Genomic DNA, 113504 nt, shown 5'->3' on the forward strand with positions numbered 1-113504 from the left:
TTCCGGTAGGGGGCGGGGCCGGGATCTTTCCGCCGGTGCGGTGACCCGGCCCCGCCGCGTCACCCGCCGACGGTCACCTTCCGGGTGGCGCGTTCACCGTTGACGATCACCGAAAGAGTGACCGTGCCGGGACTGCGCCCGGTGAGGGTGCCGTCGGCCGGATCGTAGGAGGCCACACAGCGCCCACGGGGCACGGCGCCCTTGACGCACAGCCCCGGGGAGCCCGGCCAGTCCGCACTCACCGGCCAGCCGACCGGGACCCGGCGAGCGGTCGGTCCGCTGCCCTGCTCCACGGTCGCCGACGCCTTCGCCTCGCCGCCCACCGAGAGCCGTTCGGGGGCCTCCAGCAGCAGTCCGTCCACATGGGGGCGGGTCTGTACCGAGATCCAGTCCCCGTCCCGCGACCGCCCCTGGTCGACGCCCAGCAGCGACCAGCCGGTGAAGCCGCCCTCGCCCGGCGGCGCAGCGGGGGTCTTGGCCGAGTTGCCGTTCACCAGATAGGGCACGCCGTCCACCCGTGAGGCGTCGAAGACGCCGACATGGCCCGCCACCAGCGCCGCGCCCTTGCCCGAGCGGGAGCGGAAGTCGGCCAGCCACCTCTCCAGCAGGTCGGCCTCCATCCGGTCGGTGAGCCGGCTGGCCCGCTGCGGCGTCGGGTCGCGCGGCGGCACGTGCTGGATGACGGCGACCGAGCTGATGCGGCGGTCGCGGGCCGCGTCGTCCAACTGCCGCCGCAGCTCCTGGAACTGCGCATATCCGCCACCGCGTACCGTCAGCGACGAGGTGTCCAGCGTGATGAACCGTGTTCCCCGGTGGTCGAACGTGCGCTGGGTGGGCCCGAACTCCTTGATGAAGTTGGCGATCGAGCCGCCCATCACCTCATGGTTGCCCGGTACGTAGTACCAGTCGACGGCGTCACCCAGCTCCTCCTGGAGTATCTTGCGCGCGAACGCCAGGTCGGCCGGTGCTCCCTCGTCCACCAGGTCGCCGTTGATGACGACGAAGTCGGGCCGCGCCGCGCGGATCTCGCGCAGGGTCCGGCGCGCCTGCCGCACGCCTTCGCTGTCCGGGTCGCGCGCCACGAACTGCGCGTCCGACATCACGGCGAACCGCCAGTCGCGGCCCGCCGTGTCGGCCGCCGTGGAGATCAGCGGATCGTGCGGCCGTCCCGCGGTCGGCAGGTCGACGTCCGGCGGGGTCCGCGCCACCAGTTCGTCCAGCACCACCTCGCCCTTGTACTGCGCGGTGGGCCGGGTCTCGGCGACATAGAAGCGGTGCAGTCTCAGCGGGTAGGCCACCCCTTCGGGAACGTCGAAGGTGATCCGCTGCCAGCCCCGCCACTCGACCAGTGGTCCGCGCAGCACTTGGTCGGTGCCTGCCGCGTCCTTGAGGTGGAGCGAGGGCCACGCGCCCGACCCGTCGCCTTTGAGCCACAGGGTGAAGCTGCGCGGCTGGCCGGGAATCTCCCGCTCGGAGGGCGGTTTGGCGTAGGCGGCGCGGGTGGCTGTCGACTGGGTGAAGTCGTAGCTGAGCTTCAGCCCCGCGCCCTGTCTGCCCGCTGGTTCCGAGGCCACCGATCCGCTGGCCCGCGCGGCGCTGAACGTCCAGCTGGAGGCGTCCTCGAAATCGGCCACCTGCTGCTCCCGCAGCCCGACCGTGACGGCCAGCCGTGTCGAGTGTCCCCTCACCGTGATGGTCACGGTGCCGGAGGCGGACTCCTGCCCGGAACGGGTCCTGACGGTGAACGCGCCGCTGCCGGTGTCCTCGTCCGGAACGATCGAGAACAGCGAACGGTCGTAGGAGAGTTGCGCGTCGGCCGGTTCGACGGGCGCGCTGTTGCCGTCCGCGTCGTAGCCGAGCAGCCCGAACGAGCCGTCGGCACCGCGGTCCGCCAGCCCCACCCGGTCGGTCGTGGGCCGGATACGGTCCAGCTCCCCGAGGACCCGCAGCCGGGTGCTTCCCCTCGCCGCGTCGGCACGTGCCGTGACGTCGGTGTGGCCGGCGCGGCGCGCGTGGAAGACGCCCCCCGCGTCCACCCGCCCCACCCCCGGCCGCTGGGCACGCCAGCGCGGCTGTGGCGCGCCGTCGACGGGCCCGTACGTCTCGTCGTACGCGGCCGCCGTGAGCTTGCGCGTCAGGCCGGGGAAGACGCGGTCGGGGTGACCGCCGGGCATGTTGTCGGCCGTGGCCGCCTCGTCCGGGTCGATGGCCGTCTTCACCCAGAAGCCGGACAGTCGCCCCGAACCCTCGGGCGCCGTCAGCGCCAGCCCGTCGGGGACCTCCCGCTCCTCGCCGTCCGAGGGAGCGTTCTCCAGCCGGAGGGTGTTGCTGCCCGGTTCGCGGGCCAGCAGGGTGGAGGAGCCGCCGCCGTCCAGGTTGAGCGCGTTGTGGGCGCCGAGCTTCTTCATCATCAGGGCCAGTTCGGTCAGCGTCACCCCGCCCGAGGCCGCCTGCCTGCCGTCCACCGTCAGCACGTGCATGGTGCCGCCGTCCTTGGAGAAGCCGACCGCGGTGCGCGGCGCCGCGGTGTTGTTCGGCCTGCCGTCCCAGTTCTGCGGCTCTCCGTTCTCAACGAGCACCCCGCGCCCGCCGACCGCTGTGCGCGGCACGGGGGAACCGTCGTCGGTGCGCATCCGGTACTCGAAGCCGACCGGGTCGCCGGTGTGCAGAGCCGCCAGCCGCTCGGCGCCGTCGCCCCGGCCGAGGAGGACGCTCACGCCCTCGGGGATGTCACCCTTTCCGGGCTTCTCGGCCACGCCGGAGACCTTGCCGTCCTCGACGGTCACCTCGGTGACGTCCTTCGCCTGGTCGACCGTCAGGGCGCGGTCCGCCGCACCCCAGTCCGCGTCGTAGAGGCCGATACCGTTCGCGGGGACATTGGCCGCGTCCCGGCCGTCGAGCGGCACGGTGCCGTCCGGGAGGGTGACGGTGCCTTCGAAGTACAGGTCCAGAATGCGCCCCGCGGCTCCCGGGCCGATGCCGACCGCCTCGGAGACGCCCGGCTCCGGCGAGTGGGTCGGCTTCCCGTCGCGTACGCCCGGGCCGAGCGGGGCGCCTGTCTCGTTGATGTCGAAGAAGTCGCCGTTGAGCGCGGCGATGGTGCGGCGTCCCTTGCCAGGGTCGTGCTCCTCGGCGAGCTGTCTGACCGTCCGGCGCTCGGTGACCTTGCCGGAGGAGAGATGGTCGGCCGTCGCCCCGGTGCGCGCCTCACCCAGCTTGAGCGTGAGCGCGTCGGCGCGCAGCCATTTGTCCGACTCGAGCCGCTCGAATGAGGTGAGTTCGGCTCCGGGGGCGAGGGGACGGGTGCTGCGGGAGAGCTCCATGCCGTCGCCGTCGGGGACGGCTCCGGGCTTCGGTGGGCCGGGCGGCTCGGGCGCGGCGGTCACCGCCGTCGCGGCGGCGGGCTGCCCGGCCGTGGCCAGGGCCGGGCCGGCCGGCAGCACGCCGGTGAGCAGCGCGGAGACGGCCGCGGCGGTCAGCAGCGACCTGGCGAATCCGGCACGGGCGAGTCTTGCGCGAGCGTGGATCTGTCTCACGACGTCCCCCACTAAGACCAGTGATCTCGGCACTTTTTGCGCACAGTGCCGCACAGGGTCCCAAGGGGGACCGGTCTACACCAGAGGGCCGGAGCGAAGTCGGGGGAAACGGTGCGTTACTTCCACCGGTTGGCCGTAGGCGCCCCGTCAGGGGCGCGGGGAACTGCGCGACAAGCCACTGGGGGTACCTCCCGGCGGAAGGCTGTGGGGACTCCGGCCGGGAGTGCCCAGCAGCCACAGAGCACCCGCGGTCCGCAGGCGTCGGGCAGGGGCCGTCCCTCGTCGGAACACCCCGGCAGGGGTCATCCCGCGAGGAGCTTGCCCTTCTCCACCTTCACCGGCATCGAGGGCAGTGCCGTGGTGGCCGGCCCCTTCGCCACCTTGCCGGAGTCCACCTGGAAACGGCTCCCGTGCAGGGGGCAGACCGCGACCTCGCCGTCGATCCGGTCGAGGGTGCTCCCCTGGTGGGTGCACACGGCACTGAATGCCTTGAAGTCACCCTTCTCGGGCTGCGAGACCAGCACCTTCTGGTCCGCGTACAGCTTGGCGCCGCCGACCGGCACCGCGTCGGCGGCGCCCAGCTCGACAGGCTTGTCGGTGGTCGGCTCCGGTGAACTTCCGTCCGATTCACCGCCTCCGCCGCACGCCGCGGCGGTCAGTCCCAGCGCGGCCAGTGCGGCACCGCACAGCACGGTGCGGCGCGTGGCCGTCGATTCCTCGCTCGTTGTCACGCGCCGCACTCTACGTCCGCGGCACCGATGGTGCACCAGGTCAGCGCTTGCGGGCTGCCGGCTTCTTCGCGGTGGCGGCCTTCTTCGCGGCCACCTCCTTGGCGGGAGCCTTCTTGGCAGGGGCCTTCTTCGCGGGAGCCTTCGCGGCGGGCCTCAGCGGGGCCCCCGCGTCGCTGACGCGGTCGCCCAGCATCTCGCGGAGGAACTTTCCGGTGTGGCTGCCCGGGACCGCCGCCACCTCTTCCGGAGTGCCCTCCGCGACCACCAGGCCGCCGCCGTTGCCGCCCTCGGGGCCGAGGTCCACGACCCAGTCGGCGGTCTTGATGACGTCCAGGTTGTGCTCGATGACCAGCACCGAGTTGCCCTTGTCCACCAGGCCCTCCAGGACGCCGATCAGCTTCCTGATGTCCTCGAAGTGGAGGCCGGTCGTGGGCTCGTCCAGGACGTAGACGGTGCGTCCCGTGGAACGCTTCTGCAACTCGCTGGCGAGCTTGACCCGCTGCGCCTCACCACCCGAAAGAGTCGGCGCGGGCTGGCCGAGGCGGACATAGCCCAGGCCCACGTCGTTGAGGGTCCGCAGATGGCGGGCGATCGCCGGCACCGCCTCGAAGAAGTCCATGGCCTGCTCGATCGGCATGTCCAGGACCTCGGCGATGTTCTTGCCCTTGTAGTGCACCTCCAGGGTCTCCCGGTTGTAGCGCGCACCGTGGCAGACCTCGCAGGGCACGTACACGTCCGGCAGGAAGTTCATCTCGATCTTGATCGTGCCGTCGCCCGCGCAGTTCTCGCAGCGGCCGCCCTTGACGTTGAACGAGAAGCGGCCCTGCTGGTAGCCGCGGACCTTCGCCTCGGTCGTCTCGGCGAACAGCTTGCGCACATGGTCGAAGACACCGGTGTACGTGGCCGGGTTGGAGCGCGGCGTGCGGCCGATCGGCGACTGGTCGACGTGCACCACCTTGTCGACCAGATCGTCGCCCTCGACGCGGGTGTGCCTGCCTGGCACCGTCTTGGCGCCCTGCAGCTCGCGCGCCAGGTGGGTGTAGAGGATGTCGTTGACCAGCGTGGACTTGCCGGAGCCCGACACGCCCGTGACGGCCGTCAGCACGCCCAGCGGGAAGGAGACGTCGATGTTGCGCAGGTTGTTCTCGCGTGCGCCGCGTACGGTCAACTGCCGTGCCGGGTCGACGGGGCGGCGCAGCTGCGGGGTGGGGATCTCGCGCTTGCCGGACAGATAGTCGCCGGTGACCGAGTCCTCGTTGGCCAGCAGCTCCTTCAACGGTCCGCTGTGCACGACCTTGCCGCCGTGCTCGCCGGCGCCGGGACCGATGTCCACCACCCAGTCGGACGCCTTGATGGTGTCCTCGTCGTGCTCGACGACGATGAGGGTGTTGCCCAGGTCGCGCAGCCGCACCAGGGTCTCGATCAGCCGGTGGTTGTCGCGCTGGTGCAGGCCGATGGACGGCTCATCCAGCACGTACAGCACGCCGACCAGCCCGGAGCCGATCTGGGTGGCCAGCCGGATGCGCTGGGCCTCGCCGCCGGAGAGGGTGCCCGCCGCGCGGTTGAGCGTCAGATAGTCCAGGCCGACGTCCACCAGGAAGCGCAGCCGCTCGTTGACCTCCTTGAGCACCCGCTGGGCGATCTGCTTGTCGCGTCCGCTCAGCTCCAGTGCGCGGAGGAACTCCGCGCACTCGGTGATCGACATCGCGGAGACCTCCGCGATGGACTTGCCCTGCACGGTCACCGAGAGAATGAGCGGCTTGAGCCGGGTGCCCTCGCACGCGGGGCAGTTCACCTCGCGCATATAGCCCTCGAAGCGCTCCCGGCTGCTGTCGGTCTCCGCCTCGGAGTGCCGCCGCTTGACGAACGGGACGACGCCCTCGAAAGCGGTGGTGTAGGCGCGCTCGCGGCCGTACCTGTTGCGGTAGCGGACCTCTACCTGCGTCTTGTGGCCGTACAGCAGTGCCTTCTTGGCCCGTGCGGGCAGGCCCGCCCACGGGATGTCCGTACGGAAGCCGAGCGCGTCGGCCAGCGCGCCGATGAGGCGGCCGAAGTACTCCCGGGTGTGCCCGTGCGACCAGGGGTGCAGCGCTCCCTCGTCCAGTGACTTGTCCTCGTCGGGGACGATCAGCTCCGGGTCGACCTCCATCCGGGTACCGATGCCGGTGCACTCCTGGCAGGCGCCGAAGGGCGAGTTGAAGGAGAAGGAGCGCGGCTCCAGTTCCTCGAACGAGAGGTCGTCATAGGGGCAGTACAGGTGCTCGGAGTACATCCGCTCACGCTGCGGGTCGTCCGGCTCCAGATCGACGAAGTCGAGGATGACCATGCCGCCGGAGAGGCCCAGCGCGGTCTCCACCGAGTCGGTGAGCCGCCGCTTGGCGGTGGGCTTGACGGTCAGGCGGTCGACGACCACCTCGATCGTGTGCTTCTCCTGCTTCTTCAGCTTCGGCGGCTCGGACAGCTGGACGGTCTGCCCGTCCACGCGGGCGCGGCTGTAGCCCTTGGTCTGCAGCTCGTTGAAGAGGTCGAGGAACTCGCCCTTGCGCTGGCGCACCAGCGGGGAGAGCACCTGGAAGCGGCTGCCCTCCTCCAGGTCGAGCACCTTGTCCACGATGGCCTGCGGCGACTGGCGGGTGATCGGGCGGCCGCAGGCCGGACAGTGCGGCTTGCCGATCCGGGCGTAGAGCAGCCGCAGGTAGTCGTAGACCTCGGTGATGGTGCCGACCGTCGAGCGCGGGTTGCGCGAGGTGGATTTCTGGTCGATGGAGACCGCGGGTGAGAGGCCCTCGATGAAGTCGACGTCGGGCTTGTCCATCTGCCCGAGGAACTGCCGTGCGTAGGCGGACAGCGACTCGACGTAGCGCCGCTGGCCCTCGGCGAAGATCGTGTCGAAGGCGAGCGAGGACTTCCCGGAGCCCGAGAGCCCCGTGAAGACGATGAGCGAGTCGCGAGGGAGGTCTATCGAGACGTTCTGCAGGTTGTGCTCGCGAGCGCCACGGACGAGAAGACGGTCGGCCACGCCTGTCGGCACCTTTCGTGTGAGAAGCGGGAGCCCGCGGCGAGCGGGAGTCCCCGACCAAGAGTAGGACGGCGCCGCGCGGAGTGTCGTTCGCTTCCGGCACGGGAGCCGGGCTCGACCATATAGCACGTCCTTTCGAATTGCGGCGAGCCTTGCCATCTTCCCCACGAACGAGGGACGCCAGTAGCTTTGGATCATGACCACGTCTGGGACCACGCCTGCGACCACGCCCGAGCACGACACCGATCTCGTACGGACCGCGACCGGTCACCTGTTGAGCGACGCCGTCAAGCTGGAAGCCCCGCAGGTCACCGAGGACTCCCAGCTGCCGGGCTGGACCCGCGCCCATGTGCTCACCCACCTCGCCCGCAACGCGGACGCCCTCGTCAACGTGCTCGCGGGCAAACCCATGTACGCCAGTGCCGAGGCACGCGAGGCCGACATCGAGCACGGCGCCGGGCGCCCTCTCGACGCCCTCGTCGACGACGTACGCGCCAGCGCCTCCCGGCTGGAGAGCGCCTTCGCAGCGCTGGACAGCGACGCCTGGAACCGTACCGTCACCTTGCGCAACGGTGTGACCGATCTCGCCTCCTCGATCCCCTTCCGCCGCTGGATCGAGGTCGAGCTGCACCATGTGGACCTCGGCATCGGCTACACCCTGGAGGATCTGCCGGGCACCTTCGTCGACCGCGAGCTGGCCAACATGGCCCGCCGCTTCACGGAGCACCCCGAGGTGCCCGTCGCCATCGAGCTGCGCGCCGAGGACGGCCGCAGCTGGCGCACCGGCGCCGCCGAGGCCGGCCCGGAGGGGCCCTTCGTGGTGGCCGGTAACCCTGTCGCCCTCGTCGGCTGGCTGACCGGCCGTACGAACGGCAGCGGCCTCTCGGCGCGGGGCGCTCTTCCGGCGCTGCCCGCCCTGTAGGACGCCCCGGCAGCCTGCGGCAAACAGGCGGGGGCAACCAATAGGCTGGCGGCATGCCATACAGCGGAACGGTTCAGGTCGGCGGCCCCGCGGACGTGCACGAGCTGCGGGATCTGATGATCTCCAAGGTCGCCGTCGGCCCGATGGACAACAACGCGTATCTGCTGCGCTGCCGGGCCACCGGCGAGCAGCTGTTGATCGACGCCGCGAACGACGCGGGTACCTTGCTGGAGCTCATCGGGGACGACGGCATCACTTCCGTCGTCACCACCCACCGGCACGGCGACCACTGGCAGGCGCTCGAAGAGGTGGTGCGGGCCACCGGCGCGCGTACGTACGCCGGGCGCCACGACGCCGAGGGCATCCCCGTTCCCACCGACGTACCGCTGGACGACGGCGACACCGTGCGGGTCGGTGGGGTGGAGCTGACGGCGCGCCATCTGGTCGGCCACACTCCCGGCTCGATCTGCCTGGTCTACGACGACCCGAGCGGCCACCCGCACCTGTTCACCGGTGACTGCCTCTTCCCCGGCGGAGTGGGCAACACCTTCGGCAGCGCGGAGAACTTCGCCCGGCTCGTCGAGGACGTGGAGACCAAGCTCTTCGGCCAACTCCCCGACGAGACCTGGGTGTACCCGGGTCACGGCGCCGACACCACGCTGGGCGCCGAGCGCCCTCATCTGGCGGAGTGGCGCGAGCGCGGCTGGTAGCCGACGGGGCGGTACGGGCGGGTGCGGGCACAGTGGCCGCGCGCCCGCCCGGGACCTCCGCACGCTGATCGCTGTCGGTGCGCGCCAGTAGGGTGGGCACCATGGCAGACCCCTCCACCTACCGTCCGAAACCGGGAGAGATCCCCGACTCGCCCGGGGTCTACCGCTTCCGCGACGAGCACCGCAGGGTGATCTACGTCGGCAAGGCGAAGAGCCTCCGTCAGCGGCTCAACAACTACTTCCAGGACCTGGCCGGGCTGCATCCGCGCACCCGCACGATGGTCACCACGGCCGCCTCCGTCGAGTGGACGGTGGTCGGCACGGAGGTCGAGGCGCTCCAGCTGGAGTACACCTGGATCCAGGAGTTCGACCCGCGGTTCAACGTCAAATACCGTGACGACAAGAGCTACCCGTCCCTCGCGGTGACGATGAACGAGGAGTTCCCGCGCGTCCAGGTGATGCGCGGCCCCAAGAAGAAGGGCGTGCGCTACTTCGGCCCGTACGGGCAGGCGTGGGCCATCCGCGAGACGGTCGACCTGCTGCTGCGCGTCTTCCCCGTGCGCACCTGCTCCGCGGGCGTGTTCAAGCGCTCGGCGCAGATCGGCCGCCCCTGTCTGCTGGGCTACATCGGCAAGTGCTCGGCCCCCTGTGTGGGCCGGGTCAGCCCCGAGGAGCACCGCGAACTGGCCGAGGAGTTCTGCGACTTCATGGCCGGCCACACCGGTTCCTATCTGCGCCGGCTGGAGTGCGAGATGCAGGAGGCGGCCGAGGAGCTGGAGTACGAGCGGGCAGCGCGGCTGCGGGACGACATCGACGCGCTCAAGCGCGCGATGGAGAAGAACGCGGTGGTGCTCACCGACGCCACCGACGCCGACCTGATCGCGGTGGCCGAGGACGAGCTGGAGGCCGCCGTCCAGATCTTCCACGTACGCGGCGGCCGGGTGCGCGGCCAGCGCGGCTGGGTCACCGACAAGGTGGAGGCCGTCGGCACCGCCGAGCTGGTCGAACACGCGCTCCAGCAGCTCTACGGCGCCGAGCAGGGCGACGCCGCAGCCGGGGGCGGAAGCGGAGGCGTCCCCAAGGAAGTGCTGGTCCCCGCGCTGCCCGAGCCCGCCGAGCCCATAGCGCAGTGGCTGTCCGAGCGCCGGGGCGCCCAGGTGAGCCTGCGCGTGCCGCAGCGGGGCGACAAGCGCGCCCTGATGGAGACCGTCAACCGCAACGCCGAGCACGCCCTGGTGCTGCACAAGACCAAGCGCGCCTCGGACCTGACCACCCGCTCCCGCGCCCTGGAGGAGATCGCCGAGGCCCTCGACCTGGACTCGGCGCCGCTGCGTATCGAGTGCTTCGACATCTCGCACCTCCAGGGTGACGACGTGGTGGCGTCCATGGTCGTCTTCGAGGACGGGCTGGCCCGCAAGAGCGAGTACCGCCGCTTCCAGATCAAGTCCTTCGAGGGACAGGACGACGTCCGGTCCATGCACGAGGTGATCAGCCGCCGCTTCCGGCGCTACCTGGTGGAGAAGCAGAAGACCGGGGAGTGGCCGGAGGAGGAGCTGGGCGGCGAGCTGGAGAGCGGCCCGGCCGGTGCGGCCCCCGCTCCCCGGCCGACCCCGGAGCCCGGCCGGGAACAGCCCGCGCAGGGCGCGCAGCCCGCACAGGGCGCCGACCGGGACGAGGAGGGCCGCCCCAAGAAGTTCGCCTACCCGCCGCAGCTGGTCGTGGTCGACGGCGGCCGGCCGCAGGTGGCGGCGGCGCAGGCCGCGCTGGACGAGCTCGGGGTCGACGATGTGGCCGTGTGCGGACTGGCCAAGCGGCTGGAGGAGGTCTGGCTGCCCGGCGAGAGCGATCCGGTGGTGCTGCCGCGCAGCAGCGAGGGCCTCTACCTGCTGCAGCGCGTCCGGGACGAAGCGCACCGTTTCGCGATCCGCTATCAGCGCGGCAAGCGCGGCAAACGGCTCCGCGGCAGCCCGCTGGACGCCGTACCCGGCCTGGGCGAGACCCGGAAGAAGGCCCTGCTCAAGCACTTCGGCTCGGTCAAGAAGCTGCGCGCGGCCTCGGTCGAGGAGATCTCCCAGGTCCCCGGGGTGGGCCGGAAGACGGCAGAGACGGTCGCCGCGGCGCTGTCCCAGGCGGCGCCCTCGCGTCCTGCAGTGAATACCGCCACCGGTGAGATCGTTGAAGAAGAGTGACGAGCGAAGAAGAGTGAACCTGTGCCACGAAGAGCGACACATCCGGCACGAAGACCGACAGTCGGGGAATGACAGCATGAGCGCGGAGCGCGAGCAGCGCGGAGACGGAGCAGTGGTGAGTACCCTCAACCCGGCGCAGCCGCAGGAGGCGGGCGGGACGATCCCGGAGCTGGTGATCATCTCCGGGATGTCGGGCGCCGGCCGCAGCACCGCCGCCAAGTGTCTGGAGGACCTGGGCTGGTTCGTCGTCGACAACCTGCCGCCCGAGCTGATCCCCACGATGGTCGATCTGGGCGCCCGCTCCCAGGGGAATGTGGCCCGGATCGCCGTCGTGGTGGACGTACGCGGCCGTAACTTCTTCGACAACCTCAAGGGCTCCCTCGCCGACCTGGCCGCCTACAACGTCGCCCGGCGCATCGTCTTCCTGGAGGCGTCCGACGAGGCCCTGGTGCGCCGCTTCGAGTCGGTGCGCCGGCCCCATCCGCTGCAGGGCGACGGGCGGATCGTGGACGGCATCGCGGCCGAGCGCGATCTGCTGCGCGAGCTGCGCGGGGACGCCGACCTGGTGATCGACACCTCCAGCCTCAACGTGCACGAGCTGCGCGCCAAGCTGGACGCGCAGTTCGCCGGCGAGGAGGAGCCCGAACTGCGCGCCACCGTCATGTCGTTCGGCTACAAGTACGGACTGCCCGTGGACGCCGACCTGGTGGTCGACTGCCGCTTCCTGCCCAATCCGCACTGGGTCCCCGAGCTGCGCCCCTACACGGGCACCAGCGAGGAGGTCTCCAACTACGTCTTCAACCAGCCCGGCGCCAAGGAGTTCCTGGACCGCTACACGGAGTTGCTGCAGCTGATCGCCGCCGGATACCGCAGGGAGGGCAAGCGGTACGTCACCGTCGCCGTCGGCTGCACCGGAGGCAAGCACCGCAGCGTCGCCATGTCCGAGAAGCTCGCCCGCAGGCTGGCCGACGGGGGCGTGGAGACGGTGGTCGTCCACCGTGACATGGGGCGTGAGTGACGCCCATGGCCCGTAGGAGCCTGCGGCATCTGGGCCGGCACGCGACGCTGCGCGGTCTGACCTCCAAGCAGCCCAAGGTGGTGGCGCTCGGCGGCGGCATGGGCCTGTCGGCCTCGCTGACGGCGCTGCGCCGGATCACCGGAGACCTCACGGCGGTGGTCACCGTCGCCGACGACGGCGGCTCCAGCGGGCGCCTCCGCGACGAACTGGGTGTGCTGCCCCCCGGTGATCTGCGCAAGGCGCTCGCGGCGCTGTGCGGGGACGACGAGTGGGGCCGCACCTGGGCCCAGGTCATCCAGCACCGCTTCGAGAGCCGCGGCGAGCTGCACGAGCACGCGGTCGGCAATCTGCTGATCGTCGCCCTGTGGGAGCAGCTGGGCGACCACGTCCAGGCGCTCGACCTGGTCGGCAAGCTGCTGGGGGCGCACGGCAGGGTGCTGCCGATGTCCGCCGTGCCGCTGGAGCTGCGCGCCCGCGTGCGCGGTCACGACCCCGCGCGCCCCGATGAGCTGTCCACCGTCCGGGGCCAGGCCACCGTCGCGCTCACCCGCGGCGAGGTCCAGGAGGTGCATCTGGTCCCCAACGATCCACCGGCCGTGCCCGAGGCCGTACGCGCCGTGCTGGACGCCGACTGGGTGGTGCTGGGCCCCGGCTCCTGGTTCTCCTCCGTCCTCCCGCATCTGCTGGTGCCGGAGCTGCTGGAGGCGCTGACCGAGACCAAGGCCCGGAAGGTCCTCTCTCTCAACCTCGCTCCGCAGCCGGGGGAAACGGACGGCTTTTCCCCGCAGCGTCATTTGGAGGTTTTGGCCCGACACGCCCCTAAACTCACCTTCGACGTGGTGCTGGCCGACCAGGACGCCGTGCCCGACCGGGACTCCCTGAGCGAGGCCGCCGACCAGCTCGGCGGAAAGGTCGAGCTGGCGCCGGTGGCGGCGGCCGGGGGTGCCTCCCGCCGGACACCGCCCGGCCGCAGGCCGGAGCGGGAGCCCCAGGGAGGAACCGCCCGGCACGACCCGGAGCTGCTGGCCGCCGCGTACGACCGTATTTTTCGGATGCATGGAAGGATCGGCCCATGGCGATGACGCCTGCGGTGAAGGACGAGATCTCCCGGCTCCCCGTCACCCGGACCTGCTGCCGGAAGTCAGAGGTCTCGTCGATCCTGCGCTTCGCGGGTGGGCTGCACCTGGTGAGCGGGCGGATCGTGATCGAGGCGGAGCTGGACACGGGCATCGCGGCCCGGCGGCTGCGCAAGGACATCCTGGAGATCTTCGGACACTCCTCCGACCTGGTGGTGATGGCGCCCAGCGGGCTGCGCCGCAACAGCCGGTACGTCGTACGGGTGGTTGCCGGCGGTGACCAGCTCGCCCGGCAGACCGGTCTGGTCGACGGCCGCGGCCGCCCCATCCGGGGGCTGCCCCCGCAGGTGGTCTCGGGGGCCACCTGCGACGCGGAGGCCGCCTGGCGCGGCGCCTTCCTGGCGCACGGCTCGCTGACCGAACCTGGGCGCAGCTCGTCCCTGGAGGTCACCTGCCCGGGCCCGGAGGCGGCGCTGGCCCTCGTCGGTGCGGCCCGCAGACTCCAGATCGCGGCGAAGGCCCGCGAGGTACGCGGCGTGGACCGGGTCGTCGTCCGGGACGGTGATGCGATCGGCGCGCTGTTGACGCGGCTGGGCGCCCACGAGTCGGTGCTGGCGTGGGAGGAGCGGCGGATGCGCCGGGAGGTGCGGGCCACCGCCAACCGGCTGGCCAACTTCGACGACGCGAACCTGCGCCGCTCGGCCCGTGCCGCCGTGGCCGCCGGCGCCCGGGTGCAGCGCGCGCTGGAGATCCTCGGCGACGAGGTGCCCGAGCACCTGGCCGCGGCCGGGCGGCTGCGGATGGAGCACAAGCAGGCATCGCTGGAGGAGCTGGGCGCACTCGCCGACCCGCCGCTGACCAAGGACGCGGTGGCGGGCCGTATCCGGCGGCTGCTGGCCATGGCCGACAAGCGCGCACAGGACCTCGGTATCCCCGGGACCGAGTCCAATCTGAGCGAGGAAATGGTCGGCTGATACGACCGGAAAGCGGCGGAGAACGGCCCGGCGGGACGGCCAGTTGAGCCACCTCGTGCTCGCCTGAGCCGTCCGGATTTGCCCGCCCAGCCGATGTGAGCCCGGCCGCAATGGAGAGGTAGGGTCGGAGTCGGTCGGGGACATCCCAAACAGCCCTCGCCGGTGTCCGTACCGGCGTACCTAGCGAGGAGATCGGTTCGTGACGATCCGCGTAGGCATCAACGGCTTTGGCCGTATCGGTCGTAACTACTTCCGCGCGCTGCTGAACCAGGGTGCGGACATCGAGATCGTCGGTGTCAACGACCTGACCGACAATGCCACCCTGGTGCACCTGCTGAAGTACGACAGCGTCCTCGGGCGCCTCCCGTACGAGGTCAGCCACACCGAGGACACCATCACGGTCGGCAAGCAGACCTTCAAGACGATGGCGGAGAAGGACCCGGCCAAGCTCCCCTGGGGCGAGCTGGGCGCCGACGTCGTGGTCGAGTCCACCGGCATCTTCACCAAGCGCGAGGACGCTGCCAAGCACCTCGCAGCGGGCGCCAAGAAGGTCCTCATCTCGGCTCCGGCCAAGGAGGAGGACATCACCGTGGTGATGGGCGTCAACCAGGACAAGTACGACGCCGCCGAGCACCACGTGATCTCCAACGCCTCCTGCACCACCAACTGCGTGGCGCCGATGGCCAAGGTCATGGACGAGAACTTCGGCATCGAGCGCGGTCTGATGACCACGGTGCACGCCTACACCAACGACCAGCGCATCCTGGACTTCCCGCACAAGGACCTGCGCCGCGCCCGGGCCGCCGCCGAGAACATCATCCCGACCACCACCGGTGCCGCCAAGGCCACCGCGCTGGTCCTCCCGCAGCTCAAGGGCCGCCTGGACGGCATCGCCATGCGCGTCCCGGTCCCCACGGGGTCCGTCACCGACCTGGTGCTCGAGCTCAAGCGCGAGACCACCAAGGACGAGGTCAACGCCGCCTTCAAGAAGGCCGCCGAGGGCCAGCTGCAGGGCATCATCGACTACACCGAGGACCAGATCGTCTCCTCGGACATCGTCAACCAGCCGCCGTCCTGCACTTTCGACGCCTCCCTCACCATGGTCGACGGCAACCAGGCCAAGATCATCGGCTGGTACGACAACGAGTGGGGTTACTCCAACCGGCTGGTCGACCTCACCAGCTACGTCGGCTCGCAGCTCTAGAACCCGCGCCGACCGAGGTGAGTCACGGGGCTCGTGCGCCGCGCACGAGCCCCGTCCCATGCTCTGCCTGCTGCGTACTTCCCGGGGCGCCTCCCCGGGCCCACCACAGGAGTCATCCATGAAGACGATCGACGAACTCGTCGGCGAGGGCGTGTCCGGCAAGCGGGTCTTCGTCCGCGCCGACCTCAACGTCCCGCTCGACGGCGACACCATCACCGACGACGGCCGCATCCGGGCCGCCGTTCCCACGATCAAGAAGCTTGCCGAGAGCGGCGCGCGGGTGGTCGTGGCCTCCCACCTGGGCCGCCCCAAGGGCGCCCCGGACCCGCAGTTCTCGCTCGCGCCCGTGGCGCGGCGGCTCGGCGAACTCCTCGGCACCCAGGTCGCGTTCGCGACCGACACCGTGGGGGCCGGCGCGAAGGCCACTGTCGGCGAGACCGCCGACGGCGGGGTCACGCTGCTGGAGAACCTCCGCTTCAACGCCGGTGAGACGAGCAAGGACGACGCCGAGCGTGGCGCTTTCGCCGACGAACTGGCTGCGCTCGCCGATGCCTATGTGAGTGACGGCTTCGGCGCCGTGCACCGCAAGCACGCCTCCGTCTACGACCTTCCGGCGCGCCTCCCGCACGCCGCCGGGTATCTGATCGCCACCGAGGTCGGCGTGCTGAAGAAGCTGACCGAGGACGTCAAGCGGCCGTACGCGGTGGTGCTGGGCGGTGCCAAGGTCTCCGACAAGCTCGGCGTCATCGACCACCTGCTGGGCAAGGCCGACCGGCTGCTGATCGGCGGCGGTATGGCCTACACCTTCCTCAAGGCCAAGGGGTACGAGGTCGGCAAGTCGCTGCTCCAGGAGGACCAGCTTCCGGCAGTCAAGGGCTACCTGGAGCGGGCCGAGGAACTGGGTGTGGAGTTCGTGCTGCCGGTGGACGTGCTGGCGGCCCCCGAGTTCCCCGACCTGAAGACCAAGGCGCCCGCCAACCCCACGGCCGTTGCGGCCGATGCCATCCCGGCCGAGCTGGAGGGTCTGGACATCGGCCCGGAGAGCCGTAAGCTCTACGCCGCGAAGCTCGCGGATGCGGCCACCGTCTTCTGGAACGGTCCGATGGGCGTCTTCGAGCACCCGGACTTCGCCGAGGGCACCAAGGCCGTCGCGCAGGGTCTGCTCGACTCTCCCGCCTTCACGGTCGTGGGTGGTGGCGACAGTGCCGCCGCGGTCCGTCAGCTGGGCTTCGACGAGAACACGTTCGGACACATCTCGACCGGCGGTGGCGCCAGCCTCGAATACCTCGAGGGCAAGACGCTTCCCGGCCTGGCCGCACTGGAGGATTGACGCCGTGAGCGTCGCACGTGCGGCTGCCGGGCCGCGGACAACTACGAGACTCGCACTGCGCCGCGCGGGCGGAGAAGCGAACAAGGAAGGGCCGTGAGCGTCGCACGTGCGGCTGCCGGGCCGCGGACAATTACGAGACTCGCACTGCGCCGCGCGGGCGGAGAAGCGAACAAGGAAGGAGGGGCATGGCTACCCGTACCCCGCTGATGGCGGGCAACTGGAAGATGAACCTCAACCACCTCGAGGCCATCGCCCACGTCCAGAAGCTCGCCTTCGCGCTGACGGACAAGGACTACGAAGCCGTGGAGGTCGCGGTCCTGCCGCCCTTCACCGACCTGCGCTCGGTCCAGACGCTGGTCGACGGCGACAAGCTGCGGATCAAGTACGGGGCGCAGGATGTCTCGGCACACGACTCCGGTGCCTATACAGGTGAGATCTCCGGCGCGATGCTGGCGAAGCTCAACTGCTCCTTCGTCACCATCGGCCACTCCGAGCGCCGCCAGTACCACGGCGAGGACGAGCCGGTCGTCAACGCCAAGGTCAAGGCGGCGATCAAGCACGGCCTGACCCCGATCGTGTGCGTCGGCGAGGAGCTGGCCGTCCGCGAGGCGGGCAACCACGTCGGTCACACCCTCGCCCAGGTGGACGGCGGCCTCAAGGACGTCCCCGCCGAGGCCGTGGCCGAGCTGGTCATCGCCTACGAGCCGGTGTGGGCGATCGGTACCGGCAAGGTCTGCGGCGAGGAGGACGCGCAGGAGGTCTGCGGCGCGATCCGCGGCCGGCTGGCCGAGCTGTACGACGAGGAGACCGCGCAGCGGGTCCGCATCCAGTACGGCGGCTCCGTCAAGGCCGGCAATGTCGCCAAGATCATGGCGCAGCCCGACATCGACGGGGCGCTGGTCGGCGGTGCCTCGCTGGACGCGGACGAGTTCGTCAAGATCGTCCGCTTCCGTGACCAGTGAGCGCAGCCGCGACCAGTGAGCAGCAGCGGCGTGTGACGATCGACTGTCGCGCGTCGTAGTCTTACGGGGCCGGGGCTCGCGCCGCGGCCCCGTAAGCAATCGCATACGTTAAGTGTCCAGCCACGATCCGAGAGAGTTGGTCCAGCCGTGGTCATGGGGTTCTCAATCGCCCTCATCGTCTTCAGCGCGCTTCTGCTGCTGCTGGTGCTGATGCACAAGGGCAAGGGCGGCGGCCTCTCCGACATGTTCGGCGGCGGTATGCAGTCCTCCGTCGGCGGCTCGTCGGTCGCCGAGCGCAACCTCGACCGGATCACGGTCGTTGTCGGCCTGGTGTGGTTCGCCCTCATCGTCGTGCTCGGCCTGCTGATGAAGTTCAAGTGACGCACTCGCACGGTTGTCGCGTGCACAACGGCTGACAGAGTGTTGCACCCCCTGCCTATCATGAGGGTCCGCGTCCGGTACCGACGCAGTAACTCCGGTCACTGGGCGCGCGTTGGGCCCTACGTACACTAGGGCGCCCTCAGCGGAGCGCGCAGTGCCTACGCTCCGTGGCACCGTGAGGCAGGGAGTTACGACCGTGGCAAGTGGCAACGCGATCCGGGGCAGCCGGGTCGGAGCGGGGCCGATGGGGGAGGCCGAGCGAGGCGAGTCCGCGCCCCGCCTCCGCATCTCCTTCTGGTGCTCCAACGGGCACGAGACCCAGCCGAGCTTCGCCAGTGACGCGCAGATCCCGGAGACCTGGGACTGTCCGCGCTGTGGCTTCCCCGCGGGCAAGGACCGGGACAACCCCCCGGACCCGCCGCGCACCGAGCCGTACAAGACCCACCTCGCCTATGTGCGCGAGCGGCGCAGCGACGCGGACGGCGAGGCCATCCTCGCCGAGGCGCTCGCCAAACTCCGGGGTGAGATCTGACGGCGAGTCGGCGCCGGCACAGCCATGACACCGAACGACGGACGGCTCGGCCACGCACCGAGGGGCGGTGCGCGGCCGGGCCGTTCATCGTCTAGGTTGGAGGCGGCGGGGTTCGTTACGAGAGGAATGGGCTGGTTTCGCTGATGAACGCTGAAGGCCGCACCCGACTCGACCAGATGCCCGAGTGGCAGGAGCTGGCAAAGCACCGCGACGAGTTCGGCCTCACGCACCTGCGGCGGCTGTTCGAGGACGACCCGGAGCGCGCCGAGCGCTACACCGTCCGGGTCGGTGACCTCCACATCGACTACTCGAAGAATCTGGTCACCGACGAGACGCTGCGGCTGCTGCGACAGCTTGCCGAGGCGGCCGGCGTCGCCCGGCTGCGGGACGCGATGTTCGCCGGCGAGAAGATCAACGTCACCGAGGACCGCGCCGTCCTGCACACCGCGCTGCGCACGCCGGAGTCGGCGACCGTCCGGGTGGACGGCGAGAACGTGATGCGCAAGGTGCACCAAGTCCTCATCAGGATGGGCACCTTCGCCAACCGCATCCGGGAGGCCCACTGGCGTGGGCACACCGGCGAGCGCATCAAGAACATCGTCAACATCGGTATCGGCGGCTCCGACCTCGGCCCGAAGATGGCCTACGAGGCGCTGCGCCCGTACACCCGCCGGGACCTGACCTTCCGCTTCGTCTCCAATGTGGACGGCGCGGATCTGCACGAGGCGCTCCGCGATCTGGACCCGGCCGAGACGCTGTTCATCGTCGCCTCCAAGACCTTCACCACCACCGAGACCATCGCCAACGCCGAGGCGGCGCGCGCCTGGCTGCTGGCGGGGCTGGGCGGTGGGGACACCTCCCGGCCGGAGGCCGGGGGAGAGGCCGCCGTCGCCAAGCACTTCGTGGCCGTCTCCACCAACGCCGAGAAGGTCGCCGAGTTCGGCATCAACACCGACAACATGTTCGAGTTCTGGGACTGGGTCGGCGGCCGCTACTCCTACGACTCGGCCATCGGGCTCGCCCTGATGGTGGCCATCGGCCCCGAGTGCTTCGGTGACATGCTGGCCGGCTTCCACCTCATGGACGAGCACTTCCGCACCGCGCCCTTCGAGTCCAACGCGCCCCTGCTGCTGGGCCTGCTGGGCATCTGGTACGGCAACTTCCACGACGCCCAGTCGCACGCCGTGCTGCCCTACAGCCACTACCTGTCCCAGTTCACCGCGTATCTGCAGCAGCTGGACATGGAGTCCAACGGCAAGTCGACCACCCGCGAGGGTGGGCCCGTCAACTGGCAGACGGGACCGGTCGTCTGGGGCACCCCCGGCACCAACGGCCAGCACGCCTACTACCAACTGCTGCACCAGGGCACCAAGATGATCCCCGCCGACCTGCTCGGCTTCGCCGACCCCGTCGCCGAGCTCGGTGACCTGCGGGACCAGCACGACCTGCTGATGGCGAACCTCTTCGCGCAGGGCCAGGCCCTCGCCTTCGGCAAGACGGCGGAGGAGGTGCGGGCCGAGGGCGTCCCCGAGGCCCAGGTGCCGCACCGTACGTTCCCCGGCAACCGGCCCACGACCACCATCCTGGCCTCCGCGCTGACCCCCTCGGTGCTCGGGCAGCTCGTCGCCCTCTACGAGCACAAGGTGTTCGTCCAGGGCGCCATCTGGAACATCGACTCCTTCGACCAGTGGGGCGTCGAGCTCGGCAAGGTCCTCGCCAAGCGCCTGGAACCCGCGCTCACTGAGGGAGCGCAGGTTCCGGACCTCGACGCCTCGACCCAGGCCCTGGTCGACCGCTACCGCTCCCTGCGGGGCCGTACCGCATAGCGGTGACCCCGCGCCCCGTCAGGGGCGCGGGGAACTGCGCGCGAACCAGCGTCTGCCCGCAGTCTGCATCGCTGAGCAAGGGGCAGCCCCTCAGCAGCCCCCGGCGCGGGGCACCCGAGCCGGGAGCCCGGTCAGGCTTCGGCCGGCAACCGGGACGCCGCCGCCTCGTCGAGGAACCACAGGGTGCCGGAGCGCCCGTACGCGGCGGCGGCCGGAGTCTGGAGCTCGCCGGGGCCCGAGAGGGCCAGGGCGACCGCGTCGGCCTTGTCCTCACCCGCCGCGAGCAGCCACACCTCCTCAGCCGAGCGAATCGCCGGCAGTGTGAGCGTCAACCGGACGGGCGGCGGCTTGGGCGCCCCATGGACGCCGACGACCGTCCGCTCGGTCTCCCGCAGCGCGGGATGCTCAGGGAAGAGGGAGGCCACATGGGTGTCCGGGCCGACGCCCAGGAGCAGGACGTCGAAGGCCGGGACCCGCGCGGTGGTCTCGGCGCCCGCCGCGGCGGCGAGTTCCGTCGCGTACGCCTCGGCGGCGGCCTCCGCATCGCCCGCGTAGCGGCCGTCGGACGGCGGCATCGCGTGCACCCGCGCGGGGTCCAGCGGTACCGCGTCCAGCAGGGCCTCGTGGGCCTGGGTGTGGTTGCGCTCGGGGTCTCCCTCAGGAAGGAACCGCTCGTCGCCCCACCACACGTCCAGCCGCGACCAGTCGATGCGCTCCCGCGCCTCGGGCGAGGCGGCGAGCGCGGCCAGCAGGGCGTTGCCGTTGCGGCCCCCGGTCAGGACGACGGACGCGGTGCCCCGCGCGGCCTGCGCGTCGCTCAGCCGCATGGTCAGCCGGTCCGCGGCGGCCTGCGCGAGCGCGTCCTTGCCGGGGTGCACCAGCACCTCGCGCCCGGCGCTCACTTCGCTGCCTTCTTCGAACTCGCCGCCTTGGAGCGGGACCTGCCCTTGGCCGCCGAGGGCTTGGCCGCGGACTCCTCGCCCTCCTCGGCGGCGGCGTCCCCGACCGGCTCCGCGGGGGCAGGCCGCTGGTCCCCGGCCGTCCCACCGGAGGCGGAGGCGTCACCCGGAGCCCCGGCCGGGGCCGGGGCCGGAGCCGGTGCGGACGGAGTCGGGTGTGCCGGGTCGGGGCCTGAGATCTTGTTCATACCGAAGCGGACGGCTTCGGCGTACGCCTCGTCGGGGTCGAGCCGCCGCAGCTCCTCGGCGAGCAGCTCTGCCGTGCTGCGCCGCTGGAGGGCGACGTGCCGGTCGGGCTGGCCGGGGACGGCGAGTTCGGCCAGGGAGCCGTTGGCGCGGTCGAGGCAGATCTGGCCGTCGGCGGTCTCCAGCCGCACCCCGGTGATGCCGGGGCCCTCGGAGATCCGGCGCTCGACGGGGACCCGCAGCCGCTCGGCGAGCCAGAGGGCGAGCAGCTCGCTGGAGGGGTTGTACTCCTCGCCTTCGACGACCGCCGAGTTGACGGTGGGGTGCTTCTGGTCCAGCGAGGCGGCGAGCATGCTCCGCCAGGGGGTGACGCGGGTCCACGCCAGGTCGGTGTCGCCGGGTGCGTAGGTGCTGGCCCGCAGGCCGAGGGCACCGACCGGGTCCTCCGTGCAGGAGGCGTCGGTGATGCGCCGTTGGGCCAGCTTGCCCAGCGGGTCCTCGGAGGGGTTGACCGGCGCGTCCTCGGGCCACCACACGACCACCGGCGCGTCCGGCAGCAGCAGCGGCAGGACGACGCTGTGCGCGTGCGAGGCGAGTTCGCCGTGCAGCCGCAGGATGACCGTTTCGCCGGAGCCCGCCTCGCCCACGTCGCTGCCGACCCGCACCTCCGCGTCGAGCCGGTGCTGTGCCCGGTCGCGGGGGGAGCGGCCGGGGCGGCGTACGACGACGAGGATCCGGGACGGGTGCTCCTTGGAGGCGCCGCTGGCGGCCTTGAGCGAGTCGTAGTGGTTGCCTTCGTCGGTGACGATGACCAGGGTCAGCACCATGCCCATGGCAGGCGAGCCGAGGGAGCGGCGCGCCTTGACCAGTTCGGCGTTGATGCGGCTGGACGTGGTGTCCGTCAGATCGATGTTCATGGCCGCCGCCAAATCCGTCCGTCGCGTGCGAGCATCTCGTCGGCTGCCTGGGGTCCCCAGGTGCCGGCGGGGTACTGCTCGGGCTTGCCGTGTGTCTCCCAGAACTCCTCGACGGGGTCGAGGATCTCCCAGGAGCGTTCGACCTCCTGGTGCCGGGGGAAGAGGTTCGCGTCGCCCAGCAGGACGTCCAGGATGAGGCGTTCGTACGCCTCGGGGCTGGACTCGGTGAAGGACTCGCCGTAGGCGAAGTCCATGGTCACGTCCCGGATCTCCATCTGGGTGCCGGGCACCTTCGAACCGAACCTGATGGTGACGCCCTCGTCCGGCTGGACTCGGATGACCAGCGCGTTCTTGCCCAGCTCCTGGGTGTCGGTGGCGTCGAAGGGGGAGTGCGGGGCGCGCTGGAACATCACCGCGATCTCGGTGACGCGGCGGCCCAGCCGCTTGCCGGTGCGCAGATAGAAGGGCACGCCTGCCCAGCGTCGGTTGTCGATCTCCAGCTTGATCGCGGCGTAGGTGTCGGTCTTGGAGTTGGGGTCGATGCCCTCCTCGTCCAGATAGCCGGGCACCTTCTCGCCGCCCTGCCAGCCTTCCGCGTACTGGCCGCGCACCGTGTACTTGCCCAGGTCCTTCGGCAGCCGTACGGAGTTGAGGACCTTCAGCTTCTCGGTCAGCAGCGCCTTGGCGTCGAAGGAGGTGGGCTCCTCCATGGCGGTCAGCGCGAGCAGCTGGAGCAGGTGGTTCTGGATGACGTCGCGCGCCGAGCCGATGCCGTCGTAGTAGCCGGCCCGGCCGCCGATGCCGATGTCCTCGGCCATGGTGATCTGCACGTGGTCGACGTAGCTGCGGTTCCACAGCGGTTCGAACAGCGTGTTGGCGAAGCGGAGGGCCAGGATGTTCTGGACCGTCTCCTTGCCGAGGTAGTGGTCGATCCGGAAGACCTCGCTGGCCCGGAACACGTCGTGGATGACGGCGTTCAGCTCCTGTGCCGACTTCAGGTCGTGGCCGAACGGCTTCTCGATGACGGCGCGCCGCCAGGAGTCGGGTCCCGCGTCGGACAGGCCGTGCTTCTTGAGCTGGGAGACGACCGTGGGGAAGAACTTGGGCGGCACCGAGAGGTAGAACGCGAAGTTGCCACCGGTGCCCCGGGACTTGTCCAGCTCCTCGATGGTGGTCCGGAGCGTCTCGAAGGCGTCGTCGTCGTGGAACTCGCCGGGGACGAAGCGCATGCCCTGGGCGAGCTGCTGCCAGACCTCCTCGCGGAAGGTGGTGCGGGAGTGTTCCTTGACCGCGTCGTGTACGACCTGGGCGAAGTCCTCGTCCTCCCAGTCCCGCCGGGCGAAGCCGACAAGGGAGAAGCCTGGAGGCAGGAGCCCGCGGTTGGCGAGGTCGTACACCGCAGGCATCAGCTTTTTCCGTGACAAATCGCCCGTGACGCCGAAGATCACCAGGCCCGACGGCCCCGCGATACGCGGGAGCCGTCGGTCCTGGGCGTCACGCAGCGGGTTGGCTGTGCCGCTCGCGCTGCTCAATTCCGTTACGCCTCCTTCGGGGCAAGGCGCTGAAGCTCGGCCTCGGTGGACTTGAGCAGGTCGTTCCAGGAGTCCTCGAACTTGCTCACGCCCTCGTCCTCCAGCACCTTGACGACGTCGTCGTAGGAGATGCCGAGCTCGGCGATGCCGTCCAGGACGGCTTGGGCCTCCTCGTAGGTGCCGCGGACCGCGTCACCCTTGATCTCACCGTGGTCGCCGACCGCCTGCAGCGTGGCCTCCGGCATGGTGTTGACCGTGTTGGGCGCCACCAGCTCGGTGACATACAGCGTGTCGGGCAGCTCCGGGTCCTTGACACCGGTCGAGGCCCACAGCGGGCGCTGCTGGTTGGCGCCGGCCTTCTCCAGGGCCTGCCAGCGGTCGGAGGCGACGACCTCCTCGTACGCCTGGTAGGCGAGGCGCGCGTTGGCGATGGCCGCCTTGCTCTTGAGCGCCTTGGCCTCGTCCGTGCCCAGCGCCGCGAGCCGCTTGTCGAACTCGGTGTCGACGCGCGAGACGAAGAAGGACGCCACGGAGTGGATCTGCGACAGATCCATACCCAGGCTCTTGGCCTTCTCCAGGCCCGCCATGTAGGCGTCCATCACCGCGCGGTACCGCTCCAGCGAGAAGATCAGCGTGACGTTGACGCTGATGCCCTTGCCGATCGTCTCGGTGATCGCGGGCAGACCCGCCTCGGTGGCCGGGATCTTGATGAAGGTATTGGGCCGGTCAACCAGCCAGGCCAGCTGCCGGGCCTCGGCGACGGTGGCCTTGGTGTTGTGCGCCAGGCGCGGGTCGACCTCGATGGAGACCCTGCCGTCCTTGCCGCCGGTCGCGTCGTGGACCGGGCGCAGGATGTCGGCGGCGTCCCGTACGTCGGCCGTGGTGATCATGCGGACGGCCTCTTCCACCGAGACCCGGCGGGCCGCCAGGTCGGAGACCTGCTGCTGGTAGCCGTCGCCCGCCGAGATCGCCTTCTGGAAGATGGTCGGATTCGTCGTCACGCCGACCACGTGCTGCTCGTCCATCAGCTCGCCGAGGTTGCCCGACGTGATGCGCTTGCGCGACAGGTCGTCCAGCCAGATCGCGACGCCTTCGTCGGAGAGGCGCTTCAGTGCGTCTGTCATGGGATTCGCATCTCCAGTGCTTGTTGGCTTTGAGTTTGTCGGGGCGCGCCGGGCGGCGTCAGCGGTGCCGCCCGGCGCCCTCGGGCTGTCAGCGGGAAGCCGCCTGCAGCGACTCCTTGGCAGCCAGGTGCACGGCCTCGGCGGTGAGACCGAACTCCCGGAAGAGGACCTTGCCGTCGGCCGAGGCACCGAAGTGCTCCAGCGACACGATCCGGCCTGCCTCGCCCACGTACCGGTGCCAGGTCAGACCCACGCCGGCCTCGACGGCGACGCGCGCCTTGATGTCCGGCGGCAGCACGCTGTCGCGGTAGGACTGCTCCTGCTCCTCGAACCACTCCAGGCACGGCATCGAGACGACCCGGGTCGGCACGCCCTGCTCCTGGAGCCGCTCGCGCGCCTCGACGGCGAGCTGCACCTCGGAGCCGGTGCCGATCAGGATCACCTGCGGGTGCCCGCCCTCGGCCTCGAACAGTACGTAACCGCCCTTGGCCGCGGCCGGGTTGGCCTCGTAGGCCGGCACACCCTGCCGGGTCAGCGCGAGGCCGTGCGGCGCCGGCTTGCTGCTGTGCCGGCGCATGATCTCCGCCCATGCCTCCGAGGTCTCGTTGGCATCCGCGGGGCGGACGACGTTGAGGCCGGGGATGGTACGCAGCGCGGTCAGGTGCTCGACCGGCTGGTGCGTCGGACCGTCCTCGCCCAGGCCGATGGAGTCGTGCGTCCACACGTAGGTGACCGGCGCCTTCATCAGCGCGGCGAGCCGGACGGCCGGGCGCATGTAGTCGGAGAAGACCAGGAACGTTCCGCCGTAGACCCGCGTGTTGCCGTGCAGCGCGATGCCGTTCATCGTCGAACCCATCGCGTGCTCGCGGATGCCCCAGTGCACCGTACGCCCGTAGCGGTCGGCACCCGGCAGCGGGTTGTCCTCCGGCAGGAACGAGGACTTGGCGAACGTGGTGTTGTTGGAGCCGGCGAGGTCGGCGGAGCCGCCCCACAGCTCGGGGATGACCGGGCCCAGCGCCTTGAGCACGCTGCCGGACGCCTTACGGGTGGCCACCGACTCGCCCGCGGGGAAGACGGGCAGCGCCTTCTCCCAGCCGTCGGGCAGCCGGCCTTCCCTGATGCGGTCGAACTCGGCGGCGCGCTCCGGGTTGGCGGAGCGCCAGACGGCCATCCGCTTCTCCCACTCGGCCTGTATCGCGCGGCCCCGGTCGCTGGCCTTGCGGACGTGCGCGAGGACCTCGTCGGAGATGTGGAAGTGCTTGTCCGGGTCGAAGCCCAGCACCCGCTTGGTGGCCGCGACCTCTTCCTCGCCGAGCGCCGAGCCGTGCGCCGCCTCGGTGTTCTGCGCGTTCGGGGCCGGCCAGGCGATGATGGAGCTCATCGCGATGAAAGAGGGGCGCTCGGTCTCGGCCTGCGCCGCCTTGAGCGCCTGGTACAGCGCCTTGGGGTCGAGGTCGCCGTCCTCCTGCTGAGCGACGCGCTGGACGTGCCAGCCGTATGCCTCGTACCGCTTGAGGGTGTCCTCGGAGAACGCGGTGGCCGTGTCGCCCTCGATGGAGATGTGGTTGTCGTCCCACAGCACGATCAGGTTGCCGAGCTTCTGGTGGCCCGCGAGCGAGGACGCCTCCGCCGAGATGCCCTCCTCCAGGTCGCCGTCGCTGGCGATGACCCAGACGGTGTGGTCGAACGGGGACTCGCCCTCGGGCGCTTCGGGGTCGAACAGCCCACGCTCGTAGCGCGCGGCCATCGCCATCCCGACGGCGTTGGCGACACCCTGGCCCAGCGGTCCGGTCGTCGTCTCGACGCCCGCCGTGTGCCCGTGCTCCGGGTGGCCGGGGGTGCGGCTGCCCCAGGTACGGAACGCCTTCAGGTCGTCCAGCTCCAGGCCGTACCCGGCCAGGAAGAGCTGGATGTACTGGGTCAGGCTCGAGTGCCCTGCGGAGAGGACGAAGCGGTCGCGGCCCGTCCAGTCCGGGTCGGTCGGGTCGTGGCGCATCAGCTTCTGGTAGAGCAGGTACGCGACGGGCGCCAGGCTCATGGCCGTACCGGGATGGCCGTTACCGACCTTCTGCACGGAATCCATGGCCAGGACTCGAACCGTGTCCACGGCCTGCTGGTCCAGGTCGGTCCACTCAAGGTCTGTGGTGGTCGGCTTGGTGCTCACCCTGCGTCAGGGCTCCTCTCCACATGTTCGATGGCCGGTGTGTGTGCGCTCACCGGGCGGTGTCGAGCGTACCTCTGCCGGGACGTGCGGCTTTTCGACAGTTCACTCTGTGGTCGTCGGGCGTCGTCACTCGCTGGTCGCCCCCCGCGTCGCGGCCACCGGCCACAGAAACACGAAAGATATGGTTGCAATTCCCATCGATTTCTGCCGGGTGGCGCCGGAGTACCACTCCCAGGCTGACGTCTGTTCCCCCGATTCGCCCGTCGAACACGGCCCGATTCCCCGTGTACCTGCCCACGACGCCTCGCGGGCCGGCCACGGGCCCGGCCCGCGCCGCCGGAGCCAACACGGAGACCCCCCGTGACTGGCGAGGTATCGCCAACGTCTAAAGTGGCGTGGTACGCGCGAGCTTGACCCGGGCCTGCACCCTTTTCCTTCCGTGCGCCCGTGCGGGTTCGCTGGTTCCTTATGAGGCGATCAGAGGTGTCCGTGACGGCCGTCGAATCCCGTCCTGCGGGGACGCTGGAGCCCAGCGGTCACCGGCCGCTCGGTGCCCGCGTGAAGGCGTTCATCGAGCTGACCAAGCCGCGGATCATCGAGCTGCTCCTGATGACCACCGTCCCGGTCATGTTCCTGGCGGCTCAGGGCGTCCCCGACCTCTGGCTCGTGGTGATCACCTGTCTCGGCGGCTACCTGTCCGCGGGCGGCGCCAACGCGCTGAACATGTACATCGACCGCGACATCGACGCGCTGATGCACCGCACCGAGCGGCGCCCCGTCGTGACCGGAATGGTCAGCCCGGCCGAGTGCCTGGTGTTCGGGATCAGCCTCGCGGTGGTCTCCACTCTGATGTTCGGACTGCTGGTCAACTGGCTGTCGGCGGCGCTGTCGTTGGGTGCTGTCCTCTTCTACGTCGTCGTCTACACGATGCTCCTGAAGCGGCGCACCTCGCAGAACATCGTGTGGGGCGGCATCGCCGGCTGCCTGCCCGTCTTCATCGGCTGGTCGGCGGTGACCAACGAGGTGAGCTGGGCGGCCGTCATCCTCTTTCTGGTGATGTTCTTCTGGACGCCGCCGCACTACTGGCCGCTGTCCATGAAGGTGACCGAGGACTACAAGCGGGTCGGCGTTCCCATGCTCCCGGCCGTCGCCGGCAACGTCGTGGTCGCCAACCAGATCGTGATCTACAGCTGGGTGATGGTCCTCGTCTCCCTGCTGCTGTGGCCGCTGGGGTACGTCGGCTGGTTCTACCCGCTGGTCGCGACGCTCTCGGGCGGACTGTGGCTGTGGGAGGCGCACGCCCTGCGGGCTCGCGCCCGCGCCGGCCTCACGGGCGCCAAGCTCAAGGAGATGCGGCTCTTCCACTGGTCGATCACCTACGTCTCCCTGGTCTTCGCAGCGGTGGCCATCGACCCCTTCCTGCGCTGAACGCTGCGCTTGGACCACACATGAGTCGACCCCTCCCGATGCCGGAAGGGGTTCGCTCTTTGCTGGTGGGGGCCGCCTCTTCCCGCCGGGGGCAGCGGCGCACCCCCACCGGCGTCGCGGTGGGGGTGAGAGCGGCTACCGGTTCGCCGGGCCGCCCAGCTGCGTGCCGGCCATACGGGACCACTCGTACGGCCCGGTCCGCATGTGCTCAGCCATCTCTCCGTCGAAGCTCTCCTTGAGCGTGACGTCCGGGCAGGCCCGCACCGCCTCCTCGGCGGTCTCCTTCGAAGGCGCCATCTGGTCGCCCCAGGTGCCGTCCGCGCCGACCAGGGAGATACGGAAACCGACCTGACCCACGTAGGCGATCTGCGCCTCGGCGCTCCCGCCGTGGCGCTGTGTGAACGCGCCGATCCGCTGGGCGAGCCGCGCCGCCCGCTTGTTGCTGTCTGCTGCCATACGGCAGATGCTACCCGCGGGTAGCCAAACCGGCGAGAGGGGCGGCGGCGGACTCGGGGGCCGGACCGGTCTCCTCGGCCACAGCCGCAAGGCCGCGCTCCCGGGTGGAGAGCAGCACCCGCAGGACGCCGATCCACACCAGCGTCGAGCCCAGCAGATGCAGGCCGACCAGCAGTTCGGGCAGATCGGTGACGTACTGCACATAGCCGAGCACGCCCTGGCCGAGCAGCACCAGGATCAGATTGCGCGCGGTGCGCCGGGGGCCCATGGGCGCGTCCATCACGCGCAGGCCCGCGTAGAGCACCACAGCCAGGGCCACCACGATCCAGGCGAAGGCGGCGTGCGTCTGTGTCGCCAGCTGCACGGAGACCGGCATCCGGTCGACCTTGCTGCTGTCACCGGCGTGCGGTCCGGCGCCGGTCACCACGGTGCCCGCCACGATGAGGCAGGCGGCGAAGAAGGTCAGCACCCAGCTGAGCTTCTTGACGGGCTTGCCCACCAGCGGACGGGGCGGGTCGTCACCCTCCCGTGCGCGCAGCCAGGTGAGAGTGGTGACCGTCAGCAGCGCCGTCGCGGCCAGGAAGTGCCCGGCGACGACGAACGGGTTCAGCTTCACCCAAACGGTGATGCCGCCCACGACGCCGTTGCTCATCACCACCCAGAACTGCGACCAGGCGAGCCTGCTCAGCCCCCTGCGCGCCGGCTTCGCCGCCCGTACGACGATGATCGTCCAGCCGACCGCGGCCGAGACGACCCAGGTCATCATGCGGTTGCCGAACTCGATGGCACCGTGGAATCCCATCGCCGAGGTGGCGGTGAGGCTGTCGGCGCTGCACTTGGGCCAGGTGTCGCAGCCCAGCCCGGAGCCGGTCAGCCGCACGGCACCGCCGGTGACCACGATGACGATGCTCATCAGCAGCGAGAGGAGAGCCGCCCGCTCGACGGTGCGGGGCGAGGGCGTCCAGCGCGCGGCGATGTACGCGATGGGGTTACGTACGAGTTCGAGCAGTTTCGGCACGGAGCCATGGTAGGACGCCGCTTGTGCGCGCATTCACGAGGGGCCACCGAGAAGGGGCCTCACTCCCATTTGAAGAAGCGCGCCGCCGCGCCCAGCCCCAGCAGCGCCCACACCGCCAGCACCCCCAGATCGCCCCACGGCATCCCGGCGCCGTGCCGCAGCACCTCGCGCAGGCCGTCGGAGAGCGCGGAGATCGGCAGCAGCTGCAGCACGCTCTGCGCGGCATGGGGGAACTTGTCCAGCGGGACGATGACGCCGCCGCCGACCAGCAGCAGGATGAAGACCAGATTGGCCCCAGCCAGTGTCGCCTCCGCCTTGAGCGTGCCGGCCATCAGCAGGCCCAGCCCGGAGAACGCGGCCGTGCCGAGCAGCAGCAGAAGCAGCACCGTCGCCGGATTGCCGTGCGGCGACCAGCCCAGCGCGAGCGCCACCACGGTCAGCAGCAGCACCTGCAGGGCCTCGATGACCAGGACGGAGCAGGTCTTCGCCGTCATCAGTGCCCACCGGGGCAGCGGTGAGGCGCCGAGCCGTTTCAGGACGCCGTAGCGGCGCTCGAAGCCGGTGGCGATGGCCTGCCCGGTGAAGGCGGTCGAGAGCATCGCCAGCGCCAGAATGCCGGGCGCCAGGAAGTCGACCCGCGAGCCCTTGCCGGTGTCCACGATGTCCACGGCGCTGAAGAGCACCAGCAGCAGTGTGGGAATGATGACGGTGAGCAACAGCTGCTCGCCGTTCCGCAGCTGCGTACGGGTCTCCAGCCACGCCTGTGCCCGCACCATGCGCGGCAGCGGTGCCGCACCCGGCTTCGGCGTATAGGTCCCGGCCGCCTCGGTACCACTCACGACCGCAGCTCCTTCCGCAAAGTGCGCCCCCTCACGACCGCAGCTCCTTCCCCGTCAGCTCCAAGCTGCTGTCCTCCGGGGGGCGACCCCCGGGCCCCCGGCCGGTCTTGGTGTCCCGCCTCACGACCGCAGCTCCTTCCCCGTCAGCTCCAAGAAGACGTCCTCCAGCGTCCGCCGCTCCACCGAGATGCGGTCCGGCAGGACGCCGTTCTGGGCGCACCAGGAGGTCACGGTGGCCAGCAGCTGCGGGTCGACGGTGCCGGTGAGGCGGTAGCTGCCGGGGCTGAGCTCGACCGCGACGGTCTCCGCGGGCAGCGCCTTGAGCAGGGAGGTCAGGTCCAGTCCCGGGCGCCCGGTGAAGCGCAGCGTGTTCTCGGCGCCGCCCTTGCACAGCACCTCGGGCGCGCCCTGGGCGATGACCTTGCCGCCGTCGACGATGGCGACGTCCTCGGACAGCTCCTCGGCTTCGTCCATGTAGTGGGTGGTCAGCAGCACCGTCACGCCGTCGGCGCGCAGCTCGCGGACCAGGTCCCAGGTGGCGTGGCGGGCCTGCGGGTCGAGTCCCGCGGTGGGCTCGTCGAGGAAGACCAGCTCGGGGCGGCCGACCAGGGCCAGCGCGAGTGCCAGGCGCTGCTGCTGGCCACCGGAGAGCCGGCGGTAGGGGGTGCGGCCGCAGCCGCCCAGGCCCAGGCGTTCGATCAGCGCGGTCACATCCAGCGGATGCGCGTGCAGGGCCGCCATATGGCGGAGCGTCTCCTCCGCTCTGGCCGTGGGGTAGATCCCGCCGCTCTGGAGCATCACCCCGATCCGGGGCCGCAGCTCGTCGCCCTGGATCACCGGGTCGAGGCCGAGGACCCGTACGGTGCCCGCATCGGGGCGCCGGTAGCCCTCGCAGGTCTCGATGGTGGTGGTCTTGCCTGCTCCATTGGGGCCGAGGAACGCGGTGACGGTGCCCCGCTCGACGGTCAGGTCCAGCCCGTCGACGGCGGTCCTGCTGCCGTACCGCTTCACCAGCCCGGCGACTTCCACAGCCGCTGAACTTCGCATGCAGGGCAGTCTAAGGAGGGTGCCGCGCCACTCTTCTGGCGGGCTGTACGGGCCTGGGGCGACCTCTCCTGGTTAGGCATGCCTTACGTGATGCACCCCATTGCGGCTGGTCACAGCCACCGCTTGCTGAGGTCAGCCGAATTAAGCAACAATGACGTTGTGAAAAAGAGGGAGCAGGCTCGGGAGGACCGACCGATGGCCGCACAGGCCACCGGGGCCGCCGCGTCGGGCCCCTCCACAACACAGGATGAACAGCACGGCACGAGGAACAAGGTCGCGCGCTCCATTCTCGACCACGGTCCGTCCACCGCGGCCGAGCTGGCGCTGCGCCTGGAGCTCACCCAGGCCGCCGTACGCCGTCATCTGGACGCGCTCGTCGCCGAGGGCGTCGTCGAGGCCCGCGCCAAGCGGGTCTACGGGTCGCGCGGCAGGGGACGCCCCGCCAAGGTCTTCGCTCTGACGGACTGCGGCCGGGACGCCTTCGACCAGGCGTACGACCAGCTGGCCGCCGAAGCCCTGCGGTGGATCGCCCGCACCGCCGGTGGTGGTGAGGTCGGGGAGGCCGCCGTCGCGGCCTTCGCTCGTGCGCGCGTCGAGGCACAGGCGGAGAAGTACCACGAGGCGCTGGCGAGCGTCCCCCCGGAGGAACGGGCGCAAGCGCTGGCGCGTGCGCTGTCCGAGGACGGGTACGCTGCCACCGCGCGTGCCGCGCCCGCCCAAGCCGGCGAGCAGCTCTGCCAGCACCACTGCCCGGTGGCCCACACCGCCGAGCAGTTCCCGCAACTGTGCGAGGCGGAGACCGAGGTCTTCTCCCGGCTGCTCGGCACGCACGTCCAGCGCCTGGCGACCATCGCGCACGGCGACGGAGTGTGCACGACGTTCATCCCCAGGACGCACGCGCACCCCAAGTCCGCCGCGGCGAAGCCCCCGGCGGCCAGGACGCCGGTAACACCACCCAAGAACAGCAACGCCAGCAACGCCACCAACGCGAACGAGGCCGGGAGGAACCCCGCATGACCGCTCCTACGGAGACTGCTCACCCCGAGCTTGAGGGGCTGGGCAAGTACGAGTACGGCTGGGCCGACCCCGATGCCGCGGGCGCAGCCGCCAAGCGTGGCCTGTCCGAGGATGTCGTCCGCGACATCTCGGGGAAGAAGAACGAGCCCGACTGGATGCTCAAGCTGCGGCTCAAGGGCCACAAGCTCTTCGAGAAGAAGCCGATGCCGAACTGGGGCTCGGATCTGTCGGGCATCGACTTCGACAACATCAAGTACTTCGTCCGGTCCACCGAGAAGCAGGCCCAGAGCTGGGAGGACCTGCCCGAGGACATCAAGAACACCTACGACAAGCTCGGCATCCCGGAGGCGGAGAAGCAGCGCCTGGTCGCCGGTGTCGCCGCGCAGTACGAGTCGGAGGTCGTCTACCACCAGATCCGTGAGGACCTGGAGAAGCAGGGCGTCCTCTTCCTGGACACGGACACCGCGCTGCGCGAGCACCCCGAGCTGTTCCAGGAGCACTTCGGCACGGTCATTCCGGCCGGTGACAACAAGTTCGCCGCGCTGAACACCGCGGTGTGGTCGGGCGGCTCCTTCATCTACGTGCCGCCGGGCGTGCACGTCGACATCCCGCTGCAGGCGTACTTCCGGATCAACACCGAGAACATGGGTCAGTTCGAGCGGACGCTGATCATCGTCGACGAGGACGCCTATGTGCACTACGTCGAGGGCTGCACGGCGCCGATCTACAACTCGGACTCGCTGCACTCGGCCGTCGTCGAGATCATCGTCAAGAAGGGCGGCCGCTGCCGCTACACGACGATCCAGAACTGGTCGAACAACGTCTACAACCTGGTCACCAAGCGCGCCGTGGCCTACGAGGGCGCGACCATGGAGTGGGTGGACGGCAACCTCGGCTCCAAGGTGACGATGAAGTACCCGGCGGTCTACCTCATGGGTGAGCACGCCAAGGGCGAGACGCTGTCCGTCGCCTTCGCGGGCGAGGGCCAGCACCAGGACGCGGGCGCCAAGATGGTCCACATGGCCCCCCGCACCTCCTCGAACATCGTCTCCAAGTCGGTGGCCCGCAGCGGTGGCCGCACCTCCTACCGCGGTCTGATCGAGATCGGCGAGGGCGCCGAGGGCTCCAAGTCCAACGTGCTGTGCGACGCGCTGCTGGTCGACACCATCTCGCGCTCCGACACCTACCCTTACGTCGACGTCCGCGAGGACGACGTGACGATGGGCCACGAGGCGACGGTCTCCAAGGTCAGCGACGACCAGCTCTTCTACCTGATGAGCCGCGGGCTGTCCGAGGACGAGGCCATGGCGATGATCGTGCGCGGCTTCGTCGAGCCGATCGCCAAGGAGCTGCCCATGGAGTACGCGCTGGAACTCAACCGGCTGATCGAGCTGCAGATGGAGGGTGCGGTCGGCTGACGCCCTCCGCTCCGTCCCCCGCTTGAGGCAGCACCGTTCTTGATCCCAGAAAGCGAGCAACACGACAGCCATGGCTGAGGCCCAGAACTCCCCCAAGGACCTGCGGCAAGCTCCGGTCCAGGGGGGACCCCCACCGGTCGGGTCCAACACGACCGGAGCCATCGCGGTGGCCGCAGAGTCCACCACCGCCACGAGGATGAGCGCTCCGCCGTCCTTCGACGTGGCGGACTTCCCGGTGCCGCACGGCCGCGAGGAGGAGTGGCGGTTCACTCCTCTGGACCGGCTCAAGGGCCTGCACGACGGCACGGCGCAGGCGACCGGCACGGTCAAGACCGAGGTGTCGGCGCCCGACGGTGTCACCGTCGAGAAGGTGTCCCGCGACGACGCGCGCATCGGCCGCGCCGGCAAGCCGGTGGACCGGGTGGCGGCCCAGGCGTTCTCCTCGTTCGAGAAGGCCAGTGTCGTCTCGGTGCCCAAGGACGCGGTGCTGACCGAGCCGGTGCGGGTCAGCCTGCACGGCGAGGGCGGTGTCACCTACGGGCACACCGTCTTCGACATCGGCGCCTTCGCCGAGGTCGTCATCGTCATCGACCACACGGGTGACGCGGTGCGCTCGGCCAACGTGGAGTTCGTGGTCGGCGACGGCGCCAAGGTCACCGTGGTCTCCGTCCAGGACTGGGACGACACGGCCGTGCACTGCTCGCAGCACAACGCGCTGGTGGGCCGGGACGCGACGTTCAAATCGGTCGTTGTCACCTTCGGCGGCGATCTGGTGCGGCTCAACCCCCGGGTCAGCTACGCGGGCCCCGGCGCCGAGGCAGAGCTGTACGGGCTGTACTTCACCGACGCGGGGCAGCACCAGGAGCACCGGCTGCTGGTCGACCACGACACCCCCAACTGCCGCAGCAATGTCGCCTACAAGGGCGCACTTCAGGGCGACGACGCGCACGCGGTGTGGATCGGTGATGTGCTCATCCGGGCCGAGGCCACCGGCACCGACACCTACGAGCTCAACCGCAACCTGGTGCTCACCGACGGCTCGCGTGTCGACTCGGTGCCCAACCTGGAGATCGAGACCGGCGAGATCGTCGGCGCCGGGCACGCCTCGGCCACCGGCCGCTTCGAGGACGAGCAGCTGTTCTACCTGATGGCGCGCGGCATCCCCGAGCGTGAGGCGCGCCGTCTGGTGGTGCGCGGCTTCTTCGCCGAGCTCGTCCAGCAGGTCGGCCTGCCGGACGTGGAGGAGCGCCTCATCGCCAGGATCGAGGCGGAGCTGGAGGCATCGGTCTCATGAGCGAGGAAGCCTTTGTCAAAGCGGCTTCGCTGAGCGAGCTGGAGGAGGACACCCCGCTGCGGGTGGAGCTGGGCGGCGTCCCGGTCTCCCTCGTCAAGACCGAGGGCGAGGTGTTCGCCATCAACGACATCTGCTCGCACGCCAACGTGTCGCTCTCCGAGGGCGAGGTGGAGGACTGCACCATCGAGTGCTGGCTGCACGGCTCGCGCTTCGACCTGCGGACCGGTAAGCCCTCCGGACTGCCCGCCACCCGCCCCGTCCCCGTGTACCCCGTAAAGATCGAAGGGGACGATGTGCTCGTCTCCGTCACACAGGAGTCCTGAAGTCCCCATGGCAACGCTTGAGATCAACGACCTGCACGTCTCCGTCGAAACCGAAGGCGGCCCGAACGAGATCCTGCGCGGCGTCGACCTGACCGTGAAGCAGGGCGAAACGCACGCGATCATGGGCCCGAACGGCTCCGGCAAGTCCACGCTGGCCTACTCGCTGGCGGGGCACCCGAAGTACACCGTCACCAGCGGCTCGGTGAAGCTCGACGGCGAGGACGTCCTGGAGATGTCCGTCGACGAGCGCGCCCGCGCCGGTGTCTTCCTCGCCATGCAGTACCCGGTCGAGGTCCCCGGTGTGTCGGTCTCCAACTTCCTGCGCACCTCGGCGACCGCCATCCGCGGCGAGGCCCCCAAGCTGCGTACCTGGGTCAAGGAGGTCAAGGAGGCCATGGAGCGCCTCTCGATCGACCCGGCGTTCGCCGAGCGGAACGTCAACGAGGGCTTCTCCGGCGGTGAGAAGAAGCGCCACGAGATCCTGCAGCTGGAACTGCTGCGGCCGAAGATCGCGATCCTGGACGAGACCGACTCCGGGCTCGACGTGGACGCGCTGCGTGTCGTCTCCGAGGGCGTCAACCGCGTCCGCGAGACCGGCGAGGTCGGCACCCTGCTGATCACGCACTACACCCGCATCCTCCGCTACATCAAGCCGGACCACGTGCACGTCTTCGCCAAGGGGCGGATCGCCGAGTCCGGCGGCCCCGAGCTGGCCGACAAGCTGGAGGAAGAGGGCTACGAGGAGTACGTGAAGGGTGGTGCCACTGCGTGACACAGCTCCCGGGTCTTCTGGACACCGAGGCGATCCGTAAGGACTTTCCGATCCTGGACCGCCTGGTGCACGACGGGCAGAAGCTCGTCTACCTGGACAACGCCGCCACCTCGCAGAAGCCGACCCAGGTGCTCGACGCGCTGGCCGACTACTACGAGAAGCACAACGCCAACGTCCACCGGGGCGTGCATGTGCTGGCCGAGGAGGCCACGGCGCTGTACGAGGGCGCGCGCGACAAGGTCGCCGCGTTCATCAACGCGCCCAGCCGCGACGAGGTGATCTTCACGAAGAACGCCTCGGAGTCCCTCAACCTGGTGGCGAACATGCTCGGCTGGGCGGACGAGCCCTACCGCGTCGAGCGGGACACCGAGATCGTCATCACGGAGATGGAGCACCACTCCAACATCGTTCCGTGGCAGCTGCTGTCGCAGCGCACCGGCGCGAAGCTGAAGTGGTTCGGGCTCACCGACGAGGGCCGGCTGGACCTGGCCGGGATCGAGGAGCTGATCACCGAGCGCACCAAGGTGGTCGCGCTCACGCTCGTCTCCAACATCATGGGCACCTTCAACCCCGTCGAGGACATCGTGCGGCGGGCCCAGGAAGTGGGCGCCCTGGTCGTGGTGGACGCCTCGCAGGCGGCCCCGCACATGGTGCTGGACGTGCAGGCGCTGCAGGCCGACTTCGTGGCCTTCACCGGGCACAAGATGTGCGGGCCCACCGGCATCGGCGTGCTGTGGGGGCGCCAGGAGCTGCTCAACGACCTGCCGCCGTTCCTCGGCGGCGGGGAGATGATCGAGACCGTCACGATGCACTCGTCGACGTACGCTCCGGCACCGCACAAGTTCGAGGCGGGCACTCCTCCGGTGGCCCAGGCCGTCGGGCTGGGCGCCGCCGTGGACTACCTCTCGGCGATCGGCATGGACCGTATCCAGCAGCACGAGCACGCGCTGACCGAGTACGCGGTGCGCAAGCTCAATCAGATCCCGGACCTGCGGATCATCGGCCCGGCCACGGCCGAGGACCGCGGCGCGACGATCTCGTTCACGCTGGGTGACATCCACCCGCACGACGTGGGCCAGGTCCTGGACGAGCAGGGCATCGCGGTGCGCGTCGGCCACCACTGCGCCCGCCCCGTCTGCCTGCGGTACGGAATTCCTGCGACGACACGAGCGTCGTTCTATCTGTACTCCACGCCCGCCGAGGTGGACGCCCTGGCGGACGGCCTGGAGCACGTACGGAATTTCTTCGCTTAGGGGCTGTCGGTGAAGCTGGACTCGATGTACCAGGAAGTCATCCTGGACCACTACAAGAATCCGCATGGGCGTGGGCTGCGCGACGGTGACGCCGAAGTGCATCACGTCAACCCGACGTGCGGTGACGAGATCACCTTGCGGGTGCGGTACGACGGCGACACCATCGAGGACGTGTCGTACGAGGGCCAGGGCTGTTCCATCAGCCAGGCCAGCGCCTCGGTGCTGAACGAGCTGCTGGTCGGCAAGGATCTGGCCGAGGCCCGCAGAATTCAGGAGAGCTTCCTGGAGCTGATGCAGTCCAAGGGCCAGCTGGAGCCGGACGACAAGATGGAAGACCTGCTGGAGGACGCCGTGGCGTTCGCCGGGGTCTCGAAGTACCCGGCGCGTGTGAAGTGCGCGCTCTTGAGCTGGATGGCGTGGAAGGACGCGACGGCGCAGGCGCTGGGGACCGAAGCCGACTCGGCCAAGGAGAAGACCGCATGACCGAGATGACCACCAAGCCCGCGAGTGAGGACGAGGTCCGCGAGGCGATGATGGACGTCGTCGACCCCGAGCTGGGCATCGATGTCGTCAACCTCGGCCTGGTCTACGGCATCCACATCGATGACTCGAACATCGCCACCATCGATATGACGCTCACCTCGGCGGCCTGCCCGCTGACCGACGTCATCGAGGACCAGGCGCGCTCGGCCACCGAGGGCATCGTCAACGAGCTGAAGATCAACTGGGTCTGGATGCCCCCGTGGGGCCCGGACAAGATCACCGACGACGGCCGCGAGCAGCTGCGGGCCCTGGGCTTCAACGTCTGAGCGCCCCGGCACTTCCGTACGTACGCCGAAACGGCCGCGCACCCACCGGGTGCGCGGCCGTTTCCGTACCCGGTCGCATGACCCCGGGAGACGGGTGTGAGTAGTTGCGGTACAGAGAGAGCCGCTGAGGTTGATCATGGCCCGGCGGGCGTCGGGGTGTGCGGGTCGTCCGGCCGCCGGATACGAACTCGGCGGGGCGGGGATGTCGTCAGCGTCTTGGGAGACCGGCGAAGTCGGCGTGCGCTTGGGCGACGGCTTCGGGGTACGCCTCCTGTGGGTAGGTGTTGGCGACCGCGCCGGAGCGCGAGCGGCACGTTGAGCCGGGTTCGGCCCGGCAGCGCGGGCAGGGGCGCCGCTCGACGTCGTCCGCTTCGCCCGGGAAGGCCCTTCTCGAGGGGCCGTCATGCCCTGGATGCCGTCACAAACGATTCGCAGAAGTGCCCCCAATCCGACTTCGGGTGAGAACGAGTTCTGCGAACCGGAACGGCGCTCCGCGTCCGCCGGGCCGCCGCGTTTGATATTGCTCGCACAAGGGACCGTTTCCGACGGTAACGCGGTGTGCGGCGGCTACGGCTCCGCGTCGGCTCTTGCGGGTCATGAGTGCGGCTCTTGACCCTCACGTGACGTCAGGCTGCATAGTCGGTGCCGTGGAAGATCACTGGACTGTGGGGCGCGTGGCCGGGCTGGCCGACGTGAGCGTCCGCACGCTACATCACTATGACGAGATCGGGCTCGTGCGTCCGTCGGCGCGGACCGCCGGTGGGTACCGGGCCTACTCGGCGGGAGACGTCGAGCGGCTGAGGGAAGTGCTGGCCTACCGGCGGCTGGGCTTCGGGTTGCGGGAGGTTGCGGAACTGGTCGGAGACTCGGCCACCGACGCGGTCGCGCACCTGCGTCGACTGCGTGGCCTGCTGCTGGAGCGGCGTGATCGTGCTGACGCCATGGTGGCGGCCATTGACAGGGAACTCGAGGCACGGGCGAGGGGACTGACGGTGACACCGGAGGAGCAACTGGGGGTGCTCGGTGCACGGCTGTACGACGTGATCGGCGGCGCTTACACGGCGACGCGGCGTACCGAGCCGCGGATCGCAGCGCAGATCTTGGACGCGCTCGGGGACGCGCGGAAAGTATTGAATGTCGGGGCCGGCACCGGCTCCTACGAGCCGACTGATCGCGAGGTGACCGCGGTAGAGCCGTCGGAGGTCATGCGGCGTCAGCGGCCTGCCGGCTCGGCGCCGTGCGTGGCCGCCGCCGCGGAGAGCCTGCCGTTCGAGGGCCAATCCTTCGACGTCGCGATGGCCGTCTCCACTGTTCACCACTGGGGGGACCCGATAGCGGGGCTGCGTGAGATGCGGCGCGTGGCCCGCCGAGTAGTGGTGCTCACCTTCGACACCGACGAGCCCGGATGGCAGGACCGGTTCTGGCTTACCCGCGACTACCTGCCCGAGTTCGCCGCCGTCCTCGCGGAATTTCCCTCCCTTGCTGGGATGGCCGAAGCGATCGGCGCCCGCGCTGAGCCGGTGCCCATCCCGTGGGACTGCGCTGACGGCCTGTTCGAGGCGTACTGGCGCAGACCAGGGGCGTATCTGGAGGATCACGTGCGCCGTGCGGTGTCGGTGTGGACGAGGGTCGGGCCGGAGGCTGAGCAGCGGGCGGTGCGAAGCCTCCGCGACGACCTCGACTCCGGCCGGTGGGCTGAGCGCAACAGCGACCTTGCCGACCTCGATACGGCAGACCTCGGCCTCCGCCTACTCATAGCTTGAGTGGGCACCGGTCCGGACTGACCCGGGCTACTCCTCCTCGTCACCGTCCTCGGGCGCGTCTGGTTCACGGAAGGGACGCAGGCCCTGACCGGGTACTCCACGACCTCCCACGGCGCCGTCGGCGGCCCGGCGACCTTTCCGTGAACCCCAGCGGCAGGCGCATCCCCTGTGCTGGCCGACCGTGATCGATTTCAGCGGCACTTTCGGTACCGCAACTGTTCACAGCGGGAGAGCGGTACGAAAAAATGTGTGTACGACCGTACGTATCGCTGTGTACGCTCGTACGCATGGTCTATATGACGCTGGCGGGCGCGATCCTCGCCGAGGTGCTGGGGACGACCGCGATGAAGTACAGCGACGGCTTCAGCAGGCTGGTGCCCTCGCTGGTCACGGCGGCCGGCTATCTGGTGGCGTTCGTGCTGCTCGCGCAGACTCTCAAGAGCATGTCCGTGGGGACCGCCTATGCCATCTGGTCCGGCGCCGGAACCGCGGCCATCGCGCTGATCGGCATGGTGTTCATCGGAGAGGCGGTCACCGCCATGAAGATCCTCGGCCTGCTGCTGGTCATCTGCGGCGTGGTCGTCCTCAACCTGGGAGGAGCACACTGATGGGCCGGCGCTACGACCCCGAGCGGCGGCAGCGCATCATCGACGCGGCGATCCGGACAGTGGAGCTGAAGGGCATCTCGGCGCTGAGCCACCGCTCGGTCGCGGCCGAGGCCGATGTGCCGCTCGGCTCCACGACGTACCACTTCGCGAGCCTGGACGACCTGCTCGTCGCGGCGCTGCGGCAGGTCACCTGCGGGCCGCAGTCCGGGCTCGAGACATGGGATGCCGAGCTGTCGGGCGACGAGCCGCTGCTGGACGCGCTGACCCGGATCCTGGAGGAATACACCTCCGGCGCGCACGGGCGCATCCGGCTGGAGTACGAGCTGTATCTGGCCGCACTGCGCCGCCCCGCCCTCCAGCCGGTCGCGGCGGCCTGGATCGACGACTGGGTCGAGGTGGTCGGCCGCCACACCGCCGACCTCGCCACCGCGCGGGCGCTGGCGGCGCTGATCGACGGGCTGCTGCTGCAGTTCCTGCTCACCGACCGGCCCTTCGACCGGACCGAGGTGCGCTCGGCGCTCGCCCGGGTGCTCGGCGAACCGGCACCGCCCACCGGCCGTGACGAACCGTGACGGCCGCTGCCCGACCTGTGGACCGGTTCGTCATTCCCTACCCGGGCCGGATAGCGTTCCAGGTATGACCGAAGCACCCACCTCTCCCAGCACCACCGGCGCCGTCGCCGCCGGCCTCGCCACCGTCGCCGCCGACGGTACTGTCCTGGACACCTGGTTTCCGCAGCCGGAGCTCGTCGCCGAGCCCGGCCCCGCCGGAAGCGAGCGGCTGAGCGCGGAGCGCGCCGCTGAGCTGCTCGGCGAGAGCGCGCCGCAGGCCCTCGGTGCGGACCCCCGCCGCGGGGTCGAGGTCGTGGCCGTCCGTACGGTCATCTCCTCCCTGGACGACAAGCCGCTGGACGCCCACGACGTCTATCTGCGGCTGCACCTGCTCAGCCACCGGCTGGTCAAGCCGCACGGCCTCAGCCTCGAAGGGCAGTTCGCCCACCTGGCCAATGTCGCCTGGACCAACCTCGGCCCCGTGCCGGTGGACAAGGTCGAAGAGGTCCGGCTCGCCGCTCGCGCCTCGGGCGCGCACCTGACCGTGACCAGCGTCGACAAGTTCCCGCGGATGACCGACTACGTGGTGCCCAAGGGCGTGCGCATCGGTGACGCCGACCGCGTACGGCTCGGCGCCCACCTGGCCGAGGGCACCACGGTCATGCACGAGGGGTTCTGCAACTTCAACGCCGGAACCCTGGGCACCTCGATGGTCGAGGGCCGGATCAGCGCGGGCGTCGTCCTCGGCGACGGCACCGACCTCGGCGGCGGCGCCTCGATCATGGGCACCCTCTCCGGCGGCGGCAAGCAGATCATCTCCATCGGCGAGCGCTGCCTGATCGGCGCCGAGGCGGGCATCGGCATCTCGCTCGGCGACGACTCCGTGGTGGAGGCCGGTCTCTACGTCACGGCCGGCACCCGCGTCACGCTCCCGGACGGCAAGATCGTCAAGGCGCTGGAGCTGTCCGGCGCCACCAACCTGCTCTTCCGCCGCAACTCGGTGACCGGCGCCGTCGAGGCCCTGCAGCGCAGCGGTTCCTGGGGCGGTCTGAACGAGGCGCTGCACAGCCACAACTGAGCATCCCTGCTGGGATCGGTCACAACTGGGCAACCGATCGGGCGGCAGCCCCGACGGCAGTCCCGCGCGCATGCCCGTAGGCCATAGGCTTGCGGGCATGCGCGATCTTGGGGCCGGACTGCGGTACTTGGGGCGGGGACAGCAGTGGGTGCTCACCCACGGGCGGTGGTTCGGATTCGGGCTGTTGCCCGCGCTGATCACTCTTGTCCTCTATGCGGCGGCCCTCACGGCGCTCGGCTTCTGGGCCGACGACATCGCCACCTGGGCCACGCCCTTCGCCGACGACTGGGGCACCACCGGACGGGCGCTGACCCGGGGGGTCTTCGCCGTCATGCTGTGGCTCGGCGTGCTGATGCTGGCGGTGGTCACCTTCGCCGCCGTCGCGCTGCTGATCGGCGATCCCTTCTACGAGAAGCTCTCGGAGCAGGTGGAGGAGAGCGAGGGCGAGCTGCCCGAGGGCATGGTCGAGGAGTCACTGCTGCGCGGGCTGTGGACCTCGCTGCGCGACAGCCTCTACGTCCTCCTCCGGACGCTGCTGTTCACGATCCCGCTGTTCTTTCTCGGCTTTGTGCCGTTCATCGGGCAGACGGTCGTACCAGTGGTCGGCATCTGTGTCTCCGGCTTCTTCCTCACCCTGGAGCTCGCCTCGGTCGGACTGCAGCGCCGGGGCGTACCCGTGCGGGAGCGGCTTGCGATGCTGCGCCGGCGCAAGGCGCTGGCGCTCGGCTTCGGGGCGCCCCTGGTCCTGGCCTTCCTGGTGCCGCTGCTCGCTGTCCCCTTGATGCCGGGCGCTGTCGCGGGGGCGACGCTGCTGGTTCGGGATCTTGTGGGGGCGCCGCCCGCGCCGGGCCCCGCAATGGGTGGCCCGGCACCTCAGGGGCTGCCGCCTGCGTACGGTATGCCGCAGTACGGTCAGCCGGGGGCGCCCCGCTGAGAGGCGATCAGCGGATGCGGACCACCGAGGGGTCGTGGTCGCTCGTCTGGTCCGCGAACTCCGCGTTGATGTGGACGATGTCGTATTCGGGGCGGCCGGCGCCCGGGCTGGTCAGCAGGTGGTCCAGGGTCTGGGAGTTGCCGTTGAAGACATAGCCGTAGCGCTCGTCGGCCGGCAGCCGGTTCATGGGGCTGGTCAGCGTGTGGCCGGAGCGCAGCGTCTTGAGCGCGGGGGAGAAGGGGAAGTCGTTGAAGTCGCCGCCCGCGACGACGACGGCGTTCCGGTCGATGGCGCGGATGTTCCGGACGAAACGGTTGACCACGTCGGCCTGTTCGATCCGCTGCGGCTCCGAGTGCCGGGCGGGCGGCTGGAAGCGGCCCTCCATGGGCTGGTCGCCGTCGAGGTCGCCGCCGCCTTTGGAGCTGAAGTGGTTGGCGATCACGAACACCGTGCGGCCCCGGAAGCGGAACTCGCCGGCCAGCGGCTTGCGGCTGGCCTTCCACGCGGGGTCCTGCGGCGCGATCCGGCCCGGTGATGCGGACAGCGCTGGCTTGCCGCCCTTGGCCACGACCTTCACCGGGGTCGTGGTGTCGCCGCCGGGGCGGTCGGTGAAGGAGACCCGCTCGGGGTTGTAGAGGAAGGCCACGCGGATGTTGCCGCCGGGCTGGCCGCCATCGGCCTTGTCGGCCGGGTCGATCTGGCGCCACTCGTAGGAGGGTCCGCCCGCCTTCCGGATGGCGTCGGTGAGCATCTCGAGCGTCTTCCCGGCGCCGACCGTGCCGTCGTCCGTCGGCCCGGTGTCGTCCTGGACCTCCTCGACGGTGACGATGTCGGGTGAGGAGAGGTTGGTGACCAGCCCGTCGGCCAGCCGCTCGAACTTGGCGGGCTCGGACTTGGGGGAGAGGTTCTCGACGTTGTACGTGGCCACCGCCAGCTCGTTCCGGCGCTGTGCGCGGGTGCGCTCACGCTCGAGGTGGTTGTCGCGGTGGTCGCCGAGCGTGGTGGCACGCAGTGTGTAGCCGCCGTACTGCTCGTAGTCCAGCGGGCCTTCGGTGGTGCCGCGCAGCTCGTCGCCCACATCGGCCTTCGGGAAGGGGTGTTCGGCCAGCGGGAGGAGCGAGGAGACCTTCATCCGGGCGCCGTTCTGGCCCTCGTAGGAGCCGTAGAGGGTGCCGCCGCGCGGGGTGGGGTTCTGCCGGGGGTCGGTGGTCACCCACAGGTCGTGGTAGCGCGAGGTGGGACCGGTGACGCGGACGTCGCGTACGGAGACCCGCATGCCCTCCAGCGACTCGTAGCGGTCGAGCGCGTACCGGTTCGGACGCAGCCTGCGCTCCTCGATGCTGCCCCCGTCCGCGTCGGGCGCGTAGGACTCGGGGACGGAGCGCGCCGTCAGCCGGACGGGGCGCGGCAGCTCGGCGTCCGCGACGCCGCCCGTCCGCTCCCAGGACGCGCCGGTCAGCTCGGTGACCGACTGGTTGCCCGCCTCCTTGCCGCCCGGGTAGTACTCCTGGACCTTCCCGCTCACGCGCAGCGCGTCCCCGGCGGCGACCCCGGGGCTCTTGCCCCCGGTGTAGACGAAGATCCCCTCGCTGGTGGCGCGGTCGTGGTCGGGGCGCGGGTCCTGCAGCCAGAAGCCTCTCGACCCGCCGAAGTCCCGTACGCCGGTGACGATTCCGGTCACGCCGGTGACGTTCTTCCCGGCGAACGGCGAGAGCCGGGTTCTGCCCTGGATGTCGTGGATGCGGGGCGGGAAAGCGGAGTCCGCACCGGCGGCGGGCGCCGTGGCTCCGGCGGGGGCGGGCAGGACGAGGAGCGTGGAACAGACGGCGACGGTGAGGGCCGCGGTCCGGGTGGTCCGGCGGGAGAGCGGGCGGAACGGGAGGTGGGACGGCACGGAGGGCCTCCGGGATGCGTGGGGAGCACGGACGGCTGTACGCGGGGCATTCTCTACGCGCGTAAAGCATGGCGGGCGAACAGGAGTTGTCAAGGTCGTGACAGCCTGGGGCGCGGGTGCGCCGCCGCCTTGTTACGTGCCCGGTGCACGATTCGGGCACCTGGGGACAGAACCCGTCTACGCTGGGTCCTCGCACCGTCCGGCAACCCGTAGGACCCGTAGGAGATGAACCCGCACATGACCGGTGACGACCGTCCCACCCTGCCGCCCGTAAGGCTGCCCTCCGATGCCGAACTGGCGCGGGACGCACTGGCCGCACCGCTCCTGGCGCGCGCTGTGGAGCTCACCCGCTGGGCGCGCGCGGGCAGCCCCGCGGGCGCGGGCATCCCGGTGGGCGCCGGCGGCGAACTCCTCTCCCAGCAGCTCAAGGAGGCGGCCGCGCACCTGGGCCTGAGCGGCGATGAGGAGGCACCGGCCCTGGCCGCCGACGCCTGGAACTTCGCGGTGGACACCGGGCTGTTGGCGATCGACGAGGACGAGGAGACAACAGCAGACGACGCGGGCGACCCGGGCCACGGCGGACACGCGGCCGGAGGCGACGCGGGAGCCGCCGGGGAGACCGGGCCCGGCAGTGACGAACCGGTGGGCGTGGCCACGCCGGACGCCGAACTCGGCGGTCTGACCGGCGACCCCGGGGCCGCCGCACCCGCCCCCGACGAGATCCTCGAACTGTGGCGCACCGGCCTGGAGACCGTGCTCGCGGACGCCGCGACTCCCAGCTTCGAGGAGCTGCTGGGCGGCATCGAGGGCGCGGTCGGCGAGGACGGCGAGATCGACCCGGACGCCATCGACCTCGACGCCATCGACTGGAATCCCGAGGAGGAGACCGAAGCACTCGACAGCGCCCTGGGCAATCTCTACCTGCTCACCGCCACCGACCCCGCGGTCGCCGCCGGCTCGATGGTGCCGCTGCCCGTGCTTGCCGCCTCGATGACGGTGCCCGAGGGGATGGACGAGCCCACCGACGAGGTGCTGGAGGAAGTCTCGACCACGATGATGCGGCTGGACGAACAGTTCCGCATGCTGGAGCCGACCGGACTGGTCGCCTACCAGCCGGTGGACGAGGCCCTCACCCAGGAGGCCGCCGACGGCGAAGAGGTGCACGGCGCCGACGACTTGAGCGCCGACCTCGACGACGAGGACGTCTCCCGGTACGGCATGGTGCGGCTCACCCCGCTCGGGCTCTACGGCGTACGCGAGCGGATGCGGGAGGCCGGTCTTGAGGTGCCCGCAGTCGGGGACCTCGCCGGCGCCGGTGCCGACAAGCTGCTGGCGGCCCTCCCCGTCTACTCCGAGGAGATCGCGCGCAGCGAGATCGAGATGTGGTTCGCCGCCCGCGCCGCCGCGGCCGACGGCACCGCTGCGGTTGAAGGCACCGACGGCACCGACGGGGGCGGTGGGAACGGCGGCACCCTGGGCGCAGCGCGCGAACTGCTGGCGGCGGCGCGGGGCGTGGACGAGGCGGCACCCGTGCGGCGGCTGGCCTGCCAGCAGGCGCTCTCACTCGCCGGGCCGGAGGCCGAGCCCGCGCTGCGCGAGGTGCTGGACGACCGGCAGTTGGGTGGGCTGGCCCGGGTCTGGCTCGCCGAGCGCGGCGCCGCGCAGGTGCCGCAGCCGGACGAGGAGATGGTCTTCTGGCTGACCATCGACACCATCGCCGCGCAGGTCGCGACCGCGGGCGAACCGGACGAACTGCGCGAGCTGGTGCGGGACCTGGTCGACCAGCACGCCGGGTTCTTCGAGAAGGCATGGCGGGTGGAGCACCCGGCCACCGGCGATGTGCTGGAGACGATGGGGCGGGTGCACCCGGACAAGCGAGTGGCCAAGGAGGCCCGCAAGGCCGCCTTCAAGGCACGCTCCCGGTGAGCCGCGTCCGGCCGGGGTCCCGCTGCAGGGCTCGCCGCCCATGGTCAGCTCCGAGCCGGAGGCGAAGGAGCCGATCTCCATCAGCCGCGATCTGCAGGGCGTACCGGCGCGGGCGGAGACCGAGCCGGGTCAGCCGCTGGTAGGACGCTTGCGTCCGGCGCCTCCCACCCGGTCTCTCAGGGCCGTCACCAGCAGGGCGAGCGTGCCGAGGGCGACGGGCAGCAGTGCCAGGACCAGCTTCCCGGTCAGCTCTTCGCCCTGCTTCGGCGGCGTGGTGCTCCACATCACGGTGCAGGTGACGGTCATCGTCAGCCCCAGGCAGAACCCGAGGATGAGCAACAGCCGGGCGATGCGCCGGGCGCTCGCCCGGTCCCTGGGTCGGTTGACGAGGCTCGATGTCCGCTGCTCGGCGCCGAGTTCACTGGTCGGTGTCATGCGCAGCGTGGCGTAGGCGGTTCCGGCCAGCAGCGCCAGCGTTCCCGCGTGGACGAAGACGGGCAGGAAGACGGTGCCCACGGACTTGTCCCCGTATCTGTCGACGCCGTCGCTGCCGATGTGCTGCGGCACCTTCGCCGGAAGGTCGGGGTAGACCACGACCCCCCACACCAGGAGCCCCACCAGAATCAGCAGCCCCGGTGCCAGCCACAGCCAGGGGAAGTCGGCGCCGCCGTCGGCGCGCCGCCCGGCACCGTCCCCGTCCCGATCCCCGCCCATGTCCTGTCTCTCCCCGCTGTCCGGCTCTCCCCGTGTCGTCCGGGTGCTCTGCTTCCCCCGGAAGCGGTGGTCATTCCGCTTCTCCCCGGGGCGCCTATTCCGCCTGGCGGCCCCAGACAAGGTGGTTGCCGCCCTGCCATTCGAAGACCGCGTCGTCGTAGAGATCGACGGTGGCGATGTCCAGGCCCGCTCGGGCAAGGTACTCGATCAGGTCGGTCATGCCGTAGGCGGTCCCCAGCGGCTCGCCGCGCGCGGTGACGCGGCGGCCGCCGTCGGGGGCGGGAGGGTGGACGACGACAAGCGCGCTCATACTTACAGGCTGCGCCCGGTGCCGCGCCGATGCACCTCGGGGCCCGGGAGGGGTAGTGTCCCGGCATGGCTGGAGTCCGTCCTGATGTGCACGGCTTCTGGGAGGCCGACGGCGCGACGAAGACGTTCACGCACTCCCTCGACCCCGGCCTGCTGGCCGCCCACATTCCGCCCACCGCGCGCGTCCTGGACTACGGCTGCGGCTACGGGCGGCTGACGGCGCGGCTCGGCGAGCTGGGGTACGCGCACGTCGTCGGCGTCGATCCCGCGCGCGCCATGATCGAGCGCGGGCGGCGGGAGAACCCGCGGCTGGCGCTGTACCACCAGCCCGAGCTGCCGCTGCCCGAACGGGACGGCGCTTTCGACGCCGCGCTCCTGTTCGCCGTCCTGACCTGTGTGCCGGACGACGCCGCTCAGGGCGCGACCCTGGCCGAGCTGGCCAGGGTGGTGCGGCCGGGCGGCGCCCTGTACGTCAGCGAGGTACCCCTGCAGCGCGACGCGCGCAATGTGGCCCGATACGAGCGGTATCACGCGTCCGTGCCGGGGAGCGCGTACGGCACGTTCACCACCGACGACGGCGGCCTCTTCCGGCACCTTCCCGCGGACCGGCTCCGGGCGCTGCTGCGCGACCACGGGTTCAGGGTCGCCGAGGAACGAGTGGGTACGGCGCCTACGCTGAGCGGTCACCGGGCGGAGTGTCTGCAGTTGGTGGCACGCCGTAGCGCGGACGGCTGAGCGCCCGCTCCAGGGACTGCGCGGCCAGCGCGCGCGCCCTGGCGACCGGGTCGTCGACGACTGCCAGCCCGCGCAGCACCACGGCGCCCTCGTGCAGCAGCGCCAGCTCGTCGGCCAGCCTGTCGGGCTCGTCCGCACCGGCCGCGACCGCGAGTTCGTACAGGTAGCCGCGCAGCCAGAGCTTCTGCTCGTCGATCACGCGGCGCCCCGGGTGCGCGGGGTCGGGGAGTTCGGCCGCGGCGTTGACGAAGCCGCAGCCGCGCGGGTTGTGCTGCCGGGTCCACTCCGCGAGCGCGTCGAAGGTGGCCAGCAGCCGCTCGCCGGGCCCGGCTCCGGTGCCGGTCCCGGGGGCTCGTGTGTCCACCCATGAGGTCAGCCAGGAGCGCCAGCGGCGGTCGCGCTCGCGCAGATACGCGGCGATCAGCGCGTCCTTGCCGCCGAACCTGTCGTAGAGCGTCTTCTTGGTGGTCCCCGCCTCCTTGGCGATCAGATCGACTCCGACGGCCGTGATGCCGCGCTCGTAGAAGAGGGCGCCCGCCGCGTCCAGGATCTTCCGCGCGCCGGGTGTCAGCCCTTCCGGCTCGGTGTCCCCGGCCTCCCGCCCGATGTCCGGCCTGGTCTCCACTGCCTCCCGGCTCCCTTCGGCCGATGCGCCGGCGTACTCGCTCACCAGCGCGCTTGCAGTAAACAGATCTGTCTACTTCACTGTACCTCCAGGGTAGGTAGACCGATCGGTCTACCGGTAGCCGTCCGCCGTCGGCTGCCCGCGTCCCGACCCGCAGCCATGCACCGAACACCGCGTGAGGAGCCCCACCCGTGCCAGCCCCACACCTGTCCCTCCCGGCCCCCGTGGCCTCCGCCACCGTCTCCGCCGGGCTCGTCGTCATGTGGAGCTCCGGCTTCATCGGCGCCGAGCTCGGCACCCGGCAGACCACCGCCGACACCCTGCTGATGTGGCGGTTCCTGGCCGCGACGGTGCTGCTGGGCGGCGCCTGGCTGCTGTGGCGCCGCCGCCGGCTGCCTCCGCGCGCGCTCGCCGAGCAGGCGGCCGTCGGGCTGCTCTCGCAGGGCGCCTACCTCGGCTCCACCGTGTGGGCCGTCGGACTGGGCGTCCCCTCCGGCACCTCCGCGCTGATAGCCGCGCTCCAGCCGCTCGCCGCAGGGGCGCTGGCCGGACCGCTGCTCGGCGAGCGGGTCGGTCGCCGCCAGTGGGCCGGACTCCTCGTCGGCCTGGGCGGCGTCGCCCTCGTCGTACGCGACGACCTCGCGGCCCCCGGAGCGGCGCCCACCTGGGCTTACGCGCTGCCCTTCGCCGGGATGGCAGGACTGCTCGCCGCCAGCTTCCTGGAGCGCCGCGCCCGGCACCAGCTGCCCGCCGTGGACACGGTGCCGCTGCACTGTGCCGTGAGCGCGCTGGTCTTCACGGCGGTAGCGGCCGGACTCGGCCATGCGGCGCCGCCCGCCGCCTCCGGCGCCTTCTGGCTCGCCGTTGGCTGGGTCGTCCTGCTCTCCACCGTCGGCGGCTACGGGTTCTACTGGATGAGCCTGCGCCGCAACGGCGTGACCGGGACCAGCGCCCTGATCTACCTCACCCCGCCGACCACCCTGCTGTGGGCGTACGCCATGTTCGGTGAGGCGCCCGGCGGCGGGGCCGTGCTGGGCATGGTGGTGTGCGTGGTGGCGGCGACGGTGGAAACCCCGGCCAGGGCAAAGGAACCGCAAAGCCCGGCCAGTCGTTACTCCCGGCATGACCGCAATGACTCCCGGCTCCAACCTGCCGCTGACCGCTCAGCGCGTGGCGGTGGACGTGACCGCACCCAGCAAGCTCGACGTCTCGGCCCTGCTGCTGAGCCCGGAGGGCAAGGTCCGCTCGGACGACGACTTCGTCTTCTACAACCAGCCCACCGCTCCCGGCGTGACGCACAGCAGCGGTGCCACTGACACGATCACCGTGGAGACCGGCGCGGTGCCCGCCGCGATCGACAAGGTCGTCGTCACCGCGAGCCTCGACGCGCCCGGGGCCACCTTCGCCGGTACGGAACCCACCGCGACGGTGCGCGACGCCGCGACCGGTGCGGTGCTGGCCACCTTCACCCCGCCGCAGCTGGGTGCCGAGACGGCGCTGCTGGTGGTGGAGGTCTACCGCAGGAACGGTGCCTGGAAGGTACGGGCGGTCGGACAGGGGTACGCCAACGGGCTGGGCGGTATCGCCTCGGACTTCGGCGTGAACGTGGAGGAACCCCCGGCAGCCGCCGCTCCGGCCGCTCCTTCGGCGCCCTCCGCCCCGGCCGCGCCCCCGGCGCCTCCAGCGCCCGCGCCCGCCGCCCCGGCGGCTCCCGCAGGGGCGGGAGGCATGGCGGCCGGGGCCGGGAAGATCAACCTGGACAAGGGGAAGGTCAACCTTCAGAAGAACCAGACGGTTTCCCTGGTCAAGGGAGGTCGGCCGCTGCTCACCTCGGTGCGGATGGGCCTCGGCTGGGAGCCGGTCTTCCGGGCGGGGAGGCGGGCCAAGGACATCGACCTCGATGCCTCGGTGATCGCCTACGACGCCAACCGCAAGAAGATCGACTCCTGTTACTTCGGCAAGCTGGCCATCCTGGGCGGCGTCATCCAGCACTCCGGCGACAACCTCACGGGTGAGGGCGCCGGGGACGACGAGGTGATCACCGTCCACCTCGGCGATCTCCCGCCCCAGGTCACGGGTCTCGTCTTCACGGTGAACTCCTTCTCGGGACAGAAGTTCACCGATGTCGCCAAGGCCTACTGCCGACTGCTCGACGCCTCGGGCGGGGAGCTGGTCCGCTTCGACCTGACCCAGTCCGAGCCGAGGACGGGCGTGCTGATGGCGAAGTTCATCCGCCAGTTCTCCGGCGAGTGGGAGATGACGGCCCTGGGCGAGTACGTCGACTCGCGTACGGTGCGCGGAATGGTGAAGCCGGGCGCCGCGGCACTGTAGCCCCGGGCCCACGGCTCACCGGGCGGCGGTCAGAAGTCGAAGAGGGGACCCGTCGCCCGGTGCAGGGCACAGGCGTTGGGGAAGGTCTTCTTCCAGTTGACGGCCTTCCCCCGGTGGCTGCCGCGCGCTTCGGCGGTCACCGGGTCGTGCTTCATGGTGCAGTGACCGCGCTTGCCGGGCAGCGCGTCGAGGTTCCCGCGCGTCTTGTCGAGCGCGGCACACGCCTGAGCGGCCTTCGGGTGCTTGCCGCGCGGGGTGGGCTCGCACTGCAGCAGGACGCCCCGGATGGTGGACTTGCCGGAGCGGGAGACGGCCAGGAAGACGCCCTGGTCGCCACGGTCGGGCTTGGCGCTCCTCGGGGCGCTCGCGGCGTCGGCTGCGGGCGCCGACTGCGGGGCCAGCAGCGGCAGGGTCAGCGCGGCCGCGGCCAGCGCTGTGCGGACGAGGTGCCGGGTGGAGATTCGAGTGCTCACGGCCTCTCAACGAGACCGGGGGCCGGAAGGACACGCGCGGCGGACCGGCGTGTGGGCTCCCCGCGCACCTGGTGCGGCACGCGGGGAGCCGCACTCAGGACTGCGGCCGACGGCCGTGGTTGGCCGCGTTCTTGCGGCGGGCCTTCTTCTTGCGCCGACGCTTCGACGACATGGCGCCTCCTTTCACGTGCGGATCGATACCCCCGCGTTTCTACCACCCGCCTGGCCCGGAGCCCGAACCCCGGGTGAGTGCCGAAGCGCTACCCGCCGCAACGGTGCGGACTTCCAAGGCGGGTTGTCCGCGAACGCGGTCAGCGGCGGTCGCGGGAGTGGCCGAAGAGCAGCCGGTAGACGATCAGCAGCACGAGGGAGCCGGCGATGGCGGCGACCCACAGGCCGGGGTCGACCACATTGTTGGCTATCGGGCGGTCCAGGAAGGTGGCGGAGAGCCAGCCGCCGACGAAGGCTCCGGCGACGCCGATGAGGACGGTTCCCACCAGGCCGCCCGGGTCGCGTCCTGGCAGCAGGACCTTGGCCACCGTGCCCGCCACCAGTCCGAGGACGATCCAGCTCAGCACGCCGGAGTGGGCCAGATCGGAGAGGATGTCCGAGCCGGAGTCGTCGCCTTCGGCGAGCTGGGTGAGCGGGGCGAGCTGGGCGAGCGGTGTGGCGAGCATGGGTGTGGCCTCCCCGTTGGTGATCGGTTGCGGCCCCATGATGCCTGCCGGGCCGAATCCCCAGGGCGCCCCCTTCAGCTCCCTCTCAGTGCGGCCAGATGGGCGGCCGGGTGCAGAAGTGGCCGCCCAGATGCGCCTGGTCGGGGTCGGCGGGGTCCAACTCGCCGTGCTCCGCGACGAGTTCGGCCGCGTACGGCTCGGAGTCGTCGCGTGGCTCGTAGCCCAGCGCGCGGGCCGAGCCGAGGTCCCACCACAGCCGGGTGTTGGCGGAGGAGCCGTAGACGACCGTGTGGCCGACGTTCTCGGCGGTGAGTGCCGCGTGCAGGAGGCGGGCCCCGTCAGCGGGGCTGAGCCAGATCGAGAGCATTCGCACGGAGGTCGGTTCGGGAAAGCAGGAGCCGATGCGCACGGAGACGGTCTCGATGCCGTACAGGTCCCAGTAGAGCTGGGCGAGGTCCTCGCCGAAGGATTTGGACAGACCGTAGAAGGTGTCGGGGCGGCGTGGGGTGTGCACCGGGATCGGGGCGGCCCCGGCCTCGGGGACCGGGGTGAAGCCGACGGCGTGGTTGGAGGAGGCGAACACGATACGGCGTACGCCCTCGGCGCGTGCCGCCTCGTAGAGCGCGTGGGTACCCCGGATGTTGGCGTCGAGGATCTTCTCGAAGGTGGATTCGAGTGAGATTCCCGCGAGGTGGATGATCGCGTCCACGCCCCGTACGGCGGCGCGCAGCGTGTCGCTGTCCGCCGTGCCCAGATCCAGGGTTAGCGCCTCCGGTTCGCCCTCGACAGGGCGCATGTCCAGCAGGCGCAGCGTGTAGCCGCAGGAGGGCAGCAGGCCGCGCATCAGGGTGCCGAGCCCCCCGGCGGCTCCGGTGAGCAGGACGGTGCGGGGCGCGGACTCCGCTGCGGGGCTCTGGGGCATGGTGCGGTCTCCATCCGGTCTCGCCATGGAACCGTGGGTCTCCGTCCATGGACACGGTTCATATATGGGGAGACGCTAGGGAGGGCCCGTACCCCCGTCAAGGGAGCCGCGCGCCGGTTCGCGCCTGCCGTGGCGCGGTGAAGTCCAGTCCGTCGCATGGGGCTTCGGCCTTGACCGGTTGCACACCGCTGGCTTAGCGTAACTGCGGTTCAGAGATATAGACAGCTATCATAAGAGTGCACGGCTGGAGGGCTCTCCCGCCCGCCCGTCCAGGCCACAAGGAGCGCCGTATGCCCTCGTCACCGTCCTCGCCCCCGCCCTCTCCGGCCACCGGCACCCCGAACCCCGGCTCCCCGGCCTCGGGCCCGGCAGCGCTCGCCGAACGGCTCGACGGACTGCTCTTCTTCCCCGTCACCGCCTTCGCCCCGGACGGCACTCTCGACCTCGACGCCTTCCGTACACACGTCCGGCGCGGAGTGGACGCCGGTGCGGGAGCTGTCTTCGCATGCTGCGGCACCGGCGAGTTCCACGCGCTGGCACCGGAGGAGTTCGGCGCCTGCGTGGCCGCGGCCGTGGCCGAGACGGGCGGCAGGGTGCCGGTGCTGGCCGGCGCCGGCTACGGTCCCGCGCTCGCCCGCGAGTTCGCGCACCGGGCCGCGGAGGCCGGTGCCGACGGGCTGCTGGCGATGCCGCCGTACTTGGTGGCTGCCGACCAGGACGGACTCGTACGCCACTACACCGAACTGGCGGACGCCACCTCCCTGCCCACCGTCGTCTACCAGCGCGACAACGCCCTCTTCACCCCCGAAGCCGTCGTACGCCTCGCCCGCCACCCCCGCATCATCGGCCTCAAGGACGGCCTCGGCGATCCCGACCTGCTGCAGCGCATCGTCACCGCGGTGCGCGGCGCGGGCCTGGACGGGACGTTCCGGTACTTCAACGGGCTGCCCACCGCCGAGCTGACCGGCCTCGCCTACCGCGGCCTCGGTGTCTCGCTGTACTCCTCGGCCGTCTTCTGCTTCGCGCCCGAGATCGCCCTCGCCTTCCATCAGGCGCTGGAGACCGGCGACGAGGCAACCGTACGGGCCCTGCTGGACGGCTTCTACGTGCCGTTCGTCGAACTCCGCAACCAGCGCCGCGGTTACGCCGTCTCGCTCGTCAAAGCAGGCGTACGGCTGCGCGGGCTCGACGTCGGCGGGGTGCGCCCCCCGCTGTCCGACCCGGCACCGGACCATGTCGAACAGCTGGGGGTACTGCTGGAACGGGGCCTGGAGATGGCCGCGGCCCTCTCCGGCGGCACCTCGGGGGCCAGAGCCGGGGGAGGGGCACACTGATGCGCGCCTCGGCGTTCTGCTACCCCTGGGACGTGGTCGGCGACCCCGAGGCTCCCGCCCGCCTCGCGGCGCTGGGAATCCAGCAGGTCACCCTGGCCTCCGCCTACCACTCGACCCGCGCCCTGACCCCCAGGCACCCGCGGCACCGCATCGTCACGGCGCGGCACTCGGCCGTCCTCTACCCGCCCGACCCCACCCGCTGGCGGCGCGGCGCTCCACGTCCTTACACCCAGGACTGGGTGGACAGCCACGACCCCGGCGGCCCTTACGCCGAGGCCGCACGCGCGCTGACCGAGGCCGGTCTCGAAGTGCACTCATGGGTGGTTCTGGCACACAACTCACGGCTGGGCGAGGAGTTTCCGCACACCAGCGTCCGCAACGCGTACGGCGACCGCTACCCGTGGGCCCCCTGCGTCGCACGCCCCGAGGTGCGGGCCTACGCCGTCGCACTCGCGGCCGAGGCGGCCGTACGCCCGGGCACCGGGACGCGCGGGACCGAGCTGGAGTCCTGCGGCTGGTACGGGCTCGCCCATCTGCACGCCCACGACAAGACCGGCGGCGTGCCGCTGGACGGCGCCGCGACCGCGCTGATGTCGCTGTGCTTCTGCGACGTGTGCCAGGAGGGCTACGCCACCCTGGGCGGCGACCCCGAACAGCTGCGGAACGGTGTGGTCCGCGCCCTGGAACAGGTCTGGCGCGGCGAGTACACCCCGGCGCCGCAGGCCGGCGGCAGGGCGGGGGAGCGCGCCGCCGCCGATGCGCTGCTCGGCGCCGAGGCCACCGCGCTGTTCGCAGGCTGGCGGGACGCCGCGGCCAGCCGCCTCCAGCACGAGGCGGTCGCGGCGGTACGGCAGGAAGCGCGGCGGGCGGCGTCCGAGGACGGGCGCTTCCCGGTGCTCCTGCACGCCGATCCGGCCCCGCACCGTACGGGTGCCAACGCGGGCACCCGCCCCGCCGACGTGCTCGGGCACGCAGACGGCGTCGTCGTCCCCTGCCCAGGAGGGGCGGGCGGCGCGGCCGAACGTGGGGACGCGCTCGGACCGTTCGCCGCGCACGGCGGTTCCGGGGAGACGCTCGCGGCCAACTTCACCGTCGTCTCCGGCATGGGCGGCAGCCCGCACACCCTCGCCGACGACGCCGCACACACGCGCGCACTCGGCGCGACCGAGCTGCGGCTCTACCACGCCGGGCTCGCCTCCGACCAGGACCTCGCCGCGGTGACCGAGGCCCTCGCCGCACTAACGCCCCGGGACTGAATCACCGCAGCGCTGCCCGGATCATCTGCTCGGTGATGGGAGCCGCCAGCCCGTTGCCGCTGACCTCGGCGCGGGCGGCGTCCGAGTCCTCCACCACGACCGCCACCGCGACCTTCTTGCCGGAGTCGGTCTCGCCCCAGGAGGTGAACCAGGCGTAGGGTGTACCGCTGTTGTCGACGCCGTGCTGTGCCGTGCCGGTCTTGCCGCCCACCGTGAGCCCCGCGATCCGCGCGTTGGTGCCGGTGCCCTTCTCGACCACCGTGCGCATGGCGGAGCGGAGCTGCCCGGCCGTGCGCCCGCTCATCACCCGCCGCGAGTCCGGGTCCTCGTAGGACTGGAGCGTGTGCCCGCTCCCGTCCTGCACGCGGGAGACCATGTGCGGGTCGACGAGTTCACCGTTGTGCGCGATGGCCTGCGACACCATCGCCATCTGCAGCGGGGTCGCGGTGACCTCGAACTGCCCGATGCCGGACAGCCCGGTCTGTGCCTCGTCCATCCCGGTGGGGAAGTTGCTCTCGGCCGCGCGCACGGGCACGTCCTGCTTCTCGTCGTTGAAGCCGAACTTCTCGGCCTGTGCGCGCAGCTTCTTCACTCCCAGGTCGGTCGCCAGCTTGGCGAAGACGTTGTTGCAGGAGTAGCGCAGCGCGGTGCGCAGGGAGGCGTTCTCGCAGGGGGCCGACTTGTTCTCGTTCTCCAGCTTCGTGGAGGTGCCCTCAAGGGTGTAGGGGTCGGGGCTCTCGGTGCGCTCGTCCACCGACGAGTACAGCCCGTTCTCCAGCGCCGCCGCTGCCACCACCAGCTTGAATGTCGAGCCCGGCGGGACGGCCTGCCGCAGCGCGCGGTTGAGCGTCGGTTGGTCGTCGCTCTTGTCGTTGCCGCTGCGCGCGGTCAGCTTCTTCCAGGCCGCGGTGTCGTCCGCGCCGCTGCCGCTGACCTTCGACGGGTCGAAGGAAGGCGAGCTGACGGCGCCGAGTATCTCGCCGCTGTCCGGGTCGATCGCCACCGCGGCGCCCTTCTTGTCGCCCAGCGCCTCGTAACCGGTGCGCTGCACCTTCGGGTCGATGGTGGTCAGGACGTTCCCCGACTCGGCATGCTTGCCGGTCAGCATCTGCAGCGGGTCCTTGAGGCGGTCGTCGCTGCCGTTGAGCACGTCCTGGTAGATCCCCTCCAGCTGGGTGGCGCCGCGCACCTGCGAGGCGAAGCCGGTGACGGGAGCGTAGAGCCGGCCGTCGGTGTAGGTGCGCTTGTAGCGCAGATCACCGCCGTCCTCGGCCTGCTCGGAGCCGGTGACCGGTTCCCCGCCCACATAGATGTCCCCGAAGGGCCGCCCGTACTGCTCGATGGCGTTCCGTCGGTTCTCCTCACTGTCCGCGAGGGCTTCCCCGTCCACCATCTGCAGCCAGGTGAGCCGCATCAGCAGCGCCATCACCAGCAGCAGCGTGACAGTGCCCGCACGCCTGATCGTCCTGTTCATCCCGTACGAGAACGCGTCGCGCGGCGGCGCGGGTTCCAGCACGGCGGACTTCTCAGGGCATTCTCATCTCTCGGCCGGCGGCTGAGGTGAGGGCTTCCTCAGGCCGGGGAGACCACACCGTTCTCGTACGCCAGGATGACCGCGTGGGTGCGGTCCCTGGCGCCCAGCTTGGCCAGCACCGCGGCGACGTGGGTCTTGGCTGTCGCCGTGGAGACGGCCAGGTGCGCGGCGATCTCCGCGTTGGTCAGCCCCTGGGCCATCAGCCGCAGCACTGCGGCCTCCCGGTCGGTGAGCCGGGCGGTGAGCGCCTCGGCCCGGCCGCCCCGCGCATGGTGGGCCGCCAGGGCGCGGACGGCCGCCGGGAACAGCAACGACTCGCCGCGCGCCACCAGCCGCACCGCCGCGACGAGCTCCTCGGCCGTGGTGCGCTTCAGCAGGAAGCCGTGGGCACCGACCCGCAGCGCGTCGTAGACACAGCTGTCGTTCTCGAAGGTGGTCAGGATCAGAATGCGCGGCGCCTGTGCGCCCATCCCGGCCACCAGGTGTTCGGTGGCGCGGATACCGTCCACCCGCGGCATCCTGACGTCCATCAGCACCACGTCAGGACGCAGCTCGCGCACCGTCGAGACGGCCTCGTCGCCGTCCGTGGCCTCGCCCACCAGCTCGATCCCCGGCTCGCTCGCCAGGATCGCCCTCAGCGCCGTACGGACCATCTGCTCGTCGTCCGCGAGAAGGACCCGCAGGGGTGCCGCTGTCATGGTGTGCTCTCCCGTTCCGTGCCGCCCTGCGAGTGTTCCGTACCGTCCTGCTCCAGGTCTCCCGTGCTGTCCTGCTTCAGGAATCCCCGCTGTCCGCCGGCGGCCGGGGCCAGCGGCAGGCGGGCGGTCAGCCGCCATACGCCGTCCTCGCCGCCGGCCTGCGCGGTGCCGCCCAGCAGCGCGGCGCGCTCGGCGATCCCCGTCAGGCCCCGGCCTCCGGAGGGGCGCGCCCCGCCCGAAGCGCGCGCCCCCGCCGCGCCGCCCGCCGCGCCGCCCACCGCGTTCTCGACCGTGATCGCCAGCAGCTCGCCCTCCGGGGAGCGCTGCCGCTCCAGCCGGATGTCCACGGCGGCGCCCGGCGCGTGCCGCAGCGCGTTGCTCAGCCCCTCCTGCACCACCCGGAAGGACTCGGCCGACACCTGCGCCTCCAGCAGCGCGAGGGGGCCGAGCGCTTCGTCGACCCGGAGCCGGATATCGGTACCCGTGGCGCGGGAGCGGGCCAGCAGCGCCTCCAGACCGGCCGCCAGGCCGGGACCGGCGGTAGCGGCCCCCTCGCCGTCGCGGAGCATCCCGAGTACCGCGTCCAGCTCCGCCACGGCGCCCCGGCTGGTCTCCTCGATGGCACCCAGCGCCTCCCGTACGAACCCCGGGTCCTTGTACAGCACCCGGCGTGCGGCACCGGCCTGGAGCGACACCGCGCTGAGCGCGTGCCCGACCGAGTCGTGCAGTTCGCGCGCCAGCCGGTTGCGGGCCGCCAGCTCGGCGGCCCGGCGCTCGGCGGCGGCGAGCCGGTCGGCGGGCGTCGGCCCCAGCAGCGCGGGAGCACAGCGGGCCAGCAGTGCCCCGGCCCCGTGCACGGCGGCCACCAGGGCCGTCAGCAGGAGGAAACCGGCCACCGGGGCCGTCCACAGGGTGCTGCCCTCGGGGTCCCACGGCCATGCCCACTGTCTGGCGCGCAGCGCGGGGGAGAAGGGGAAGGCCAGCAGCACCAGTGCCATCGGGGGTGCGGCCAGTGAAGCGCCGCTCGCCAGCCCGCCCAGGCCCACATGGAGCGTGAACCAGACTGCGGCGCGGCGCCTTGCCGCCCACGAGCCGACCGGCCCCAGGGCGAGCACACCGGTGGGCAGTTCGTACAGGGTGTGTGCCGCTGCGGCCTCCAGCGCCCGTACGACCGGGAGCAGCCCGGCCGTCGCCACCAGCGGCAGACAGAGAGCGAACGCAAGGAACTGCGGACCGGCCGCACCGCTGAGGAGCTCGGTGGTGCCGGGCCGCAGGAGGGCGACGCAGATGTGCACCAGCAGGAAGAACGGCATCAGCAGCGCACCTCCTTGCAGCAGGTGCAGCCACCGCAGCGCCAGGGTCCGCACCGTTCCGCGCCCCTGTGGCGGTCGTGCCCGTCCCGTCATACCGCCCCCCGTTGTTGTCCACGCGCGCGCCGTCTCCACGTGCGGCTCAGGCGTCCTGCCGCACCGTCCCGCCGGGAGCCGGCCGGTGCCTCAGCAGGCGCGCCCGGTGGCGCAGTTGCTGTGCACCCACTGCCGCGAGCAGTAGTCCGAGCAGCGCCTGGCAAGCGTAGGCCAGCAGCGTGCCGGTGCTCATCTGCTGGCCCAGCGGCCGGCCGCCGCCCGTCAGCGCGCCCAGCAGCAGCCAGCCGCCCCAGCAGGCCAGCACCCCGGAGCCGATCCAGGCGGCGCTCAGTGTGGGGCCCAGCCGGGGCGCGGTGCGGCGTACGGCACCGCGTGTACCGCCCGTACCGCCGGTACGCAGCAGCCGTCCGACTCCCGCCAGAGCGACGAGTGTGTACAGCAGGAACGCCGCGTCGACGATCCGCCTGTCGGCGCTCTGGTCGGCCATCTGGGTGGTCAGCCCCGCCACACAGGGCAGCGTCAGCAGCACAGCGGCGGCGAAGCCGAGCCGGGCCAGGACGGGCGATCTGTCCGGCGCGGCGATGTCGGGGTGCAGCGGTGAGCGCAGCAGTGCGCCCCAGCGGTCGTGGACGTAGCGCACGAACAGCGCGCCCAGGGCGAGGGCCTGCACGGTGAACCCGGAGTAGACCAGCGTCCACACCCAGCCGTCCAGAAGCTCGTCGGCCCCGCTGTCCTGGCCGGCGCCCCCGCTGAGCACCCCGTACAGCACCTGTGCGGGGAAGGCCGCGACGATCGGGCCGAGCAGGCCGCAGGCGATCCACAGGGGCAGGGCGAGCAATGCGGCCGGAAGGCGGCGCCCCCAGGGGCGGGTGAGGGCGAGCACCAGCAGGACGACGGTGCCGTCCATGGCGATGGTCAGGATGTTGACGAGCCACAGCGCGGTGCCCTCCTCGCGCAGCGGGCTGCCCGGCGGGATACCGAGGTTGCCGCCGGCGACCCAGATCAGTTTGAGGGCGAGGTACGGCAGGCAGGCGGCCACCGCGGCGGCGGCGAGGACGGTCTTGGTTCTCTCCATGCCCACCACGCTCCCGTGGCCCGGCGCCCCGCACGTCCTGCCGTACGGCGAACCGTCTCAGCCGCGCGGCCGAGGCGGCCGTCCTCAAGGAGGAGGCGCCGCCGCCGTCACAGCGTGCGCGTAGCGTGCATCAGCCGGTCCCGGGCGTCGAACAGCGCGTCCTTGATCATCTGCTCGTGCGCGGTCGTCAGCCGGGCCACCGGCACCGAACAGCTGATGGCGTCCCGGGCCGGGGTCCGGTAGGGGATGGCGACGCCGAAGCAGCGCAGCCCCAGCGTGTTCTCCTCCCGGTCCACGGCATACCCCTGCTCGCGCACAAGCCGCAGCTCCTCGATCAGCTTCTCGCGGTCGGTGAGGGTGTGTTCGGTCAGCTGCGGCAGGGTCTCGGGGAGGATCTTGCGCACCTGCTCGTCCGAGTACGTCGCCAGCAGGGCCTTGCCCAGCGACGTCGAGTGCGCCGGCAGCCGTCGCCCGACGCGGGTGAAGGGGCGCAGATAGTGTTGGGACTGGCGGGTGGCCAGGTAGACGACATTGGTGCCGTCCAGCCGTGCCAGGTGGATGGTCTCGGTGGTGTCGTCCGAGAGCCGGTCCAGGGTGGGCTTCGCGGCGGCCACGACCTCGTCGCCGTCGATGTAGGAGGTGCCCACCAGCAGCGCCCGTACGCCGATCCCGTAGCGGGTGCCGGTGGCGTCCGTCTCCACCCAGCCGAGGTCGACCAGCGTCCGGAGCAGCATGTAGAGGCTCGACTTGGGGTAGCCGACCGCCTCCTGCACGGCGGCGAGCGTGTGCATCCCGGGCCGCCCCGCGAAGAACTCCAGCAGCTCCACCGTCCGCACAGCCGACTTGACCTGCGAACCCCCCGCCTCGGTACTCGACATCGACCTTGACCCCTCTGTTCGCGCAGACCTACAGTCCCAAAGGAATTCACCTACAGGGATATTGTTCAGCATACCGAACAATGGGCTCTGCAGGGCCAGGAAGGCCGTGCGAGACGCCTGTAGGCGAGGGGATTCGCAGGACCAGGAGGACTCCGGTGGCAGCAGCAGTACCAGTGTGGAGCGTCGACCCCCGTACCGGGAAGCAGCGGGAACGGGTCGCCGACGAGGCCACCGCGGCCGATGTGGACGCCGCCGTGCGCGCCGCGCACCAGACGCTCCCCGCACTCGCCGACCGCGGGACACGTGTCGCCTTCCTGCGCGCCGCCGCCAAGCGCCTGGAGGCCGACGGCGAGCGGATCGTCGCCACGGCCGACGCCGAGAGCGCCCTGGGCGGGACCCGGCTGACCGGTGAACTCGCCCGTACGACGGGACAGCTGCGGGCCTTCGCCGACGAGGTCGAGGACGGCGGCTATCTCGACGTCATCATCGACCACGCCGACCCCGCGCTCACCCCGCCCCGGCCCGATCTGCGCCGCTACAAGCTGCCGCTCGGCGTCGTCGCCGTCTACGCCGCCTCCAACTTCCCCCTGGCCTTCTCCGTCCCCGGCGGCGACACCGCCAGCGCGCTCGCGGCCGGCTGCCCCGTCGTGGTCAAGGCCCACCCCGACCACCCCGCGACCTCCGCGCTGTGCGCGGCCGCGCTGCGGGCCGGCGCCGCCGACGCCGGGCTGCCCGAGGACGTCGTCTCGGTCGTCCACGGGTTCGACGCCGGGGTGGAACTGGTGCGGCACCCGCTGGTGTCGGCCGCCGGGTTCACCGGCTCCGTCAAGGGCGGCCGCGCCCTCTTCGACGCCGCGGCCGCGCGGCCCCGGCCCATCCCCTTCCACGGCGAGCTCGGCTCCCTCAACCCCGTGGTGGTAACCCGCGAGGCCGTCGCCGAGCGCGCCGAGCAGATCGGCGAGGGCCTGGGCGGCTCCATGACCCTGGGTACAGGACAGTTCTGCGTGAAGCCCGGCCTGGTCCTCGTCCCCGAGGGCGCGGACGGCGACCGGATGCTCGACAAGCTCGCCGGGACGCTGCGCGCCGCCACCCCAGGCCACCTGCTGGACGACCGGATGCGGGACGCCTTCCTGGCGGGCGTCACCGAGCGGTCGGCGCTCCGGCAGGTCGCGGCCCCGGTCGCCGCGGGGGTGGGTGAGGACGCGCGGACCGTGCGGCCCGGGCTGTTCACCATCCGCGCGGCCGAACTGGGTGAGGAGCACGCGCTGCTGCTGGAGGAGTGCTTCGGCCCGGTGAGCGTCGTCGTCCGGTACGCGGACGAGGCCGAGATCGAGTCGGTGCTGGACGCGATGGACGGCAGTCTCACCGCCACCGTGCACCTCTCCTCAGCCGAGGCGGCCGGTGACGCGGACGCCGCCGCGCTGCTCACCCGGCTCACCAAGATCGCCGGGCGCGTGCTGGTGAACGGCTGGCCCACCGGGGTTGCGGTGGCTCCGGCCCAGCACCACGGCGGCCCCTACCCGGCCACCACCTCGACCTCGACCTCCGTGGGGGCCACCGCCATCGAGCGCTGGCTGCGGCCGGTCGCCTTCCAGGACACCCCCGAGGCGCTGCTGCCCGAGGAGCTGCGGGACGACAACCCGCTGGGCCTGCCGCGCAGGGTCGACGGCGTCCGGGAGTGAGAGCCGGGTAACCCGGTGGACCGAACGCGGTTCCGCGCGGAGACTGGGCGGATGGATCAACGCTTGCTTGCCGCCGAGTTCAAGCCCGAGGTCACCTACTTCAACACCCCGTCCCACGGCCTGCTCCCGGCCCGTGCGGCGGCGGCCGTCACCGAGGCCGCCGCCGCGATGTCCACCGGCCGTATCGACCTGGTCTCCTACTTCGCGGAAGTCGACAAGGCGCGGGCCGCTTTCGCGCGGATCACCGGTACGACGACCGACCGGGTGGCGGCCGGTACCGCGGTCTCCACGCACATCGGGCTGATCGCCGCGTCCCTCCCCTCCGGCGCGGAAGTCCTCGCTCCGGAGGGCGAGTTCAGCTCCGTTGTCAACCCGTTCACGGTGCGCGACGACATCACCCTGCGCACCGTGCCGCTGACCGGGATCGCGGAGGCGGTGGAGCCCTCCACCACCCTGGTGGCCCTCAGCGCCGTGCAGTCGGCGGACGGCCGTATCGCCGATCTGCCCGCGGTCCGGGCGGCCGCCCGCGCAGCCGGCGCGCGGGTGCTCCTGGATGTGACGCAGGCGGCGGGCTGGCTGACCGTCAGCGCCGACGACTACGACTACGTGGTGTGCGGCGCCTACAAGTGGCTGCTGTGCCCGCGCGGCGCCTCCTTCCTGGTCGTCTCGCGGGAGGCGCAGGAGGAGCGGGCGCTGCGGCCGCACAACGCGGGCTGGGTGGCCGGGGCCTCGCCCTGGGACGACTGCTACGGCCCCATCGCGCGGCTCGCCCCGGACGCGCGCGCATTTGCCGAGTCGGTGCCCTATCTGCCGTATCTGGGCGCCGCGCGCTCGCTCGGGCTGATCGAGGAGCTGGGCGGACCGGAGGCGATCGGGGCGCACGACCAGGCACTGGCCGCGCGGTTCCGCAAGGGCGTCGCCGGGCTCGGCCGCGGATACGAACCGGTGCCGGGGGACTCGGCGATCGTGGCGGTCCCCGGCCTCGGCCACGCCGCGGAGGGGCTCGCCGCCGCCGGAGTGACCGTCTCGGTGCGGAACGGCAACCTGCGCGCGGGCTTCCACGTCCACAACACGGAGGAGGACGTGGACCGGCTGCTCGACCTGCTGTCGGGCTGAGCGCGCGCCGCGCCGGGCCCACAGGTGAAACGGGGGCGGGACCGCGTCCGGTCCCGCCCCCGCATCAGTGGGATTCCGGCCGCGTCACTTCACGGGCGTGAAGTCCCGCGCCCCGATGAACTCGGGACGGCGGATCGGCGCAGCGAAGGGTTCCTCCGCCTGGTTCTCAACGCTGTTGAAGACGATGAACACGTTGCTCCGCGGGTAGGGAGTGATGTTGTCACCGCTTCCGTGCATGCAGTTGCAGTCGAACCAGGTCGCCGAACCCGGCTTGCCGGTGAACAGCTTGATGCTGTGTGCTTCGGCGAACTTGGTCAGGGACTCGTCGGTCGGTGTCCCCGCGTCCTGCATCTGCAGCGACTTCTTGTAGTTGTCCTTCGGCGTCTCTCCCGCGCAGCCGAGGAAGGTCTTGTGCGACCCCGGCATGATCATCAGGCCGCCGTTGGTCTCGTAGTTCTCCGTCAGCGCGATCGAGACCGACACGGTCCGCATCCGGGGCAGACCGTCCTCCGCGTGCCAGGTCTCGAAGTCGGAGTGCCAGTAGAACCCGGTGGCGCCGAAGCCCGGCTTGACGTTGATCCGGGACTGGTGGACGTAGACGTCCGAGCCCAGGATCTGCCGTGCCCTGCCCACCACACGCGGGTCACGCACCAGCTGTGCGAAGACCTCGCTGATCTTGTGCACCTCGAACACGGACCGGATCTCCTGGGACTTCGGCTCGACGATCGAGCGCTCGTCCGCGCGCATCTCCGGATCCGAGGTGAGCCGTTCCAGTTCCCGCCGCAGCACATCGACCTCGTCCGGTCCGATGAGCTGGTCGATGGCGAGGAACCCGTCCCGCTCGTAGTCCGCCAGGTCCGCGGCCTCGATGGGCCCCGGCGTACCCGGTTCGGACCACACGACGGGGTCCATCCGCGGGATGGCCACCTCGGTGGTTCCGCGAGTCGGGTACAGGTCGGCGGTGCGCTCGGGTGCGGTGGTCATGGAAGTGCCTTCCTCTCCTCTCGTACGGCCCTGTTCACTTGGCGAAACGGCCTGGACGGCCGAAGTGGACCGGCGAACGGTCCCCATCACGGAGGGGCTGTGCCTCAGCGTGTCAGCACCTTGGCGCTTCGGCTCGGCGGTGCTGCGGCGCGTCGCCGCTCGGCCCTCGGGTCAGTCGTCGTCGGGCTCGGTGAGCAGCGGGTAGACGCCGTTCTCGTCGTGGTCCTCGCGGCCGGTGACCGGCGGGTTGAAGACGCACACGCAGCGGAAGTCGGTCTTCGGGCGCATCGTGTGCTTCTCATGCCCGTCGAGCAGGTACATCGTGCCGGGAGAGATCCAGTGCTTCTCGCCGGTCTCGTCGTTGGTCAGTTCCGCCTCGCCCTCGACGCAGAGCACGGCCTCGATGTGGTTGGCGTACCACATGGAGGTCTCGGTGCCCGCGTAGAGGACCGTTTCGTGCAGGGAGAAGCCCACCTTCTCCTTCGCGAGAACGATGCGCTTGCTCTCCCAGGTGCCCGACGCCGCCTTGACGTGTCGGTCGGTGTTCTCGATGTCCTTGAAGGAACGAACGATCACGGTCTGATGGTGCCTTTCTCTCTGTCCCCTATGGAAGAGGGCTTTTGTTGTCCATTTCGGACAAAGTCCTTGCCATGGGTGTCCGTTATGGAAGAGGCCCGTCCCGGCTGAGACAGCCGGGACGGGCCACGTCTTGTGGGTCAGACGGTCTCTCGGACCGCCCGCGCCAGGATGCGCAGGCCCTCGTCCAGCTCCTCGGGGGTGATGGTCAGCGAGGGCAGCAGTTTGACGACCTCGCTCTGCGGACCCGAGGTCTCGATGAGCAGCCCCAGCTCGAAGGCACGCTTGGCGACGGCGTTCGCACGGCTCTTGTTGTGGAACTCCAGGCCCCACACCAGGCCGCGGCCGCGGTAGTCGGCGACCTCCTCGGAGTGCTCCTCGGCGATCGCCTTGAGGACTGCCTCGACCTGCTCACCGCGGGAGAGGGTCTGCTTCTCCATCTGGCCGTCGGCCCAGTAGGTCTGCAGCGCGGCGGTGGCGGTGACGAAGGCCGGGTTGTTGCCGCGGAAGGTGCCGTTGTGCTCGCCCGGCTCCCAGATGTCCAGCTCCGGTTTGAACAGGGTGAGAGCCAGCGGCATCCCGTAGCCGCCGATGGACTTCGACAGCGTGATGATGTCCGGCTTGATGCCCGCCTCCTCGAAGGAGAAGAAGGCGCCGGTGCGGCCGCAGCCCATCTGGATGTCGTCGACGATCAGCAGCATGTCGTGCCGCTCGCACAGCTCGGACAGGGCGCGCAGCCACTCGGCACGGGCGACGTTGATGCCGCCCTCGCCCTGCACCGTCTCCACGATGACGGCCGCCGGTTTGTTGAGCCCGGAGCCCTGGTCCTCCAGCAGCCGCTCGAACCAGACGAAGTCCTCGGTGGTGCCGTTGAGGTAGTCGTCGAACGGCATCGGGGTGCCGTGCACCAGCGGGATGCCGGCGCCGGCGCGCTTGAAGGCGTTCCCGGTCACGGCGAGCGAGCCCAGCGACATGCCGTGGAAGGCGTTGGTGAACGAGACGATCGACTCGCGGCCCTTGACCTTACGGGCCAGCTTCAGCGCCGCCTCGACGGCGTTGGTGCCGGTCGGCCCCGGGAACATCACCTTGTGGTTCATCCCGCGCGGCGCCAGGACCAGCTCCTGGAAGGTTTCCAGGAAGGAGCGCTTGGCGGTGGTGGACATGTCCAGCCCGTGCACGACGCCGTCGCGCTCGAGGTAGTCCAGGAGGGCCCGTTTGAGAACCGGGTTGTTGTGGCCGTAGTTGAGAGTGCCTGCTCCGGCGAAGAAGTCGAGGTAGGTGTGGCCGTCCTCGTCGTACATGTGCGCGCCCTGCGCCCGGTCGAAGATGGTCGGCCAGCCACGGCAGTAGCTGCGCACCTCCGATTCCACGGTTTCGAAGACGCTGAGGTCCGGCTGGGTGATGGTCACAGCTTGCTCCTGGGAGTGAGTCGCGTGGGAAGAAAAGTCTGCTTATGAGCGGATGGGCGGTCGGCGACGGTGCCTACCCGCGGGTCCGGGGCCGTATACGTCAGCGCTTCGATGCGCCGGGAAACACGACCGGACCGATCCGGTACAGCACTTCCGGCAGGTGGCCGTCCTCCGGGAAGAGGGCGGCGTCGAACAGCACGTCCTTGGCGACCGCGGCCGAGTGGCGCTGCGCGTAGGAGGTGAACAGCCGGTTGGAGGGGGTGTTGTCCGGGGTGACCGTGGTCTCGACGGTGTCGATGCCGTACTCCTCGGCGACGCGGAGCGTCAGCCCGTCCAGCATCGCCGCCGCGAGTCCGCGGCCCCTGGCCGCCTCGTCGACGGCGACCTGCCAGACGAGGAGGGTGCGCGGCTGCTGGGGGCGCACATAGCCGGTGATGAAGCCGGCCGGCTCGCCCGCGCCGTCGCGGGCGACCACCGAGGTGGCGGCGAAGTCGCGGCACCACAGCAGGTAGCTGTACGAGGAGTTCAGGTCGAGGGTCTTCGAGTCGCGGGCGATGCGCCAGATCGCGGCTCCGTCGTCCACACGGGGTGTGTCGAGCTTCAGTCCCTCCGGCATTTCGAGAAAGTCTCTGTGGGCACGTGCATGGTCTGCTTGTGCGGCGGTCATGTGAATTCAACTTACCCAGCGAAATCCAAAACTGCACGGGCGGCAGGGGTTACGCGAGAAGGGGGTCATATGTTATCGCGCGCGGGCGTGCGGGCGCGCTAGACCGCTGCGCCGACCCCCTGTTTGAGCAGACATATCGGTATATAGCGGCCGACTTGTTGAGTGCATCACAGTCCGATAACGTCCGTGCGAACTGTCCGTGATTAGCGCCGCTGACCTGCGATGAAGCTAACGAAATCTTAGCGTTTGAGCTGACGGAAAGCGGGAAGAAGAATACGGGCACCTGTACCGGAAAAGTGACCTGGATTGCATCGTAAAGCCGGAGCCTACGGCCTGTCTGTGTTTTCGCGGAGCTCTTTCTTCGCTTTCGGTCCCGCCGGTGTTCACCCCACGGCTGTCCGCGGGTGGTGCGGGCCCAGCCGGCGGCTCGGACCAGGCCCCGCGTTCTGGACGCCCCCCTGTGCCGCCCTCGTACAGTGCGGGCATGAGCGAGCGCGCGAGGCTGCACATCAAGGGGCGGGTGCTGGTCGGACCCGAGGACGTACGGGACGAGCTGTGGGTGGTGGACGGACACATCACCTACGAGCGGCCGGGCGCCCCCGGCGCCGGAGCCGAGCCCACTGTACTGACCGGCTGGGTGCTGCCCGGCCTGGTGGACGCGCACTGCCACGTGGGACTGGACGCGCACGGCCCCGTGGACGACTCGACCAGCGAGAAGCAGGCACTCACCGACCGGGAGGCGGGCGCGCTGCTCCTGCGCGACGCCGGGTCGCCCTCCGACACCCGCTGGATCGACGAGAGGGACGATCTGCCCCGCATCATCCGCGCCGGCCGCCATATCGCCCGTACGCGCCGCTACATCCGCAACTACGCCCACGAGATCGAGCCCGGCGACCTGGCCGCCTACGTGCGCCGTGAGGCGCGGCGCGGCGACGGCTGGGTCAAACTCGTCGGCGACTGGATCGACCGCGAGGAAGGCGATCTGACCTCCTGCTGGCCGCGCTGGGCCATCGAGGAGGCCATCGCGGCCGCCCACGAGGAGGGCGCCCGCGTCACCGCGCACTGCTTCGCCGAGGACTCGCTGACGGACCTGGTGGAAGCCGGTATCGACTGCATCGAGCACGCCACCGGGCTGACCGAGGAGACCATCCCCCTCTTCGCGGAGCGCGGCGTCGCCATCGTTCCCACCCTGGTCAACATCGCCACCTTCCCGACCCTCGCGGCGGGCGGCGAGGCCAAGTTCCCCCGCTGGGCCGCGCACATGCGCGAGCTGCACGCCCGCCGCTACCAGACCGTGCGGTCCGCGTATGAAGCGGGCATCCCCGTCTTCACCGGCACCGACGCGGGCGGCTCCCTGGCGCACGGCCTCGTCGGCCAGGAGGTCGCTGAACTGGTGCAGGCCGGCATACCGGTGCTGGACGCGCTCTCCGCGGCCACCTGGGGAGCCCGCAACTGGCTGGGCCGCCCGGCCCTGTCCGAGGGCGCGCCCGCGGACTTTGTGATTTATGAGACCGACCCACGGGCGGACGTCCGCGTGCTTGAGGCTCCACGCCATGTGGTGCTGCGGGGGTGTGTGGTGCGGTGACGGGGAGGGGGTGCCCCTTGGCGTAGTTCGCGGTCTGCGGGTGCGTTGTGGCCGCTCGCGCAGTTCCCCGCGCCCCTGAATGGCTGCCCCGCGAAGCTTGGGCAGTCTGCTCCCCCAGCCTTCGGCCGGGAGGTACCCCCAGGGCGCAGGGTGGGCAAGCGCAGCCCCCATGCGGGCCCCGGGGTACGGCAACCTGGAGGCATGAGGCCAACGGCACGCACCTTGCTGTCCCAGGTAGCGGAAGAGTTCACGGAGTTCGACCCCCCGAAGGAGCGCCCCGCGTCGACGGACGGCCCCCTGGGGTGGCCCGGATACGACGAGATGCGGGCGCAAGCGCAAGCCCGCACCGGGGAAACCGAATCCGTGGTGACCGGCACAGGCCGCATCGGCGAAGCCGACGCCGTCCTGCTCTGCTTCGAGTTCGGCTACCTGGGCGGCTCCCTCGGCGAACGCACCGGCGACCTCATCGAGGCGGCCCACACCCGAGCCCGGGAAGAGCGGCTGCCCATCGTCGCCCTGGTGGCCACCGGCGGCAGCCGGATGCAGGAGGGCATGCGCGCCCTCGCCCAGCTCCAGCGCGTCTCCCGGCAGTCCGCGCTGACCCGTGCCGCGGGCCTGCCGCAGCTCGCCGTCGTCCGCGACCCGACGACGGGCGGCGGCTGGGCCACTCTCGCCGCCGGCGCCGACGTGGTGCTCGGCCTGCCCGGCGCGCAGGCCGCGTTCGCCGGCTCGCGCGTACGGCCGGGCGCCGCCGACCCCGCCGCGTACACCGTGGAGGCCCAGCACGCCGCCGGGCACATCGACCGCGTCGTTCCCGAGGCGGAGCTCCCCGGCGTCCTCGCCCACTGGCTCACCGTGCTGCGCTCGAGCACCGGCTCGCGGCAGCAACCCGAGCCGGCACCGGTGCCGTCCGCGCTGCCGGGGCCGACCGCCTGCGGACGGCTGCCCGACAGCGGCGCCGAAGCCGTCGCACGTGCCCGGGCCGCGGCCCGCCCGCGCGCCGAGGCGTACCTGGAGGCGTACTTCGAGGACCGTGCGGAGATCAGCGGCGACCGCTGCTCGGGCGCCGACGCGGGCATGCTGTGCGGATTCGGCCTGCACGAGGGGCGCACGGTCGCCTACGCGGCGCAGTGCGGCACCCCCACGAGACCGGCCGGCTACCGCACGGCCGCGCGGCTCATCCGGCTGGCCGGGCGGCTGCGCGTGCCCGTACTGACCCTGATCGACACTCCGGGCGCCGCCAACGGGCCGGACGACGAGCGGGCGGGCGCCGGCCCCGCCATCGCCGAGGTCTTCGCCGCCGTCGCCGAGGCCACCGTGCCGGTCACCTCGCTGCTGATCGGCGAAGGCGGCTCGGGCGGTGCCCTGGCGCTGGCGGCACCCGGCAGGCTGTGGGCCACTCCGGACAGCTACTTCTCCGTGATCGCACCTGAGCTCGCGGCCGCCATCCTCAAACGCGACTCCGCACAGGTCCCACGGACCGCCGAGGAGCTGCGGCTGCGCCCCCAGGACGCCGTCGAACTGGGCGTGGCCCAAGGTGTGGCGGAAACGGCGCACGAGGCCGCGCGGACGCCCGGCGTCTCGGGTGCGGTGCGCGGTGGCCGGGCACCGCGGGCGTAGCGGGTGCGCGGCGGCGGTTCGAGGTGGCATGCGCGTAGAGATCTGGTCGGACATCGCCTGCCCGTGGTGCTACATCGGCAAGGCCCGGTTCGAGAAGGGCCTGGCGGCCTTCGCCCACCGGGACGAGGTGGAGGTGGTGCACCGCTCCTTCGAGCTCGACCCGGAGGCGGGCGGGCCCACCGGCGTGCCGGTCACCAGGATGCTGGCCGACAAGTACGGTCTCACGCCCGAGCAGGCTCAGGCGGCCGAGCAGCGGGTCGCCGGGACCGCGCACGGTGAGGGACTCGGCTACGCGTCCGGCCGCCTGGCGAACGGCTCCACCTTCGCGCTGCACCGGCTGCTGCATCACGCCAAGCGGCAGGGCCCCGCTGTGCACGCCGCGCTGCTGGACGCCTTCTACCGCGCCAACTTCGCCGACCTGCGGCCCCTCGGCGACCCGGAGACCGTTGTGGCCGTCGCCACCGGCGACGGGTTGGACGAGGCCGGGGTGCGCCGAGTCCTGGCTGACGAGGACGCCTACGCGGCCGAGGTACGGGCCGACGAGCGCGAGGCAGCGGCCCTCGGCGCCACCGGGGTGCCCTTCTTCGTCCTCGACCGCCGCTTCGGCGTCTCGGGCGGACAGCCCGCCGAGGTCTTCACCCAGGCGCTGGAGCAGGCGTACGAGGCCGCCGGCGGGCTCGTCCAGGTCGCAGCCGCCGACGCCTCCGGGCAGGACGCGGGCGCCGCGTGTGAGGATGGAGCCTGCGAGGTGCCCGCACACCGCACGGAGGACGTGTGATGACCGAACGCAAGCCGCCGGGCGTCAGCTTCGAGAGCTGGGCGGACCGGCAGATCCGGGAGGCCGAGGAGCGCGGCGAGTTCGCCGACCTCCCCGGCGCGGGAAAGCCGCTGCCCGCCCTCGACAAGCCGTACACCGAGCAGTGGTGGGTCGAGCGCAAGATGCGCGACGAGAACCTCTCCTACCTGCCGCCCTCCCTCGCCCTGCGGAAAGAGGCCCAGGAGGCCGCGGAACGGGCCGCCGAGGCCCGCTCCGAGGCCGAGGTGCGCTCGCTTCTCACCGAGATCAACGCCAGGATCGACGAGGCGATCCGCAACCCGCCCGAAGGGCCGCCGCACCGCCTCGTCCCGTTCGACGTGGAGAGTGCCGTGCGGGAGTGGCGCTCCAACCGCTCCCGGCGGCAGGCGTAGCGGACAGGCGCCGACTCACCGCTCGCCGCGCGCCATCGCCAACAGCCGCTCCAGTACCTCGCCGTCGCTGACCCGCAACGCGTCGTGCTCCCACTCGTCGGTGACCCAGGTGCGGATACGGGGCACGGCACGAGCGGTGGCCAGCGAGTGGTCGCGGTCCACGTACATGTCGCCGTCGTAGACGGCCGCGTACACCGGCACCTCGTTGCCGGCCAGCCGCTCGGTGTCGTACAGATCCGGCCAGTCGCCCCGTTCGGCCAGCAGATCCGCCACCTCGCGCAGCGGCGACAGCGCCGGGTCGAGGCCGAACATCCAGGGGTAGATCATCTCGCCGGTCAGCAGCACCGGTTCGCCGGCGGCCGTCGCGCGCTCCGCGTCGAACCCAGGGAACTCCGCCCTGACCCGCTGCGCCGCCCACCTGGTGCCCTGGCTGCCGAGCGAGCGCTGCGCGTAGATCGGCTCGTGCAGTACGGCGAACAGGGGCCTGGCCGCCAGCGAGATCTGCGCCCGTACGCCCTCCAGGAAGCTGTCCGACAGCTCCGGCCCGGCAGCGCCCCCGAGCCACGCGCTCTCCAGCAGATAGTGCAGCCTGTGCGAGCCCGATCCCTCGCCCAGCAGCATGCCCAGACACTGGAACCGCTCCACCGTCAGCGGACTGCCGTCGGGGAGCCGCACCTGGTGCGCGGCCAGGTGCGCGGCGATCTGCCGCACCGTCTCGATGTCCTGGGGGTAGCGCGCGTAATGTGCCGCGTTCTTGGCGGCCACCCGTGGGTAGGCCGCGCGGTAGACGTCCTCCGCGCTGGTGCGCAGTCCCGGCAGTCCGCCCGTCACGAACGCCTCCCGTACGCCCTCGGGCGCCAGGGAGAGGTAGGTGAGCGTGCAGAAGCCGCCGAAGCTCTGTCCCAGCGTGGTCCACCGCACGTTCTCGCCCAGCAGGCGCCTGCGGATCAGCTCCGCGTCGCGCACGATCGAGTCCGCGCGGAAGTACGTCAGATACTCCGCCTGTTGCGCCGCTGTGCCGCGCAGCGCGAGGGACTGCCGGTTGGCGGGTGTGGAGCGGCCGGTGCCGCGCTGGTCGAGCAGCAGCACCCGGTAGTGCCGCAGCGCCACGCGCAGCCAGCTGTCCTGGCCCACCGGGCGCGGTGAGCCGCCCCCGGGGCCGCCCTGGAGGAACAGCAGCCACGGCAGCTCCTCGCTCTCCCGCCCCGCCGCGACCACCTCACGGGCGAACACCTCGATCTGTTCGCCCTCCGGACGGGCGTGGTCCAGCGGTACAGGGAAGACATGGTCGGTCAGTACGGTGCCGGGGTGTCGCAGGGTGGTCGGCATATCACTCCTCCAGCGCCTTGTGCAGCGCCACAATGAAGCGGTCGGTCGTGGCCCGGTCCCGTACCGCTGTCCGGAACCACTGCGGGCCGAGCCCCGGGAAGGTGTCCCCGCGGCGCACCGCGAAGCCCAGTTCGCGCAGCCGGTCGCGCAGCAGGGCCGCGCGTGGGTGCCGCACCAGCAGGAAGGGACCCTCAGGCGTGTCCGTCGCCTCGCGCACCCCCGCCGAGTGCAGCCGGGCGAGCTGCTCCCGCAGGTGGTCGCGGTCCGCCGCGAACTGCCGGGCCGCCGCCTGTGCTTCCCGCAGAGCGTCCGGCGTACTGCACGCCTGGGCCGCCACCAGCGCGGGAGCCGACACCGGCCACAGCGGCTGGTGGTGTGCCAGCGCCCGCACGGTCTCCGGGTCGCTCAGCACATAGCCGACGCGCAGTCCGGCCAGACCCCAGGTCTTGGTGAGGCTGCGCAGTACGACCGTCCGGCCGGGCAGCCGTCCCAGCAGCGGCACCAGGGACTCCCGTTCGCCCGGCACGGCGTCCACGAACGCTTCGTCGACGACCAGTGTGCGCCCCGTGCGTGCGAGTCCGGCCAGGGCCGCTGCGGGGTGCAGCACGGACGTCGGGTTGGTTGGGTTGCCGACGACCACCAGATCGGCGCCGTCCGGTACCGCGTCCGGCTCCAGCCGGAAGCCGTTCCCGGGCCGCAGCAGCACCCGCTCCACCCGGTGCCCCGCGTCCCGCAGCGCCGCCTCGGGTTCGGTGAACTGCGGATGCACCACGACCGGGCGGTCGGCCGGGAGAGCCCGGGCGAGCAGGACGAAGCCCTCCGCAGCGCCCGCGGTCAGCAGCACCTGGTCCACGGCCAGCCCGTGCCGCTCGGCGACCGCCTGCCGTGCCGGACCGCCGTCCGGATAGGCGGCCAGTGACTCCAGCGAGGCGGCCAGCCGGTCGCGCAGCCACGCCGGGGGAGTGCCGGTGCGCACGTTGACGGCGAGATCGGTCAATCCGCTTCCGGCGCCGCGCACTTCCGCGTCCCCGTGGTGACGCAGCGCCTCGCCCGAAGCGGTCACGTCGGTGTTCACGGCTCCCTCCCGGGCACGGAGACGGCGGCGACGGCGGCGGTGGCCCGCACCGGAGTGCCGGCCGGCGGCCGCGACTTGGTCTTCGGTACCAGCAGCACGGGAGCGCCGCCCTGGACGGTCGTCCCGCTGCCCCCGCCGCTGGCCAGCAGCGCGGCCGCCTCGGCGACCGAGGGGGTGCCCACCGCCGTGCGGGAGAAATCCGAGGGGTGCGGTACCCGCACCCGGGCCAGCGTCCGCGCGTCGTAGGCGATCAGGGGCAGTCCCAGTTCGCGCGCCGCCGCCAGCAGCCCCGGCTCCTCGGCGCGCGCCCGGACGGTCGCCAGCGCCGCCGCGGTGCCCTCCGCGAGCCCCGCGGCCGCCAGGACACCCCGGATCAGCCCCAGCACCTCCTCGGCCCGCACACCGGCGCAGGTGCCCACGCCGACGGTGACCAGCCGGGGACTCGCAGCCGCACCCGCGCCGAACGGGCTCACGCTGTCCTCGCCGCCTTCCCGGCCTCTCCTGCCTGTGTCTTCCCGTCCTTCGCGGTCTCTTCCGCTTCGCGGCCCGCCGTGCCCTCCGCCTCCCACTGCCGCGCGCACCGCGCCACGAACCGCGCCGCCATCCCGGGCGCGGCCGCCCAGTGCACATGCAGATAGGAGGCGTGCACATTGCCCTGTGCGAAGCCGTCGGGGCGACGCTCGGGCCGTACCAGCCCCCAGGCGGGCACCTGGCCCGCGCCCGGCAGCAGTTCGGTGCGGTGGAACTCGTGCCCCCGCACCCGGGTACCGGTCTTTGCGAGCACGCTGTCCGCGACGGCCACCGCCTCGCGGTAGCCCAGCGTCAGCCGTTCCGCCATCCGGCCGCGCGCGTCGAGTACGCCGCACATCGGCTTCCCGTCCAGCTCCCGCGACAGATACAGCAGTCCGGCGCACTCGGCCGCGACGGGGCCGCTGAAAGCCGCGATCTGCTCGCGCAGGGGTCGGTTTTCGGCCAACTCCGGAGCGTATACCTCCGGGAAGCCTCCGCCGATCACGAGCCCCGCCGTACCGTGCGGCAGCGCCTCGTCCCGCAGCGGGTCGAAGCCGACGACCTCGGCACCGGCGGCGCGCAGCAGTTCGGCGTGCTCGGCGTAGGAGAACGTGAACGCCTCCCCGCTCGCCACCGCCACCCGCGGCGCCCGCGCCACCGGCTCGGCCCCCACCTCGGCTGCCGGGTCCCAGACGTCGCCGGGCAGCGCCGGAGCCTGCCGCGCCAGCGCCAGCAGCGCCTCGAGATCGCAGCCCTGGCGCACCCGCTCGGCCAGCGCCGCCACCGACTCCACTGCCTCGGCGCGCCGCTCGGCCACCGGGACGAGCCCCAGGTGCCGGGAGGGAGCGCGCACCACCTTGGTACGGCGCAGCACGCCCAGCACCGGCACTCCCGAGCCGTCCAGCGCCTCGCGCAGCAGCTCCTCGTGCCGGTCGGAGCCCACCTTGTTCAGCACTACGCCCGCGACCCGCACCTCGGGGTCCCAGGAGGCGAAACCATGCACCAGCGCGGCCACCGAACGGGACTGCGACGAGGCGTCGACCACCAGCACCACCGGGGCGCGCAGCAGCTTGGCCACATGCGCGGTCGACGCCAGCTCGCCCTGCCCCGCGGCGCCGTCGTACAGCCCCATCACGCCCTCGACGACCGCGAGGTCCGCGCCGCGTGCCGCATGGCCGAACAGCGGCGCGATCCGCTCGGGACCGCACAGGTACGCGTCCAGGTTGCGGCCGGGACGCCCGGTCGCCAGTGCGTGGTAGCCGGGGTCGATGTAGTCCGGGCCGACCTTGTGCGGCGAGACGGTCAGCCCGCGCTCGGCGAACGCGGCCATCAGCCCCGTCGCCACCGTCGTCTTGCCGCTTCCTGAGGACGGCGCGGCAACGACCAGACGCGGCACGCCGATCATGGCGCCCCCGCCGGGCGCACATCCCGTACGGTCACCACTCGATGCCCTTCTGCCCCTTCTGGCCCGCGTCCATCGGGTGCTTGACCTTGGACATCTCGGTGACCAGATCCGCCGCGTCGATCAGCTGCTGCGGCGCGTTCCGACCGGTGATGACCACATGCTGGGTGCCGGGGCGGTCCCGCAGCACGGCGACCACCTCCTCGACGTCGACCCACCCCCAGTGCATCGGATAGGCGAACTCGTCCAGCACCAGCAGCCGGTACGTCTCGGCGGCCAGGTCCCGCTTGACCTGCTCCCAGCCCTCGCGGGCCGCCGCCTCGCTGCTCATCTCGCCGTCCTGGACGTTGCGCTGGATCCACGACCAGCCCTCGCCCATCTTGTGCCAGGTGACGCTGCCGCCCTCGCCGGAGTCGCCGAGCACCTTGAGCGCGCGCTCCTCGCCGACCTTCCACTTGGCGGACTTGACGAACTGGAACACCCCGATCGGCCAGCCCTGGTTCCACGCGCGCAGCGCCAGCCCGAAAGCGGCCGTCGACTTGCCCTTCCCGACGCCCGTATGGACCGCCACCAGCGGCCTGTTGCGCCGCTGCCGCGTGGTGAGGCCGTCCTGCGGTACGACGTTCGGCTGTCCCTTCGGCATTACGCCGCCCTCCCTGCGTGCCCTGCGTTACGTGAGTCGGTTGTACTGCGGACGAGTTCGGTCACCGCGTCCGCGCGCAGCTCGTCCAGCGTGACCGCGCGGCCGCCCAACTGGGCCGCCAGCTCCCTGGCCAGCCCCAGCCGTACATGGCCCGCCTCGCAGTCGACCACCACCGAAGCGGTACCGTCCGCGGCCAGCAGCCGCGCCGCCTGCCGGGACCGCACCAGCGGCTCGGGGCCGCCCGTGGCACGCCCGTCCGTCACCGTGACCAGCAGCGGCCGCCGGGCCGGGTCCCGCAGCCGCTCCACCCGCAGCACCTCGCGTGCCCGCAGCAGCCCCGCCGCCAGCGGCGTACGCCCACCGGTCGGCAGCGACTCCAGCCGGGCCGCGGCGGCGTCCACCGACGAGGTGGGCGGCAGCGCCACCTCGGCCTCACCGCGCCGGAAGGTCACCATCCCGACCTTGTCCCGCCGCTGATAGGCGTCCAGCAGCAGCGACAGCACCGCGCCCTTGACCGCGCTCATCCGCTGCCGCGCCGCCATCGACCCCGAGGCGTCCACGACGAACAGCACCAGATTGCCCTCGCGGCCCTCCCGCACGGCCTCCCGCAGATCGTCCCTGCGCACCAGCAGACCGCTGCCCCGACGGCCACGGGCGTGCTGATACGGGGCCGCCGCCTGCACGGTGGCGGCCAGGTGCAACTTGCCCAGCGCACCTTGCGGACGGCGCGCCCCCGTCGTACGGCCGTGCGCCGTGCGGGCCCGCGAGCGCCGCCCGGCCGCGCCCTCGCCGAGCCCGGGCACGGTGAGGGTACGGGCCCTGAACGGCTCGCCCGCGGGTGCGGCAGCCTGCTGAGGGGGCGCCGGAGCGTTCGGGTCGGGCTCCCCCGTGGCGCCTTCCGGGGACTGCGGTGAGGCCGCCTGCTCGGCGGGCTCGGGCTGCGGCTGCCCGGGGATGGAGTGCTCACTCCGCGGGCCCTGGGCCTCGTCCTGCGGAGCGCCCTGCGGCGGCACCCCGCCACCGCCGTCGGGACCGCCGTCAGGGCCGCCGTCGTCCGGACCCTCCGGTTCAGGCCCGCTGTCGTCGTCCTGGCCGGCGTTCTCCTCCAGCGTCCGGTCCAGCTTGTCCTCGTCCAGGCCGGGGGCGTCGAACGGATTGCGCCGCCGCCGGTGCGGGAGGGCCAGCAGCGCGGCCTGCCGCACATCCGCCGACTCCACGTCGGCGCGCCCCGCCCAGGCGGCCAGCGCCGTCGCCGTGCGGGCCATCACCAGGTCGGCGCGCATGCCGTCCACCTCGAACGCCGCGCAGGTCGCCGCGATCTGCCTCAGCGCCGCGTCACCGAGCCGTACCCGGGGCAGCAGCTTTCGGGCAGCGGCGATCTGCTCCCGCAGCTCCCGTTCGTCGTCCGCCCAGCGCGCCGCGAAGCCCTCCGGGTCGTCGTCGTACGCCAGCCGCCGCCGTACGACCTCGACCCGCTCGTCCGTCTCGCGCGAGGCGGCCACCTCGACCGTCAGCCCGAACCGGTCGAGCAGCTGCGGGCGCAGCTCGCCCTCTTCCGGGTTCATGGTGCCCACCAGCAGGAACCGGGAGGCGTGCCGTACGGAGACACCTTCGCGCTCCACGTACGAGGCGCCCATCGCGGCGGCGTCCAGCAGGAGGTCGACCAGGTGGTCGTGCAGGAGGTTGACCTCGTCCACGTACAGCACGCCCCGGTGCGCGTCGGCCAGCAGCCCGGGCTCGAACGCCTTCACGCCCTCCGACAGCGCCCGTTCGATGTCCAGCGCCCCCACCAGCCGGTCCTCGGAGGCGCCGACGGGCAGCTCCACCATGCGCGCCGCGCGTGACTCGGCGGCGCCGGTGGCCTCGTGCGGGCCGTCCGGACACGCGGGGTCGGGTGCGGCGGGGTCGCAGGAGAAGCGGCAGCCGGGCACGACGTCGACACCGGGCAGCAGCGCTGTGAGCGCCCTGACGGCTGTCGACTTGGCGGTGCCTTTCTCACCGCGCACCAGCACGCCGCCGATGGCCGGCGAGACGGCGTTCAGCAGCAGCGAGAGCTGGAGGTCCGCCTGGCCGACGAGGGCGGTGAAGGGGTAGGGGGTCACGTGACGGTCACTCCTTCGAGTGGCTTGGCTGAGTCAGGGGCGGCGGAGTGCGGGCCGCTCACGGCGGCGCCCCCGGCGGTACGAACGGCAACCCCTCCGGGACCCCCTTCTCGATGAGCCGCAGCAGCGCACCCGTGTCCGCGTGCTCCTCGATCAGATCGCCGAGCCGGTCGAGCTGCTCCTCGCGCAGCGCGGCGAACCGGGTGTCCGGCGCCGGTACGAAGGCGCGGCCCGAGTCGGCCGCCACCCGGCGCAGAAAGGCTCGACGGAAGCCGTCCGACTCCAGCGAGCCGTGCCAGTGTGTGCCCCACACGGTGCCGACCCGGCAGCCGTCCAGCGGGGCCTCGTCGGTGTCGCACATGAACGGCTCACCGCCGTACACCTCGGCCACCCCGTGGTGGATCTCGTAGCCCTCCACGGCCTCACCCAGTGCCGCACCGTGCGGCCGCGCGAGGGTCTTGTCCCGGGCGAACTTCACCCGCACCGGCAGCACTCCGAGCCCGTCGACCACTCCGGCACGCGACTCGACATCGTCCTCGATACGCTCGCCCAGCAGTTGGTAGCCGCCGCAGACACCCAGCACCGGCCGCCCCTCGGCCGCGCGCCGCACCAGTGCCTCGGCCAGCCCCCGAGCGCGCAGCCACTCCAGCGCCTTGACCGTTCCCCGGGTGCCGGGCACCACCACCAGGTCCGCGTCGGCCAACTCCTCGGGACGGTCGCAGAACCGCACCACCACACCGGGTTCGGCGGCCAGCGCGTCCACATCCGTGAAATTGGACATCAGCGGTACCGACAGCACGGCGACGCGCAGCACGTCGGCCCCGTGCGGCGGTGCGACGGCGGACTCCCGCACGGTCCCGCGCAACGACACCCCCAGCCCGTCCTCCTCGTCGATGCCCAGCCCGTGCTGGTACGGCAGCACGCCCAGCGTGGGCCGTCCGGTCAGCTCGCGCAGCATCCGGAGACCGGGCTCCAGCAGCGAGACGTCCCCGCGGAACTTGTTGACCAGGTAGCCCGCCAGCAGCTCCTGGTCCTCGCGCGCCAGCAGCGCCGTGGTCCCGAAGAGCGAGGCGAACACCCCGCCCCGGTCGATGTCCCCGACCACCAGCACCGGCAGCCGACAGGCGCGGGCCAGCCCCATGTTGACGATGTCACTGCGGCGCAGATTGATCTCGGCTGGGCTGCCCGCGCCCTCGCAGATCACCGCGTCGTGGGTGCTGCGCAGCTCCTCCAGACAGCCCGCGACGGTCTCCAGCAACTCCTCGCGCCGCCCGTGGCGGAGGCCCCCCTCGGGGCCGTCCGTGTGGCGGCCGAAGTACCCGCGAGCCGACATCTCGCCGACCGCCTTGCCCAGCAGTACGACCTGACTGGTGCGGTCGCTGCCCGGCTTCAGCAGCACCGGGTTCATCAGCGCGCTCGGCTCGACCCGGGCCGCGGCCGCCTGCATGGCCTGCGCACGGCCGATCTCGGCGCCGTCGAGAGTGACGTAGGAGTTGAGCGACATGTTCTGCGCCTTGAACGGCGCGACCCGCACGCCCTGCCGGGCCAGCCAGCGGCAGATGCCCGCCGTGACCACGCTCTTGCCCGCGTCCGATGTCGTCCCGGCGACCAGCAGGCCGCCCGTTGTGCGCTTGCTCACCGCATCCCTCCCGCTCCGCGGCCCCGCCCGAACCGGCGTACTGCCGTACCCACCAGGCAGCTCGTGGCCAGTGCCAGCAGTCCTACCCGCCGCGACAGGCGCACAGCTCGCTCGATGTCCGCCGTGCGGACAGCGCGCCCGGCGCCGTTGAGCACGGGCCGGTGCTCCACCCGCCCGCCGTAGGAGAGCGTCCCGCCCAGCCGCACCCCGAGCGCGCCCGCGAACGACGCTTCGACAGGGCCCGCGTTGGGGCTGGGGTGCCGGTGCGCGTCGGCGCACCAGGCGCGTACGGCACCGCGCGGGTCCGGCCCGGACAGTGCGGCAAGCGCGGCGGTCAGTCGCGCCCCGGGGCGGCCCACCACGTCGTCCAGCCGCGCCGCCGCCCAGCCGAAGCGGCGGTGACGCGGGGAGCGGTGACCGACCATCGCGTCGAGCGTGTTGACCGCGCGGAAGCACACCAGCCCGGGGACGCCTGCCAGCGCGCCCCACACCAGCGCTCCCACCACGGCGTCGGAGGTGTTCTCCGCGACCGACTCGACCACGGCGCGGGCCACCGCGGGGGCGTCCAGGGCCTGCGGGTCGCGCCCGCACAGCGCGGGCAGCCTCTCGCGTGCCAGCTCCAGATCCCCGGCTTGCAGCGCCGCGCCCACGGCCCGGGCCTCCCGGGTCAGTGAAGTGCCCCCGAGGACGGCCCAGGTGGCGGCGGCGGTCAGTACGACAGCGGGAACCGGGTTCCGGCCGCGGGCGGGTTCGCGTACCGACCCGAGCGCCTCCCGCGCACCGGCAGCGGGGCTTGCGGGCGTGCCGAGGGCGACTGCCGTGGCGGCCCCGGCCGCCGCGACGGCGCCTCCCGCGCAGAGCACCACGTACAGCGCTCCCGCGCCCCGGTGGTCGCGCCATATACGGCGCTCCAGCGCGGCGGCGGCCCGTCCGAAGGCGGCGACGGGGTGGCCGCGCCGCGGGTCGCCCAGCAGCGCGTCGGCGGCGAACCCCAGTACGAGGCCGCCTGCCCGGACATCGAGGGCCCGCATCACGCGGCGGGTCCGGCGCACGCGCTCCCGACGGTACTCGGGAGGGCGCCGGGCAGTTCTGCGGCCCGCACGGCGGCGGCGAGGGCGGCAGCGGGTACGGCGGCGACAGGTGCGTCGCAGGCGGGTGTGTCGCCGACAGGTGTGTCGCCGATGGGTGTCACGACGGCAGCGGCTATGGCGGCAGGGCCACGCATCACGGTGTCCTCACTCAGGGTCCTCGCCCTGGCTCGACTCGACCGGCGGCGAGAGTCTCCTGGCTCCCGGATCCGCACCACCCTCGCCTTCCAGCCCGCGTGGGCCGTGGCTTCGTTGAGGGAGGCGCTCCCCGGTGACAGTGGCGGGACCGCGCCGGATTCGCACCGGCTTCCTCTCCATGCCGCCGTTTGGCACGGGCAGTCCACCACGTGGGACCTGCGGTGGGCAAACCCGAACGGCGGCCGGGCGGCTCGATGGTGCGGGGGCGGAGCCCGCGTCGGCCGCCGGACGCTCACCGGCGTGGTCGCTCGCCGTCGCGGCGGTAGAACGTACGCGGGCTCCGCCCCCGCACCCCCGGCCAGCTGCCGGAAGGGAGCGAAGGCGAAGCCACGAATACGAATCCTCGCCGAGGGCTGCGCAGCGAGGGCTAAGCGGCGATCAGATAGATCCCGTACGCCACCGCCGCCACGCACACGGCGTAGCAGGCGTACGCGCCGGTACGGGCGAGCGGCGACGGCGTGGAGCCTGCCGTGCGGGGCGAGCCCGAGACTATGCCGAGGGTGAAGATGCCCACGAGTCCCACCGTCGCCACCAGGCTGACGCCGAATACCTGGCCGAGTGCGGCCCAGTCGATGTCCATGCGGTCGTCCTTCTGCCTAGCTAGCTGAGGGTGCCGGCCGACGCGGGGCGGCCTGTCGAGTTCTGGGTCTCCGCCACGGGCTCCTCCTCGGAGGGGGTGACGGCGACGCCCACGCCCGCCGGGGGCGGAGGCGGAGAGACGGCCCGGATGGCGGTGGTGACCACCCCCGCCGGCTCGGGCACACCTGCCGGCTCGGCGCCGGGCGCCGGCTCGGCGGCCGGGCCGGGGATCTCCGCGCCCTGCACGGCGGGCTCGACCTCGTTGACGTTGGTGTGGTCGACCGGCGCCCGCCGGGAACGCACCCAGATGGCGCCGCAGAGCGCGAGGGCGAGGACGGCGACCGTCGTCACACCCCAGTCGCCCTGCTCGGCCAGCAGCGCCGCTCCCGCGGCGACCCCGCCTGCGGCGGGAAGGGTCAGCGCCCAGCCGATGACCATGCGGCCCGCCGTGCCCCACCGGACGATGCCGCCCTTGCGGCCGAGCCCGGAGCCCATGACGGCACCGGAGCACACGTGGGTGGTCGAGAGGGAGAAGCCGATGTGCGAGGAGGCCAGGATGGTGGCCGCCGCGCTGGTCTGGGCCGCGAAGCCCTGCGGGGGCTGGATGTCGGTGATGCCCTTGCCCATGGTGCGGATGATGCGCCAGCCGCCGAGGTAGGTGCCCAGCGCGATGGCCAGACCCGCCGAGGCGATGACCCAGACCGGCGGGTCGGAGCCGGGCGCCAGGGCGCCGCCGGTGACCAGCGCCAGCGTGATGACGCCCATGGTCTTCTGCGCGTCGTTGGTGCCGTGGGCGAGGGAGACCAGCGCGGCCGAGGTGATCTGGCCCGCGCGGTAGCCCTTGGCGGTCCGCGCCTCGTCGGCGTTCCGGCCGATCCGGTAGGTCAGCCGCGTGGCGCACATCGAGGCGATGCCCGCGACCAGCGGCGCGGCGAGCGCCGGGATGAGGACCTTCATGACGACGACGTCGCCGTTGACAGCCCCTGTGCCGACGGCGGCGAGGGTGGCGCCGAGCAGTCCGCCCATCAGTGCGTGCGAGGAGCTGGAGGGCAGCCCCGCAAGCCACGTCAGCAGGTTCCAGATGATCGCGCCGACCAGCCCCGCGAAGATCACTTCGGGCTGGATACCGGAACCTTCATCGATGATTCCCGAGGAAATGGTCTTGGCCACCTCGATGGACAGGAAGGCCCCGAGGAGGTTGAGGACCGCGGACATGGCCACCGCCGCCCGAGGAGCCATTGCCCCGGTGGAGATGGTCGTGGCCATGGCGTTGGCCGTGTCGTGGAAGCCGTTCGTGAAGTCGAACACCAAGGCCGTGACGATCACGATCCCGATGAGAAGCGTGATGTGTTCCATTCACCAGGCACAATCAGTTCGAGGGGCAGTGACATCGTGAACGTAAAGACGGCGAGTGAACGGCAGGTGAACTGGGGCGGGCATCCAGGTGTCGCCCCCTGACGCCTGTTGTGTGGGTCACATCACACCGTAAAGGCGGCGGTTCTCCTCCGGTCAACAGGACGCGACGCCAAATAGGCCGACCCTTGCCGGCACCCGGCCGACCGGCCCCGTTTCCCCGGTGTTTCCCCCGTGCGGTGGTCACCCTCCCGGACCGCTCCGTTGGTTTCGCCCGCCCGATCGCGTCAACACTGAGGAGGATGCGTCTGCGAACCGCGGCATGGGCCGCGACCTCCGTGCTCGGTACCGGCGCGGCCACCCTGGCGGCCGGACGGTACGCCGCCGACGCCGCGCTGCGCCCGCCGCGCCCGCGGAACGACGGCGGCAGCAGACCCACCGCCGGCTTCGAGGGCACCCGGCTGACCGTGCACTCGCACGACGACGCGCGGATCGCGGTCACCCGCTCCCTGGCGGCCAGACTTCCCGGCGTCTACGGGCTGACCGGGCGTGGCGTCCACGCCGCAGTCGGACCTGTACTGGAGGACGCGACGGCGGCCGAGCCCCGCCCGCACGCCGTCGTACGGGAGCTGCGCCGCGTCGACCGCGGCCGGCTGAGCATCGGCGCCACCGTCCGCCTCACCCCGCAGGTCTACGTCGGCGACCCCGGCGAGGCGCTGGGCATGGAGTACGCAGATGTCGAGATCCCCGGCGAACTCGGCCCGCTGCCCGCCTGGTTCGTACCCGGGGACCGCAGCGCCTGGGTGATCACCGTGCACGGCTTGGGCGCCACCCGGGAGCACCCCCTGACGCTGCTCCCGTTCTACCGCAGCCACAGCCTCCCGGTGCTCGACCTTGCCTACCGGGGCGACGAGGGAGCGCCGCCGTCCCTGGACGGCATCGGCCACCTGGGCAACTCCGAATGGCGCGACCTGGACGCCGCCATCCGGTACGCCGTCGAGCACGGCGCCCAGCGGGTGATCCTGCACGGCTGGTCCAGCGGCGCCACGATGGCCCTGCACGCGGCGGCGCACTCCCCGCTGCGGGACCGGGTGGTCGGTCTCGTGCTGGACTCGCCCGTACTGGAGTGGTCCCGCACGGTGCGCGCCCTGGCGAGCTCACGCGGAACCCCCCGCGCCCTGCTGCCGCTGGTGGTGCGCGCCGTCCAAGGGCGCGCCGGCCTGCCCGAGAGCCGCGATGAGCTGCTGGCGGACCCGGCGAAGCTGACGGTGCCCACGCTGCTGCTCCACGGCCCCGCCGACACCATCGCCCCCTGGGACGGCTCCCGGGCGCTGGCCGCACACCGCCAGAATCTGGTCTCCCTGCACAAGATCGCGCATGCTCCGCACGCCGCCATGTGGAACGCCGACCCGCACGGCTACGAGGAGAAGCTGCGCCGCTTCCTCACCCCCTTCATGTGAGGGACCCCTCCGGCTGAATGCGAGGGCCCTCTCCGGCGGCTGAGGCACCCGTCAGGTGGGGCCCCCGCGGCCGCCGCAGCCGCGTCACGCAGGTGAAACCGCGTCACGCTGAGCCCTCCTCAGAACCCCGCGCACATCCGTGCGGAGAGTACCGGCGACCGGAAACGGCACCCCAGGTTTGGGTTTCAACGGCACAGCATGAAGACTGCTCCTGTGACGACGTCCCGTACCCCGGGGGACAACAGGCTCCGCCTCGTTCCCCGACAGCCCGTCGCCGCCGCCCGGCGCACTGTGACGACCAGGCGCTCCGCCAGGACGCCACCGCCCCCGGACGGTGTGCTGCCGCGCGACCAGCTGGCCCGGCACGCGCGTGCCTGCCTCGCCGACGCCGTGCGGGTGGCCCAGTGGGCCGCCGAGACCGGCCGCTCCCCGCAGCCCGGCCCCGAGGCCGAACGCGCGGCCGAAGCGCTGCGGATGAGGGTCCCCCTGGTGCGCACCCACTGGGACCGGGCCAAGCTGGCCGGGCTCATCGAGCTCCACGGGGACACCGCCAGGGCCGGATGGCGGCTGCGCGCCTGGGACCGCGACGACAGCGCCGTGCTGCGCGGCTGGGTCGCCCTCTTCGACGCCTGGTCGCTGGCCCACCCGGCGCCGCTGCCGCACGAGCAGAGTCTGGTGGCGGAGATCGTCGAGGCGGTGCCGCAGTTCCTCTCCGTGATGCACCTCTCCGGCGGCCCCGTCACCTTCTCGCTGCTGCACGACCTGCTCGCCCAGCGCATCGCCGAGCTGCGCGCGGAACGGGACACCAATCAGAACGGGACGGGCCGCGCCATGGTCGGCGTCGCCCTGCCAGGACTGCTGGACTGGGCGCTGGACGGACTGTCCGCCGTAGGGGCGCTGACCCGTTGCCCGGACGAGGAGCCCGCCGACGAGACCGGTGTGCGGCAGGGTTCCGCGGTTCTCACCGCGCTGGGCAACTGGGCGGTGTGGACCAAGCTGGAGCAGATCTGCGTCGCCGCGCAGAGCCCGGCAGGGAACATCGAGCAGTCGGCCGAGGAGATGCTGCGCGGCTGCGCCCGGATGACCCCCGGGCCGGCGCGCGACGAGTACCGGGCCTGGCTCGCCGCGCGCCCCACGGGGCCGGCCGTCACCGAGCTGCTGGAGGCAGCGCGGGGTGAGGACGCGCTCATCCGGGGACTCGCCTTCGAGGCCCTGCGGGTGGTGGGCGCGCCCGCCGAGGAAGCCGTGCAGCAGGCCGCCGAGGAGCCGACGCTGCGGCCCTACGCGCTGCTGTGGCTGGCCGAGCAGGCGGGCACCGACCCGGAGGACCTGGCGGGCGGGGCACCCGGCGTGCTCACCCGGCAGGAGGCGACCTGGCTGTGGGTGGACACCGCCGCAGCCGTCACCGACCACGGCGAGGAGCGGCTCCTGGTCGACCACCTGGGCACCGCCGTACAGGGCTCGGTGCCCAAGCTGCTGGAGGACGTGCGCGCCACCGGCCACCCGCGCACCGTGCAGGTGCTGGTGGCGCTGGCCGCCGCGCACCCGGACCCGGCGCTGGCCAAGGCCGTACGCCGGGCCGCCTTCCAGGTGCACACCGGCGGGGAGTGACCGCCTGCGGCGCGGCCGGCCGGGGGGCAGGCGGCGCACCGGCGCCGTCGAGCGTTCGACCGCGCGCCGGAAAAGCGTTTGCGCCGCGCCGGTAGACTGGCTCTCATGCCTCATCTCCTCGTGCATTAGGCGTGCGTACGCCGCTTCCGCACTTTTCCCGTACGCACGTCCACAGTCCTGCCTTGGAGTTCCTCAAGTGATCACCGCAACCGGTCTTGAGCTGCGCGCCGGAGCCCGCGTCCTCATCGAGTCGGCCACCTTCCGCATCGCCAAGGGCGACCGCATCGGCCTGGTGGGCCGCAACGGCGCGGGCAAGACCACGCTCACCAAGTGCCTCGCGGGCGAGGGCGTGCCCGCCTCCGGCACCATCACCCGCAGCGGTGAGGTCGGCTACCTTCCGCAGGACCCGCGCACCGGCGACCTCGACGTGCTCGCCCGCGACCGCATCCTGTCCGCACGCGAGCTGGACGTGGTGCTGCGCAAGATGCACGAGAACGAGGAGCGCATCGCAGGCGGTAAGGGCGCCACGCGCGAGAAGGCGATGAAGAAGTACGAGCGCCTGGAGACCGAGTTCCTCACCAAGGGCGGCTACGCGGCCGAGGCAGAGGCCGCCACCATCGCGGCCAGCCTCGGGCTGCCCGACCGGGTGCTCGGCCAGCCGCTGCACACCCTCTCCGGCGGCCAGCGGCGCCGTGTCGAGCTGGCCCGCATCCTCTTCTCGGACGCCGACATCCTGCTGCTCGACGAGCCGACCAACCACCTGGACGCCGACTCGATCGTCTGGCTGCGCGACTTCCTCAAGACCTACCGCGGCGGCCTGATCGTCATCTCCCACGATGTCGACCTGGTGGAGACGGTGGTCAACAAGGTGTTCTATCTGGACGCCAACCGCTCGGCCATCGACATCTACAACATGGGCTGGAAGCAGTACCTCACCCAGCGCGAGGACGACGAGAAGCGGCGTCGCCGCGAGCGGGCCAACGCCGAGAAGAAGGCGGCGGCCCTCAACTCGCAGGCCGACAAGATGCGCGCCAAGGCCACCAAGGCGGTGGCCGCCAAGAACATGGCGCGCCGTGCGGAGAAGCTGCTGTCCGGGCTGGAGGGGGAGCGGCAGTCCGACAAGGTCGCCAAGCTCCGCTTCCCCGACCCGGCGCCCTGCGGCAAGACGCCGCTGATGGCCGAGGACCTGTCCAAGTCGTACGGCTCGCTGGAGATCTTCACCGGCGTGGACCTGGCCATCGACCGGGGCTCCCGCGTCGTCATCCTCGGTCTCAACGGCGCGGGCAAGACGACGCTGCTGCGGCTGCTCGCCGGTGTCGAGGAGCCCGACACCGGAAAGGTCGTCCCAGGGCACGGCCTCAAGCTGGGCTACTACGCGCAGGAGCACGAGACGCTGGATGCGGACCGCACGGTGCTGGAGAACATGCGCTCGGCGGCGCCCGACATGGACCTGGTCGCCATCCGCAAGACGCTGGGCTCCTTCCTCTTCTCCGGTGACGATGTCGACAAGCCCGCCGGTGTGCTCTCCGGCGGCGAGAAGACCCGGCTGGCGCTGGCCACCCTCGTCGTCTCCTCGGCCAATGTGCTGCTGCTGGACGAGCCGACCAACAACCTCGACCCGGCCAGCCGCGAGGAGATCCTGGGCGCCCTGCACACCTTCACCGGGGCCGTCGTGCTGGTCACCCACGACGAGGGTGCCGTCGAGGCGCTGCAGCCTGAGCGCATCATCATGCTCCCGGACGGCGTCGAGGACCTGTGGGGCGCGGAGTACGCGGACCTCGTCGCCCTTGCTTGATCCATCCGGGATGGATCATTCGGCCGACGGTTGATCCTTCATCTGAGTGAGAGCGGCTCGTACCTCGGCGCGGCCCCACGGCCGCGCCGAGCCTCCGTGGCAGGAGCCCCCGCCGCGCTCAACACTTCCTTACGGCGCGCCGCTGACCTGCCGGTTTCCCCACTGTCCCGGCTCGGGACAAGTCGTGCACGTGCATCTGCATGCGTCCCCGAATGGTTGCCACGGCGCACCGTTGGCGTGCACAAGTTCCCGAGCCGCTCACGAAGACCTTGCCGAATGGGTGGCCAGATGTGGGGGGAGGGGTGATCATGAGAGTCACAGAGCGCACTTCCCATGAGGAGGCACGGGTGGCCGAGACTCTGAAGAAGGGCAGCCGGGTGACCGGCGCCGCGCGCGAGAAGCTCGCGGCAGACCTCAAGAAAAAGTACGACTCCGGAGCGAGCATCAGGGCGCTGGCCGAAGAGACGGGCCGTTCCTACGGGTTTGTGCACCGGATGCTCAGCGAGTCGGGTGTAACCCTGCGCGGACGCGGCGGAGCGACACGAGGCAAGAAGTCGAGCTCCTCCTGAAGGAGGCTTTCGGGCGTTCCCTCCTGTGGTTACTCTTCGGTTGGCAATACTGCTGGGTAACCACCGGAGGAAACCTCGATGACCCTGCTCAACCAGGACGGCGTACACGTCGCCGCCGACGGTGAGGTGGCCACGGTCACCCTCACCAACCCGGCCAAGCGCAATGCGCAGACCCCCGCCATGTGGCGGGCGCTGGCCGAGGCGGGGCGCGTGCTGCCGGGGACGGTCCGGGTCGTCGTGCTGCGCGGCGAAGGCAAGTCCTTCTCCGCAGGGCTCGACCGCCAGGCGTTCGAGCCCGAGGGCTTCGAAGGCGAGCGGTCCTTCCTGGAACTGGCACGCGACACCGACGAGGAACTGGACGCCGCCATCGCGGAGTACCAGCAGGCGTTCACCTGGTGGCGCCGCCCGGATGTGCTCAGCATCGCCGCGGTCCAGGGGCACGCCATCGGCGCCGGATTCCAGCTCGCACTCGCCTGCGATCTGCGGGTGTGCGCGCAGGACGTGCAGTTCGCCATGCGGGAGACCAGTCTCGGGCTGGTCCCCGACCTGACCGGTACCCATCCGCTGGTGGGCCTGGTCGGCTATGCGCGGGCCCTGGAGATATGCGCCACCGGCCGCTTCGTCCACGCCGAGGAGGCCGAGCGCTTCGGCCTCGCCAATCTGGTCGTCGCCGCCGATGAACTCGACGGCGCCGTGACCGATCTGACCGCGGCACTGTTGGCCGCGCCGCGGGGTGCGGTGATCGAGACCAAGGCCCTGCTCGCCGGGGCGGGGGCTCGTACCTACGAGGAGCAGCGCGCCGCTGAGCGGGCCGCTCAGGCGCGCCGCCTCCGCGACTTGGCGGGCCTCGCCGACTGAGGGGCGCGCTCCTGCGGCGCCCGATGAGGGGGTGCCCTTGCTGCGGGTTGCGGGCCGCGGGTTGCGGGCCGCGGGCGGGCGCGTCAGACCCGGTCGATGGCGGTCACCACGACGGCGACCGTCACCTTGCCGGAGGCACCAAGCGCGGAGCGCGCAGCACCGGCGGCCGCCCGCGCGGTGTCCAGGGCCCGACGGGTGGGCGCGAGCCCCAACTGGAGCAGGACGTGACAGCCGCGGTCCGTCGCCGGGTCACCCTCGACCTGGACGGCGGCCGCCGCCGGGCCTGCGGCGACGTGCGAGAGGGCCGGACCTGGCACGGGGGCGAGCCGGACCACGCCCTCCACGGCGAGCACAGCGCGCGTCACCCGTTCGGCCGTACGGCTGTGGGCAGTCCCGGCTGACCCGGAGACCCCCGTTTCGGGCCCCGACCCGGGGTCGGGGCCGCTACCCGGTTCCGCCCCCGGGGCCTCCGCTTCCAGCAGTTCGGTGACCCGCAGATCCACGGTCTCCAGCGGGAGCCCCAGCTCCTCCTCGGCGGTGCTCAGCAGCGAGCGCCGTACGTCCTCGGCGGCCGCGGGCACCGGCCGTCCGGCAGGCACCGCCAGTTCGGCGGTCAGTGTCAACGGGCCGGGCGGCAAGGCGCTGGGCGGCGGGGGGACGGCGGGTTCCGCGGCGGCCCGCGGGCTGGTGAGCTCCATCCGCACAGCGCTCAGCCGTGTGCCCGGCACCGCCCGTACCGACCTGCCGAGTACGCCGAGAGCCGCCTCTTCCGTCACCCAGGCACCGTCGGCGGCCTCGCCCAGGGGCAGGAGCCGTCCCAGACCGATCTGCCGCCGTACCGCGTGGGTCAGCCGTTCCGCCGTCATGGCGTGCACTTCCCTTCGCCTTCGCTGCCGTAGCAGCAGCCGTAGCCGTAGCCGTGCCGCTAGCCTTCGCCGCCCTCGTCGCGGTCGCCGTTCCCGTCGCCGTCTCTGCAAGGAGAACCTTCCGCGTCGGCGGCACTCCCTCGCGTGCCGCACGGCGTACGGGGGGCGCAGTCACCCGGTCGGCGGCGCGCGCCCGAGCTGCGCGCGCGGAGCGCCCCGGGCCGTGCTTACGGTGAACAGCGGAGCGGCAGACCGCTTCGAACCTTCGAAAGGGGCGCAGAGATGTCCGACACCAGTACGTCCGCCCGCTCCGAGACCCCTACCGCGAGCACGGCCAACCAGCCGGCCGGCGGCGCGACCGAACGCTCGCGCCGACCCGGTGGGCTGCCGTCGGCGGGCTCTCGCGGGCGCACCACCATCGCCGACGGAGTTGTCGAGAAGATCGCGGGCATGGCCGCCCGCGACGTGGTCGGCGTCCATGCGATGGGTGGCGGCATGGCCCGTACGCTCGGCGCCGTCCGCGACCGCGTACCCGGCGGCGGCCGTTCCGTGACCCGCGGCGTCAAGGCCGAGGTCGGCGAGGTGCAGACGGCGCTCGACCTGGAGATCGTCATCGACTACGGCGTGTCGATCTCCGATGTGGCGCGCTCGGTGCGGGAGAACGTGATCTCGGCCGTCGAGCGGATGACGAGCCTGGAGGTGGTCGAGGTCAACATCGCCGTGAGCGACGTCAAGCTGCCGGACGAGGAGGACGAGGAAGAAGAGGACCAGGAACGGCCCCGTCTGCAATGAGCACGAGCATGCGCAGGTGCGGTGAGCGGCTCGGCCGGCGGCAGCGCGGAGCGGCGCGCACCGGTGGCGGACCTGGCGAAGTGATCGCGCGCCGCGTGCCCTGCCGCGGCGCCGAGCGAAGGAGCGCACGATGAGCATGGCCTTTGCCGGCCTGATCGCCGGCCTGGCGCTGGGCTTCGCCGGATACTTCGGCGGTTTCGGAGCCTTCGTGCTGGTGGCGGCGCTGGGCGCCGTCGGCTTCCTGGTGGGCAGGTTCGTGGACGGGGATCTGGACGCGGGTGACTTCTTCCGCGGCCGGGACAGCGAGCGCCGCAGGTGACGTCGGGACGGCAGGTGGACAGGTGACGGACGTGCAGGTCCCCGCGGGCGAGCGGGGGGCGACCCGGATTGCCGACAAAGTGGTGACCAAGGTCGCGGCCCAGGCGGCGCGGGAAGCGCTGCGCGGGGCGCGGGCAGGTGACGGCCGGTCCGCGGCCGGGCCGCCGGTACGCCGAACCGTCCCCCATGCGGCCGTCACCGTCCGCGAGCGGACGGCGCGGGTCCGGCTCGGGCTGGAGCTGGGCTACCCCTCGGACATCGGTGCCCAGTGCGGTGCCGTACGACGCCGCGTCATCTCCCGGGTGGGCGAACTGGTCGGCATGGACGTACCGGACGTGACCCTGGAGATCGAGCGGCTCCACTCGGCGCATCTCAAGGGCGGCAGCTCCGGGAGGGTGACGTGACCCCGGAAGCCGACGCGAACGGCGGCGGCCCGGCGGCCGGACACCCCGCGGCGCACGGCTCGGCGCACCGCCAGGGAGGGGGCACCACGCTGGAGAAGCCGCCGGGAGGCGCCGGGCACCCCGAGCCCCCGGGACCGCCAGGGCCCGAGCCCCCCGGCTCCGAGACGGCGCCGGATCCAGCAGCGGGCGGGCCGGGTGCGGGGGAGGGGAAGGCGGGCCGGTTCTGGTCGGTGCGCAGAGCCCCGGCCGGGATCGTCGCGCTGCTGCTCTTCGCCGGGACGGGCGTCTTCCTGTACGACGTGGCTTCTGTGCGGGCCGGCCGTCCCGGTATGGCTTGGCGGCGCACCCTCACCGACGAGCTGGCCGGCCGGCGCCTCGACGACACCTATCTGCTGGCGGGCGCCGCCGCGCTCGCCGCGCTCGGGCTGTGGCTGCTGGTGCTGGCGCTCACTCCGGGGAAGAGATCGCTGCTGACGATGCGGCCTGACATTCCGCAGGTGCGTGCGGGACTGGAACGGTCGGCTGCCGCGCTGGTGCTGCGCGACCGGGCGATGGAGATCTCCGGTGTGCAGTCGGTACGGGTCGCCGTCACGCGCCGCAGGGTACGCGCCCGGGCGACGGCGCACTTCCGTGACCTGGAAGAGGTACGCCGCGACCTGGACGGCGTGCTGGGTGATGCCATCGGCGATCTGGGACTGGCCAGGCGGCCGGGCCTGTCCGTACACGTACGGCGGCCGGGGAGACGACGGTGACGCCCGCGAGACGACGGTGGCGACCGAGACGATGGTGATGGCCGAGATCACGGTGACGGTCGAGATCACGGTGACGACCTGGACGACGGTGAGGCGAGAGCGATGCTGCGGACCGTGAACCGGGTGCTGACTGCACTCCTCGGGCTGGCGCTGCTCGCGCTCGGCCTCGCCGTGCTCTTCGCCGGGCTCGACCTGCCGCGCCGCTGGGACGTCGGTATGCCGTCCGGCTGGCCGTGGGACCGGCCCGGGGACGTGGTGCTCAGCGATGCCGACCGCACCCGGTGGACCGACGAGGGCTGGTGGTGGCCGGTGGCTCTCGCGGTCCTGGCCGTGCTGTTCCTGCTGTGCCTGTGGTGGCTCCTGGCGCAGCTGCGGCGGCAGCGGCTGGACGAGGTCCTGATCGACAGCCGGGACGGTGAAGGCGCCACCCTGCGCGGGCGCGCCATCGAGGACGTCCTCGAGGCGGAGGCGGAGTCCCAGCCGGGCGTCGACCGGGCCCGGGTGACACTGACCGGACGACGCAGTCGGCCCCGGGCCCGGATCGGCCTGGTGCTGACCGCGCACGCCAGGCCGGGACCCGCCGTGCACCAGCTCCGCCGGGAGACCCTCGCCCATGCGGTGGCCTCGGCCGGACTGGAGTCCCTCCCGGCCGAGGTCAGAATGCGCGCGGCGCGTCACCGCGCGGAGCGCGTGAGCTGACGGGCCGCGGAAACCCGCGGCGCGCGCCGTCAGATCCCGCGCAGCGCTCCGCCGTCCACCGGGAGCATCACTCCGGTCAGATACGAGGCGGCGGGGGAGAGGACGAAGGCGGCCGTGCGGCCGAACTCCTCGGGGGTGCCGTAGCGGCGCAGCGGAATACCCGCCGAGTTGCGCTCGCGGGCGGCGTCCCCGTCGCCGGACAGCGAGTCGAGGTAGTGCAGCCGCTCGGTGGCGATCCGTCCGGGCATCAGCCCCAGCACCCGGATACCGCGCGGTCCCAGCTCGTCTGCCAGCGTCTTGGCGAACCCGGCCAGACCCGGACGCAGCCCGTTGGAGAGGGTCAGCCCGGGGATCGGTTCCCGTACGGAGCCGGAGAGGACGAAGCCGATCGCCCCGCCCTCGTCCAACTCGGCCGCGGCCGCGCGCGCCAGCCGGACGGCGCCGAGGAAGACGCTGTCGAAGGCCGACTGCCACTGCTCGTCGGTGAGCTGGTCCGCGGGCACCCCGGCCTGCGGGCCGCCGACGCTGATCAGCATGCCGTCGAACCGGCCGAACCGCTCCCGGGCCGCCGCGATCACCCGTGCGGGGGTCTGCGGGTCGGCGTTGTCGGCGGCGACACCCAGCGCCCGTCCCTCGGCTCCGGACGCCTCGACGCCGAGCCGCGCGGCGGCCTCCTCGGCCGACTTCTCCGAGCGTCCGGTGACGACCACCCGGGCCCCTTCGGCGAGCAGTTGAGCAGCGGTCGCGAACCCGAGCCCCCGGGTTCCGCCGGTGATGACATAGACGCGCTCTGAAAGTCCAAGGTCCATGCGAGCAGTCTGCCCGACGGCCGAACGGCATGGTCGCCGCCCCCGATCCGCTGGTCCCGCACCCATATCCCGCCGCGACGGCGCGCAGCCATGACGGCGAGGTCCGGCGGCGGGTCAGACGGGCTCAGCCACTACGTCCGGCTGCCCCGCACCAGCGGCGGCGGCCGTGCGCCGTTCCTTGGCCTCGCGGCGGACGAGGACGACCCAGCCGACCGGCACCGCGGCAGTGAACAGCCACCACTGCACGGCGTAGGCCATGTGCGGCCCGATGCCGCTGTGATCGGGCTCGGGCAGCACCGCCGGCTGTTTGCCCGCCGGCTCGGGGGAGGTCCTGACCAGTTGGATGAAGCCGCCCAGCAGCGGGCGGTCCACCTCCTTGGCCTGCTTATGGCTGTTGATCAGCATGACCTGGCGGTCGGGCAGGCCCTTGGTGTCCTTGATGCCGCTGGCCTCGGTCGTCTCGTCGGGCATCATCCGGCCCACCACGCCGACCCGGCCCTTCGGCGGTGCGGGCACCTCGGGGAAGGCGGTCAGGTCGCGGTCGGCGCGGATCCAGCCGCGGTTGACGAGGATCGCCGAGCCGTCGTCGAGGACGAGCGGGGTGACGACGAAGTAGCCAATGGTGTCGCGGTCCGGGCCTGTGCGGTGCCGTACGACGACCTCGTGCGCCGTGTCGTACGTACCGCGCGCGGTGACCGTGCGGAACTTGTCCTCCTCGGCGGGCTCCCGGCCCTTCCCGGTCAGCTCGGTGACCGGCACCGTGGGCGCCGCCAGGCTCGCGGCCACGGCCTCGTTGCGCGCGACCCGGCTCTCGTGGCGGTGCAGCTGCCAGAAGCCCAGCTTGATCATCGTGGGGATCAGCACGAGGCCGAGCAGGGTGAGGATCACCCACTGCCGGGACAACAGGAAGCGGTACACGTCTACCGACGGTACCCCGCCCCGCTCAGCCCTCCGGCGCGGGGGCCACGTCCTGGAGGAGCTGGGTGAAGGCGGCCTCGTCGACGACGGGCGTGCCGTAGGTGCGGGCCTTGACCACTTTCGAGGTGGGGGAGTCCGGATCGTTGGTGACCAGCAGACTGGTCAGACGCGAGACGCTGGTGGCGATGTGCAGTCCCGCCGCGATGGCACGGTCCTCCAGCAGCTCCCGGTCGACCGAGGTGTCCCCGGAGATGGCGACGCGCATCCCCTGCACCAGCCGCCCCTCCGGTTCGTACCGGCCGGGATTGGGATACGGGCATGCGGGGCGCTTGCGCGAGGGCCGCCAGGTGCCGTAGCCGCCGCCGGGGCGGTATCCGCCCCTGGTGCTCGCCCCGCCCGAGGCGCGGCGCGGCACCACGGCGTCCGACCACTCGCTCAGCGGCTGGCACGCCAGCAGCGGCAGCCGCACCTGCTGGCGTGCCGCCAGATGGAGGCTGGGGCGGAACGCCTCGGCCAGCACCCGGGCGTCGTCCAGCGCGTGGTGCGCCCGCTGCTGGACCACGCCGTAGTGCGCGGCGAGGGACTCCAGCTTGTGGTTGGGCAGCGGCAGGGACAGCTCCTTGGACAGCGCGATGGTGCACAGCCGCTGGCGCACCGGGGCCTCGCGCCTGGCCCGCGCGTACTCCCGGGCGATCATCGACCAGTCGAAGATGGCGTTGTGCGCGACCAGGACGCGCCCCGCCAAGCGGGTGGCGAACTCCTCGGCGATCTCCGCGAAGAGCGGCGCGTCGGCCAGCGCCTCGGCGGTCAGCCCGTGGATCCAGGTGGGGCCCGGGTCGCGCTGCGGATTGACGGGCGTGTACCAGTGGTCCTCCACCTCGCCACGGGCGTCCAGGCGGTAGACGGCCGCGGACACTATCCGGTCGTCCCGGGCCAGGCCCGTGGTCTCCACGTCCACCACCGCGTAGCCGTCCGGATATCCGGACGGCCAGTCGAGGGGCGGCCGGGCGTCGGCGGCGGGCTGCGCGGGGATGCGCGTGGACGTCCCGTCCGTGCGTGCCGTCTGGTCTTCGAGCATGGTCACAGAGAATACGGGTCGGTACTGACAGCGCTTCACAGCCGCCGCCTCAGATGCCTCAAATCTCCAGCTCCGGGGGCGAATCGGGCACGGTGAAGAGGCCGTCGACCAGCGCCCGTATCGTCGATTCGAACACCTTCCCGGCGTCCGGTGGTCTCGAGAGCGCGCGTATCAGCGCCGGGTCGTCCGGCTCTCCCTCGCCTGCCCTGGCGCCCGCCCACAGCTCCGGCTCGCCGGGGTGCTGTGCGGGTGCGCGCTCCCGGTTGCGTTCGACCAGGACCTGACCGACGACCGCGAACTGTACGGCGCGCACCGCCTCCGCGGCCCGCGCCCCGCGCAACCCGGCGGCGTGCGCCTCCCGCACGAGCGCCCGCTGGGCCGCGAGGAACATCCGTTCCGTCAGGCCCCGTTCGTGCACCATCGCGATCAGGTGCGGGCGGGCGCGCAGTTCGCGCCGCAGCGCCCGCGCGATGGAGACCGTCCTGGCCCGCGGCGTGCGGCCATGTGCGCGGATCTCGCCCAACTCCCGTACGGTGCGCTCGACAAGGGCCTCCAGCAGTGACTCGCGGTTACCCACGTGCCAGTAGATGGAGGTCACCGCGGTGCCGAGCTCGGCGGCGAGCCTGCGCATGGTGAGCGCCTGCGGGCCGTGCTGCCGTACCAGCACAGCGGCGGCGTCCAGCACCGTCTCGCGGCTGAGCGGGTCTGTCGGTCTCCGCATGATCCCCCAATTCCGGACGTCCGTGTGTCTTTACCCTTCACGGAGTCTGCTGTAACGGTGTTACAGCTCTACAGCTCTACAGCGTTGCAGCCACAGCGCCTCCCGTGCGCTGTCCCGTGCTGTCCCATGGAGGTGTCGCAGATGGCACATGTCCGGTACGGCCCCCGCGGCGAGACGGAGATCAGGCGGACGAGTCAGGCCCGCTCCACGCTCCCGGACATCTGGTCCACCGGCGTGCTGGCCGTCTGGGAGACCGACCCCGAGGTGGTGGCCGCCGTCCTCCCGCCGCCTCTCGAACCTGCCGGACGCCCGCTGGTGCGGGCCGGTATCAGCCAGGTGCGGCAGCCCGGCTGTCCGCTGGGCGCGGGCTCGGTCGCGGTTGCCGCACGCCACGGGGAAGCCGACGGCTGGTACCCGCTGGTGATGCCGATGACCCACGAGCGGGCCCTCGTCGGTGGCCGCGAGGTCTTCGGCGAGCCCAAGAAGCTCGGCGACATCACCCTTCGGACAGGTCCCGACGGCACGGTCCGGGCCGGCCTCGCCCGGCACGGCATCACCTTCGTCGAGATCACCGGCAAGGTGAGCGGGGCGCTCCCGCTGCCGCCGCCTGCCGAGAAGCTCGACTTCTACTTCAAGTTCCTGCCCGCGGTGGACGGCGACGGCTTCGACGGCGATCCCCTGCTGGTGCACTGCAAGCGCCGCGAGAAGGTCCGCGAACTGGAGTCGGTCACCGGCGAGGTCGTCCTGCGCGAGTCACCGCAGGACCCGGTGGCCGATCTGCCCGTACGGCGTCTGGTGGAGATCACCCTCGGCGAGAAGACCGGCGACCAGCGCGGCCGTGTCGTCGAACGCGTCAGTGCGCAAGCGCTGCTGCCCTATCTGCACCAGCGCTACGACGACGCCGCACAGGCACACGACGCACCCCCGCAGTCCGCGGACCCACTCCCGCAGTCCGCGGGCGCCACAGCCCCGGGGAGCGCCTGATGCGGCTGCGAGCGGGACAGACAGCCGTGGTCACCGGTGCGGCCGGCGGCATCGGCCTCGCCCTGGCGCGCCGATTCGCCGCCGAGGGGCTGCAGGTCGTACTGGCCGATGTGGAGCAGGACCCATTGGAGAAGGCCGCCGAGGCGCTGCGCGCGGACGGTGCCCGGGTGCTGGCGCACCTCACCGATGTGAGTGAGCCCGAGTCCGTCGAGGCGCTGGCCGAGGCCGCATGGCAGGAGTTCGGCGCTGTTCATGTGCTGTGCAACAACGCGGGCGTCGGCTCGGGGGCCGAGGGCCCCATGTGGGAGCACGAACTCAACGACTGGAGGTGGGCGTTCGCCGTCAACGTCTGGGGCGTCCTCCACGGCATCCGCTCCTTCGTGCCCCGGATGCTGGAATCGGGCGGGCCCGGCCACGTCGTCAACACCTCCTCGGGCGACGGCGGTATCGCCCCGCTGCCCACCGCTTCGGTGTACGCGGTGACCAAGTCGGCCGTCGTCACCATGACCGAGTCCCTCTACGCCCAGCTGCGGGCCGGGTCGGTGCCGGTGGGCGCCTCCGTGCTCTTCCCAGGGCCGCACATGCTGCGCACCGGCCTGTGGGAGTCCTACCGCAACCGCCCCGAGCGCTACGCCAAGACCCGTCCGCGCAAGACCCCCTACCGCACGCTCGACCAGTGGGAGGCGGCCATGCGCGCGTCCGGACGGGAGGTGCGCTTCACGCCCGTCGAGGACGTCGCCGAGCTCGTCGTCGCCGGGATCAGGGACGACCGCTTCTGGATGCTCCCGCCCAGTGAGCACAGCGACGCCCAGATCCGCGCCCGGGCCCGCTCCATGCTGGAGCGCGCCGCCCCGGGCTACCTGGAGAGCTTCGTACTCGATTAGCGACCGGCGACCGGCCGGAGAGAGGCCCCAGCCATGCAGACGACGCACGACGACCCGTATCTGATCATCTCCTCCGACTGCCACGCTGGGCTGCCCACCGAGCGGTACCGGCCCTACCTGGAGAGCGCCTTCCACCGGGACTTCGACGACTTCCTCGCCCAGCGCGACGCGCGGATCGAGGAGTCCACGCGCCTGGGCATCCGCAACGAGACGTTCGCCCGCAAGTGGTTCGAGGAGCACGAGGAGGGGCTGCGCGGCGGCTGGGACGCGGCACAGCGCGTCAAGGAGCTGGACGGCGACGGGGTGGCGGGCGAGGTGGTCTTCCCTGACGCAGACGCCGTCGACAGCGGCACCGCCGCGCCCTTCGGCGTCGGCCTGGGCCTCAGCGGCGACCAGGACCCCGAGCTGGGGATGGCCGGCGCGCGGGCACACAACCGCTGGCTGGCCGAGTTCTGCTCCACCCATCCGGAACGGCACTGCGGCGTGGCGCTGCTGCCGGTGACCGGCGAGGTGGAGCGCGTTGTCGCGGAGATCCACCGCGCGAGAGAATCCGGCCTGGGGGCGCTGATGATCCCCGCCATGTGGGTGGACAAAGCCCCTTACCACGACCGGCGTTACGACCCGGTGTGGGCGGCAGCCGCTGAGACGGGCATGCCGGTCGTCACTCATTCGGGTGCGGCTCCCCGCCACGAGTACGGCGACCATCTGGGTATCTACGTCAGCGAGGTCACCTGGTGGCCCGCGCGCCCGCTGTGGTTCCTGCTGTGGTCCGGCGCCTTCGAGAGGCACCCGGGGCTGCGGTTCGGCGTCGCCGAGTCCGGCTGCTGGTGGCTGCCCAACCTGCTGTGGTTCATGGACCGGCTCCATCTCGGCGCGCACGGCGGCAAGAAGCTCTCACCGTTCGCCGATCTCAAGCGCCCGCCGCACGAGTACCTCGACCGCCAGATCTTCGTCTGCGCCACCAACACCAAACGGCGCGAGCTGGCCCAGCGCTACGAGATCGGCGTCGACAACATCCTGTGGGGCAGCGACTTCCCGCACCCGGAGGGAACCTGGCCGCGCACCAGGGAGTGGCTGCGCGAGACCTTCCACGACATCCCGGTGGCCGAGACCCGGCGGATGCTGGGCCAGGCCGCCGCCGATGTCTTCGGCTTCGACACGGCTGCGCTGGCACCCCTCGCCCGGCGGATCGGCCCCACCCCCGCCGACCTGGGCCAGCCCGCCGGCCAAGGGCCGGTCGAGGAGTCCTGGCGCCGCGCCCGCGAAACCGGCCGGCACTGGCTGACCGGGCACGACTTCCCGTTCGTGGGGAGGGATACAGGGGTGAGGGAGACATGACCCGCACCGCCGATGGCTGCACCACCGACGGCCGCACCACCGACCGCTACACCGTTGTCTCCGCCGACTGCCACGCGGGCGCCGACCTGCTCGACTACAAGCCGTACCTGGAGAAGCGGTACCACGACGACTTCGACGCCTGGGCGGCCACCTATGTCAACCCGTACGAGGACCTGCTCGCCGACACCGCCGACCGCAACTGGAACTCCGGGCGACGACTGGCCGAACTGGAGGTGGACGGGATCGTCGCGGAGGTCGTCTTCCCCAACACCATCCCGCCGTTCTTCCCCTCCGCTTCCCTGCTGGCGCCCGTACCCACCCGTCAGGAGCTGGAGAGGCGCTGGGCGGGGCTGCGCGCGCACAACCGCTGGCTCGCCGACTTCTGCGGCCAGGCACCGGGTCGGCGGGCCGGTGTCGCGCAGATCCTCCTCAACGATGTCGGGCAGGCAGCCCGGGAGGTGCGGTGGGCCAGGGAGGCCGGGCTGACGGGCGGGGTGCTGCTGCCGGGCGTTCCGCCGGGCTCGGGCATCCCCGAGCTGTACTCGACGGTGTACGACCCGCTGTGGGCCGTCTGCGCCGAACTCGATGTCCCCGTCAACCACCACGGCGGCTCGGCGTCGCCGCCGCTGGGGGACGAACCGGCCGCGCGTGCCGTCTTCATGGTGGAGACGACCTGGTTCTCGCACCGGGCCCTGTGGCATCTGGTCTTCGGCGGGGTCTTCCGCCGCCATCCGTCGCTGCGGCTGGTGCTGACCGAGCAGGGCTCCGGCTGGATTCCCGGCGTACTGGAGATGCTGGACTACTACCACGAGCGGCTGGTCTCAGCCGCCGGCCGGTCGGCCGCGACCGCCGAGTCCAAGTTCGGCGCGGGGCTGGCCGAGTCGATGGGGCCGCGGCCCAGCGAGGTGTGGCGTGCCAACGTCTACGTAGGGGCGAGTTTCATGCGGCCGCACGAGGTGCCGCTGCGCGAGCGCATCGGCCTGGAGAAGATCATGTGGGGCAGCGACTACCCCCACGACGAGGGCACCCACCCCTACTCGCGGGAGGGGCTGCGAGCGGCCTACGCGGGACTGCCGGCCGAGGAGGTCGCCGCCATGGTGGGCGGCAACGCCGCCCGGGTGTACGGGTTCGATCCGAAGTTCCTGGCCCGGATCGCCGCGCGGGTGGGTCCCACGGTCGCGGAGATCGCCGAGCCGCTCACCGAGGCCCCGGCCGACGCCACCAGTCCTGCCTTCGCACCGGGAGGGGGAGTGCGGGTGTGGTGACGCGCCGGGACCGGGTGCGGGGCGGCAAGCGGGGCACGGGGCGAGGTCGGGGAGCGTATACCAACCGGTAACAACCCCTGGCGCACGCCCTCCGGCGGCCTTACCTTGCTGACATGCCGTCTAGCCTGCCTGATGTCGTCCTCTGGTCCATCCCAGCCTTCGTCCTGCTCACCGTCCTCGAAATGGTGAGCTACCGCCTGCATCCGGACGAAGACTCCGCCGGATACGAGGCGAAGGACGCCGCGACCAGCCTCACCATGGGGCTCGGCAGCCTGGTGTTCGACGCGCTGTGGAAGATACCGATCGTCGCCGTGTACGCGGCGATCTACGAACTCACCCCGCTCCGCGTCCCGGTCCTGTGGTGGACCCTGCCCCTGATGCTGCTCGCCCAGGACTTCTTCTACTACTGGTCCCACCGCGGCCACCATGTGATCCGCATCCTGTGGGCCTGCCATGTCGTGCACCACTCCAGCAAGAAGTTCAACCTCACCACGGCGCTCCGCCAGCCGTGGACGACCTGGACCGTGTGGCCGTTCTACGTACCGGTGATCGCCTGCGGGGTCCACCCGGCCGCGCTGGCGTTCTGCTCCTCGGCCAACCTCGTGTACCAGTTCTGGATACACACCGAGCGCATCGGAAAGCTCCCCGCACCGATCGAGTTCGTCTTCAACACGCCCTCGCACCACCGGGTGCACCACGCCTCCCAGGGCAGCTATCTGGACCGCAACTTCGGCGGCATCCTCATCGTGTGGGACCGCCTCTTCGGCTCGTTCGTACCGGAGACGGACGCCTGTGTGTTCGGGCTGACCAAGAACATCGACACGTACAACCCGCTGCGGGTCGCCACCCACGAGTACGCGGCCATCGCCCGCGACCTGCGCGCGGCGCGCAGCTGGCGGGAGCGCGCCGGACGCGTCTTCCGCGGCCCGGGGTGGCAGCCGGTGCCGGCCCGTCCCACGGCAGAGGGGGCCGGACCGCGGGAACGGTCCGGCCCCCTCCAGGAGCTGTCCTAGGGCGTACGGGGCGGCAAACCGGCCCCGCCCAGGGCGGTCGTCACTTGGTGACGGCCGCCAGCGCGTCCACGAGCCCGTGGCCGTAGAAGCTGTTGTTGCCCTTCACTCCGGTGCACGTCGCGGCGAAGGTACCGCGGTTGCCCGGGTCATACTTCTCCGGGCACGGCAGAGTCTGCGCCTGCGCCTTCAGCATCCAGGAGATCTCCTGGGCGCTGGCCTTGGGGTGGTTGCTCTTGATCAGCGCAGCCACGCCCGCGACCTGCGGACCGGCCATCGAGGTGCCCTGGAGGTAGGCGTACTCGCCGTTCGGCATGGTGGACAGCACGCCACCGTCCTTGGCGGGCTCCTCCGGAGTCTGGAACGCGCGGTCACCGCCCGGGGCCGTCACATCGATCTCGTAGCGCCCGTAGTTGGAGTAGTACGACTTCAGGTTCTCCGGGCCGGTCGCCGAGACCGAGGTGGCACCGTTCAGCATCGTGGGCACGTCCGGGCAGGTGGCCGGATCGATGGTGCGCTTCACCGGTGTGGTGTCGTCCGGGCTCGTGTCGTCCACGATCTCGGACGCCGCCAAGTCGTGCGAGGAGTTGCCCGCCGAGCTGACCGTGGTCACACCCTTGCCCTGCGCGTACCTGATGGCGCGCTGCACCGACTCGGCGATGGCCTTCTGGTCGGCGTGGTCGTCGCAGTTGTAGAGCCACGGGTCGACGTAGTAGCTGTTGTTGGTCACCTCGATGCCGTGGTCGGCAGCGAAGACCATCGCGCACACGACGGCCTCGCTGTAGAACAGCGACGTCTCGGGCTCGCTGACCTTGAGGGAGGCGACCTTCACACCGGGCGCGGCGCCCGCGATGCCGACACCGTTGCGGGGCGCGGCGATGATGCCCGCCACGTGCGTGCCGTGGTAGTCCTCGCTCGGGTCGTACGGGCGCCAGGCGCCCGGCGAGGTGTCGGCCTTGCCGCCGACGCAGTTCGCGGACTGCTTGGCGGAGAAGTTGGCCTTCAGGTCCGGGTGGGTGTCGTCCACGCCGGTGTCGATGACGCCGACGGTGACCTTCCGGCTGCCCTCGTCGATCTTGGCTGCCTTGTCGGCCTTGATGGCCCGCTTGTCCCACTGCAGGGACTCCAGCGGCTCCTGGTCCTTGGCCTTCGCCTTCAGGAGCGTCGACTTCGCCTTGGGCTCCTTGACGAAGTGCGGCTTGCCCACCTCGGTGGTGGTCGCGGCCTTGAGCGGGGCTGTGCGGGTGGCGCCCGCCGAGTCCACTCCGTCGACCGCGCGGAGCGTCTCGCCGAACTCCGGGTTGCTGGAGTGCGCGACGATGACGCCTATCTTCTTGTACGTGGCGACGATCTTGCCGTCAGCCTCGCGTATCTCCCTCTTGACACGTTTGACGGTATTGCCGCCGGTCTCGGTGTTGACGATGTAGCTGAGCTTCTCGCCGGCCTTCGCCTTGGGCGCCGCGGCACCGTCGGTGTCCTGTGCGTTCGCGGCTGCCGCGCCCGCGAGGCCGAGGGAGGCGGTCAGTACCAGTCCCAACGGCACCGCGAGAGCACGCCGCCGTCTGGATGGTCTCGAATCCATGGGGTCTCCATGTCGTCTGAACTTGTCCACAGACGACGGAAGTTATCCCTGCGAGCCAGGTAACTGCAATGGATTGATGAAGAAAGTCCGAAGGCTGTGCACAACCGTGATCGGTGTTACCACTTTCAACTTCGGTGTTCCCACTTTCAACTACCGACCCCCTGTTGTGGAACCGAGGGACGATCTACGATGCGCGCACTGTGACGTCCACTGAGACGTGGATCACACTCTTGTCGGCACCGTCCCCCCATCATCTTCCTCACGTTCCGTCTGGAGTCACTGTGGACACCGCCCCAGAGCACGCGAGTCCCGGCCCACCGGGGCCCCGGGACTACACGGACGTGCAGCACAGCGCCGAGTTCGGGGAACTGCGGCGCGGCTACCGTTCCTTCGTCTTCCCGCTCACCGTCGGTTTCATCGCCTGGTACCTGCTCTACGTCCTGCTGTCCAACTACGCGGGCGACTTCATGGGCACCAAGGTCGTCGGCAACATCAATATCGCCTTCGTCTTCGGCCTCGCACAGTTTCTGACGACCTTCCTGATCGCCTGGTGGTACTCGCGGTTCGCCGCCGTGAAGCTCGACCCGAAGGCGGAAGCGCTCAAGACACGGCTGGAGGCGGAGAACCTCCAGCGCGAGGCCGGAGGGGGAATCGGCCACCAGACCGACCGCCTCGGCAAGGAGAAGGGCGAGCTCGCCGGTCAGGAGGACGACGCATGAGTCTCACCCACCAGGTCGCCGCGCCCGCCACCCAGCTGGCGGCCGAGAGCGCGAGCGAACACCGCCCGCTGATCATCACGCTCTTCTCGGTCTTCGTCGTCATCACCCTCGGCGTCACCGTCTGGGCGGGCCGCAGGACCAAGGACGCCACCGACTTCTACGCAGGCGGGCGGCAGTTCACCGGCTTCCAGAACGGGCTGGCCATCTCCGGCGACTACATGTCTGCCGCGTCCTTCCTCGGCATCGCGGGCGCCATCGCGCTGGCCGGATACGACGGGTTCCTCTACTCCATCGGCTTCCTCGTCGCCTGGCTGGTCGCCCTCCTCCTGGTCGCCGAACCGCTGCGCAACTCCGGCCGCTACACCATGGGCGACGTACTGGCCTACCGCATGCGGCAGCGGCCCGTACGCACCGCCGCCGGGGTCTCCACCATCGTCGTCTCGATCTTCTACCTGCTGGCCCAGATGGTCGGCGCCGGTGCGCTCGTCGCGCTGCTGCTGGGCATCACGGGCGAGACGGGCAAGAACCTGATCGTCGTCTTCGTCGGCATCGTGATGATCCTCTACGTGACGATCGGCGGCATGAAGGGGACCACCTGGGTTCAGATGATCAAGGCGTGCCTGCTCATCGGCGGCACGGTCATCATCACCTTCCTGGTGTTCCACAAGTTCAACTACAACCTCTCCTCCCTGCTCGGCGCCGCCGCCGAGAACAGCGGAAAGGGCGCCTCCTTCCTGGAGCCGGGGCTGAAATACGGCGTGTCGACCACCTCGAAGATCGACTTCATCTCGCTCGGTCTCGCGCTCATCCTCGGCACGGCCGGACTGCCGCACATCCTGATCCGCTTCTACACCGTGCCCACCGCGAAGGCCGCCAGGAAGTCCGTCAACTGGGCCATCGGCATCATCGGCGTCTTCTACCTGATGACCATCGCACTCGGCTTCGGCGCCGCGGCGCTGCTCAGCCAGAAGACGATCACCGACTCCAACGCGGCCGGCAATACGGCTGCACCGCTGCTCGCCCAGGAGATCGGCGGCGGAGCCGACTCGACCGGCGGTGCGGTTCTGCTGGCGATGATCTCCGCCGTCGCCTTCGCCACCATCCTGGCGGTGGTGGCCGGACTGACCCTCGCCTCCTCGTCCTCCTTCGCCCACGACCTGTACGCCAACGTCATCCGCAGGGGCAAGGCCACCGAGAAGGAAGAGGTCAAGGCCGCCCGCGTCTCCGCCGTGATCATCGGCGGCGTCGCCATCGGGCTCGGCATCTTCGCCGGCAAGCTCAACGTCGCCGGACTCGTCGCCCTCGCCTTCGCGGTAGCCGCCTCCGCGAACCTGCCCACCCTGCTCTACAGCCTCTTCTGGAAGCGCTTCACCACCACCGGCGCGCTGTGGTCGATCTACGGCGGACTGATCTCCTCGGTGTTCCTGGTGTTCTTCTCGCCGGTCGTCACCGGCAAGGAGACGTCCATGTTCCCCGACGTCGACTTCGCCTGGTTCCCGCTGCAGAATCCGGGGCTCATCTCGATTCCGCTCGGGTTCCTGCTGGGGTGGGTCGGCTCCCTCCTCTCCAAGGACGAGGGCGCGGGTGGTGCCAAGTACGCCGAGCTGGAGGTCCGCTCCATGACGGGCGTCGGCGCCCACTGACGCCTCCGGCGGTTGCGCCGCCCCACCATCGGGATGAGGGCTCAGCCCTCTGACCTTCTTCCATGTTGGGGGCTCCTCCCCCAAACCCCCGGGTCCTCGCCGGACAGGCGCTGGGGGAGGAGCCCCCGACACGACCTGTCGGCGGCTGCCGGGACACAAACGGGGGGTTCGTCCACAACCGGGGGCACCCCGAAGGGAGGGGGCACCAAGGGGGTGGTCAGCAATTGCGGGGTGTCAGAGGGCGAAGCCCTCTCATGTGCGAGGGCGTAACAATCGGCGCTGTCGGATGTCACAGCCGTGACCTACGCTGCGAAGCAGCTCACGTTCCTGGGAGGCCGTCAGCATGCTGCTGGACACCTACGGCCGGGTCGCCACCGACCTGCGCGTCTCGCTGACCGACCGCTGCAACCTGCGCTGCACCTACTGCATGCCGGAGGAGGGCCTGCAGTGGCTCGCCAAGCCCGAACTCCTGACGGACGACGAGATCGTCCGTCTGGTCCGGATCGCGGTCACCGACCTCGGCGTCACCGAGGTCCGCTTCACCGGCGGCGAACCCCTCCTGCGCCCAGGGCTGACCGGCATAGTCGCGCGCTGTGCCGAGCTGGAGCCCCGTCCCAGGATGTCGCTGACCACCAACGGCATCGGCCTGGAGCGCACGGCGGCGGCGCTGCGTGAGGCGGGCCTGGACCGTGTGAACGTCTCGCTGGACACGCTGGACCCGGAGACGTTCCAGCGGATGACGCGCCGCAAGCGCCACGCAGACGTCCTTCGCGGGCTGGCGGCCGCCCGGGAGGCCGGCCTGGCGCCGGTGAAGGTCAACGCGGTGCTGATGCCGGGGATGAACGACCAGGAGGCCCCTGAACTGCTGGAATGGGCACTGGAGGAGGGGTACGAGCTCCGCTTCATCGAGCAGATGCCGCTCGACGCCCAGCACGGCTGGCAGCGTGAGGGCATGATCACCGCAGGTGACATCCTGGAGTCGCTGCGCACCCGCTTCGCCCTCACCCCGGAGGGGCAGGAAGAGCGTGGTTCGGCACCGGCGGAGCGCTGGCTGGTGGATGGTGGTCCGCAGCGGGTCGGGGTGATCGCGTCGGTCACCCGGCCGTTCTGCCGAGCCTGCGACCGCACCCGGCTGACGGCGGACGGACAGGTGCGCACCTGCCTGTTCGCCACGGAGGAGTCCGATCTGCGGGGCGCACTGCGCGGAGGTGCCTCGGATGCCCAGGTGGCGGCGTCGTGGCGGAAGGCGATGTGGGGCAAGAAGGCGGGGGCCGGCATCGACGACCCCTCGTTCGTCCAGCCGCAGCGCCCGATGTCGGCGATCGGTGGCTGAGGTCCCGACATCCGGGCGCCTGCGGGACGGCGCGCCCGCGAGACGACGGCGTCCTTCCGTGGGCGAGGGGTCTCAGCTGTCCTCGGACGGCTTCGGCTCCCAGTCGGCCAGCGGCACGGTGTCCTTCAGGAAGCCGCGGACGCCGAGGAACTTCGAGAGGTATTCGCGGTGTTCCTCGCAGGCCAGCCACGTCTTGCGGCGGTCGGGGGTGTGCAGCTTGGGGTTGTTCCAGGCGAGCACCCACACAGCCGGCTCACGGCAGCCCTTGGCGGAGCAGATCGGGGTATCGGGTCCCTCGGCTGAGGGGGAGGCGGAAGGAATCACGCCTTCATCTTCCCTCACGGTCTTCCTTCACGCCGCGGACATTAAACGACGCCGGGCAGCCACGGGGGGAGCCGCCCGGCGTCGGTCCATCGCTCCGACGGGGGATGCGGAGCGCACATGAAGTATGGCATGCGGGAGCGGCCGCAGTGCACCGGAACCGCAGGATTGATCTGAGGTTTTCTTGAGCTTTGTGCAAAGAGCCAGATCAACTGCGGTCACCCGTCGTCTCGTTCGGGGCGGACTCGGCCTCTTCCGGAGCGGTTTCCCCCTCCGCTGTGCCGGTTTCGCCCCCCGCGGTGCCGGTTTCGTCCTCCGCTTTGCTCACCCGTGAGGGCTCCAGCTCTTCGTGCGCAGGGTCAGGCGGCACCGTCGGGGGAGCCGACGGCGCGTTCTCCCGTCCGGCGTTGGCGATCACGACGGCGATGTACGGAAGCGTCAGGCCGAGCACCAGCGTCACCACGGCAAGCGGGCGCTCGACGTTCCACAGCACCACGGTGAGCAGGACGGCGACCGTGCGGATCAGCATGGAGATCACATAGCGACGCTGCCTCCCGCGCACGTCTTCCTGCAGGCTCTGCCGAGCCCCGGTGATCCGGAAAACCTCCGGCTGGTGCTGCTTCCGCATCACATTCCACCACCTGCTCACCTGCCGTTCTCCGCGGCTGTGCACGGAGATCCGGACGTTTCCCACGGTACGCCTCGGACGCGTCCGCTACGAGACCGGGGCGGCGGCCCCGGAGGACCGGACGGCCTGCGCACGACGCGGGTCCGGCGGCTCCGGTGGATTGCGTACCCCGGCCGCAGAGCCGGGGTACGCGCGTCCACAGCGCTGCCGGGCCGCCGTCACAGACCGCGGAGCTCCGCGACCTTGCGGCCCGCCTTCAGATAGACCGCGTCGGCCGTGCCGCCCCCGGAGGAGACCGCTTCTCCGGCGACCTCGGCCAGCGGGCGCAGCGCCTCTGTCTCGGAGACCACCACGGCCTGCTGCTTCTCGCCGCCCCTCTCGATGATCAGCCGCAGCCCGTTCTGCTTGGCGATGCGGCGGGCGGCCGAAGCGCTCGGGGTGAACTCCAGCACCTTCGTCAGTACAGCGGCGACGCCCTCTGCGCCGTGTTCGGCCACGTCCACGACAGGCAGGGTCTCCAGGTCGGAGAAGGACTTCTTGGAGAACTGGGCGACGAAGTGCGCGCGGGCGGCCATCGCCGCCGGCACACCGTGCAGGGCCGCGACGACCTCGCCGGCCAGGACCTTCTTCAGGTCCATCGGGTGCAGTGAGCCGGCCTCGATACGGGCTGTCGCCTGGTCGATCTCGGTGTCCGTCCACTCGGTCCAGGCGCGCAGGTAGGGCACCATCAGCCGGTCGGGGATGGACATGATCTTGCCGAAGACCTCGTCGGGTGCGCTGCTCAGGCCGACGTAGTTGCCCTTGGACTTGGACATCTTGGCGCCCGAGCCGTCCGTGCCCTCGACCAGTGGCATGGTGACCACGAGCTGCGGCTGCTGCCCGTGTACCTCCATCACCCGGCGCCCCATCTGGAGGTTGAGGAGCTGGTCGACGCCGCCGAGCTCCACGTCGCAGGCCAGCTCCACCGAGTCGAGGGCCTGGGCGACGGGGTAGAGCAGCTCGGACATGGTCAGCCCGGAGCCTTCGGAGAGCCGGTTGCGGAAGTCCTCGCGCTGGAGCAGCGCCGAGACGGGCACCTGCGCGAGCAGCCCCAGCAACTCGGGCAGCGTGACGGGGGCCAGCCACTCGCTGTTGCGGGCGAAGCGCACCTTCTCGAAGTCGAAGAAGGGCCGCACCTGCTCCTGGTAGCCGGACAGGTTCTGTGCGATGTCCTCGTCGGTCAGCGGCGGGCGCTCGGCCGTTCGGCCCGAGGGATCGCCGATCTTGGCGGTGAAGTCGCCGATGATCAGCGTGACGTCGTGCCCCATCCGCTGGAAGCGGCTGAGCACGATGACCGGTACGGCGTGGCCCAGATGCACATCCGCCGCCGTCGGGTCGATGCCCAGCTTGATGTGCAGGCCCTTGCCCTGGGCAGCACGCTCCTCGATCCGCTCGGCGAGCTTGTCCACGGACGGCAGCAGCTCGACCGAGCGCGCCCCGATCAACTCGGCCTGCTCCTTGGCCGGCAGATCGCTCAGGTCCAGATAGCGCCGCGTCCCGGTCTCCTCGAGCAGCCGCTCGACATTGGTGTCGGAGGAGAGGTCCTGGGCCAGCAGCTCACTGGCGCGCTGTACGGAGTCGCCGAGGCGTGTCACGTCACTGTCCTGGTGTGGTGGTTGCTGAATACGGTCCGGGAAAGTCTATGCCCCCGCACCGACACCGACCGCCCGCGGCGGCTCTGCCGCCGCACTCCACCCGGGCACTCCGCCCGGCCACCCCGGCACTCAACCCCGGCGCCGCCACCCCGGCCCGGAGCCGTCCGCGGCGTCCCCGTGGCCGCCCGACGCGGTTCGCGCCGCCGCGGAATCGGCGTTTCTGTAGGGACCCCACAGGAGGCCGCTGGACCCCCTGTCCGTGCCCGAGTGCTCGCGACCTGGTCATGGCGGATAGGTTCTCCTTGCGACAGACCGCGACAGCAGAAGCAGAAAGGGTGGTCACACAGTGAGCCGCTCAGTGCTCGTGACCGGAGGGAACCGCGGCATCGGCCTCGCCATCGCCCGTGCCTTCGCCGAGGCAGGCGACAAGGTCGCCGTCACCTACCGCTCCGGAGAGCCGCCCGAGGGCTTCCTCGGCGTCAAGTGCGACATCACCGAGCCGGAGCAGGTGGAGCAGGCGTACAAAGAGATCGAGGAGAAGCAGGGCGCGGTCGAGGTGCTCGTCGCCAACGCGGGCATCACCCGCGACCAGCTTCTGCTGCGGATGTCCGAGGACGACTTCGCCTCGGTCGTCGACACCAACCTCACCGGTACCTACCGGGTGGTCAAGCGCGCCTCCCGCGCCATGCTGCGCGCCCGCAAGGGCCGTATCGTGCTGATCTCCTCGGTCGTCGGGCTGATGGGCCAGGCCGGGCAGGCCAACTACGCCGCGTCCAAGGCAGGTCTCGTGGGCTTCGCCCGCTCGCTCTCCCGTGAGCTGGGCTCCCGCAACATCACCTGCAACGTCGTCGCGCCCGGCTTCGTCGACACCGACATGACCCGCGCACTCACCGACGAGCAGCGCGAGGAGATCGTCAAGCAGGTGCCGCTGGGCCGCTACGCCGCGCCGGAGGAGGTCGCCTCCTCGGTCCGCTTCCTGGCGTCCGACGAGGCCGCATACATCACCGGAGCCGTCATTCCCGTGGACGGCGGATTGGGCATGGGTCACTGAACATGAGCGGAATCCTCGCCGGAAAGCGCGTCCTGATCACCGGAGTGCTGACCGACTCCTCGATCGCCT

Annotated in this window: 105 protein-coding genes, 3 pseudogenes and 1 riboswitch (1 of these 109 running past the window's edge); of the genes and pseudogenes, 58 read left to right on the plus strand and 50 right to left on the minus strand. The window is 71.4% G+C overall.

Annotated features, from left to right (window positions below; translation table 11 throughout):
- Window positions 1–59 precede the first annotated feature (59 nt).
- The 3 genes from JW592_RS22875 to uvrA all read right to left on the minus strand — a co-directional run bounded on the left by JW592_RS22875 (window position 60) and on the right by uvrA (window position 7286).
- Complete coding sequence (locus JW592_RS22875; protein WP_229376654.1) at window positions 60–3323, minus strand: phosphodiester glycosidase family protein; 3264 nt, start codon at window positions 3321–3323, stop codon at window positions 60–62.
- 515 nt (window positions 3324–3838) lie between these two features.
- The gene (locus JW592_RS22880; RefSeq protein ID WP_209267080.1) at window positions 3839–4276 is read right to left on the minus strand and encodes a Rieske (2Fe-2S) protein; all 438 of its coding nucleotides are present in this window, start codon (window positions 4274–4276) and stop codon (window positions 3839–3841) included.
- 31 nt (window positions 4277–4307) lie between these two features.
- Entirely contained in the window at window positions 4308–7286 is a 2979-nt protein-coding gene (gene uvrA, locus JW592_RS22885) for an excinuclease ABC subunit UvrA (protein WP_209267081.1), read from the minus strand.
- Between the two features lie 196 nt (window positions 7287–7482).
- Here uvrA and JW592_RS22890 point away from each other — a divergent pair, with 196 nt between their 5' ends.
- The 12 genes from JW592_RS22890 (at window position 7483) to pgi (ending at window position 20410) form a co-directional block, all read left to right on the plus strand.
- Window positions 7483–8208, plus strand: coding sequence for a maleylpyruvate isomerase family mycothiol-dependent enzyme (locus JW592_RS22890; protein ID WP_209267082.1), 726 nt, complete (start codon window positions 7483–7485; stop codon window positions 8206–8208).
- Between the two features lie 53 nt (window positions 8209–8261).
- Window positions 8262–8918 (plus strand): MBL fold metallo-hydrolase, encoded by a 657-nt coding sequence (locus tag JW592_RS22895; RefSeq protein ID WP_209267083.1) that lies wholly within the window; start codon window positions 8262–8264, stop codon window positions 8916–8918.
- A 101-nt stretch (window positions 8919–9019) separates the two neighbouring features.
- Window positions 9020–11107 carry an excinuclease ABC subunit UvrC gene (uvrC, locus tag JW592_RS22900; RefSeq protein WP_209267084.1) on the plus strand — a complete coding sequence of 696 codons (2088 nt, stop codon included), beginning with the start codon at window positions 9020–9022 and terminating at the stop codon, window positions 11105–11107.
- A 76-nt stretch (window positions 11108–11183) separates the two neighbouring features.
- Window positions 11184–12125, plus strand: a complete 942-nt coding sequence (rapZ, locus tag JW592_RS22905; protein ID WP_209267085.1) for an RNase adapter RapZ — start codon at window positions 11184–11186, stop codon at window positions 12123–12125.
- Window positions 12126–12130: 5 nt separating this feature from the next.
- The gene (locus tag JW592_RS22910; protein ID WP_229376641.1) at window positions 12131–13207 is read left to right on the plus strand and encodes a gluconeogenesis factor YvcK family protein; all 1077 of its coding nucleotides are present in this window, start codon (window positions 12131–12133) and stop codon (window positions 13205–13207) included.
- Window positions 13198–14175: a DNA-binding protein WhiA gene (gene whiA, locus JW592_RS22915; protein WP_209267086.1), complete on the plus strand. Its 978-nt coding sequence runs from the start codon at window positions 13198–13200 to the stop codon at window positions 14173–14175. Before JW592_RS22910 ends, whiA begins: the two co-directional genes overlap by 10 nt.
- Window positions 14176–14374: 199 nt before the next feature.
- On the plus strand, window positions 14375–15379 hold the full coding sequence (gene gap, locus JW592_RS22920) for a type I glyceraldehyde-3-phosphate dehydrogenase (RefSeq protein ID WP_209267087.1): 1005 nt from the start codon (window positions 14375–14377) through the stop codon (window positions 15377–15379).
- 118 nt (window positions 15380–15497) lie between these two features.
- Window positions 15498–16709: a phosphoglycerate kinase gene (locus JW592_RS22925; protein WP_209267088.1), complete on the plus strand. Its 1212-nt coding sequence runs from the start codon at window positions 15498–15500 to the stop codon at window positions 16707–16709.
- A 185-nt stretch (window positions 16710–16894) separates the two neighbouring features.
- Window positions 16895–17671 carry a triose-phosphate isomerase gene (gene tpiA / locus JW592_RS22930; RefSeq protein WP_209267089.1) on the plus strand — a complete coding sequence of 259 codons (777 nt, stop codon included), beginning with the start codon at window positions 16895–16897 and terminating at the stop codon, window positions 17669–17671.
- A 147-nt stretch (window positions 17672–17818) separates the two neighbouring features.
- Window positions 17819–18052, plus strand: coding sequence for a preprotein translocase subunit SecG (gene secG, locus JW592_RS22935; protein ID WP_209267090.1), 234 nt, complete (start codon window positions 17819–17821; stop codon window positions 18050–18052).
- A gap of 196 nt (window positions 18053–18248) precedes the next feature.
- The gene (locus tag JW592_RS22940; RefSeq protein ID WP_162465822.1) at window positions 18249–18584 is read left to right on the plus strand and encodes an RNA polymerase-binding protein RbpA; all 336 of its coding nucleotides are present in this window, start codon (window positions 18249–18251) and stop codon (window positions 18582–18584) included.
- Window positions 18585–18727: 143 nt separating this feature from the next.
- On the plus strand, window positions 18728–20410 hold the full coding sequence (gene pgi, locus JW592_RS22945) for a glucose-6-phosphate isomerase (RefSeq protein ID WP_209267091.1): 1683 nt from the start codon (window positions 18728–18730) through the stop codon (window positions 20408–20410).
- Window positions 20411–20541: 131 nt separating this feature from the next.
- On the opposite strand, the gene pgl is transcribed toward pgi, so the two are convergent.
- The 5 genes from pgl to tkt all read right to left on the minus strand — a co-directional run bounded on the left by pgl (window position 20542) and on the right by tkt (window position 27292).
- Window positions 20542–21312 carry a 6-phosphogluconolactonase gene (gene pgl / locus JW592_RS22950; RefSeq protein WP_209267092.1) on the minus strand — a complete coding sequence of 257 codons (771 nt, stop codon included), beginning with the start codon at window positions 21310–21312 and terminating at the stop codon, window positions 20542–20544.
- A complete protein-coding gene (gene opcA, locus JW592_RS22955; RefSeq protein WP_209267093.1) occupies window positions 21309–22472 on the minus strand; it encodes a glucose-6-phosphate dehydrogenase assembly protein OpcA in 1164 nt (387 codons plus the stop codon). The genes pgl and opcA overlap by 4 nt, the downstream gene beginning before the upstream one ends.
- Window positions 22469–24004, minus strand: a complete 1536-nt coding sequence (gene zwf, locus JW592_RS22960) for a glucose-6-phosphate dehydrogenase (protein ID WP_209267094.1) — start codon at window positions 24002–24004, stop codon at window positions 22469–22471. The genes opcA and zwf overlap by 4 nt, the downstream gene beginning before the upstream one ends.
- Before the next feature lie 5 nt (window positions 24005–24009).
- Window positions 24010–25128: a transaldolase gene (tal, locus tag JW592_RS22965; RefSeq protein WP_209267095.1), complete on the minus strand. Its 1119-nt coding sequence runs from the start codon at window positions 25126–25128 to the stop codon at window positions 24010–24012.
- An 88-nt stretch (window positions 25129–25216) separates the two neighbouring features.
- Window positions 25217–27292: a transketolase gene (gene tkt, locus JW592_RS22970; RefSeq protein ID WP_209267096.1), complete on the minus strand. Its 2076-nt coding sequence runs from the start codon at window positions 27290–27292 to the stop codon at window positions 25217–25219.
- A gap of 468 nt (window positions 27293–27760) precedes the next feature.
- Between tkt and JW592_RS22975 the strand changes: the two genes are divergently transcribed.
- Window positions 27761–28720, plus strand: coding sequence for a heme o synthase (locus JW592_RS22975; protein WP_229376644.1), 960 nt, complete (start codon window positions 27761–27763; stop codon window positions 28718–28720).
- Between the two features lie 135 nt (window positions 28721–28855).
- Here JW592_RS22975 and JW592_RS22980 read toward each other — a convergent pair whose 3' ends face one another.
- The 4 genes from JW592_RS22980 to JW592_RS22995 form a co-directional block, all read right to left on the minus strand.
- Window positions 28856–29176 carry a hypothetical protein gene (locus tag JW592_RS22980; RefSeq protein ID WP_209267098.1) on the minus strand — a complete coding sequence of 107 codons (321 nt, stop codon included), beginning with the start codon at window positions 29174–29176 and terminating at the stop codon, window positions 28856–28858.
- 10 nt (window positions 29177–29186) lie between these two features.
- Window positions 29187–30194: a COX15/CtaA family protein gene (locus JW592_RS22985; protein WP_372446559.1), complete on the minus strand. Its 1008-nt coding sequence runs from the start codon at window positions 30192–30194 to the stop codon at window positions 29187–29189.
- 59 nt (window positions 30195–30253) lie between these two features.
- Complete coding sequence (locus tag JW592_RS22990; protein ID WP_229376666.1) at window positions 30254–30970, minus strand: ABC transporter permease; 717 nt, start codon at window positions 30968–30970, stop codon at window positions 30254–30256.
- A 183-nt stretch (window positions 30971–31153) separates the two neighbouring features.
- Window positions 31154–32080, minus strand: a complete 927-nt coding sequence (locus JW592_RS22995) for an ABC transporter ATP-binding protein (RefSeq protein ID WP_209267101.1) — start codon at window positions 32078–32080, stop codon at window positions 31154–31156.
- 195 nt (window positions 32081–32275) lie between these two features.
- Between JW592_RS22995 and JW592_RS23000 the strand changes: the two genes are divergently transcribed.
- The 8 genes from JW592_RS23000 to JW592_RS23035 all read left to right on the plus strand — a co-directional run bounded on the left by JW592_RS23000 (window position 32276) and on the right by JW592_RS23035 (window position 38966).
- Window positions 32276–33097, plus strand: a complete 822-nt coding sequence (locus JW592_RS23000) for a helix-turn-helix transcriptional regulator (RefSeq protein ID WP_209267102.1) — start codon at window positions 32276–32278, stop codon at window positions 33095–33097.
- Window positions 33094–34515: a Fe-S cluster assembly protein SufB gene (gene sufB, locus JW592_RS23005; RefSeq protein ID WP_209267103.1), complete on the plus strand. Its 1422-nt coding sequence runs from the start codon at window positions 33094–33096 to the stop codon at window positions 34513–34515. Before JW592_RS23000 ends, sufB begins: the two co-directional genes overlap by 4 nt.
- A gap of 70 nt (window positions 34516–34585) precedes the next feature.
- Window positions 34586–35809, plus strand: a complete 1224-nt coding sequence (sufD, locus tag JW592_RS23010; RefSeq protein WP_209267104.1) for a Fe-S cluster assembly protein SufD — start codon at window positions 34586–34588, stop codon at window positions 35807–35809.
- Window positions 35806–36132: a non-heme iron oxygenase ferredoxin subunit gene (locus tag JW592_RS23015; protein ID WP_209267105.1), complete on the plus strand. Its 327-nt coding sequence runs from the start codon at window positions 35806–35808 to the stop codon at window positions 36130–36132. The genes sufD and JW592_RS23015 overlap by 4 nt, the downstream gene beginning before the upstream one ends.
- Before the next feature lie 7 nt (window positions 36133–36139).
- Entirely contained in the window at window positions 36140–36904 is a 765-nt protein-coding gene (gene sufC, locus JW592_RS23020) for a Fe-S cluster assembly ATPase SufC (protein WP_209237907.1), read from the plus strand.
- Window positions 36901–38157 (plus strand): cysteine desulfurase, encoded by a 1257-nt coding sequence (locus JW592_RS23025; protein ID WP_209267106.1) that lies wholly within the window; start codon window positions 36901–36903, stop codon window positions 38155–38157. Before sufC ends, JW592_RS23025 begins: the two co-directional genes overlap by 4 nt.
- Window positions 38158–38166: 9 nt before the next feature.
- The gene (sufU, locus tag JW592_RS23030) at window positions 38167–38640 is read left to right on the plus strand and encodes a Fe-S cluster assembly sulfur transfer protein SufU (protein ID WP_209267107.1); all 474 of its coding nucleotides are present in this window, start codon (window positions 38167–38169) and stop codon (window positions 38638–38640) included.
- On the plus strand, window positions 38637–38966 hold the full coding sequence (locus JW592_RS23035) for a metal-sulfur cluster assembly factor (RefSeq protein ID WP_209237910.1): 330 nt from the start codon (window positions 38637–38639) through the stop codon (window positions 38964–38966). Before sufU ends, JW592_RS23035 begins: the two co-directional genes overlap by 4 nt.
- Window positions 38967–39174: 208 nt before the next feature.
- Here the strand turns inward: JW592_RS23035 and JW592_RS33695 are convergent.
- Window positions 39175–39279: pseudogene (locus tag JW592_RS33695) on the minus strand (hypothetical protein); the annotation flags it as partial.
- A 352-nt stretch (window positions 39280–39631) separates the two neighbouring features.
- On the opposite strand from JW592_RS33695, the gene JW592_RS23040 reads away from it, so the two are divergent.
- The 5 genes from JW592_RS23040 to JW592_RS23060 all read left to right on the plus strand — a co-directional run bounded on the left by JW592_RS23040 (window position 39632) and on the right by JW592_RS23060 (window position 43900).
- On the plus strand, window positions 39632–40729 hold the full coding sequence (locus JW592_RS23040) for a MerR family transcriptional regulator (protein ID WP_209267108.1): 1098 nt from the start codon (window positions 39632–39634) through the stop codon (window positions 40727–40729).
- Window positions 40730–41016: 287 nt separating this feature from the next.
- A complete protein-coding gene (locus JW592_RS23045) occupies window positions 41017–41337 on the plus strand; it encodes a DMT family transporter (protein ID WP_209267109.1) in 321 nt (106 codons plus the stop codon).
- Window positions 41337–41909, plus strand: coding sequence for a TetR/AcrR family transcriptional regulator (locus tag JW592_RS23050; RefSeq protein ID WP_209267110.1), 573 nt, complete (start codon window positions 41337–41339; stop codon window positions 41907–41909). Before JW592_RS23045 ends, JW592_RS23050 begins: the two co-directional genes overlap by 1 nt.
- 64 nt (window positions 41910–41973) lie before the next feature.
- A complete protein-coding gene (gene dapD / locus JW592_RS23055) occupies window positions 41974–42966 on the plus strand; it encodes a 2,3,4,5-tetrahydropyridine-2,6-dicarboxylate N-succinyltransferase (protein WP_209267111.1) in 993 nt (330 codons plus the stop codon).
- A gap of 97 nt (window positions 42967–43063) precedes the next feature.
- Complete coding sequence (locus JW592_RS23060; protein ID WP_209267112.1) at window positions 43064–43900, plus strand: EI24 domain-containing protein; 837 nt, start codon at window positions 43064–43066, stop codon at window positions 43898–43900.
- A 7-nt stretch (window positions 43901–43907) separates the two neighbouring features.
- Here JW592_RS23060 and JW592_RS23065 read toward each other — a convergent pair whose 3' ends face one another.
- Window positions 43908–45794: a DUF8508 domain-containing protein gene (locus JW592_RS23065; RefSeq protein ID WP_209267113.1), complete on the minus strand. Its 1887-nt coding sequence runs from the start codon at window positions 45792–45794 to the stop codon at window positions 43908–43910.
- A gap of 237 nt (window positions 45795–46031) precedes the next feature.
- On the opposite strand from JW592_RS23065, the gene JW592_RS23070 reads away from it, so the two are divergent.
- Entirely contained in the window at window positions 46032–47720 is a 1689-nt protein-coding gene (locus tag JW592_RS23070) for a hypothetical protein (protein WP_209267114.1), read from the plus strand.
- A gap of 129 nt (window positions 47721–47849) precedes the next feature.
- Here JW592_RS23070 and JW592_RS23075 read toward each other — a convergent pair whose 3' ends face one another.
- The gene (locus JW592_RS23075) at window positions 47850–48434 is read right to left on the minus strand and encodes a DUF1648 domain-containing protein (RefSeq protein ID WP_209267115.1); all 585 of its coding nucleotides are present in this window, start codon (window positions 48432–48434) and stop codon (window positions 47850–47852) included.
- 94 nt (window positions 48435–48528) lie between these two features.
- Entirely contained in the window at window positions 48529–48744 is a 216-nt protein-coding gene (locus JW592_RS23080) for a hypothetical protein (RefSeq protein ID WP_209267116.1), read from the minus strand.
- A gap of 65 nt (window positions 48745–48809) precedes the next feature.
- On the opposite strand from JW592_RS23080, the gene JW592_RS23085 reads away from it, so the two are divergent.
- On the plus strand, window positions 48810–49478 hold the full coding sequence (locus JW592_RS23085; RefSeq protein WP_209267117.1) for a class I SAM-dependent methyltransferase: 669 nt from the start codon (window positions 48810–48812) through the stop codon (window positions 49476–49478).
- On the opposite strand, the gene JW592_RS23090 is transcribed toward JW592_RS23085, so the two are convergent.
- On the minus strand, window positions 49414–50103 hold the full coding sequence (locus JW592_RS23090) for a TetR/AcrR family transcriptional regulator (protein WP_307805511.1): 690 nt from the start codon (window positions 50101–50103) through the stop codon (window positions 49414–49416). The two genes, JW592_RS23085 and JW592_RS23090, sit on opposite strands and share 65 nt — an antisense overlap.
- 260 nt (window positions 50104–50363) lie before the next feature.
- Here JW592_RS23090 and JW592_RS23095 point away from each other — a divergent pair.
- Together JW592_RS23095 and JW592_RS23100 are read left to right on the plus strand one after the other, a co-directional pair.
- A pseudogene (locus JW592_RS23095) lies at window positions 50364–51104 on the plus strand (DMT family transporter); the annotation flags it as partial.
- A 130-nt stretch (window positions 51105–51234) separates the two neighbouring features.
- Window positions 51235–52434 (plus strand): TerD family protein, encoded by a 1200-nt coding sequence (locus JW592_RS23100; protein WP_209267190.1) that lies wholly within the window; start codon window positions 51235–51237, stop codon window positions 52432–52434.
- A gap of 29 nt (window positions 52435–52463) precedes the next feature.
- Here JW592_RS23100 and JW592_RS23105 read toward each other — a convergent pair whose 3' ends face one another.
- From JW592_RS23105 to JW592_RS23115, 4 genes are all read right to left on the minus strand, one after another.
- Window positions 52464–52907 carry an SSI family serine proteinase inhibitor gene (locus JW592_RS23105; RefSeq protein WP_307805512.1) on the minus strand — a complete coding sequence of 148 codons (444 nt, stop codon included), beginning with the start codon at window positions 52905–52907 and terminating at the stop codon, window positions 52464–52466.
- 94 nt (window positions 52908–53001) lie between these two features.
- On the minus strand, window positions 53002–53079 hold the full coding sequence (locus JW592_RS33720) for a 50S ribosomal protein bL37 (protein WP_373292019.1): 78 nt from the start codon (window positions 53077–53079) through the stop codon (window positions 53002–53004).
- A 139-nt stretch (window positions 53080–53218) separates the two neighbouring features.
- Entirely contained in the window at window positions 53219–53584 is a 366-nt protein-coding gene (locus JW592_RS23110; RefSeq protein ID WP_209267118.1) for a GlsB/YeaQ/YmgE family stress response membrane protein, read from the minus strand.
- An 85-nt stretch (window positions 53585–53669) separates the two neighbouring features.
- A complete protein-coding gene (locus JW592_RS23115) occupies window positions 53670–54506 on the minus strand; it encodes an NAD-dependent epimerase/dehydratase family protein (RefSeq protein WP_209267119.1) in 837 nt (278 codons plus the stop codon).
- A gap of 290 nt (window positions 54507–54796) precedes the next feature.
- Here JW592_RS23115 and JW592_RS23120 point away from each other — a divergent pair, with 290 nt between their 5' ends.
- Both JW592_RS23120 and JW592_RS23125 read left to right on the plus strand, forming a co-directional pair.
- On the plus strand, window positions 54797–55840 hold the full coding sequence (locus tag JW592_RS23120) for a 5-dehydro-4-deoxyglucarate dehydratase (protein WP_209267120.1): 1044 nt from the start codon (window positions 54797–54799) through the stop codon (window positions 55838–55840).
- Window positions 55840–57096, plus strand: coding sequence for a hypothetical protein (locus JW592_RS23125; RefSeq protein ID WP_209267121.1), 1257 nt, complete (start codon window positions 55840–55842; stop codon window positions 57094–57096). The genes JW592_RS23120 and JW592_RS23125 overlap by 1 nt, the downstream gene beginning before the upstream one ends.
- A gap of 1 nt (window position 57097) precedes the next feature.
- On the opposite strand, the gene JW592_RS23130 is transcribed toward JW592_RS23125, so the two are convergent.
- From JW592_RS23130 to JW592_RS23150, 5 genes are all read right to left on the minus strand, one after another.
- The gene (locus JW592_RS23130; protein WP_209267192.1) at window positions 57098–58570 is read right to left on the minus strand and encodes a penicillin-binding transpeptidase domain-containing protein; all 1473 of its coding nucleotides are present in this window, start codon (window positions 58568–58570) and stop codon (window positions 57098–57100) included.
- A 98-nt stretch (window positions 58571–58668) separates the two neighbouring features.
- Complete coding sequence (locus JW592_RS23135) at window positions 58669–59328, minus strand: response regulator transcription factor (protein ID WP_209267122.1); 660 nt, start codon at window positions 59326–59328, stop codon at window positions 58669–58671.
- Window positions 59325–60734: a sensor histidine kinase gene (locus JW592_RS23140; RefSeq protein ID WP_209267123.1), complete on the minus strand. Its 1410-nt coding sequence runs from the start codon at window positions 60732–60734 to the stop codon at window positions 59325–59327. Before JW592_RS23140 ends, JW592_RS23135 begins: the two co-directional genes overlap by 4 nt.
- Before the next feature lie 46 nt (window positions 60735–60780).
- Window positions 60781–61770, minus strand: a complete 990-nt coding sequence (locus JW592_RS23145; protein WP_209267124.1) for a hypothetical protein — start codon at window positions 61768–61770, stop codon at window positions 60781–60783.
- Between the two features lie 107 nt (window positions 61771–61877).
- Window positions 61878–62648 carry an IclR family transcriptional regulator gene (locus JW592_RS23150; protein ID WP_209267125.1) on the minus strand — a complete coding sequence of 257 codons (771 nt, stop codon included), beginning with the start codon at window positions 62646–62648 and terminating at the stop codon, window positions 61878–61880.
- A gap of 155 nt (window positions 62649–62803) precedes the next feature.
- Between JW592_RS23150 and JW592_RS23155 the strand changes: the two genes are divergently transcribed.
- On the plus strand, window positions 62804–64330 hold the full coding sequence (locus JW592_RS23155; RefSeq protein WP_307805513.1) for an aldehyde dehydrogenase (NADP(+)): 1527 nt from the start codon (window positions 62804–62806) through the stop codon (window positions 64328–64330).
- 51 nt (window positions 64331–64381) lie between these two features.
- On the plus strand, window positions 64382–65446 hold the full coding sequence (locus tag JW592_RS23160; RefSeq protein WP_209267127.1) for an aminotransferase class V-fold PLP-dependent enzyme: 1065 nt from the start codon (window positions 64382–64384) through the stop codon (window positions 65444–65446).
- Between the two features lie 84 nt (window positions 65447–65530).
- On the opposite strand, the gene thpD is transcribed toward JW592_RS23160, so the two are convergent.
- From thpD to ectA, 4 genes are all read right to left on the minus strand, one after another.
- On the minus strand, window positions 65531–66430 hold the full coding sequence (thpD, locus tag JW592_RS23165; RefSeq protein WP_209267128.1) for an ectoine hydroxylase: 900 nt from the start codon (window positions 66428–66430) through the stop codon (window positions 65531–65533).
- A 171-nt stretch (window positions 66431–66601) separates the two neighbouring features.
- On the minus strand, window positions 66602–67006 hold the full coding sequence (locus tag JW592_RS23170) for an ectoine synthase (RefSeq protein ID WP_099879403.1): 405 nt from the start codon (window positions 67004–67006) through the stop codon (window positions 66602–66604).
- A gap of 140 nt (window positions 67007–67146) precedes the next feature.
- Window positions 67147–68415, minus strand: coding sequence for a diaminobutyrate--2-oxoglutarate transaminase (ectB, locus tag JW592_RS23175; RefSeq protein ID WP_209267129.1), 1269 nt, complete (start codon window positions 68413–68415; stop codon window positions 67147–67149).
- 100 nt (window positions 68416–68515) lie between these two features.
- Entirely contained in the window at window positions 68516–69031 is a 516-nt protein-coding gene (gene ectA, locus JW592_RS23180) for a diaminobutyrate acetyltransferase (protein ID WP_209267130.1), read from the minus strand.
- A gap of 535 nt (window positions 69032–69566) precedes the next feature.
- Here ectA and JW592_RS23185 point away from each other — a divergent pair.
- From JW592_RS23185 to JW592_RS23200, 4 genes are all read left to right on the plus strand, one after another.
- A complete protein-coding gene (locus JW592_RS23185) occupies window positions 69567–70667 on the plus strand; it encodes an amidohydrolase family protein (protein ID WP_209267131.1) in 1101 nt (366 codons plus the stop codon).
- 201 nt (window positions 70668–70868) lie between these two features.
- A complete protein-coding gene (locus tag JW592_RS23190; protein ID WP_209267132.1) occupies window positions 70869–72287 on the plus strand; it encodes a carboxyl transferase domain-containing protein in 1419 nt (472 codons plus the stop codon).
- Between the two features lie 28 nt (window positions 72288–72315).
- Window positions 72316–73065 (plus strand): DsbA family oxidoreductase, encoded by a 750-nt coding sequence (locus JW592_RS23195; protein ID WP_209267133.1) that lies wholly within the window; start codon window positions 72316–72318, stop codon window positions 73063–73065.
- Window positions 73065–73475: a DnaJ family domain-containing protein gene (locus JW592_RS23200; RefSeq protein ID WP_209267134.1), complete on the plus strand. Its 411-nt coding sequence runs from the start codon at window positions 73065–73067 to the stop codon at window positions 73473–73475. The genes JW592_RS23195 and JW592_RS23200 overlap by 1 nt, the downstream gene beginning before the upstream one ends.
- A 15-nt stretch (window positions 73476–73490) precedes the next feature.
- On the opposite strand, the gene JW592_RS23205 is transcribed toward JW592_RS23200, so the two are convergent.
- The 11 genes from JW592_RS23205 to JW592_RS23255 form a co-directional block, all read right to left on the minus strand.
- Window positions 73491–74804, minus strand: coding sequence for an alpha/beta fold hydrolase (locus tag JW592_RS23205; RefSeq protein ID WP_209267135.1), 1314 nt, complete (start codon window positions 74802–74804; stop codon window positions 73491–73493).
- A 1-nt stretch (window position 74805) separates the two neighbouring features.
- Window positions 74806–75879 carry an Rv2231c family histidinol phosphate aminotransferase CobC gene (gene cobC, locus JW592_RS23210; RefSeq protein WP_209267136.1) on the minus strand — a complete coding sequence of 358 codons (1074 nt, stop codon included), beginning with the start codon at window positions 75877–75879 and terminating at the stop codon, window positions 74806–74808.
- Complete coding sequence (locus tag JW592_RS23215) at window positions 75876–76352, minus strand: cobalamin biosynthesis protein (RefSeq protein WP_209267137.1); 477 nt, start codon at window positions 76350–76352, stop codon at window positions 75876–75878. Before JW592_RS23215 ends, cobC begins: the two co-directional genes overlap by 4 nt.
- Entirely contained in the window at window positions 76349–77794 is a 1446-nt protein-coding gene (locus JW592_RS23220; RefSeq protein WP_229376650.1) for a cobyrinic acid a,c-diamide synthase CobB, read from the minus strand. The genes JW592_RS23215 and JW592_RS23220 overlap by 4 nt, the downstream gene beginning before the upstream one ends.
- Window positions 77795–77825: 31 nt before the next feature.
- The gene (cobO, locus tag JW592_RS23225) at window positions 77826–78434 is read right to left on the minus strand and encodes a cob(I)yrinic acid a,c-diamide adenosyltransferase (RefSeq protein WP_185016491.1); all 609 of its coding nucleotides are present in this window, start codon (window positions 78432–78434) and stop codon (window positions 77826–77828) included.
- A complete protein-coding gene (locus JW592_RS23230) occupies window positions 78434–80536 on the minus strand; it encodes a putative cobaltochelatase (protein ID WP_209267138.1) in 2103 nt (700 codons plus the stop codon). The genes cobO and JW592_RS23230 overlap by 1 nt, the downstream gene beginning before the upstream one ends.
- 58 nt (window positions 80537–80594) lie before the next feature.
- Window positions 80595–82175, minus strand: coding sequence for a cobyric acid synthase (locus JW592_RS23235; protein ID WP_209267139.1), 1581 nt, complete (start codon window positions 82173–82175; stop codon window positions 80595–80597).
- Complete coding sequence (locus JW592_RS23240) at window positions 82172–83206, minus strand: cobalamin biosynthesis protein (protein WP_209267193.1); 1035 nt, start codon at window positions 83204–83206, stop codon at window positions 82172–82174. The genes JW592_RS23235 and JW592_RS23240 overlap by 4 nt, the downstream gene beginning before the upstream one ends.
- Window positions 83206–83400, minus strand: coding sequence for a hypothetical protein (locus JW592_RS23245; RefSeq protein WP_209267140.1), 195 nt, complete (start codon window positions 83398–83400; stop codon window positions 83206–83208). The genes JW592_RS23240 and JW592_RS23245 overlap by 1 nt, the downstream gene beginning before the upstream one ends.
- A gap of 53 nt (window positions 83401–83453) precedes the next feature.
- Window positions 83454–83575: riboswitch (cobalamin riboswitch) on the minus strand.
- A 253-nt stretch (window positions 83576–83828) separates the two neighbouring features.
- Window positions 83829–84041, minus strand: a complete 213-nt coding sequence (locus JW592_RS23250) for a hypothetical protein (protein WP_209267141.1) — start codon at window positions 84039–84041, stop codon at window positions 83829–83831.
- A 20-nt stretch (window positions 84042–84061) separates the two neighbouring features.
- Complete coding sequence (locus tag JW592_RS23255; RefSeq protein WP_209267142.1) at window positions 84062–85396, minus strand: inorganic phosphate transporter; 1335 nt, start codon at window positions 85394–85396, stop codon at window positions 84062–84064.
- 299 nt (window positions 85397–85695) lie between these two features.
- Here JW592_RS23255 and JW592_RS23260 point away from each other — a divergent pair, with 299 nt between their 5' ends.
- The 5 genes from JW592_RS23260 to JW592_RS23280 all read left to right on the plus strand — a co-directional run bounded on the left by JW592_RS23260 (window position 85696) and on the right by JW592_RS23280 (window position 91686).
- Window positions 85696–86853 (plus strand): alpha/beta hydrolase family protein, encoded by a 1158-nt coding sequence (locus tag JW592_RS23260; protein WP_209267143.1) that lies wholly within the window; start codon window positions 85696–85698, stop codon window positions 86851–86853.
- 213 nt (window positions 86854–87066) lie between these two features.
- A complete protein-coding gene (locus JW592_RS23265) occupies window positions 87067–88464 on the plus strand; it encodes a hypothetical protein (protein WP_307805514.1) in 1398 nt (465 codons plus the stop codon).
- 196 nt (window positions 88465–88660) lie between these two features.
- A complete protein-coding gene (locus JW592_RS23270) occupies window positions 88661–90259 on the plus strand; it encodes an ABC-F family ATP-binding cassette domain-containing protein (protein WP_209267144.1) in 1599 nt (532 codons plus the stop codon).
- A gap of 347 nt (window positions 90260–90606) precedes the next feature.
- Window positions 90607–90828: a helix-turn-helix domain-containing protein gene (locus tag JW592_RS23275; RefSeq protein WP_019358282.1), complete on the plus strand. Its 222-nt coding sequence runs from the start codon at window positions 90607–90609 to the stop codon at window positions 90826–90828.
- Between the two features lie 78 nt (window positions 90829–90906).
- Complete coding sequence (locus tag JW592_RS23280) at window positions 90907–91686, plus strand: enoyl-CoA hydratase/isomerase family protein (RefSeq protein WP_209267145.1); 780 nt, start codon at window positions 90907–90909, stop codon at window positions 91684–91686.
- 83 nt (window positions 91687–91769) lie between these two features.
- On the opposite strand, the gene JW592_RS23285 is transcribed toward JW592_RS23280, so the two are convergent.
- The gene (locus JW592_RS23285) at window positions 91770–92552 is read right to left on the minus strand and encodes a hypothetical protein (protein WP_209267146.1); all 783 of its coding nucleotides are present in this window, start codon (window positions 92550–92552) and stop codon (window positions 91770–91772) included.
- 282 nt (window positions 92553–92834) lie between these two features.
- On the opposite strand from JW592_RS23285, the gene JW592_RS23290 reads away from it, so the two are divergent.
- The 5 genes from JW592_RS23290 to amaP all read left to right on the plus strand — a co-directional run bounded on the left by JW592_RS23290 (window position 92835) and on the right by amaP (window position 95517).
- Window positions 92835–93344 (plus strand): Asp23/Gls24 family envelope stress response protein, encoded by a 510-nt coding sequence (locus JW592_RS23290; RefSeq protein ID WP_209267147.1) that lies wholly within the window; start codon window positions 92835–92837, stop codon window positions 93342–93344.
- Window positions 93345–93474: 130 nt separating this feature from the next.
- Window positions 93475–93663, plus strand: coding sequence for a hypothetical protein (locus JW592_RS23295; RefSeq protein WP_209267148.1), 189 nt, complete (start codon window positions 93475–93477; stop codon window positions 93661–93663).
- Window positions 93664–93685: 22 nt separating this feature from the next.
- Entirely contained in the window at window positions 93686–94066 is a 381-nt protein-coding gene (locus tag JW592_RS23300; protein WP_209267149.1) for an Asp23/Gls24 family envelope stress response protein, read from the plus strand.
- Complete coding sequence (locus tag JW592_RS23305; RefSeq protein ID WP_307805515.1) at window positions 94063–94818, plus strand: DUF6286 domain-containing protein; 756 nt, start codon at window positions 94063–94065, stop codon at window positions 94816–94818. The genes JW592_RS23300 and JW592_RS23305 overlap by 4 nt, the downstream gene beginning before the upstream one ends.
- Before the next feature lie 102 nt (window positions 94819–94920).
- Window positions 94921–95517, plus strand: coding sequence for an alkaline shock response membrane anchor protein AmaP (gene amaP, locus JW592_RS23310; RefSeq protein ID WP_209267150.1), 597 nt, complete (start codon window positions 94921–94923; stop codon window positions 95515–95517).
- Between the two features lie 29 nt (window positions 95518–95546).
- On the opposite strand, the gene JW592_RS23315 is transcribed toward amaP, so the two are convergent.
- From JW592_RS23315 to JW592_RS23330, 4 genes are all read right to left on the minus strand, one after another.
- A complete protein-coding gene (locus JW592_RS23315; RefSeq protein WP_209267151.1) occupies window positions 95547–96326 on the minus strand; it encodes an SDR family oxidoreductase in 780 nt (259 codons plus the stop codon).
- A 114-nt stretch (window positions 96327–96440) separates the two neighbouring features.
- Window positions 96441–97244: an SURF1 family cytochrome oxidase biogenesis protein gene (locus tag JW592_RS23320; RefSeq protein ID WP_209267152.1), complete on the minus strand. Its 804-nt coding sequence runs from the start codon at window positions 97242–97244 to the stop codon at window positions 96441–96443.
- A gap of 25 nt (window positions 97245–97269) precedes the next feature.
- Complete coding sequence (locus tag JW592_RS23325) at window positions 97270–98322, minus strand: DEDDh family exonuclease (protein WP_209267153.1); 1053 nt, start codon at window positions 98320–98322, stop codon at window positions 97270–97272.
- Window positions 98323–98380: 58 nt separating this feature from the next.
- Window positions 98381–99043: a TetR/AcrR family transcriptional regulator gene (locus tag JW592_RS23330; protein ID WP_209267154.1), complete on the minus strand. Its 663-nt coding sequence runs from the start codon at window positions 99041–99043 to the stop codon at window positions 98381–98383.
- A gap of 141 nt (window positions 99044–99184) precedes the next feature.
- Between JW592_RS23330 and JW592_RS23335 the strand changes: the two genes are divergently transcribed.
- From JW592_RS23335 to JW592_RS23355, 5 genes are all read left to right on the plus strand, one after another.
- Window positions 99185–100027: an acetoacetate decarboxylase family protein gene (locus JW592_RS23335; protein WP_209267155.1), complete on the plus strand. Its 843-nt coding sequence runs from the start codon at window positions 99185–99187 to the stop codon at window positions 100025–100027.
- Entirely contained in the window at window positions 100027–100911 is an 885-nt protein-coding gene (locus JW592_RS23340; RefSeq protein WP_209267156.1) for an SDR family NAD(P)-dependent oxidoreductase, read from the plus strand. The genes JW592_RS23335 and JW592_RS23340 overlap by 1 nt, the downstream gene beginning before the upstream one ends.
- 33 nt (window positions 100912–100944) lie before the next feature.
- Complete coding sequence (locus tag JW592_RS23345) at window positions 100945–102249, plus strand: amidohydrolase family protein (RefSeq protein WP_209267157.1); 1305 nt, start codon at window positions 100945–100947, stop codon at window positions 102247–102249.
- Window positions 102246–103514 (plus strand): amidohydrolase family protein, encoded by a 1269-nt coding sequence (locus JW592_RS23350; protein ID WP_209267158.1) that lies wholly within the window; start codon window positions 102246–102248, stop codon window positions 103512–103514. Before JW592_RS23345 ends, JW592_RS23350 begins: the two co-directional genes overlap by 4 nt.
- 113 nt (window positions 103515–103627) lie before the next feature.
- A complete protein-coding gene (locus JW592_RS23355) occupies window positions 103628–104527 on the plus strand; it encodes a sterol desaturase family protein (protein WP_209267159.1) in 900 nt (299 codons plus the stop codon).
- A gap of 40 nt (window positions 104528–104567) precedes the next feature.
- Here the strand turns inward: JW592_RS23355 and JW592_RS23360 are convergent, their stop codons facing one another.
- On the minus strand, window positions 104568–106106 hold the full coding sequence (locus JW592_RS23360) for a S8 family peptidase (protein ID WP_209267160.1): 1539 nt from the start codon (window positions 106104–106106) through the stop codon (window positions 104568–104570).
- A 281-nt stretch (window positions 106107–106387) separates the two neighbouring features.
- On the opposite strand from JW592_RS23360, the pseudogene JW592_RS23365 reads away from it, so the two are divergent.
- From JW592_RS23365 to moaA, 3 genes and pseudogenes are all read left to right on the plus strand, one after another.
- A pseudogene (locus tag JW592_RS23365) lies at window positions 106388–106723 on the plus strand (DUF485 domain-containing protein); the annotation flags it as partial.
- 98 nt (window positions 106724–106821) lie between these two features.
- Window positions 106822–108468 (plus strand): monocarboxylic acid transporter, encoded by a 1647-nt coding sequence (locus tag JW592_RS23370; RefSeq protein ID WP_209267162.1) that lies wholly within the window; start codon window positions 106822–106824, stop codon window positions 108466–108468.
- Between the two features lie 343 nt (window positions 108469–108811).
- Window positions 108812–109801: a GTP 3',8-cyclase MoaA gene (gene moaA / locus JW592_RS23375; protein WP_209267163.1), complete on the plus strand. Its 990-nt coding sequence runs from the start codon at window positions 108812–108814 to the stop codon at window positions 109799–109801.
- Window positions 109802–109873: 72 nt separating this feature from the next.
- Here the strand turns inward: moaA and JW592_RS23380 are convergent, their stop codons facing one another.
- The 3 genes from JW592_RS23380 to tyrS all read right to left on the minus strand — a co-directional run bounded on the left by JW592_RS23380 (window position 109874) and on the right by tyrS (window position 112384).
- Window positions 109874–110143 (minus strand): hypothetical protein, encoded by a 270-nt coding sequence (locus tag JW592_RS23380; RefSeq protein WP_372446560.1) that lies wholly within the window; start codon window positions 110141–110143, stop codon window positions 109874–109876.
- Window positions 110144–110330: 187 nt separating this feature from the next.
- A complete protein-coding gene (locus tag JW592_RS23385) occupies window positions 110331–110750 on the minus strand; it encodes a DUF3099 domain-containing protein (RefSeq protein WP_209267197.1) in 420 nt (139 codons plus the stop codon).
- Between the two features lie 218 nt (window positions 110751–110968).
- Window positions 110969–112384, minus strand: coding sequence for a tyrosine--tRNA ligase (tyrS, locus tag JW592_RS23390; protein WP_209267164.1), 1416 nt, complete (start codon window positions 112382–112384; stop codon window positions 110969–110971).
- A gap of 346 nt (window positions 112385–112730) precedes the next feature.
- Here tyrS and fabG point away from each other — a divergent pair, with 346 nt between their 5' ends.
- Window positions 112731–113435: a 3-oxoacyl-[acyl-carrier-protein] reductase gene (gene fabG / locus JW592_RS23395; protein ID WP_209267165.1), complete on the plus strand. Its 705-nt coding sequence runs from the start codon at window positions 112731–112733 to the stop codon at window positions 113433–113435.
- Between the two features lie 2 nt (window positions 113436–113437).
- Window positions 113438–113504: the beginning of an enoyl-ACP reductase FabI gene (gene fabI, locus JW592_RS23400; RefSeq protein ID WP_209267166.1), read on the plus strand. 713 nt of this gene lie beyond the right edge of the window; only the first 67 of its 780 coding nucleotides appear in the window; its start codon is at window positions 113438–113440; its stop codon lies beyond the right edge, outside the window.

This window comes from Streptomyces spirodelae (assembly GCF_017676385.1).
In the GTDB taxonomy this organism is placed as follows: Bacteria; Actinomycetota; Actinomycetes; order Streptomycetales; family Streptomycetaceae; genus Streptomyces; species Streptomyces spirodelae.

Coding starts and splice junctions, on each gene's coding strand:
- tpiA (WP_209267089.1), top strand. CDS start 16,895: ATGGCTACCCGTACCCCGCTGATGGCGGGCAACTGGAAGATGAACCTC.
- amaP (WP_209267150.1), top strand. CDS start 94,921: ATGCTGCGGACCGTGAACCGGGTGCTGACTGCACTCCTCGGGCTGGCG.
- JW592_RS22990 (WP_229376666.1), bottom strand. CDS start 30,970: ATGGTGCGGGCACAGGCGTGGCTGGAGACCCGTACGCAGCTGCGGAAC.
- JW592_RS22910 (WP_229376641.1), top strand. CDS start 12,131: ATGGCCCGTAGGAGCCTGCGGCATCTGGGCCGGCACGCGACGCTGCGC.
- JW592_RS22890 (WP_209267082.1), top strand. CDS start 7,483: ATGACCACGTCTGGGACCACGCCTGCGACCACGCCCGAGCACGACACC.
- JW592_RS23130 (WP_209267192.1), bottom strand. CDS start 58,570: ATGAACAGGACGATCAGGCGTGCGGGCACTGTCACGCTGCTGCTGGTG.
- JW592_RS22895 (WP_209267083.1), top strand. CDS start 8,262: ATGCCATACAGCGGAACGGTTCAGGTCGGCGGCCCCGCGGACGTGCAC.
- JW592_RS23160 (WP_209267127.1), top strand. CDS start 64,382: ATGGATCAACGCTTGCTTGCCGCCGAGTTCAAGCCCGAGGTCACCTAC.
- dapD (WP_209267111.1), top strand. CDS start 41,974: ATGACCGAAGCACCCACCTCTCCCAGCACCACCGGCGCCGTCGCCGCC.
- JW592_RS23185 (WP_209267131.1), top strand. CDS start 69,567: ATGAGCGAGCGCGCGAGGCTGCACATCAAGGGGCGGGTGCTGGTCGGA.
- JW592_RS23280 (WP_209267145.1), top strand. CDS start 90,907: ATGACCCTGCTCAACCAGGACGGCGTACACGTCGCCGCCGACGGTGAG.
- JW592_RS23345 (WP_209267157.1), top strand. CDS start 100,945: ATGCAGACGACGCACGACGACCCGTATCTGATCATCTCCTCCGACTGC.
- JW592_RS23195 (WP_209267133.1), top strand. CDS start 72,316: ATGCGCGTAGAGATCTGGTCGGACATCGCCTGCCCGTGGTGCTACATC.
- JW592_RS23205 (WP_209267135.1), bottom strand. CDS start 74,804: ATGCCGACCACCCTGCGACACCCCGGCACCGTACTGACCGACCATGTC.
- JW592_RS23285 (WP_209267146.1), bottom strand. CDS start 92,552: ATGACGGCGGAACGGCTGACCCACGCGGTACGGCGGCAGATCGGTCTG.
- JW592_RS23340 (WP_209267156.1), top strand. CDS start 100,027: ATGCGGCTGCGAGCGGGACAGACAGCCGTGGTCACCGGTGCGGCCGGC.
- JW592_RS23245 (WP_209267140.1), bottom strand. CDS start 83,400: ATGCGTGGCCCTGCCGCCATAGCCGCTGCCGTCGTGACACCCATCGGC.
- whiA (WP_209267086.1), top strand. CDS start 13,198: ATGGCGATGACGCCTGCGGTGAAGGACGAGATCTCCCGGCTCCCCGTC.
- JW592_RS23070 (WP_209267114.1), top strand. CDS start 46,032: ATGACCGGTGACGACCGTCCCACCCTGCCGCCCGTAAGGCTGCCCTCC.
- tal (WP_209267095.1), bottom strand. CDS start 25,128: ATGACAGACGCACTGAAGCGCCTCTCCGACGAAGGCGTCGCGATCTGG.
- JW592_RS23135 (WP_209267122.1), bottom strand. CDS start 59,328: ATGACAGCGGCACCCCTGCGGGTCCTTCTCGCGGACGACGAGCAGATG.
- ectA (WP_209267130.1), bottom strand. CDS start 69,031: ATGCCGGAGGGACTGAAGCTCGACACACCCCGTGTGGACGACGGAGCC.
- JW592_RS23145 (WP_209267124.1), bottom strand. CDS start 61,770: ATGGAGAGAACCAAGACCGTCCTCGCCGCCGCCGCGGTGGCCGCCTGC.
- JW592_RS23360 (WP_209267160.1), bottom strand. CDS start 106,106: ATGGATTCGAGACCATCCAGACGGCGGCGTGCTCTCGCGGTGCCGTTG.
- thpD (WP_209267128.1), bottom strand. CDS start 66,430: ATGACCACCGCACCCGAGCGCACCGCCGACCTGTACCCGACTCGCGGA.
- JW592_RS33720 (WP_373292019.1), bottom strand. CDS start 53,079: ATGTCGTCGAAGCGTCGGCGCAAGAAGAAGGCCCGCCGCAAGAACGCG.
- sufD (WP_209267104.1), top strand. CDS start 34,586: ATGGCTGAGGCCCAGAACTCCCCCAAGGACCTGCGGCAAGCTCCGGTC.
- JW592_RS22875 (WP_229376654.1), bottom strand. CDS start 3,323: ATGGAGCTCTCCCGCAGCACCCGTCCCCTCGCCCCCGGAGCCGAACTC.
- JW592_RS23085 (WP_209267117.1), top strand. CDS start 48,810: ATGGCTGGAGTCCGTCCTGATGTGCACGGCTTCTGGGAGGCCGACGGC.
- JW592_RS23050 (WP_209267110.1), top strand. CDS start 41,337: ATGGGCCGGCGCTACGACCCCGAGCGGCGGCAGCGCATCATCGACGCG.
- JW592_RS23015 (WP_209267105.1), top strand. CDS start 35,806: ATGAGCGAGGAAGCCTTTGTCAAAGCGGCTTCGCTGAGCGAGCTGGAG.
- JW592_RS23075 (WP_209267115.1), bottom strand. CDS start 48,434: ATGGGCGGGGATCGGGACGGGGACGGTGCCGGGCGGCGCGCCGACGGC.
- opcA (WP_209267093.1), bottom strand. CDS start 22,472: ATGAACATCGATCTGACGGACACCACGTCCAGCCGCATCAACGCCGAA.
- JW592_RS23385 (WP_209267197.1), bottom strand. CDS start 110,750: ATGCGGAAGCAGCACCAGCCGGAGGTTTTCCGGATCACCGGGGCTCGG.
- rapZ (WP_209267085.1), top strand. CDS start 11,184: ATGAGCGCGGAGCGCGAGCAGCGCGGAGACGGAGCAGTGGTGAGTACC.
- JW592_RS23250 (WP_209267141.1), bottom strand. CDS start 84,041: ATGGACATCGACTGGGCCGCACTCGGCCAGGTATTCGGCGTCAGCCTG.
- JW592_RS23110 (WP_209267118.1), bottom strand. CDS start 53,584: ATGCTCGCCACACCGCTCGCCCAGCTCGCCCCGCTCACCCAGCTCGCC.
- uvrC (WP_209267084.1), top strand. CDS start 9,020: ATGGCAGACCCCTCCACCTACCGTCCGAAACCGGGAGAGATCCCCGAC.
- JW592_RS23240 (WP_209267193.1), bottom strand. CDS start 83,206: ATGCGGGCCCTCGATGTCCGGGCAGGCGGCCTCGTACTGGGGTTCGCC.
- JW592_RS23315 (WP_209267151.1), bottom strand. CDS start 96,326: ATGGACCTTGGACTTTCAGAGCGCGTCTATGTCATCACCGGCGGAACC.
- JW592_RS23080 (WP_209267116.1), bottom strand. CDS start 48,744: ATGAGCGCGCTTGTCGTCGTCCACCCTCCCGCCCCCGACGGCGGCCGC.
- JW592_RS23200 (WP_209267134.1), top strand. CDS start 73,065: ATGACCGAACGCAAGCCGCCGGGCGTCAGCTTCGAGAGCTGGGCGGAC.
- moaA (WP_209267163.1), top strand. CDS start 108,812: ATGCTGCTGGACACCTACGGCCGGGTCGCCACCGACCTGCGCGTCTCG.
- JW592_RS23355 (WP_209267159.1), top strand. CDS start 103,628: ATGCCGTCTAGCCTGCCTGATGTCGTCCTCTGGTCCATCCCAGCCTTC.
- JW592_RS23045 (WP_209267109.1), top strand. CDS start 41,017: ATGGTCTATATGACGCTGGCGGGCGCGATCCTCGCCGAGGTGCTGGGG.
- JW592_RS23260 (WP_209267143.1), top strand. CDS start 85,696: ATGCGTCTGCGAACCGCGGCATGGGCCGCGACCTCCGTGCTCGGTACC.
- JW592_RS23060 (WP_209267112.1), top strand. CDS start 43,064: ATGCGCGATCTTGGGGCCGGACTGCGGTACTTGGGGCGGGGACAGCAG.
- JW592_RS23000 (WP_209267102.1), top strand. CDS start 32,276: ATGGCCGCACAGGCCACCGGGGCCGCCGCGTCGGGCCCCTCCACAACA.
- JW592_RS23140 (WP_209267123.1), bottom strand. CDS start 60,734: ATGACGGGACGGGCACGACCGCCACAGGGGCGCGGAACGGTGCGGACC.
- sufC (WP_209237907.1), top strand. CDS start 36,140: ATGGCAACGCTTGAGATCAACGACCTGCACGTCTCCGTCGAAACCGAA.
- JW592_RS23335 (WP_209267155.1), top strand. CDS start 99,185: ATGGCACATGTCCGGTACGGCCCCCGCGGCGAGACGGAGATCAGGCGG.
- JW592_RS23120 (WP_209267120.1), top strand. CDS start 54,797: ATGCCCTCGTCACCGTCCTCGCCCCCGCCCTCTCCGGCCACCGGCACC.
- JW592_RS22925 (WP_209267088.1), top strand. CDS start 15,498: ATGAAGACGATCGACGAACTCGTCGGCGAGGGCGTGTCCGGCAAGCGG.
- pgi (WP_209267091.1), top strand. CDS start 18,728: ATGAACGCTGAAGGCCGCACCCGACTCGACCAGATGCCCGAGTGGCAG.
- JW592_RS23330 (WP_209267154.1), bottom strand. CDS start 99,043: ATGCGGAGACCGACAGACCCGCTCAGCCGCGAGACGGTGCTGGACGCC.
- JW592_RS23290 (WP_209267147.1), top strand. CDS start 92,835: ATGTCCGACACCAGTACGTCCGCCCGCTCCGAGACCCCTACCGCGAGC.
- JW592_RS23035 (WP_209237910.1), top strand. CDS start 38,637: ATGACCGAGATGACCACCAAGCCCGCGAGTGAGGACGAGGTCCGCGAG.
- JW592_RS23125 (WP_209267121.1), top strand. CDS start 55,840: ATGCGCGCCTCGGCGTTCTGCTACCCCTGGGACGTGGTCGGCGACCCC.
- sufB (WP_209267103.1), top strand. CDS start 33,094: ATGACCGCTCCTACGGAGACTGCTCACCCCGAGCTTGAGGGGCTGGGC.
- JW592_RS23115 (WP_209267119.1), bottom strand. CDS start 54,506: ATGCCCCAGAGCCCCGCAGCGGAGTCCGCGCCCCGCACCGTCCTGCTC.
- JW592_RS23190 (WP_209267132.1), top strand. CDS start 70,869: ATGAGGCCAACGGCACGCACCTTGCTGTCCCAGGTAGCGGAAGAGTTC.
- JW592_RS22995 (WP_209267101.1), bottom strand. CDS start 32,080: ATGCGAAGTTCAGCGGCTGTGGAAGTCGCCGGGCTGGTGAAGCGGTAC.
- JW592_RS23370 (WP_209267162.1), top strand. CDS start 106,822: ATGAGTCTCACCCACCAGGTCGCCGCGCCCGCCACCCAGCTGGCGGCC.
- JW592_RS23255 (WP_209267142.1), bottom strand. CDS start 85,396: ATGGAACACATCACGCTTCTCATCGGGATCGTGATCGTCACGGCCTTG.
- JW592_RS23150 (WP_209267125.1), bottom strand. CDS start 62,648: ATGTCGAGTACCGAGGCGGGGGGTTCGCAGGTCAAGTCGGCTGTGCGG.
- cobO (WP_185016491.1), bottom strand. CDS start 78,434: ATGCCGAAGGGACAGCCGAACGTCGTACCGCAGGACGGCCTCACCACG.
- JW592_RS23100 (WP_209267190.1), top strand. CDS start 51,235: ATGACTCCCGGCTCCAACCTGCCGCTGACCGCTCAGCGCGTGGCGGTG.
- JW592_RS22980 (WP_209267098.1), bottom strand. CDS start 29,176: ATGGCAGCAGACAGCAACAAGCGGGCGGCGCGGCTCGCCCAGCGGATC.
- JW592_RS23295 (WP_209267148.1), top strand. CDS start 93,475: ATGAGCATGGCCTTTGCCGGCCTGATCGCCGGCCTGGCGCTGGGCTTC.
- JW592_RS23350 (WP_209267158.1), top strand. CDS start 102,246: ATGACCCGCACCGCCGATGGCTGCACCACCGACGGCCGCACCACCGAC.
- JW592_RS23325 (WP_209267153.1), bottom strand. CDS start 98,322: ATGCTCGAAGACCAGACGGCACGCACGGACGGGACGTCCACGCGCATC.
- JW592_RS23220 (WP_229376650.1), bottom strand. CDS start 77,794: ATGATCGGCGTGCCGCGTCTGGTCGTTGCCGCGCCGTCCTCAGGAAGC.
- JW592_RS22975 (WP_229376644.1), top strand. CDS start 27,761: ATGAGGCGATCAGAGGTGTCCGTGACGGCCGTCGAATCCCGTCCTGCG.